The following is a 114,799-nucleotide window of genomic DNA, read 5'->3' on the forward strand; positions in this document are numbered from 1 at the left end:
CCCGCCCCCCGCCCCCCCCCCCCCCCCCCGCCCCCGGCCCCCCCCCCCCCCCCCCCCCCCCCCCCCCCCCCCCCGGGGCGGGGGGGGGGGGGGGGGGGGGGGGCGCCCCCCCCCCCCCCCCCCCCCCCCCACGCCCGGGTCAGGACTCGGCCAGGATGAAGTCCGCCGCCTGTTCACCGATGAAGATGGCCGGGGCGTTGGTGTGCCCGCGGATGATCAGCGGCATCACCGAGGTGTCGGCGACGCGCAGGCCCTCGACACCGCGCACCTTCAGGTCCGGGGTGACCACGCTGGCCGCGTCGGTACCCATTCGGCAGGTGCCGACCGGGTGGTACAGGGTGTGCGAGAACTTCTCGAGCGTCAGCGCCATGGTCGCCTCGAGATCGTCGGGCGCCTCCGGCGGGTAGATCAGCTCGCCCAGCGCGCTCTTGAGCGCGGGCTGCTGGACCAGGCTCGCGCACACCCGCAGTCCGGCGATCAGCGCCGCGCGGTCGGCGCCGTCGGGATCGGACAGGTACCGCGGGTCGATGACCGGCTTGGCGGTCGGATCGGCCGACGCGAGACCGATCCGGCCCCGGCTGCGCGGGCGCAGCAGGATCGCGCCGAGGACGACGCCGTGCTCGGTCGCCTCGACCAGGCCCTCGTGATAGAACGGCGCCGGCGCGTAGATCAGTTCCAGATCGGGGTGCTCGAGATCGGGCTCGCTGCGCACGAACCCGTACGCCTCACCGACATTGGAGGTGAGCATGCCGCGATGGCGGACCAGGTAGTTGATCAGCTCCAGCGGTTTCTCCGCCGCGAACAGCGAGTCGCCCTCGACGCTGTAGCCCAGGGCCGCGATCAGATGGTCCTGCAGGTTCGCACCGACCTCGGGGGAGTGCGCGACCACGTCGATGCCGTGCTGCTTCAGCTCGTCCTGGTCGCCGATGCCCGAGAGCTGCAGCAGCTGCGGGCTGTTCACCGCGCCACCGCACAGGATGACCTCGCGATTCGCGGTCACGGTGTGGGTCTGCCCGGCGTGCAGGTACTCCACGCCGGTGGCCTTGGTGCCGGCGAAGAGCACCCGGGTGGCCAGCGCTTCGGCGCGCACGGTCAGGTTGGCGCGCTTCATCGCCGGGCGCAGGTACGCGTCGGCGGTGCTCCAGCGCCTGCCGTCGCGCTGGGTCACCATCGTCTGCGAGAAGCCCTGCGGCGCGGGCCGGTTCGGCGACTCGAGCTCGTGGCCCGCCTGACGCACGGCCTCGAGGAAGGCGTGCGTCGAAGCGCGCGGGCTGCGCTGGCGCTGCACGTGCAGTGGGCCGCGCGACCCCTCGTCCGGGTACTGCGCGTCCTGGACGTTCTCGATCTTGCGGAACTGCTCGACCGCCGCCGCGAAGTTCCACTCCTTGCCGGCCAGGAGCCCCCACTCCTCGTAGTCGGCGCGGAAACCACGCACCCACATCATCGCGTTCATCGACGACGAGCCGCCGAAGGTCTTGCCGCGCGGCCAGTAGATCTGCCGGTCGCCGAGGCCGGGCTGCGGCTCGGTCAGGTAGTCCCAGTCACGCTCGGTGCGGAAAAGCTTCGAGAACGCCGCCGGAATATGGGCGAACTTGTCGTCGTCGGCCGGACCGGCCTCCAACAGCACGACCGTGGTGCCCGGGTCGGCGCTGAGCCGATTCGCGAGCACCGCCCCCGCCGACCCCGAGCCGACGATCACGTAATCCGCGGACGTCCCACCTGCTTGCACTGTCCAACTCCGATCCTGCACTGCATCTGTCGTAGCCAACTGGACGCGCCCGCTCGCGGGTCCGAAAAGCCCGCGAGCGCAGCCGGACTCGTCGTCCGGCGGCGGCGCTGCAAGCAGCGTACTGACAGTGGCGGTCCGGTGGGTGCCGCCTGACTCAGTCCGAGCCGGCCGCTGCCGCGGCCTTGCCCGCGCGACGGCCGTAGAAGCTGCCGTCACCGAGTGACGCACCGCTGACATAACCGTACGCGCACAGCCCTGACGTGCAACGACCCGCGGCGTAGAGCCCGGCGATCGGCTCGCCGCTGACGTGCAGCACCCGTGAGTCGAGGTCGGTGCGCAGGCCGCCCAGGGTGAATCCGGCGGTGAAACCGCGCAGATCGAAACCGGCCAGCGGGGTCGAGATCGGGCGCACCCACTCGGGCTTCTTGCCCAGCAGCGGGTCGTTGCCGTTCTCGGCGTGACGGTTGTAGGTGGCGATCGTGGTCTGCAGCGTCTGCTCCGGCAGCCCCATGTCCGCTTCGAGCTCGGCCACCGTCTCGGCGACCCACTTGGGTGGGAACCGGAAGAACGGGGTGGCCGACTCGGTCGTCAGCGCTTCCTCGAGCGAGGCCTCGTCGATGACGAGGAAGGCCTGGTTGTCGTTCTGCAGCAGGGTCGCCTGTCCGATGCGGCCCGGGTAGGTGTCCTCGGTGACGTAGCGCTGGCCGCGCCCGTTGACGAGGATGCCACGCGCCATCATCTGCGGATCGCCGAAGATGGCGACCTCGCTGGCGTCCATGTGCGCGAGCTCGGCGCCCAGCGCCTGGGCGAGCCGGATGCCGATGCCGTCGTGCTCCTCGATCGCCGCGCCGGGCCTGCCGCTCAAGCGCGGGGTGTAGCGGTCGATCATCTCGGTGTCGTAGGCGAAGCTGCCCGTCGCCAGGACGACGCCGCGCGCGGCCCGCACGGTGACCGGCTTGCCGTAGGTGGTCGCCAGGACGCCGACCACGCGATCGTCGTCGTCGACGATCAGCCGGCGGATGCGGGTGTCGTACTCGACGTCGATGTCGAGCGTGGCGACGGTGTCGGCCAGCGGCTTCATCAGCATGTAGCCGCCGCTGCGCTCACCGATCTTCTTGCCCGCCAGCTCGGGAACGTGACCGCGCGGCGCGGGCTCGGCGATGTCGAGGAAGGGCGCGGAGTTCTCGCCGCCGGAGTACATCAGGCCCTCGTCGTGCGGCGGCTCCCAGCCGGGCTCGCCCCAGAACGACTCCTTGAACGGCACACCGCAGTCGACGAGCCAGTTGTAGTGCTCGACGCTGCCCGCGCAGTAGTCGTCGATCTTGGCCTCGTCGACGCCGGGACCGAGCGCTGCCTTGAGGAACGCGGCCATGTTCTCCGGGGTGTCGTCGAAGCCGAGCGCCCGCTGCAGCGGGGTGCCGCCGCCGAGGTAGACGAACCCGCCCGCCAGCGCCGCCGCGCCGCCCCAGCCGCCGGTCCGTTCCAGGATGAGCACCTTCGCGCCCGCTCTGGCGGCCTCGATCGCGGCGCACACACCGGCGATGCCGTATCCGGCCACCACCACGTCGGCCTCGAAATCCCAGTGCTCCACGGCGTTCGCGCGCAGCGGGCGGACGGTGTCGATCCGATGGGGCTGTTCGGTCACGGGCTTCCTCCGCTGCTCGGGTACGTACCGAAATGGTGCCGCCAACCGCGCGACAAAACAAGAACGTGTTACAAAACCTCCCGCCCAGCGGGACGCTTGCGCCCCGGTCGGGCTCCGGTACGGTGGCGATCGAACCGACGTAGACGAGATCTGGTGGTGTTGTGGTGAGCGCGAACATTCGAGACATTGCGGTGCAGACCCTGACCGGGACCGACACGACGCTGGGCGAGCTGGCGGGGGGCCGGGCGGTGTTGCTGGTCAACGTGGCCTCCAAGTGCGGCCTGACCCCGCAGTACACCGGCCTGGTCGAGTTGCAGAAGACCTATGGTGAGCGGGGCTTCACGGTGATCGGCTTCCCCTGCAACCAGTTCATGGGGCAGGAGCCCGGCACCGCCGAGGAGATCCAGGAGTTCTGCTCGGTCACCTACGGCGTCGACTTCCCGCTGCTGGCCAAGGCCGACGTCAACGGCGAGGACCGGCACCCGCTCTACACCGCCCTGGTCGAGACCCCCGCCGCCGACGGCAGCGCGGGCGATATCCAGTGGAACTTCGAGAAGTTCCTGATCGGCCGCGACGGCACTGTCGCGGGCCGCTTCCGCCCGACCATCACCCCGGACGCCGGCGAGGTCGTCGCCGCGATCGAAGCGCAGCTCTGATCGCGGGCTCGGCAGCATCGCTGTCGAGCCGCTGCGCCGACAGCGGGCAGGCTGTCGGCACGCCAGTAGTGCCGCGGGTCAGCGTCGCGCGCACCAGCCCGCACGCGTCCTGGACGGCCGCACCGATGTCTGCGTCCTCGCGCGACAGCGGGGCCGGCCAACCCGGCGCCGCCGCCCCGAGGCCGAGCGGGGTCGATGCCCGCATGCCATCGCTGCGGGATCCGCTCAGTGCAGTCCGGCGGCCGCGAACGTGATGCCGCTCGGCAGGCAGTGCATGCCGGCATGCACTGCACTGTCACCCGCAGATGAATCGCGATCGCGAACAACCGGCCACCGGAACTCACCATGATCGGCAGCAGCGTGGCGGCGGTGAACAACAGGCCTGGCGTCGCCTGCACACGCGGTGAGAGCAGCGGCTCCCCGTCGCACGCGGCCAGCCGTCCGTCGACCCGGGTATCGCCGCTGCCCGGCTGATGTCACACTGCGCGACCGCATGTCGTCATCTCGTCGACAGGTTCACCGGCGAAGGAGAAACACCCATGCGGATCGCAGTGATCGGCGCGAGCGGACGGATCGGCCGTGAGGTCGTCGACGTGCTGAACAACCAGGGGGAGGAGGTCGTCGAGATCACCCGCTCGGCCGGGATCGACGTGGTGACCGGGCACGGGCTGGCCGAGGCGCTGGCCGGAGCCGATCTGGTCGTCGACGCGATCAACGCCGAGACCACCGACACCGCCGCGGTCACCACCTTCTTCGACACAGTCGCGCGCACCGTCGGCAGGGCCGCGGCGGCAGCGGGGGTGCGGCGGATCGCGGTGGTCTCGATCATCGGCATCGACGACTTCACCGCCGGACACTACGCGGGAAAACTGGCTCAGGAGCGCGCCTACCAGGCGGGCCCGGTCCCGGTGCGCATCCTGCGCGCCGCCCAGTTCCACGAGTTCACCGAGATGATGCTCGACTGGACCACTGTCGGTGATCGCGCCGAGGTGCCCGAGTACCGGGCGCGTCTGGTCGCCGCGCGCACGGTCGCCGAGCATCTGGCCGATCTCGTCCGTACCGACGGCCCGATGATGGTCGAGATCGCCGGGCCCGAGGAATGGCGCCTGGCCGACGCCGTCGCCCGGGTCGCGGCCCGCCGCGGCGCACCGGCGCAGGTTGTCGAAGTGCGGAACACCGCCGACCCGGACCGCCGGTTGCAGGCCGAGGGGGCCCTGTTGCCCGGACCCACGGCGATCATCGCGGGCCCGACGTTCGCGGAGTGGCTCGACCGGCGGTGACATCGGCCTCGGGATAGCTTCCGTGCCAACGGAACCGATGCTCTAGGCTGAATTCGTACAGTCGGTCCGATGCCCACGGAGGCGCCCGATGTCGCACTCTCCTGCCGCCTACCCCAGCGCCGTTCCGGTCGGGGTGGACACGACCCGCGCGAGCATCGCGCGGGTCTACGATGCCGCGCTCAACGGCAAGGACAACTACGAGGTGGACCGGGCGGTGCTCGAGCAGGTCCGCACCGTCGCGCCGCAGGTCAACGATTTGGCGTGGGCCAACCGCGATTTCCTGATCCGCGCGTGCCGATTCCTGGCCAAGGCCGGGATCGATCAGTTCCTCGATCTCGGCTCCGGCCTGCCTACCGCGGAGAACACCCACCAGGTGGTCCAGCGCGTCGACCCGCAGTCGCGGGTGGTCTATGTCGACAACGACCCGTCGGTCCTCGTGCACGCCCAGGCGCTGCTGGCCAGCAACAGCCGCACCCGCATCGCCGAGGCCGACATCTTCCGTCCGCTCGAGGTGCTCGGCAACGAGACGGTTCGCGGCACGCTCGACTTCACCCGGCCGCTGGCGCTGTTCCACATCGGCACCCTGCACCACTACCTCGGTGAGGACGGGCCCGCGCTGATGCAGACCTATATCGACGCCCTGCCCTCGGGATCGTTCGTCGCGATCGCCCACTTCCACGACCCGCAGACACCGGAATACAGCGAGCTGGCCCGCAAGATGGAAGAGAAGTTCATCCACAGCCCGATGGGCAGCGGCCGCTTCCGGACCAGGGACGAGATCCAGGCCATGTTCGGCGACCTGGAGATGGTCGAGCCCGGCCTCGTCCGGTGCGACGACTGGTGGCCCGACGGTCCCCACCTCACCCCGCTCAACGCGGTCCGCCATTGCATCGTCGGTGGTATCGGCCGCAAACGGTAGGCCGACATTTCTGCTTGAATGGAAGTATGTGCCGGTGGATGGCGTACTCGGGTGAGCCGATCCTCGCCGAGGATCTGCTGTTCCGCCCTGAGCACTCCCTGATCGACCAGAGCCTGCACTCGCGCCTCGGCGTGACCACCACCAACGGGGACGGCTTCGGCATCGGCTGGTACGGCCTCGGCGCCGAGCCCGCGGTGTACAAGAGCATCGAGCCCGCCTGGAACGACCGCAATCTGCGCGAGATCGCGAGTCAGGTGCGCACGCCGATGATGCTCGCGCACGTGCGGGCCTCGACCGGGACGCCGGTGCAACGCAGCAACTGCCATCCGTTCCGGCACGGGCGATGGCTGTGGGTGCACAACGGCGCCCTGCGCGGCTTCCACGAGACCCGGCGCGATCTGCTCACCGCCGTCGAACCAGCGCTCTTCGCCGACATCGAGGGGTCGACGGACAGCGAAACCCTGTTCTACCTGGCTTTGACCCTCGGTCTCGCCGACGATCCGTTCGGTGCGGTCGCCCGCGCGGTCGGTTTCGTCGAAGACGTCGGGCACGCGCACGGCGTCGAGTATCCGGTGCAGATGACCGTCGCGACCACGGACGGAGAATTCCTCTGGGTGTTCCGCTATTCGAGCGAGCGAGAATCACGGTCGCTGTTCTTCTCGACCGAACTGGCCGCGTTGCGGGCACTGCACCCGGAGGTCGAGATCCTGCGCGAACTCGGCTCCGAGACGCGATTCGTGGTCTCGGAGCCGCTGCGCGACCTGTCGGGGGCGTGGAACGAAGTGCCGGAATCCTCGGCGGGGGTGGTGGGTGCCGGCGCCGATTCGATCCGGTCCTTCGAGCCGATCGCACCCGGCTGAGGATCAGCCGGCGGGATGCTTCCGGGCACGCGTGCGGCGCGGCGTCTTGGCCGGCGCGGCCGCTCTGGACGGTGGCGGTGCGGCAGGCGCCGATTCGACCGGCTCGTCACGCCATTTGATTTCGATTTCGATTTCGGTCTCGGTACCGTCGACCTCGATTTCGAATTCCCAACTGACCCGGTCGGCGACTTCGACCTCGATGGAATCGCCGTCCGAACCGAATTCCACCTCCGATTCGCCCGCCAGAGCCTTGCCAATCGCGATCAGGCGCTCGGACGCCTCTTTACGAGAGAGTTCGGACTTTCTCTTGATCTCCAACTTCGGCATGTCGACTCCAGATGTCGGGTCTCGTGAATTGGATAACTACACCGTAGCCGACAGGTGGGTGAGGTCCTCGGAGATCTGCCAGAGGCGTGCGGCGTCGTCCGCGCTGCGCAGCCGGGAGTAGACGGCCTGCTCGGCGGGTGCGCCGGACAGGTGCCCGAGACCACTCGGACCGTACAGTCGGGCGCCGCGGGCGTCGGGCGAGGTGGCGGCCAGCAGCGCGGGCAGCAGCGCTGTCTCGACCGTCCCGACGAGGATGCCGCGCCGCGACAGCGCGTGAATGAGGCGCCTGCCGAGCGTGTCTCGTGTTCGGCCGAGTTCGGGCCGCGCCGCCAGGAGACTGGTGGGTGCGACCCCGGGGTGGGCGAGATTGCTGGTGATGCCCCAGCCTGCCGCCCGGCTGCGCCGATCCAGTTCGAGCCCGAACAGGCCGAGAGCGATCTTCGACTGGCTGTACGCGCGTTGGCCGTCGTAGGACCGTTCCCAGTTCAGGTCGTCCCAGTGCATGGCGTGCCGATTCGCGGCGATGCTGATCTGCGAGGTCACCCGCGCCCGCCCGGCGCGCAGCAGCGGCAGCAGCTGGGCGACGAGCGCGAAGTGCCCCAGATGGTTGGTGCCGAACTGCAACTCGAACCCGTCGGCGGTGGTCTGCCGCTGTGGCGGGGTCATCACGCCGGCGTTGTTGACGAGCAGGTGGATCGGCTGGTTCTCCTCGCGCAAGGCCGCACCGAGTGCGGCGACCGAGTCCAGCGACGACAGATCCAGCTCGCGCACCGACAGCACCGCCCGAGGGTGCTGGTGCCTGATCTTCGCGACCGCCGCCTCGCCCTTGCGCCGGTTGCGCACGGGCAGGACGACCTCCGCGCCGGCGGCGGCCAGCCGGGTCGCCAGGCCCAGCCCGACGCCGTCACTGGCGCCGGTGACGACGGCGAGTTTCCCGGTGAGGTCGGCCACGATGAGGTCCGGCCGTGTGTGTGCCATGCGTTGCTCCTGGGTCGCTGGACGGGGGACGTGGTTTCAGGCTGCGCCCCGGACGCGCGGATATCCACGGTCTGTCGATCCCAGGCAACCCCGCGCCGCCGAGGGCAGACTGGGGACAGAACCGTGACCCAGGGAGGATGCAGCCGATGATCGACCGAGCGGGGCTCGCCGAATTCCTGCGACGCCGCCGAGAAGCACTGCAACCCGAAGACGTCGGGCTCCCGCGCGGGGAACGCCGCCGAACGGCCGGACTGCGTCGCGAAGAGGTCGCCACGCTGTGTCACCTCTCCGCCGACTACTACAGCCGGCTCGAACGCGAGCGGGGCCCGCACCCGTCCGAGCAGATGATCGCCTCGATCGCGCAGGGGCTGCACCTGACGCTCGACGAACGCGACCACCTGTTCCGCCTGGCCGGACACAACCCACCCGCGCGTGGCTCGACCAGCGAGCACGTCAGCCCGGGCCTGCTACGCATCTTCGATCGCCTGACCGATACCCCCGCCGAGATCGTCACCGAACTCGGCGAGACCTTGCGCCAGACCCCACTGGGTGTCGCCCTCACCGGCGACACCACCCGCTACACCGGCCCGGCCCGCTCCCTCGGCTATCGGTGGTTCACCGACCCTGCCACCCGGGCGATGTACCACCCCGACGACCACGCTCTGCACTCGCGCGTGTTCGCCTCGGGATTGCGCGCGATGGTCACGCTGCGCGGCCCCGATTCACGCGCGGCGCACCTGCTGGAGCTGCTGCTCGACCGCAGCGAAGAATTCCGCACCCGCTGGAAAGAGCACGAAATCGGCGTCCACTACACCGGCGTGAAACGCTATGTGCACCCCGAGGTCGGTGCCTTGGACCTGACCTGTCAGACACTTCTCGACCCCGACCAATCGCACCTCCTGCTGGTCTACACCGCCGTCCCCGGCAGCGAGAGCTACGACAAACTCCAGCTCCTGTCCGTGATCGGAGCGCTCCCGCCGGCATCTCCGACCGCGTGAATCAACGGCGCGCCCGTCGGGTTCGCACCCCGTCCTGGGAACGAATTCTCCCCTGCACCAGTGCGCATTCCGCTGCCACCATCGACTCGGACAGCACCACGGCCCAACGCTGTGAGCGTCCGTCGAGTCGATGAAGGAGACCGTCATTTCTACGAATTCTGCCGAGCAGGTGTCGCGTCATACGCAGACGGTGATCGTCGGTGGCTCGCTGGGTGGTTTGACCACCGCGCTCGCGTTGGCCGCTCGTGGCACAGCGGTCACCGTCCTCGAGCGGACGACGGGGCGTACCCAACGCGGCGTCGCGATTCTGGTGTCCGGTGCAAGTCTGCGCCGGGCTCTCGGACCGCAGGCACGCGAGATCGTCGGCAAGGCGCTCGGTCCCGCCTCGATGCGCCAGGGTGTGTACCCGCATGCCTGGTGGGACGTCTACTCGGCGCTGCGCGACGCCGTCGACGCGGAGCCGCTCGTCTCGGTGATCGAGAACGCGCACGTCGTCGAGATCGGCCAGGACGCCGATGCTGCCTGGGCCCGACTCGAGGACGGAACGGCGTGGACGTCCGAGGTGTTGCTGGGCGCCGACGGTTACCGCAGTGTGGTGCGGCGTGCCGTCGACGCGGCCCGTCCCGTGGCCGACTACGCGGGATACGTGGTGTGGCTGGGCCAATCGGAGCTGCCCGAGTCCTTCGCTGAGCGGGCCGGCGGCCCTGACTTCTTCAACGGTGCCGACGACATGCTCGCCGTGTACCCACTGATCGACCGTGACGGCGGCGTCACCCGATACGGCTGGGGCTGGTTCGATCCGCACCACACCTCGCTGTTCCGGCGGATCGGCGCGATCGACGGCACCGAGGTCAAGCACACACCGCGCGGAGACGCGATCCCCGACGAGGTCTACGACGAGATGATCCGCACCGCGCAAGCCCGATGGCACGAGCCTTGGCGCACCGGGGTCGTCGAGGCCTTTCGCTCCCGGGATGTGGTGGCCACACCGATCACCGAATACTTGCCGCACCGCGTGGTCGACGGCCGAATCGGCCTGCTCGGCGACGCCGCGCACGCGCAGACACCGATGACCGGGGCGGGATTCGAAGAAGCGGTGACCGACGCGGTCGCGCTGGCCGAGGCGCTCGACGACATGCCCGCCGACAAGGGCCTCGCGCGCTACGAATCGGCCAGACTGACCGGAATGCGTGCCAGGGTATCGGCGGGCCAGTCCTTCAGCCGCTCCTTCACGTGCGCCTGAACAAGTGGGGGAGCCCCAACCACTCCATATTGATACGTCAATATTCGCATTTAACTATGAAAAGCTGACCGGCAGTATGCGGCGACGTCGCCTACCGCTTCGGAAGCAAGGAGGGAAGGCGAAACGTGCCGGCCGCGATCAGCGACGAAGAACGTCGCGCTCGCTGGGTCGACCACACGACGTAGTGGCACAGGTTCCGCTGACGGCCAGCGGGGGAAGGTGCTCGTCGTGTGTGGGTCGGCTTGTCGCACGGCCGACCCACACGCGGTCAGTAGGCGCGGGAGAAGATCACGCGCTTGCCGTAGGCGCTCGGCACGGCACAGCGAACGCAGGGGCCGCTGGTCGCTTCGCCTGCCAAGGGAACGCAGCGCGGCGTCGCGGTGGTGATCGCTGTGATCTCGTTCTCGCAGCTGGGCCGCCCACAGTGGTGCGCGAGCGCCCACCCGGTCGACACCGCGACCTCGAAGGCCGCCCAGTCGTCGACGGTGCTGGTGTTCTCGTCGCGGAACGCTGTGGCGCGCGCCAGCAGGTACGCCTGGAAGTCGTCGAGGATGCCGGGCATCGTGTCGGGCAGGCTCGCCAGCTCCACGACCTGTTTGCCGTCGTCGCCGAGACGGCGGACCAGCACCGCGGTGCCCGCGGCGAGGTCGCGCGGGCCGAGTTCCAGCCGGACCGGCGCACCCCGCATCTCCCACTCGTTGAATTTCCAGCCCGGCGTGTGGTCACGGTCGTCGACGTGGACTCGGACACCGGCCGCGCGGAGCCTTCCGGCGAGTTCGCCGGCCGCGGCCAGGACGGCGGCCGCGGTGTCGCCGCGCAGGATCGGCACGATCACCACCTGGTGGGGTGCCAGCCGGGGCGGGAGTACCAGGCCGCGGTCGTCGCCGTGGGTCATGACGATGCCACCGAGCATGCGGGTGCTCATGCCCCATGAGGTCGTGTGGCACAGCGTGTCCCGACCGTCCGGGGCCGCGTAGCTGATGCCGAAGGCCTGCGCGAAGTTGGTGCCCAGGTAGTGGGACGTGCCTGCTTGCAGGGCTTTGCCGTCCCGCATCATGGACTCGATGGTGATCGTCTCGACCGCTCCGGCGAACCGCTCGCCGGGAGTCTTCTCGCCGGGGACGACAGGCATCGCCGCCAGGTCCCTGGCGACGGTGGCGTAGATGTCGAGGGCCAGCGCGGTCTCCGCGCGCGCCTCGGCCTCGTCGGCGTGGGCGGTGTGGCCCTCCTGCCACAGGAATTCGGTGGTCCGCAGCAACATGCGCGGGCGCATCTCCCAGCGCACGACATTGGCCCACTGATTGAGCAACAGGGGCAGATCACGGTGCGAGTCGATCCATTCGGCCATCATCTCGCCGATGATCGTCTCGCTGGTGGGTCGCACGACGAGGGGTTCTTCGAGCTCTTTCCCGCCCGCGTGGGTGACAACGGCGACTTCGGGGGCGAACCCCTCGACGTGTTCGGCTTCGCGTGCGAGATGGGACCGGGGGATCAGGAGGGGGAAGTAGGCGTTCTCGTGACCGGTGTCCTTGATGCGGCGATCGAGCTCGGCCTGCAAGAGTTCCCAGATCCGGTACCCGTACGGTCGGATGACGATGGTGCCCTTGGCCGGTCCGCGGTCGACGAGCGCCGCCCGCAGGACGACCTCGTTGTACCAGGTGGAGAAGTCGGCGCTCTGGGCGGTGATTCCGCGCTCATCCCGTGCCATGGCACGAGGGTATCGCCGTGGTCTACCGATTTTTCGGGCCAGGACGTGTGGTCCAGGAGGTGCCCGAGGGCTGCTGTTTCGGCACTCGGAGACCGGGGTAGTACCCGGTCGGGTCGGTGATCCATACGGGGTCGGGACCCATACCGCGGGAGACGGGATGACGGCTCTCCCGGACCAGCGGTCCGGCGGTTGCCGAGCGACGAAGGTGGCCCCCCGGTGGTCAGGGCGCCGAGGGACTCGCTCGGCAACCGTCGATCCATGGTCGAATCCGCTCGGCCCGGCCATCCGAATCCGACCTCGCCGCGACCGAGAGCCCAGGGCGGGCCACCGGTGTACCGGTGTCCCGCCCTGGGTCTGTCGATTCTGATCAGCTCAGGTGCTTGCCGAAGAACGGCACCAGGTTCTCCAGCGCTTCCCCGGTCGGGCCGGGCTGGTCGTAGAGGTCGTAGTGCGAGGCGCCCTCGACCACCACGAGCTGCTTGTCCTTCGACGCGGCACGACCATAGAGCTCCATGCTCAACCGCTGCGAGGCGAACGCGCCCGGCTTGTCACCGATCACCACGCACAGCGGCTGGGTCAGGAAGACCTCGACACGGTCGTAGGCGTCCCAATCGGCCAGCGCGGCCTGACGAGCGAAGTTGAAGCTCGTCTTGCCGCCGGGGGCCTGACCGCGATCGGTCTTGTAGTAGTCGGTGGCCTCGAGGACATCGATATCGGTGACCCCGGCCTGCTTGGCCGCCTCCACCGACGGCGGCAGCAAATCGTTGATCACCTGGGCCTGGCCACGGGCCTCGGCGGTGCGCTGCGCGGCGATCGCCTCGAGCATGCCCATCGGGTTGTACTCGGAGAAACCCTCGCGCATCAACCGGCCGACATTGCTGCCGACCACGGTGCCCAGTGCCTTGATCCGCCGGTCGATCTTGGTGGCCGCCACGGCGTAACCCGCGCCACCGCAGATCGCGAGCACCCCGATATTGTCGGCGTCGACATAGGGCAGGGTGACCAGGTGGTCGATTACGAAGCTGAAATCGCTGGTCCGGAAGCCGGGATCCTCGACCGAGCGCGGATCGCCGCCACTGTCACCCTGGAAACTGGCGTCGAAGGCGGCTACCACGAAGCCCGCTTCGGCCAGAGCCTTGCCGTAGATGTTGCCCGAGGTCTGCGCTTTGCAGCTGCCGGTGGGGTGGGCCGAGACGACGGTGGGGTACACCTTCGACTCGTCGAAGCCCGGCGGGAAGTAGATGTCCGTCGCGATGTCCCAGGCCCAGCCCTTGACGGCCACTGTTTCGATGTTGTCTGCCATGACCTTCTTCTCTCTCGTCGGCTAGCTATTCATCGGCTACGACACCAAGCTATGCCGATTTCGGCAGAACGAGAAGGTCAGAAGGGTTCCTGGGAACGATCCTTCCCAGGCAGGGCGGAAACCAGCATCCGAAAACTCCACTGCGCGCTTGCAAGTCGCAATCTGCGAAGCTCGGGTACTATCGCCGTCGGGGGAGCGCGAGATGTCCGATGGTCTGCTTAGTATGTCGCAGGCACCGGCAGCTTCGGCTGCCTCATCAACGCCATACACGACATCTCCAGGGGATGAAACTTGATCGACACGACACCGCACCCCACCCCCCGGAGCCGCTTCGCGCGGCGCTCCGGCATCACTTCGATCGTCGCGGCCGCTGCTCTCTGCGCCGCGCTCGTCACCGGCTGCACCAAGGACGACGCCACCACCACGGCGGCGCCGCCGACCGGTCAGCTGCCCGACGGCGCGCAGATCGTGAAGGAGTCGGCGAAGACCACGCAGACCCTGCACACCGTGCACCTGAAGATCGACGTGAAGAACCTGCCGAACCTGCCCGTGGAGACCGTCTCGGCCGACGTCACCAACGAGACCCAGGGTTCCGGCGCCGCGATGGGCGAGGCGAAGGTCAAGCTCAAGCCGGAGGCCGACTTCACCGAGTCGAAGTTCCTCGTGGTGGACAAGGTCCTCTACACCCAGGCCGGTGGCCGCTACGTGCCCGCAGGCCCGGCGGAGAAGGTCTACGATCCGGGCGTCATCCTGGACAAGGACAAGGGCATCGCGAACGTGATCGCCAACGTCCAGAACCCGAAGACCGAGGGCCGCGAAGTCATCGACGGCATCAACACCGTCAAGGTCACCGGCACCATCGATGCCGCCGTGATCGACCCGATCGTGCCTCGCGTCGGCGAGAACGCCGGCACCATGCCGATCACCCTGTGGATCCAGGACACCGCGCCGCCTGCCTCGGATTCGACCAAGCCGTCGGACGCCGCGTCCACCGGTGAGGGCCCGAATCTCGTTCGCGCCGTAGTGAAGAAGGACCAGGGCGAGGTCACCGTCGGCCTGTCCAACTGGGCCAAGCCGGTCAACATCGTCAAGCCGGCCGGCTGATCCGAGCCGACCGAACCGGATAGTCACCCACCGGTCCGGGGACCGCGGAGCCTGGCACGCAGTGCCGTCCGCAGCCCCGGGCCGGTGTGTCGTCTGGGTGTCGCCTGCGGCAACCGGCGCTTCGAGCCGCGGACGCGGCACCAATAAGAGAATGTTCAGCGAGATGCAAGGCGCCACAAGGACTATACGTGTCGGGACGCTGGTCGGCAGGCAACACGCATCGAACGCCGATCGACACGGAGGAAGAACAAATGACGATCGATGATCGACCTGATGAAGAGGAGCGCGAGCTCCCGCCACCGCCCGGCCCTGGGGGTCGGCCTCCCGTCAACAACGTATGGGTCTTTAACGGCAGAGCCTACGACCTGAGTGACTGGATCTCCAAGCATCCAGGCGGTGAATTCTTCATCGGCCGGACGAAGAACCGCGATATCACCTCGATCATCGGTTCCTACCACCGTGATCCGGAAAAAATCGCGCGGATGATCGAGCGTTACAGCCTCGGTCGCGATGCCACCCCCGAAGACATCCACCCGAAGAACAACGCGCCCGACTTCCTGTTCAAGGAAGGCTTCAACAGCTGGGACGACACTCCGAAGTACAAGTTCGACAACAAGAGCGACCTCCTGCATCAGGTCAAGGCCCGGATCAAGGAACCCGAGCTGGCGGCCCGCCTGAAGCGGATGGACCGCGCGTTCGACATCGTCGTCGCCGTGTTGATCTTCCTGTATTTCGCCGTGCAGGGCCTGCGCCTGTGGGACACCAGCTGGATGCCGTTGCCGGTCTTCGTGATCGCGATGGTGCTGCTGCGCAGCTCGCTGGCCGGATTCGGCCACTACGCGATCCACCGGGCGCAGAAGGGGCTCAACAAGTACGCGGTGAACGCGTTCGACATGAACTATGTCGCACTGTCTTTCGTCACCGCCGACGGTCACGCCCTGCTGCACCACCCGCACACGCAGAGTGAAGTCGACATCAAGAAGAACGTCTTCACGATGATGATGCAGGTGCCGCGCCTGTACCGGGTGCCCGTGCACACCGTGCACAAGTTCGGACATCTGCTGACGGGCATGATCATTCGCCTGCTCGATGTCTGCCGGCTCACCCGCAAGGTGGGCATCAAGGACATGTACGGCACCTGGCGCGGCGCGCTGCCGCACTTCATCGGTTCGTTCGGCGTGCGGTTCCTGCTGGTGGCCGAGGTCGTCGTGTTCACCCTCGCGGGTGACTTCTGGGCCTGGGCGCTGCAATTCGTGATCACTCTGTGGATCAGCACGTTCATGGTGGTGGCCAGCCACGACTTCGAGGTGCCGACCGAGGAACTGCACACCGAGACCGAGGACTGGGCGGTCAACCAGCTCGAGCAGGCCTACGACCTGACCGTGGTCGGCAACAAGTACGTCGACTGCTTCCTCTCCGCCGGTCTGAGCTCGCACCGGGTGCATCACGTACTTCCGTTCCAGCGCAGCGGCTTCGCCAATATCGCCACCGAGGACGTGGTGCGCGAGGAGGCCGCGAAGTTCGGCGTGGAGTGGCTGCCCGCGAAGAGCTTCTTCGGAGATCGTTTCCCCAAGCTGTGCCGGACCTACCTGCTCGCGCCCTCGCGTGAGGCCGAGGAGAACCGGTGGGGATTCGTGCGCGAGCACTGCGCACCCACAGCGCTGAAGACCTGTGTGACCTACACGGTGCAGGGCTTCACCGGCATCGGAACCGTCTGAACCGATTCCGCTGCCACGTTCAATTCTGTTTCGAAAGGATTTGTGCCCGTGTCTGTTTCCTTTGACCTGCTCCGCACGGCCGACGTCGAGCGCGGGCACGACCTGCTACCGCCCGCCCCGCCGACCACCGTCGGCGTGATCGAAGCGGTCGCCACCGGATCGCCCGAACTCGTGGTCGACCAGACCGTGAACGCGGGCCGGGTCGCCGAGCTGTTCTCCGATCCCGCACAGCGCCAGCGTATTCCGCGGATCTACCAGAAGACCCGGATCGACACCCGGCACCTGGCGATCGACCCGCTCGATCCGGAGTTCCTCGCGTTCAGCCGTCGCCCCGGCACTATCCGGGACCGGATGAACCTGTTCTTCGAGCACGCGGTGCCGCTCGCGGTCGACGTGGCCAGGCGGGCCGTCGCCGGCCTGGAGAACCCCGCCGACGACATCGGTCAGCTGATCTTCGTGACCAGCACCGGCTTCATCGCCCCCGGCGTCGACGTCGCGGTGGTCAAGCAGCTGGGGCTGTCGCCGACGGTGGGCCGCATGGTCATCAACTTCATGGGCTGTGCCGCCGCGATGAACGGCATCCGCGCCGCCACCGACTATGTCCGGGCGCACCCGGACAAGAAGGCGATGGTGCTGTGCATCGAGCTGAGCTCGGTGAACGCGGTGTTCGACGACGACGTCAACGACGTCATCACCCACAGCCTCTTCGGTGACGGGTGCGGCGCGGTGGTGATCGGCGCCAACCAGGTGCACCAGCCGCTGGCGGCGGGCAGCATCGTGATCCGCGACAGCTTCAGCCACCTGTTCGACGACGCGGAGGACGGCATCGTGCTCGGCGTGAAGGACGCGGGCATCACCTGCGAGCTGGCGACCAGCCTGCCCGACTACATCTACCGCGGGGTGGATCCGGTGGTGACCGAGGTGCTCGCGCGCAACGGCCTGGGCAAGGACGACATCGATCTGTGGGCGATCCACCCCGGTGGGCCCCGCATCATCGAGGAGTCGGCGCACTCGCTGGGGATCCCGGCCGAGGCGGCGGCGCCGAGCTGGGAGGTGCTCGCCGAGCACGGCAACATGCTGAGTGTCTCGCTGATCTTCGTGCTGGAGCGGATGATCCGCGACGCGCGTTCGGCGGCACCGATTTCCACCGGGGTGGCGTTCTCGTTCGCGCCCGGTGTCACCCTCGAGGGCATCGTGTTCGATGTCATCCGCAGCTGAGAGCACCCGCTATGCATCTTCTCCGTTTTCTCGCCGCGCTCTCGCCGGCCAGGATCGCGGCCGTGGTGGCCGCGGGCCTGATCTGCGGTGTGGCCAACACCTACCTGGTGACGCTGATCAACGCGGTCGTCTCACCGAAGCCACAGCCCGACCATCTGCTGCTGCGTTTCGGGCTGACCGGCTTGGTGATCCTGGTCAGCGGGGTGGCGTCGCAGGTGCTGCTGATCCGGCTGTCGCAGGACGCGATCTTCCGGCTGCGCAGTGACCTGAGCTCCGGGATCGTCTCGGCGCCACTGGAACACCTGGAACGGCTCGGTATGCACCGCCTGATGGCGACACTCACCGAGGACGTGCGGTCGCTGTCGCAGGCCGTGACCGCCATTCCGTCGATCTGCGTCGACGTGGCGACCATCATCGGCTGCTTCGTGTTCCTGGCCATCGTGTCGGGGCCGATCTTCGCGGTGACGGTGGCGGGCACCTTGGTCGGCATCGCGTGTGTCGAACTGGTACTCAAGCGGGTGCGCGGGATCTACCGCGAGGCCCGCGAGAACGAGGACGCGCTGCTGCGTTCGTTCCAGGCGGTCACGCTCGGCATCAAGGAACTGAAGCTGCACCGTGGCCGGCGCCGGGACTTCATGGATCGGCATCTGCTCGGATCGGCGGGCACGCTGCGTGATCAGAACACCGACGCGGGCTCGAAGTTCTCCTACGCGCAGGGTTTCGGCCAGGCGCTGCAGCTGGCGACGATGGCGCTGATCCTGTTCGTCGTCGCGGCGGCCCTGGAGCTGCCACGGGACACGATGGTCGGCTACGTGCTGGTCACCACGTTCCTGGCGATGCCGATGCAGAACTTCATGCACCGCATCCCGGACCTGCTGCGTGGCGATGTCGCGCTGGCCAAGATCCGGGCGATGAACCTGTCGATGGAGACCCTGCACGACGAGGAGCTCCTGCCGTACACCGAGCGTCCAGTGGCAGGGGAGGCCAAACTGGAACTGACCAATGTCAGCTACGTGTACCGCGCCGAGGCTCCGTCGCCCGTGCCACCGCCGCCGGGAGCGCATCCGGCCGGACCGGGTGGACCGCCCGAGCGTGGGGGACATCCGCCGCGTCCGGGAATGCCGCCGCGCGACGGCAACGGCAGGCCGGGCCACGGCGGGCCGCATCCCGCCCATCCCGGTGCGCATCCGGGTGCCGGGCAGCCGGATGTCAACGGTAAGAACTGGATCGACCACGGTGGCACCGATGTGCGACCGCTGGCGCCGCCGCCCGGACTCGACGAGTCCGAGGACGCCGGCTTCCGGCTCGGTCCGATCGACCTGGTTTTCGAACCGGGGCAGATCACGTTCATCGTCGGTGGCAACGGCAGCGGGAAGTCGACGCTGGCCAAGCTCATCACCGGTCTGTACGTGCCACGCTCGGGGTCGTTGTCGCTCAACGGGGAGAGGATCGACCACGACAACATCGAGTGGTACCGGCAGAATTCGTCGGCGGTGTTCACCGATTTCCATCTGTTCGAGGACTACTTGGGCTTCGACCGTCCCGGTATCGACGCCGAGGTCCAGCGGTATCTCGAGGAGCTGCAGATCGCGCACAAGGTGAAGGTGCGCGACGGTCGGCTCTCGACCGTCGACCTGTCGCAAGGGCAGCGCAAGCGGCTGGCATTGCTCACCGCGCTGCTCGAGGACCGGCAGATCTACGTCTTCGACGAATGGGCCGCCGATCAGGAGCCGCGCTTCCGCGAGGTCTTCTATCGCGAGATCCTCACGGATCTGAAGCGGCGCGGCAAGACGGTCATCGTGATCACCCACGACGACCGCTACTTCGACTGCGCCGACCAGTTGGTGAAGCTGGACTTCGGTCTGGTCGCGGCGTAGGCAGGCTCGTCGGACGCCGGTCCGGTCCTTGGGACCGGGCCGGCGTCCGTCGTGTCAGGCGATCTCGCGCTGGGCCGCGATCAGCTCGGTCATCGGTGGGCGGTCGGTCAGGCTGACCTCGGACGGCAGGCGCTGCCAGCCGGTTTCGCCCGGCAGGAATTGCACGAGCCCGATGCCGGAGTCGCGGATACCGAGGCGATCGAGCAAGGTCGCCACCACCTGCCTGCTCATCACGGCCAATTCGTGCGTGGGCCGGTTGCGGTGGCGCCGGACGCCGAGATCGACCTGGGCGATCGACGACAGCCCGTGCCGCTGCCAGCAGTCGATGAGGATCCCGATCTCCGCGCCGTATCCGCTGGCGACGGAGATCCCGCCGAGAAATGCTCGGGTGGAGGCGTATTCGCCACCCAGCGGTTGCACGATCTCGGCCAGTGCCGGCGCGAGCGCGGTGAGCAGCGGGCGGGCGACGAGCTGGGTCACCCGGCCGCCGCCGTCGGCGTCCACGCTCGGGCCGCTCGGCATCGGCCTGCGGTAGTAGCCCTTCACCAGGGCGAGCCCGGGATCGTCGAGCAACGGCGCGACCAGGATCGGGACGAAATCCGGATCCGGTGCGACCAGATCGGCGTCGAGGAAGACCAGCAGATCACCGGTGCTCACCGCCAGCGACCGCCACAGCACCTCGCCCTTGCCCGGCCGGGGCGCCACCTCGGGCAGCGCCTCCTCGCGGGTGTAGACCGTGGCGCCTGCCGCGCGTGCCCGCGCGATGGTGCGATCGGTCGAGCCCGCGTCGATGACGAGCAGTTCGTCGACCAGCCCGCCGAGCCAGGGCCGGACGGCGGCGATCACCCCGGCGACGGTGTCCTCGTCGTCGAGCGCGGGCAGCACCACCGAGACCCGGCGACCCAGCTTGCGGTCGATCAGTGCACGGACGTCCATGGCGACCAGTGAACGACACCGGCCGCCGCGGGCGCCACCGATCCGGGCGAATCCTGTGAACGACGCCAACGGTCCGCCCGACCCGCTATCGAGACCGACAGTCCGGGTACCCGCTGCGCGAGCTCGCGCGATGCCGGGCCGCACGCACGGGGCGCGGGTACCGTGGGGTCGCGATGAGGGCAACGACCGGTGGAGGGCGGCGTCATGACAGGGAACGCAACGGTGGTCGAGGTTTCGAAGGGGTCCAAGACCGATCTGGTCGACGGGCGCTACACGGTGCGCATCGACCTGGACGGTCCGGCCGGCGCGGTCGACGTGTCGGCCGTGCTGGTGACCGCGGACGGCCGGGTCCGCTCCGACGCCGATTTCGTGTTCTTCAACAATCCGTCGGCCCCGGGCGTGCGGCTGGAATCCGACGCCGTGGTGTCGGTGGACCTGGCCGCCGTCCCCGCCGAGATCGAGCGGGTGGTGATCGCGGCAAGCACCGAGGCGCAGGGTATCCGGTTCGGGCAGGTCAGCGGGCTTCGGGTAGCGGTGGCCGGACCCGGGCAAGTGCTGACTTTCGTTCCGCCGGGCCTGGATTCGGAGACGGTGCTGCAAGCGGTCGCGCTGTATCGGCGGGGCAGCGGGTGGCGGCTGGACGCGATCGGGCAGGGTTACAGCGCGGGACTGGCGGCCTTCGCGACCGAGTACGGGATCGTGGTCGACGAGGAGGAGCCTGCCGGGATCGTCGCGCCTGCCGGTGCGCCGTCGCATCCCGCCGAATCCGTCGGCGTGCTGCCGCAGCCCGTCGCGCCGCGACCACATCCGGCTGCGGCGATCGACCTCCGCAAGGTCGACGTCGTCCTCACCAAGGACTCGCCCGACCGGCGTGCCAGCATCGACCTGCGCAAGGGCGACCCGGGCTACGTCCTGACCGTCGGCCTCGAATGGGACGGCCGCGGCGCGCACTACGACGCCGACGGGCGCGTGACGAAGTACGGCAAGGGTGATCTGGACGTGTACTTCTTCTGCCGCAACGAGATCACCGGCGACTACGTCGTGATCAGCGGCGAGAAGGGGCACCAGGGCGACCTGGCCGAGTGGCCGTTTCTGCACCACCAGGGCGACAGTCGCGGCCCCGGGGCGAAGAACCTGCCCGCTACCGAGCAGGTGATCGTGCGCCCGACCGAGAACGGCGACCTGCTGCTCAACGTGTATCAATCCGTCGACAACGGCGCGGGCGCGATCGATACCTTCGGCAGACCTCGCGTGCGAGTCCGCTACGGCCGTGCCGGTCGCGACGGGCTCCCCGGTCCCGACGCCGATCAGATCACCGTCATGATCGGCAACGGCAAGAACTCGTTCTGGGCGACCGTCGCCCACATCGATGTCCGCGACGGCATCCTCACCGTCGACGGCACCACCCGCTACAGCCGTGCGTTCAGCGAACGGATGCCCGTCCTCGACACCAGGGGCACCTGGCTGCGATCGGCCAAGAACGGTCCGGTCGGGCGCAGCAAGAGCAGCAACGGCCTCGGCTTGAGCCACTACGCCGGACGCTGCCCCGACCCACGCTGAGTTCCGAGGAGTTCCGCACGCCGTTCCTCGACCGTGGCACGCAGGGCGTCGACGACGGCGGCGACCTCGGGCCGCCGCAGCGTTTCGCGACGGGTCACGAGCCAGTAGGTGAGCTGTACGCGCACCTGTGGTCCGAGCACCCGGACGAGATCGTCGTGCCGGTCGGCCATGAAGCACGGCAGCAGGCCGATCCCGGCCGCGGCGCGGGTGGCCTCGACATGGACGAAAACATTGGTGGACGAGACGGATCGGCGCATGTCGGGCGCGAATCTGGTGGCCAGGTCGAGATCGTCGACCTGCAGGATGGATTCGATGAAGTAGATCAGCGGATAGTGGCGCAAATCCTCGACGGCGGCCGGTGTGCCGTGCTCGGCGAGGTAGTCACGCGCGGCGTAGAGGCCGAGGCTGTAGTCGCCGAGCCGGATCGCCTCGGCGCGATGGACCTGGGGTTGTCCGACCACCACTTCGATATCGAGCCCGCTGCGCTGGGTGGACGCGCGCCGGGTGGTGGCGATGATGTCCACCGCCACCCGAGGATGCGTGCGCTGCACCCGCGCGGCGGCGGGTGCGGCCAGGTAGGCGCTGAATCCGTCGGTGGCCGAAAGCCGCACCACTCCTTCGAGTTCCCGCGCCCCGCCGGCGGAGCCGAGTGAGCGCACCGCGGTCTCGATGGTCTCGGCGGCGGCCAGGGCCGATCGTCCGAGATCGGTCAGTTCCCAGCCGCCGGTGACGCGGGTCAGCACCCGGCCACCGACCGCGCGTTCGAGCGCGGCGATCCGCCGCGAGATCGTCGTGTGGTTGATGCCCAGTTCCTCGGCGGCGGTGACATAGCGGCCCGATCGGCCGACCGCCAGCAGCACCAGCAGGTCGTCGGCGCTGGGCCGCCGCCCTGGATCAGCCGAGGTCCCGCTCATATCTGCATCTTTGCAGATCCTCGGTGCGAACTTGGCCATTGCGACGGAATTCGATCTGCACGAATACTCTTCGCATTGCTAGTGGGCCACATCACACTGTCGGCGTGATGTGGCCCCGATCACCAAGGAGCAGTGATGAGCGTCCGCAATGCGACCCCGGCGGCCGGCGAGGACCGCGCCCCGAGCGGTCTGCGCCGAGTGGTAGCCGCCTCGATGGCAGGCACCGTCGTCGAATGGTACGAGTTCTTCCTCTACGGCACCGCCGCCACCCTCGTCTTCAGCAAGGTGTTCTTCGCCAAGGGCACCAGCGATCTGGACGCGATCCTGGCCGCGTTCGTCACCTACGCCGTCGGCTTCGCCGCGCGCCCGCTCGGCGGCATCGTCTTCGGCTACTTCGGTGACCGCTACGGCCGCAAGAAGCTGCTGCAGTTGAGCCTGGTCCTGGTCGGTGGCGCGACCTTCCTGATGGGCTGTCTGCCCACCTTCGCCCAGATCGGTTACTGGGCCCCGGCGCTGCTGGTGACCTTGCGCTTCATCCAGGGCTTCGCGATCGGCGGCGAATGGGGCGGCGCCGTCTTGCTGGTGGCCGAACACAGTCCCAGCCGCAGTCGCGCGTTCTGGTCGAGCTGGCCGCAGGCCGGTGTGCCCGCGGGCAATCTGCTCGCCACGGTGGTGCTGCTCGTGCTCACCTCGACGCTGTCCGATGCCGCGTTCCTGAGCTGGGGCTGGCGCGTCGCCTTCTGGCTGTCGGCGGTGGTGGTGCTGGTCGGCTACTACGTGCGGACGAAGGTCACCGACGCCCCGATCTTCGTCGAGGCGCAGCGGCAGATGGAGCACGCCAAGGCGACGTCGTTCAGCGTGTTCGAGGTGCTGCGCCGGTACCCGCGCGGCGTCTTCACCGCCATGGGGCTGCGTTTCGGCGAGAACATCATGTACTACCTGGTCGTCACCTTCTCGATCACCTACCTGAAGGTGCACGTGCACGCCGACACCACGACGATCCTGTGGTGGTTGCTGGCCGCGCACGCCGTGCACATGGCGGTGATCCCGCTGGCGGGTCATCTCGGTGACCGGTTCGGCCGCAGGCCCGTCTATCTCGCCGGCGCGCTGGCCGCGGCGACGTGGGGCTTCTTCGCCTTCCCGCTGATGGACTCCGGCCACAGCCTGCTGATCCTGACCGCGATCATCATCGGCCTGGTCTTCCACGGCCTCATGTACGCCGGTCAGCCCGCCATCATGGCCGAGATGTTCCCGACCCGGATGCGGTATTCCGGTGTGTCCCTGGGGTATCAGGTCACCTCGATCGTGGCGGGCTCGCTCGCCCCGATCATCGCGGTCAAGCTGCTCGATTCCTACGGCTCCTCGGTCCCGATCGCGGTGTACCTCGCGGTGGCCGCGGCGATCACGGTGATCGCGGTGCTGTGCGCGAAGGAGACCAAGGGCATCGACCTGGAATCGCTGGATGCCGCGGACGCGGCCGAGACGGCGAGCGCCCCGGCGGTCGTGTCGACGAAGGTCGTCGCGGCATGAGCGACCTGATCGGACGCACGGCGCTGGTCACCGGCGCGGCCGGCGGCATCGGCGCGGCCTGCGCCCACGAGCTGGCCGCGCGGGGCGCGGAGGTGACGGTCGCCGACGTGAACGAGCTGGGCGCCAAGACCGTGGCCGCCGAGATCGGCGGGCACGCCTGGGCCGTCGACCTGCTCGACGTCGACGCGCTCACCGAACTGAGCCTGTCGGTGGACATCCTGGTCAACAACGCGGGCGTGCAGACCGTCAGCCCGCTCGAGGACTTCCCGCCCGCCCGGTTCCGCCTGATCCAGACGCTCATGGTGGAAGCGCCGTTCCTGCTGATCCGCGCGGCGCTGCCACATATGTACGCCCAGGGGTTCGGCCGCATCGTGAACGTGTCCTCGGTGCACGGCCTGCGCGCCTCGCCCTACAAGGTCGCCTACGTCACGGCCAAGCATGCGCTGGAAGGACTGTCGAAGGTGACCGCGCTCGAGGGCGGCCCGCGCGGGGTCACCAGCAATTGCGTCAATCCCGGGTATGTGCGCACTCCGCTGGTGGACAAGCAGATCGCCGAACAGGCCGCCGCGCACGGCATTCCCGCGCGAGAAGTGGTGGAGAAGGTGTTGCTCACCGAGAGTGCGATCAAGCGGCTGATCGAGCCCGAGGAGGTGGCGGCGCTGGTCGGATGGCTGGCCTCCGACCAGGCGGGCATGGTCACCGGATCCTCGTATGTCATGGACGGTGGGTGGAGCGCGCGATGACCAGCGTGACAGCGGCGCCGCAGTGGGTGCCGGGAGAGCAGGACATCGCGCGGGCGCGGATCACCGATTTCGCGCGGTTCGTGGCCGCTCGGCACGGGGTCGAGGTCCCGGATTACCGGGCACTGTGGCAGTGGTCGGTCGACGACCTGGCCGGGTTCTGGGGGGCGGTCTGGGACTACTTCGAGCTGGGCGAGCGGTCCGCGCAAGTCCTGGCCGACACCGGAATGCCCGGCGCGCGCTGGTTTCCGGGCACGCGGGTGAACTACGTCGATCAGGTGATCCGGCAGGCGCGCACGGATCGGCCCGCGATCGTCACCGTCGACGAGGACGGTGCGATGTCGGAACTGTCGTGGGCCGAGATGCTCAGCCGCGCCGCCGGATTCGCCGCTACTCTCCGCGGGATCGGAGTCGGGCCCGGGGACCGAGTAGTCGGCTACCTGCCGAACATCGCCGAGGCGGTGATCGCGTTCCTGGCGACGGCGAGTATCGGCGCGATCTGGAGTGCGTGCGGGCAGGACTACACGGCGAAGGCCGCACTGGACCGGCTGGGCCAGCTCGCGCCGAAGGTGCTCGTGACCTGCGATGGATACCGCTTCGGCGGCAAGGAACACCGCAAACTCGCCGAGATCGCGGCACTGCGTGCCGCACTGCCCGAGCTGCGCGCGACCGTGCTGGTGTCCCGGCTCGGCGACGCGGTCGAGGGCACGCTCGGCTGGGACGAGGCGACCGGATCGGCGGGCACGGCACCGGAGACCGCGCAGGTCGGCTTCGATCATCCCCTGTGGGTCCTGTACTCCTCCGGCACCACGGGGTTGCCCAAAGGCATCGTGCACGGCCACGGCGGTGTCCTGCTCGAACATCTCAAAGCGCTGGCCCTGCAGTCCGATCTCGGCCGCGACGACACCTACTTCTGGTACACCAGCCCGAGCTGGATGATGTGGAACTACCAGGTCGCCGGGCTGTTGGTCGGCGCGACCATCGTCTGCTATCCGGGGAGCCCGACCGCGCCCGCACCGGATGCGCTGTGGAACATCGCCGCTCGGGTGCGCGCGACCGTGGTCGGGACCAGCCCCGGCTACGTCCTCGCGTGCGCGAAGGCGCAGGCCGTGCCGCGACGCGACCACGACCTGGCCGCGTTGCGTCTGATCGGGGTCACCGGCTCGGCGCTGCCCGCGTCGTCGTCGCTGTGGTTGCGCGACAATGTGGGCGACCACATCCCGGTGTCCTCGATCAGTGGCGGCACCGACATCGTGTCGGCCTTCGCGGGTGGGGTGCGCACCGTCCCGGTGTGGCCCGGGGAGTTGTCCGCCCCCTACCTCGGTGTCGCGTTGGCGGCATGGGACGACGCGGGCCGACCCGTGCACGACGCCGTCGGCGAGTTGGTCGTCACCGCGGCGATGCCGTCCATGCCGCTGCGCTTCTGGCACGACCCCGACGGATCGCGGTACCGCGCCGCCTATTTCGAGACCTACCCGGGCGTCTGGCGGCACGGCGACTGGATCACCGTCACCGAGCATCACAGTGTCGTCGTCCACGGCCGCTCCGACTCCACCCTCAACCGGCACGGCATCCGGATGGGCAGCGCCGATATCTACCAGGCCGTCGAACAGCTTCCCGAGATCGTCGACTCCCTGGTCATCGGCGCCGAACAGCCCGACGGCGGCTACTGGATGCCCCTGTTCGTCGTCCTCCCGGCCGGTGCCACCCTCACCGAGGCGCTGCGGACCCGGATCGCCGCCACCATCCGCACCGACGTCTCGCCCCGCCACGTCCCCGACGACATCCTGGCCGCGCCGGGCGTGCCCCGCACCCGCACCGGCAAGAAGCTGGAGGTCCCCGTCAAGCGAATCCTGCAGGGCGCGGATCCCTCGGACGTTCTCGACCCGACCACCGTCGATCACCCGGCTCTGCTCGACTGGTACGCCCAGATCCGCCGTCGACGTCTGCGCCCGGCCGGCGACCCTGCCGGGCGGCCATGACACGATCGCTGGGAACCCGCAACCTGCCCGAACGGCAGCCCGCGGGATCCGAGGCGGATCAGGGCTGGTCCGCGGGCGTGCGCGACGGTCGTCCGGCGCGGCGGACGGCACGAGACGTAACGTGCCGGCCGTCGACGGCGACCGCAATGGTGTGGGCTGAACCAGTGAGGACGGGAGGGCGGGCGCGTGACGGTCGGTCGGATGAGACGAACAGTCGTGGTGGCCGGGACCGCCGGTGTCCTCGGTCTGCTCGGATACGGCGGGGTCGCGGGCGCCGAGCCGGGTCTGGTCGCCAGTGCGGCGACCGGCGTCGCGGGAGCGCCCGCCGGGAACGGTTTCACGACGAGTGCGGATCCCTGGTTGGTTGCCGGCCCGGGCGACCACGGCAACGGGGGCGGCAATCACGGCAATGGCAACCAGGGTAACGGCGGCGGCAACAGCGGCAACCAGAACCCCGGCAGCGGAAACGGCAACCAGGGAAATGGGAAAGGCAACCAGGGCAACAACGGGAATTCCGGCAGCAACGGGAATCAGAACCCGGGCAGCGGCAACGGGAATCAGGGCAACGGCGGCGGCAACCAGGGCGGCAACCCGAATCCGGGCAACGCTCCCGAGCCGCAAGCGCCGGCCCAGCAAGCCGCTCCCGAAGGCCCGGCTCCCGAAGCTCCGTCGGCACCAGCCCAGCCCGACCCCGAGCCCGCCGCACCCGGGGACGCCGAACCGGATGCCGCCGAACCGGGCGGGTCGGCACCGGCGAGTCCACCCGGCGGAGGTGCCCCGCCCGCGGGATCGGGGCCGGGTGGTGCGGCTGCCGGAGCACCGGCGCCCGGGGGAGCGGCAGCGCCCGGGGGAGCAGGAAGTCCCCCCGCGGCGCAGAGCCCAGGCGGCGGCGGGGCGGCTCCCGCGCACGATGTGCGGCCGACCAGCGACACCGGCCTCCTGCCCGAACCGGACCTGCTCTCGGTGATCGGCGGACTTCTCGCGCTGGGGCTGGCCGGCGGCGGATCGGCCGCGGTGAGCTTTCAAGGCGCCGCCCAAGCACAGTCACGCATCGACGCCGCCCGCGCCGAGTTCTTCGGCCCGCGGACGTGATGCGAGTGCTGTCCGCGGCCACCCGCTGACAGGCGTCGACCGGCGCTCGTGCAGCGGGCGACAACCTTTGTCGCACGATCGTTCTCGAGTTCGAGTGCAACATTTCCGAACTCGTCTACGATGCGATGCTCATGCAGGGGATGACACGGGTCGACGTGCAGCAGCAGGCCTCCGGATTCGGTGAGTTCACCGTGGTCGATGTCGAAACCTCCGGACTCCGACCGCACCGGCACCGGGTCCTGTCGGTCGCCGCGCTGACCTTGGACAGCACCGGACAGGTGACGCGCGAGTTCCACACCTTGCTCGACCCCGAATGCGACCCGGGCCCGGTGCATGTGCACGGGCTCACCGCCGAAGTGCTGCGTGGCTCACCGCGATTCGCGCATGTGCACGAGCAGCTGGCCGCGATGCTGGCCGGGCGGGTCCTGGTCGCGCACAACGCGATGTTCGACTTCGGGTTCTTGGCCAGTGAGTTCGAACGGGCAGGTGGAGTGCTTCCGGTCCGTCGTCGGCTGTGCACGCTGGCGCTCGCTCGCCGCGTCGCGCTACCGACCCCGGACTACAAGCTGGCGACCCTGGCCACCTATTACGGTGTGCCACAGCGGAAAGCGCACGATGCGCTCGACGACACCCGTGTTCTCGTGAACGTGCTGCGCGCACTGGTGGCCGACGCGGCTCGCCTGGGCATCGCGCCGCCGTTGCTCTCCTGCGAGCCGACAGCGGACAGGCGCGCGGATTCTGTGTGGCCTGTCGAGCGAAGCGGCCCCAAGCCGCCGTGCGCGTACGCCTACCCAGGACGATGGGAGCCGTCGGCGCCACTGCGTCAAGGGATGAAGGTCGCGTTCACCGGCGAAACCCGGATCGACCGCGAAGAGCTGGTGTCGCGCGCCGAGACTGCCGGGCTCGACGTGACCAGCGTGGTGAGCGGTCGCACGAGTGTGCTCGTCACCAACGCGCCGGATTCCGGGACCGGCAAGGCACGCAGGGCGATCCAGCACCGGACTCCGGTCATCGACGAGCCGCGCTTCATCGAACTGCTCGCGACGATCGAACCAGGCCGGCCCAGGACTGCCCGGACCGCGGCGCCGGTCTCGCGTCGTCGGGTCGCCGTGCCGTCGGGGCCGCTGTCCGGTCACCGCGTTCTGGTGCTCGGCGGTACGCACGAGGAAGCCGCGCGGACCAGGACCCGGGTCGTGGAGCTCGGGGGATCCGCGGCCGTCAACTTGTCGGCCACCGTGACGGATCTGCTGCTCCTGCCCGGCGGCGACGCGGATCGCCGGGTGCGGAAGGCGACCGACCTCGGGCTCGCGCTGCACGGGCTGGAACTGCTCACCCGGTCGCCGGCGGCGGAATCCGAGCCGGCGGCGGGAGTCCCGGAACCGACGGCCCCCGAGCCGACCGTGTTGGCGCGCGGCCAGGTGATCGATCTGCCGATCGACTCGGACTCCTGGACCCTGCGCGCCACCTGGAACCAGCTCGGCGCCGCCGCCGTCGACCTGGTCGCCTTCCTCGTCGATACCGAGGAAAAGGTCGCCGGTCCGGCCGATTTCGTGTTCTACAACCAGCCGATCGCCGCGGGAGCCAGGCTCGCCGAGGAAGGGCCGACCGAGCAGTCGATCGCGGTCCTCCTCGACGAGCTTCCCGAGCATTGCTCCCGCGTGGTCTTCGCGGCGGCCCTCGATGCGCCCGGCGTGACCTTCGGCGGCGTCGGCGCCGTCGAGGTCGATGTCGCGACCGGCCCAGAATCGAGCGCGGTGATCCGCTCGACGATGGACGCGGCCACGGTCGAACGGACCCTACTGCTCGCCGAACTGTATCTGCGGGGCGAGACCTGGCGGTTCCGCGCCGTCGGACAGGGCTACGAGTCCGACCTCGCCGCGTTGGCCCGTGGGTACGGGGTCGAGGTCGAATAGCGCGTCCCTCAGCCGCCGAAGCGTTCGGCGACCATCTCCTCGGTCAGGCCGTAGTCGGCGAGGGAGTAGTGGTGGGTGGGTTTGCGGTCGCCGGTGCGGCTCTCGTTGTCGAGGGCGGTGATGGCGGTGCGGGCCTCCTCGGTGAAGTCGGTGCCGATGCGGGTGTAGATCCGTTCGACCACGCCGAACGGATCGGCGCGCAGGTCGTCGAAGTCGACGTCGATGAAGGTGGCGTCGGTGTGCCGGGCGCGCGCGGCGGTGAATGCGGCGAGACCGCGGGCCCACAGGTCGAGCTGGGTGCGGCCGATGGTCTCGCCGGTGAAGGTGGTCGACCAGCCGCGCGTGGCGTGTTCGTTGAGGCTGCACACCGACGGGATGATGGTGGCCGGATCGCGGTGGGTCTGGATGACGATCGCGTCCGGGTAGACCGCCAGCAGCGCATCCAGACAGAACAGGTGACTGGGGTTCTTGAGCACCCAGCGCCTGCTGTCGTTCATGCCGATCAGCTGCAGATTGCGACGATGCCGCGTGTAGGCGGGCGTCCAGTCCTGGGCGGCCAGCCACCGCGAGTAGCTCGGCACATAGGCCAGGCATTCGTAGGAATGCGAGGTGCCCGACTGCCGCAGCAGCTGCCAGCATTCCTCCACATCGGAGGCGCTCATGTAGTGCAGACCCATGAACTCCGGATTCTGCACCTGGTGCTGACGCAGACCGGCGTCGATCTGCTGATAGGCCGGATTCTCCGACCAGGTCTCGCGCGGCGGACGCGGCTGCGGGAAATCGGTCAGCCACATCTCCAGCCCCTGGTTGGCCGGATCGGCCGCCAGCAGCCGGTGCAGCGCGGTGGTGCCGGTGCGGGGCAGACCCGTGACGAAGATCGGCCGGGTGACCGGGGTGTCGACATAGCCGGGGTTGGCCGCCCACGCGGCCTCGCTGAGCGCGCGGGCCACGAGCGTGCCGCGCAGGAAGAACCGCGACATCTTGCTGCCGAGCTCGGTGAGCCCGGCCTCGTCACGGTAGGAGTCGAGCAGCACCTGCAGCGCCTCGGTGTAGTCGTCGGCCCCGAAATCGGTGAGACCGGTGAGTTTGGTGGCGGAGGCGTGCAGGTCGGCCACGGTGCCGACATCGGTGCGCACGGTCATCGAAGGGAGCTCCTTGCTCAGTTGTGGTATTCGCCGCAGTTGACGTCGAGGGTCTGGCCGGTGATCGCCGAGGACCAGTCGGACGCGAGAAACACCACGGCGCGGGCGATCTCGTCGGGTTCGGGCAGCCGCTTCAGGTCGGACTTCGAGGCGGTCTGCTCGTACACCTGCTCGACGGTGATGCCGTACTTCTCGGCGACCTGCCCGAAATACCACTTCAGCTGGTCGGTCCAGATGTAGCCGGGCAGCACGCTGTTGACCCGCACACCCTTGCCGCCGAGTTCGGTGGCCAGCGTCTGCGACATGGCCAGCAGTGCCGCCTTGGTCAGTTTGTAGCTGCCGTAGCGCGGTTCGGAATGCCGCACGACCATCGAGTTGATCATCACCACGGCGCCCTTGGCCTCGGCGAGGGCGGGCGTGAACGCCTGCGTCATGCGCAGGCCGCCCAGCACCGTCATGTCCAGGCTGGAGCGGATGTGGTCGAAATCGGTGCGGTCCAGCGGCTTCATCGACGGCACCGAGAACGCGTTGTTGACCAGCGCGTCGACCCGGCCGAACGTCTCGACGGTCCGCGACACCAGGTTCCGCACCGCGGCGTCGTCGGTGATGTCGGTGGGCACGCTCAGGGTCGCGCCGCCGGCGGCCTCGATCTCGGCGGCTACCTCGAGCAGCCGCGATTCGGTCCGTGCCGCCAGCACCACCGTGGCACCCGCGGCGGCCGCCTCCAGGCAGATCGATCGTCCGAGTCCGGGACCGACCCCGGACACGACGACGACCTTGCCATCCAACAGTGCCCCGCTCATCCGAGCATCCTCTCTGCGAAAGCCCGCTGCCGGGCGGCGATCCGGTCGCGCCAGCCGGCGGCGTCGATCCGGTTGTCTGTGTAATGGGGAAGGTGCTGGGCGACCTCGGCGACCGGGACCACCGTGACCGTCGGGCCGTCGGCTTCGGTCATCGGCCGGTCGGTGCGCTGCCAGCGGAACTGCAGAATGCCCCGGGTGCGGCCGGTGGTCTCGATCCAGTTCGCGATGCCGGGATCCTGCTTGCTCACCACCATTCGAATCAGGCCGTCCGGATCCACTTGGGCCTGGGCGTGATTGAGGCTGGTCTGGTGGTTGACGTAGTCGAGCGAGATGTACCAGAGGCTGCCGAGCTGGAAACCCTGATACGGTGCGTCGGATTTCGGCACGGTGATCACCAGCGCCTGATCGTCGGCCAGGTCGAAATGGCCCACCGAGGAGTACTGGGTACTCAGGCCACCCGGGGTGAGCCGGGGCGCGGTGAGCGTGTTCACCGGCAGGTCGAGGTAGAACCATTTCGGGAAGTTGAACCAGGTGTGCACCCTGGTCAGCAGCATCTTCGCCGCCGCGCCGTAGCGCTTGCGCATCCGGGCGAGATCCGGCTCGACCGGGGCGGTACCGATCGTGTCGACGCGCTCGATCCGGATCGAGCCCTTGCGCTCGGTCCAGTCGCTGTAGACCTCGCGCACCGCCAGCATCGACGCGCCCTCACCGAGGGCGAAGTAGCCCGGACCGGCGTCCGGCTTGGCGGGGCCGAACCGGATCGAGAAGCTGCCGTCGGCGGCGATGGGGATCCGCCGGTCGTCGAAGGCGTCCGCACCGCCGGGGACGTCGGTCGCGGTGTAATCGCCTTTGAGTACTTGGAAACTGAGGTCGACGGTGCTGCCGCGCACACCGCTCACCACGTACTCGGCGTCGGGCTCGATGTTCGCGTGGTAGTAGAGGGTGTCCGGATTGTCCAGGCCCATCTTGGCGTAGGGCCCGGTCGAGGACACGAAGTACGGATGACTGGTGCCGTGCGCACCGGACAGGCGCAGGCAGGCGGCGACGCTCGCGGCGAGGTAGTCGTAGCCCTCGGCCAGGTCGGCGTCACTGCGCACGAATTCGGCGCCGGCGATGAGCTTTTCGGCCTGGGCGACCGCGGCGGTGAACGGCGCGGTCAGTGGCTCCGGTGGCGCGGTGCTCCCGGCTTCGGTGGCGGTGCTGGAGTGGGTCAACGGTCTGCGATTCCTAGCTCTCGGAGGATATGGGCGGCGATCTCGGCGGGGGAGCCGAGATCGGGGGTGATGACGAGATCGGCGTCGGTGGGTCGCTCGTAGGGCGAACCGACACCGGTGAAGCCGGGCAGCTCGCCCGCGCGGGCCTTGGCGTAGAGGCCCTTGGGGTCGCGGCGTTCGCATTCGGGCAGCGGCGTATCGACGAACACCTCGTGGAACGGCAGCTCGCGCTCGGCGTGGGTGGTGCGCGCCTTGGCCCGCTGCGCGGCGAACGGGCTGATCACCGACACGATCGCGATCGCGCCGGAATCGGCGAACAGCGCGGCGACCTCGGCGACCCGGCGCACGTTCTCGTCCCGGTCGGCCGCGGAGAAGCCCAGGCCCGCGTTGAGTCCGTGCCGCAGGTTGTCACCGTCGAGCAGGTAGGCGGCGCGGCCCGCCGTGACCAGCTGACGCTCCACCTCCACGGCGATGGTCGACTTCCCGGAGCCGGACAGGCCGGTCAGCCAGATCGTGGCCCCGGCATGGGCGCGATCGTCGCGTCCGACCGCCGAGCGATGCCAGACCACCGTCGCCGGTGCGGCGTGCGCGCCGGTGTCGCGTCCGGTGACCATGCCCGCGGCGACGGTCTGGTCGGTGACCGGGTCGATCAGGATGAAACTGCCGGTGCGGCGGTTCTCCCGGTACGGGTCGAACAGCAGCGGCTGGCGGCTGCGCAGGCGCACCCGGGCGATGTCGTTGAGCGACAACGCTTCCACGTCCTCGAGCCGGTGCAGGGTGTTGACGTCGAGCTGGTAGTCGATGGCGGTCACCTCGGCGGGCGAGGTCTGCGCCGCGGTGCGCACCAGATACCGTCCGCCCGCGCGCAACTGGGCGGTCTCGGAGAACCAGCACACCATCGCGTCCAGATCGGCGCCCTGCTGGGGGCGATTGCCCGGTCGGGCCAGCAGATCGCCACGGCCGATGTCGATCTCGTCGTCGAGGGTCAGCGAGATCGCCATGCCGGTGAACGCCTCGTCGACCTTGCCGCCGCCGGGCCCCCAGATCTCGCGCACCCGGGAGGTGTGCCCGGCGGGCAGCACCACCACTTCGTCGCCGGGCTTGAAGATGCCGCCCGCGACGGTACCGGCGTAGCTGCGGTGATCGAGGCCCTGCTGAGCCCGGATGACGTACTGGATCGGCAACCGCGCGTCGATGAGGTTGCGGTCCGAGGCGATGTGCACGTCCTCGAGGTGGCGCAGCAGCGGCGGCCCCGGATACCAGTCCATGTGCTCGGAACCCTCGACGACATTGTCGCCGAGCAGCGCCGAGACCGGCACGAAGCTGAGGTCGCCGACGGTCAACTTCGCGGCGAACGCGGCGAATTCGGCCCTGATCTCCTCGAATCGCTCCTGCGACCAGTCGACCAGGTCCATCTTGTTCACGCACACCACCAGGTGCGGTACGCCCAGCAGGGTGGCCAGGAAGGCGTGCCTGCGGGTCTGCTCGGACACCCCGGCGCGGGCGTCGACCAGGATCAGCGCCAGATCGGCGGTGGACGCGCCGGTGACCATGTTGCGGGTGTACTGCACGTGACCCGGCGTGTCGGCGATGACGAACTTGCGGCGCGGTGTCGTCACATACCGGTAGGCGACATCGATGGTGATGCCCTGCTCGCGCTCGGCGCGCAGCCCGTCGGTCACCAGCGCGAGGTCGGCCGCGTCGCCGCCGCGTTCGGTGCTGACCCGTTCGATCGCGGCCAGCTGGTCGTCGAACAGCGACTTGGAGTCGTAGAGCAGTCTGCCGATGAGGGTCGACTTGCCGTCGTCGACGCTGCCGGCGGTCGCCAGGCGTAACAGGTTGCGGCTCATCAGAAGTAGCCCTCTCGCTTGCGGTCTTCCATGCCGGTCTCGGAGATCCGGTCGTCGGCGCGGGTGGCGCCGCGCTCGGTGAGCCGGGTGGCGGCGGTCTCGGCGATCACCTTCGCCGCGGTGTCGGCCTCGCTCTCGACACAGCCGGTGCAGGTGGCGTCGCCGACGGTCCGGAAACGGACGGTGGCGTCGAAGGTGCGCTCGCCCGGTTGCGGGGTGATGAATCGGCCCGCCGACAACAGCATGCCGTCGCGTTCGACGACGCGGCGCCGGTGCGCGTAGTACAGCGTCGGGAGCTCGACCGCTTCGCGATCGATGTACTCCCAGATATCGAGCTCGGTCCAGTTCGACAGCGGGAACACGCGGATGTGCTCGCCCTGCTGGTGCCGTCCGTTGTAGAGGTTCCATACCTCGGGACGCTGTGCGCGCGGATCCCATTCGCCGAACCTGTTGCGGAAGCTGAACACCCGCTCCTTGGCCCGCGCCTTCTCCTCGTCGCGGCGTGCCCCGCCGAACACGGCGTCGAAGCGATGTTCGCCGATCGCCCGCAGCAAGGTGGTGGTCTGGAGCGGGTTGCGGGTGCCGCCGGGGCGTTCCACCGCGCGGCCGGCGTCGATGTCGTCCTGCACCGAGGCGACCAGCAGGCGCGCGCCGGTGCGGTCGGCGGTCCGATCACGGAACTCGATGACCTCGTCGAAATTGTGCCCCGTGTCCACATGCAACAGCGGGAACGGCAGGGGCGCCGGCCAGAACGCCCGCCGTGCCAGATGCAACAGCACCGCCGAGTCCTTGCCACCCGAGAACAGCAGTCCCGGTCGCTCGAAGGTGGCCGCCACCTCCCGGAAGATATGCACCGACTCGGCCTCCAAGGCCGCCAGGTGCGACAGCTCGTACCCCGTCTGCACTCGTTCACCCACTTCGCTGTGTGCGCCGCCGGCGGATCCGATCCGCCGAGTTGCGTTGTCGAATATTCGACGCTATTGTTCGATATTGTGACACCGACGATAAGCCGGGCCGATCGCGCCGGTCAAGAGGTGACCCCTGACCCGGTGCCTGCGATGAGCGCGGCCGAGGTGGCGTCGCCGCCGACCCAGCGGGTCGTGAAGGTGCTCGAGCTGCTGTCGCGGCATCCGCGGGACCGGCTGTCGCTGGCGCGCATCGTGCGGGAGGCCGGGCTGTCCAGGGCGACCGCGCACGCGGTGCTCACCCAGCTCACCGCCGACGGCTGGACCGTCCGCGACGACGACGGGTGCTACGGCATCGGCCTGCGCCTGCTCACCGTCGCACGGCGCGCCGAAGCGGCGTTTCCGCTGCGCCGCACCGCGGCGCCCCACCTGCGCGCACTGTGCGAACGCACCGGCGATCCGGTGTTCCTCGCCGAACGCGACGGCGACAGCATCGTGGTCACCGAGGTGGTCGGCGACCCGTCCGCGGACTGGATCCGCGCGGGACGCAGGCTCCCGATCGCGCCGCCGGTCTGCCGGGAGTTCGTCGCCTGGGCGCCCGAATCTGTCCGGGCCGCGTGGCTGGCAGCCGCCGACCCGGCCCACCGCGATCGCCTGACCCGCGTACTCGCCGAGATCCGGGAGCGCGGCTACTCCGTCGAACGGCTCGTCGACGACTCCACGCCCATGCTCGAGGTACTCGCCGGACTGCGCGATACGCCGATCACCGCCGCGCTGCGCGCCCAACTCGGCTCGGTCATCACCGAGCTGATCACCATCGACTACCTGCCCGATGAACTGGGTCAGGAGAACGCGGTCGTGACCCTCGCCGCGCCCGTGCGCGACGCGAGCGGCGCGGTGGTGGCGGCGGTGGTCAGTTGCCCCGACACCCGCCTGTCGGCCGCCGCGCTGAACGAGCTCGGCGCGGCGACTGTCGCTGCCGCGGAACGGATCGGCGCGCACGCGATCCATCCGGCCTGACCCACCGGCCGGACCACCCGAGCCCGGCCGTTCGCCGTTACGCTGACGGGGAGAGCCTGACCGCCGGATGGTCGCGGCAGGTGGCAGGAGAGGACTCGACGTGGCGGACGACAGCGATCGCTGGTGGGAGGCGCCGGGCCTGGCGGGGCAGCAGCCGCAGACCGGTCCGGAACCGTACGCGCAGCCCGCGCCCCAGCAGCCCTACGGATACCCCCAGCCGCACCAGGGTCAATATCCGCCACCCCAGTACGGTGCGCCGCCGCAGGGCTACGGGCAGCCACCGTACGGTCAGCAGCCGTACGGTTATGTGCCACAGCCCTCTCCGGGTCCGCCGCGCCGTGGTGGTGGCGGTGCGGGCGTGATCATCGCCGTGGTGGTCGTGGCGGTGCTGGTCGTCGTCGTGGGCATCGTGGCCGTCGTGCTCGGAACGCGCTCGTCCGACGACACCACCGCGTCCCCGACATCGGTCACCTCCGCGGCGGTGCCGACCGGGTCGCTGTCGGGCACCACCACGGCCCCGGTGACCCCCGGTGCGAAGGGCGTGCTCATTCCCACCTATCGGGTCGCCTACGACGTGCCGTCGACCTGGTCGGTCGCCCCCTCCTACGACACGATGAGCTTCACCACCGCGAGCGGTTCCATCGACGGCCGCGGCCAGTCGACCGAGGGCGAGAAGTACTGCCCCGGCTCCGCCTATCGGGCGATGGCCGCGGTCACCACGAGCACGGAGTCCGATCCGGCCGCCGCGGCGAAGACGGTCGCGAAAATCGCTGCCGAGGGCGGGTATTCGGATCCCAGTGGCGGCAAGCTCACCACGCCGAGGTCGTTGACCACCCGGAGCGGCGTCGCCGGACAGTTCGTGGAGAGCACGGGACCGTGGAAGCCCCAGCTGTCCGGCTGCACGGCCGATGCCTACTCGGTCTACACCTTCGCCTTCCGCAATGCCGCAGGCACCCTGCTCGTGCTGACCCTCCTCGTCGACCGCAACACGAGCGGGGAATTGAGCGCCGAGGAGGCCGAGAAGCTGGTCACCAGTCTGCGCCTGGTCTAGCGGCGGAGGCCGCGCGGCCGCGGTGTTCGTAGACTCGACCTATGACGGCAGCGGCATCCGATTCGACTGTGCTACCGGCGAGTCTGGTGGAGATGACGGCGCGGCACGTGCGGGCCGAGGTGCTCAGCGGCGCACTGGCCCCGGGCGCGCGGGTGGGGGAGGAGGCGCTGTGCGCGCGGTTGGGGATCAGCCGGGCGCCGGTCCGCGAGGCGCTGCGTCGCCTCGCCGAACAGGGCTTGATCGAGCACCTGCCGCGACGGGGCTACCGGGTGGTGGTGTGGTCGGCGTCCGACATCGTCGAATTGTTCGAAGTACGCCGGGCGTTGGAGCGCCATGCCTTGACCACCGCGCTGCCCCACGCCGACCTGGACCGTGGGCTCGGGGGAGTGCGCGCGGCTCTCGACGAGCTGACCGAGGCCGACCGGCGCGGCGACTGGGTCGCCCGAGACGACGCGCACCGCCGTTTCCACGCGGAGATCGTGGCGCTGGCGGGTAATCGGCAGCTCGACCAGGTGTACGGCCAGATCCTGGTGAAGCTGCAATTGGCGATGGCCCGCAATCTGCGACAGGAGACCGAGGTGGCCGCGCGCCGCGAGGGTGTGCGCCGCCACCAGGAGTTGCTGGCCGCGGTGGCCTCGAACGACCCGGCGACCGCGGAGGCCGCGCTGAGACAGCACGGCGAGCAAACATACCTGAAACTCGGTATCTGCTAACACATCCGATACAGACGGCGCCTTCGGTCGTCACACATTTTGTCGACAATCGACAACATGATCGGTTCGGCAGGCCCCACGGTCACGGAAATCCTCGCCCAGCACCAGGACGGCAACGGTTCGCCGACCAGAACGGCCGCGCGGGTCGCCGACGCCGTCGCGGCGCGCGGCGACGACGGCACCTGGATCACCCCGGTGCCGCGCGCCGCGTTGCTCGCCGCCGCGGCGGAGATCGAGCGTAGGCCGGGGGCGCGGGCGCTGCCGTTGTACGGCGTCCCGTTCGGGGTGAAGGACAGCATCGATGTCGCCGGCTACCCGACCACGCTGGCCTGCCCGGACTACGGCTACACCGCGACCCGCACCGCGCCCGCGGTTCAGCGGCTGCTCGACGCGGGCGCGTTGTTCGTCGGCAAGACCAACCTCGATCAATTCGCGACCGGGCTCAACGGCACCAGGACGCCGTATCCGGTGCCGCGCAGCGTGTTCGGTGGCGATCTCATCTCCGGTGGCTCGAGCTCCGGGTCGGCGCTGGCGGTCGCGCTCGGGCAGGTGCCGTTCTGCGTCGCCACCGACACCGCGGGCTCGGGCCGAGTGCCCGCCGCGCTCAACGGGATCGTCGGCTGGAAGCCGTCGCGCGGGTTGATCAGCACCGTCGGGCTGGTGCCCGCCTGTCGATCGCTGGACTGCCTGACCTTGATGGCCACCACGGTCGAGGACCTCGACCTGGTCTTCGACATCATCGCCGGGATCGACCACGACGATCCGTGGACGCGGGCGCGCGGGCCGCGCTATCGCGGCGCACCGATCCGGGTCGGCCTGCCCGCCGCGACCGAGCTCGAGTTCTTCGGCGACGAGGCGATGCGCGTCGCCCACCTGGCGGCCCGGGATCGCCTGCCGCGCTCCGGCTTCGACTGCGTGCAGACCACGTTGACGCCGTTCCTGGACGCCGGCGCCCTGCTCTACCAGGGCCCGTGGGTCGCCGAGCGACTCGTCGAGTTCGAGACCTTCCTCGCCGAGCGGCCCGACTCGATGCTGCCGGTGATCCGCGAGATCCTCACCGGCGGGCAGCGATTCACCGCGGTCGAGGTGTTCCGCGCGCAGCAGCGGTTGCAGGAGCTGCGGGCCGGGGTCGGCCGGCTGTGGGCGGACTTCGACGTGGTGATCGTCCCGACGATCGGCACCACCTTCACCGTCGAGCAGGTCCTGGCCGACCCGATCGCGACCAACACCGTCCTCGGGCACTACACCCACTTCGGCAACCTGCTCGACCTCACCGCGGTCGCCGTGCCCGCGGGCACCACCCGCGACGGCAGGCCGGTCTCGCTCATGGTGTTCGGGCCCGCCCTGGCCGACGATGTCGTCCTCGCGGCCGCCGCCCGCCTGCTCGACGAACCCCGCGCTGTCACTCCGTCACCCGCCACCGTCCTCGAGGACCACCGATGACCGAGATCCCCGCCACCCCGGCACCGTTCCCCTTCGACCCGGCCACGACCGCGCTGCTCGTGATCGACATGCAGCGCGACTTCCTGCTCCCCGGCGGCTTCGGCGAGAGTCTCGGCAACGATGTCGCGCTGCTGCGGACGGTCATCGACCCGCTGGCCGGGCTGCTCGCCGCCGCGCGCGCCACCGGCATACCGGTGATCCACACCAGGGAGGGGCACCTGCCCGATCTCTCGGACTGCCCGCCCGCGAAATTGCGGCGCGGCGCCCCGTCCCAGCGGATCGGCGACCCGGGCGCGTTCGGCCGGATCCTGATCCGCGGCGAGTACGGACACGACATCATCGACGAACTCGCGCCCATCGAGGGCGAGGTGGTGATCGACAAACCGGGCAAAGGCGCGTTCTACGCGACCGAGCTCGGCGAGGTACTGCACCGGCTCGCGATCACCTCGCTGCTCGTCACCGGCGTCACCACCGAGGTATGCGTGCACACGACCGTCCGCGAGGCCAACGATCGCGGCTACGAGTGCCTGGTCGTCGCCGACTGCGTCGGCTCCTACTTCCCCGAGTTCCAGCGCGTCGGGCTGGCGATGATCGCCGCCCAGGGCGGGATCTTCGGGTGGGTCGCCGACTCGACCGCTGTCGTCACCGCGCTGACGGCCACCACCGCTTCACCAGTCACGGCCTAGCGAACAGGAACAGCCCATGTCCGTCGACACGACCACCACCAGCAAAGCCCCCGAACCTCCTGCGCCCCTGGTGCTTCCGTGGTGGACACGCGGTGACACCAATGCCTTCTTCGGTCTGGCGTTCAATATCCTGGTCAACGTCTTGACCCTCACCACGCTCACCATCGCCGTGGTGCGGATCCCCAGCGGTGATGTCCTGGGCACCGTGCTGCCCGCGCTCGGGGTCGCGCTGGTGCTCGGCAATCTCTACTACATGGTCCTCGCGCGGCGGCTGGCCCGGCGGGAGAATCGCGGCGACGTCACCGCACTGCCGTACGGACCGAGTGTGCCGCACATGTTCATCGTCGTGTTCGTGGTGATGCTGCCGATCTACCTGACGACCGGAGATCCGTTGCGGGCGTGGGCGGCCGGGCTGGCCTGGGCGTTCATGATCGGGGTGATCGTGATGATCGGCGCCTTCGTCGGGCCCGCCATCCGCCGGGTCACCCCGCGCGCCGCGATGCTGGGCACCCTCGCCGGCATCTCGATCACCTTCATCGCGATGCGGCCCGCCGCACAGATGTGGGAGGTGGCTTGGATCGGTCTGCCCGTGCTGGCCATCATCCTGATCGGCTTCTTCACCGATGTGAAGCTGCCGGGCAATATCCCGGTCGGGCTGGTGGCGCTGCTGGTGGGCACGGCGATCGGCTGGATCGGCGGCTACATGTCCGCACCCGATGTGGCGCAGGCGGCGAGCGATATCGCGCTGGGCCTGCCGGATCTGCGCCTGGATCTGCTGTTCGACGGATTGAGCAACCTCGCGCCGCTGCTGGCCACCGCCATTCCGCTCGGCATCTACAACTTCACCGAGGCGATGAGCAATGTCGAGAGCGCCGCGGCGGCCGGGGACAACTACAACCTGCGCAGCGTCCTGCTGGCCGACGGCTTCGGCGCGATCATCGGGGCAGGCTTCGGCTCCCCGTTCCCGCCCGCGGTCTACATCGGCCACCCGGGCTGGAAGGACGCCGGCGGGCGCACCGGATACTCGCTGGCCAGCGGCCTGACCATCGGCGTCATGTGCCTGCTCGGCCTGTTCGGAGTGCTGGCGACGCTGCTGCCGATTCCGGCGATCGTGCCGATCCTGCTCTACATCGGCCTGCTGATCGGCGCCCAAGCCTTCCAGGCGGTGCCACGACTGCACGCGGTGGCCGTCGTCGCCGCCCTGCTGCCCAATCTCGCGGAGTGGGCGGTAACCCAGATCGACAACGCGTTGTCGGCGGCGGGCACCTCGGCCGACAAGGTCGGGTCGGCGGCGCTGGGCCAGGCCGGTGTGGTGTACGACGGGCTGAAGACGTTCGGCTCCGGGGCGGTGCTGGCCGGTCTCGTGCTCGGCGCGATCGTCACCTTCGTTCTCGACAAGCGTTTCCGCGCCGCGGGACTGGCCGCGCTCATCGGCGCGGTACTGAGCTGGATCGGTCTCATCCACGCCCACGCGGTCGAGTGGGCGGCCGCGCCGCAAGTGGCCCTCGGGTACGCGTTCTTCGCGATCGTCTGCCTGGCCTACTCACTGGTGCCCTCGGCCGCGACCGAACCGGCGGCGGTCGACGAGACCTGATCGCCGCTCAGCCGGTGCCGTGCTGGTCCGCGGACTGTCCGGGCTCCGGGAGTTCGGTGTAGAACTCGCGCAGCGCCGCCGTCACTCCGACCAGCACCCGGTGGGCCGCCGCCAGATCGCTGTCGGGCAGATCCGCCAGCGCCGCCCGGACGCGCGCGCTGAGCGGGCCGAAGAATCCGGCCGCCACGGCCATGCCGTCCTCGGTATAGCCGAGATGGACGCGCCGCCGATCGGTGGCATCGGGTACTCGCGCGAGATGGCCGGATTCGATCATCCGCTCGACCAGATAGGTCACCGCGGGCGCGGACACGCCCATGAGTTTGCTCAGCTGGCCTGCGGTGACCGGCGCGCCCTCGGCGTCGGCGGTCGCCACGTGCATCAGGGCGCGGAAGTCGTTCGGGCGCAGATTGTTCGACCGTGCGAAGACGTGGCCGATCTGTTCCGAGATCGCGGTCAGCGCGCGCAGATCCCGGGCGATCTCGGTTTGCAGCTCCGTCCGGTCGACGGCCGGATCGGGCTCCGCGATGTCCTCGCCCACGCACTGTCTCCTCTCACTGTCCGGCTGCGAGCTTAGCGTCCGGATCCTGCGACGTTGCCTATTAGTTAAGTTTCTGAAATAGTCTCCCTCGTGATGGGAGACAGCGACGGAAATGGCTGGGACCGGTTCGCCCGACTGGTCACCGGACGGCGATCGTGGGCGGTGCTGCTGGTAGTGCTCGCTGTCGCGGTCGCCGTGATGGCGCTGGCCGGCGGCAACGACAGTGCGGGTCAGGCGCCGGTGTCGCTGCCCGGGTCGGCGGAATCGGCACGGGCGGCCGAGGCCGTCGAGCAGTTTCCCGACGCGGGGACCGCCACCGCGATCATGGTGGCTACGCGCGTCGACGACGGCGTGCTGACCCCGCCGGACCTCGCGGCGGTGGACGCCGCGCTCACCCGGGCCGGGGTGCCCGCGCCCGAGGGACCGCGGGTCGTTCCCGCGCCCGACGGCCGCGCCGTCCTCGCGCAGATCCCGGTGTCGGCGGAGCTGAACGGTTTCGCGCTCACCGATCGGATCGCCGAGTTGCGCGTCGGGCTCACCGCCGAACTGCCGGATTCGTTGCGCGTGCAGGTGACCGGCGGTCCCGCCTTCGGCGCGGATATCGCCGACTCGTTCTCCGGCGCGAACACCCTGCTGTTGCTGGTCACCGCGCTCGTGGTGATGGTGCTGCTGATCGTCACCTATCGCTCGCCGGTGCTGTGGCTGGTCCCGTTGACCGTCGTCGGCCTGGCCGACCGCGTCGCCACGAGCGTGGGCACCGCGCTGGCCCAGGTCACCGGGCTGACCTTCGACGGGTCGACCTCCGGGATCACCAGCGTGCTGGTCTTCGGCGCCGGAACCAACTACGCCCTGCTGCTGGTGTCGCGCTACCGCGACGAACTGCACCGGCACGACGATCATCGGATGGCCCTGCGCGCGGCGGTGCGGCATGCCGCACCCGCCATCGTCGCCAGCAACGTCACGGTGGTGCTGGCGCTGCTGACGCTGTTGCTGGCCCTGCTGCCCAACACCCGCAGCCTGGGCGCGTTCGCCGCGGCGGGCCTCGTCGTCGCCCTGATCTTCGTCCTCGCGGCCCTGCCGCCCGCACTGGCGCTGTGCGGACGAAGGGTGTTCTGGCCGTTCGTGCCACCCGCGGACGGTCGCGATACCGCCGCGCACGGCGTCTGGTCGGCCGTGGCCACGCGCGTGGTGCGACGGCCCGCGATGGTGGCCGGTGTCGCGTCGGCGGTCCTGGTGGTGCTCGCCACCGGGCTGGCCACCACCGACATCGGACTCTCGCGCACCGAACAGTTCCGGGTCGACGCCGAATCGGTCGACGGGCTCGAGACCATGGCCGAGCACTTCCCGTCCGGCTCCTCGGACCCCGCCGTGGTGATCGCCCGGACGAGCGCCGATGCCGCCGTGCGCCCTGCACTCGAAGGCGTGCGGGGTGTTTCGCGGGCCACGGTGTCCGGTGTCTCCGAGGTCGGCACCACCCGCTGGTCGGTCGTGCTGGACGCGGCACCCGGCTCGGCGGAGGCATTCACCACCATCGAAGCGGTCCGCTCGGCCGTCGGCGCGGTCCCGGGCGCCGAGGCGCTCGTCGGCGGATCCGATGCCGAGGCGCTCGACATCCGCGATGCCGCCCGCCGGGATCAGGCGCTGGTCATCCCGCTGATCCTGGCCGTCGTGCTGCTGGTGCTGCTGGCGCTGTTGCGGGCCGTTCCGGCGGCGGTGCTGCTCGTCGGAGTGACCGTGCTCAGCGCGCTGGCGGCGCTCGGCGCGGGCAGCTGGATCAGCGGCACGGTGTTCGGGTTCCCGGCCCTGGACACCAATGTGCCGCTGTTCGGCTTCCTGTTCCTGGTGGCCCTGGGCGTGGACTACACGATCTTCCTGGTGACCAGGGCCCGCGAGGAGGCCGGAACGTACGGCACCACACAGGGAATGGTGCGTGCCGTCGCCTCGACGGGGGCGGTGATCACCAGCGCGGGTGTCGTTCTCGCCGCGGTGTTCTGTGTGCTGGGCGTTCTGCCGTTGATCACGCTGACCCAGCTGGGCATCGTCGTCGGTATCGGCATCCTGCTCGACACCTTCGTGGTGCGGACCCTGGTTGTCCCGGCGCTGTTCGCGTTGCTGGGCGACCGGGTCTGGTGGCCGTCGTCGCCCGCGAGGACCGAGGACGCGGGCGCCGAGCCGGTCCACGCGTCGTGAGGACGGGGCCTGGCGATCAGGCGTCGTGCGGCAAGGACGCCAGGTAGTCCCGGAAGTCGGTGGCCTGGTGTCCGGTGAGGGCGGGCACCGCGTCGGAGACCTGGGCGAGATCGCCCTGGGCGATGGCGGTGTAGGTGCTCACCCAGCCGTCGACCTCCCACTGCGGCGCGTGGTAGCCGGCGCGCGTGGCGTAGGCCTCCTCGACGGTCTGATCGACGAAACGGTAGGGGCGGCCGAGGATTTCGGTCATGTCGGCCGCGGCGGTCGGCAACGTGAAGGCGCGCGGGCCGGTGAGATCGAAGGTCTCGCCGGTGTAGGTGGTCGAGGCCAGTACGGCGGCGGCGCAGTCGGCGACGTCGGCGCGGGTCACCGCGGCCACCTTGCCGTCACCGGCCGGGCCCGCGATGACGCCGTCGGCATCGGCGAAGTGCGGGATGATGTCCTGATACTGGTTGTCGCGCAGGAACGTGAAGTCCAGACCGGACTGGCGGATGGCCTGCTCGGTGTACCAGTGGTCGCGGCCGAAGGTGAAGGTGCAGTCCGGTGCCGCGCCGACGAACGACAGATACACGATGCGCCGGACACCCGCGCTCCGAGCGGCGTGCACCACTGTGGCCTGCTGCGCGGCGCGGTCGGCGCTCTCCGTGGCCGAGACGAAGAAGAAGGTCTGCACACCTTCCAGCGCGGGTGCCACCGTCGCCGGATCGGCGAAATCGAGGACCGCCCGGCTCGCGCCCGCGATGGCCGGCAGGCGGTCGAGGCGCCGGCCGAGCAACCGCAACGGTGCGCTCGAGTCCGCGAGCAGCCGGGCGACCCGCCCGCCGATCTGTCCACTGGCCCCTGAAATCGCAATGGTTTCCGGCATCCGCCCAGGCTATTGCACGCGAGGTGCGTGGCAGTGGACGCGCCGGTCGCCGTGTCGCGCGCTGCGGTTCGGCCGTGCGAATGATGAAATCTGCGGGTGCGTGTTTCGAGCGGGATCGCCGCCTTCGCCGCGGCCGTGATCATGACCTTGCCCGCGCTAGTCGCGGCACCGGCGAGCGCGGCGGTGCGTGACACCGCCTGCGGGTCGATACTGTCCGCCGCCGACATCGCCGAGATCGTGCGGCTTTCCGACACCTCGACGATCACCGGCGCCGACGGTCTCGCCCGCCTCGAGGACGCCGTCGCCCGGCATCATCGGATCACCGAGATCCTCGTCGACCACCGAGATCTGCGCGGCTTGTTCGCAATCGGGCTCGACGGCGTCGAATACGCCGCCGTCATGCCGTTGCAGCGCGACCCCGGCGCGTTCGTCGACCGCGAGTACGCGCACGCGATCAGTACCGAACTGCTGCGACGCTTCCTCGACAACCTGTACGCCGAGTTCACCGGCGGCGTCGCCGAGCCGCAGTGGGCCCACTACTTCGCGCTCGCGCAGGACTGCGGCGCTTCGCGCGCCCGCACCGCGATGGCGGGCTACAACGCCCACCTGACCGTGGACCTGACGTATTCGGTTGCGGCCGTGGGCAGCCGGCCGGAGAACGCGCCGGACTATTTCGAGATCGTCGCCGGTATCGCCGCCGCCGGCGATCTGATCGTCGAGCGCACCAAGGCCGTCTACGGGGCCGACCTCGGCCCGCTGTGGCGGTTCTACTTCGTCGGCGAAGGACTCGACCAGCTCTTCGGCGCGGGAGTAGCGACCGAACAGCTGCTCATCGCCGCTGATCTCGGCGCCAACGTCGTCATCTTCACCAACGGCCTAGCCCTCCAGGACCCCGCCCTCGCTCCCACCGTCCGAACCGAGATCACCGCCCTGTGGCAGGCCGCGGACCTGGCGTTCGAGGCGCTGGCCCGGATCAACGCCCTCTGAGATCGGGAGGACGAAGCTACCGGCGAGGACAGTCTCCGAGTCGGCGGGCGAGCTGATCCGCGCCGCGGGGAGGACAAGGCGAAGCGATTGTCAGAACCTGACACCGATCGCTGACAGATCATGCCGAAGCACCTCGATCTCGAGAAGTTCGTGAATCCATGTCGGCGCGGTTATGCGGTGGTGCGCCATCTCCCGGACTGCAGTGGCGGCGACCACGGCAGTGGCCAGCGATTGTCCACGGCCGCTGGCCCAGCGTGAGGACCCATCGAATGCTCGCACGAGCACAACCCATCTGTCGCCGCCGGGCATTCGATGAGGAACCACCGCCCGTAGTGCGGGTGCCCAGGTGAGTGCTGCCAGCCCGGCGGTGGCGAGGCGGGAGTCCAGTCTCAGGTAGCTGCGGACTGGTACTGCGAATTCGCGGGTGAGTCGGTGCTGGTCGACGAAGTCGGCGCGCAGCGCGGGAAACGGCCGGTATCCCGTGTATTCGGGAATGGTGAATTGCGCGGGTTCGGTGAAGTTGCGGACGCTGGTGCCGTCGGGGTCGGGGAAGTGTTGTCCCATCAGCCGGTAGGTCCAGGCGGTGGCGGCGGCGCCGTGGTGTTCCCCGGAACCGAGACCGACCATGATGTCGACGGGGCCGGGGTCGCGTGAGAGCACGTCGACGGCGAGCAGGGTCGTCAGGCCGGGCGCCAATCCGACCCCCAGGACGACAGGCCCCTCGACGCGCTCCAATTCCTGCACGTAGCCGGAGGTCGCGGAAATCTCGAGGAAGGCGATCCCGCGGCAGGCGCACGCCTCCGCGAGCCCAATGTCCTCGACGCCTGCGCAATTCACCACGATCGAGACTCCGTCGAGAGCGGAGACGACACTGTCCACCAGGGCGACGTCGAGCACGCGGTCCGCGCGTGCCGCATCGCGTCCGGCCGCGAGCACCGGTACACCTCGTGCGCGCAGTAGCCGTACCAGATGGCCTCCGACGGCTCCGTATCCGCCCAGGACCAGCACACTCACCGGGTCTCCTCGGGCGCGAGCGCTTCGACGGAGTCGCCGCGGAGTCGTGCTGAGGGGAGCAGTTGCCGTGTGAGCGCGTCGGTGGCCCACGACGCCCACTCGGCATCCGTCCAGCCGCGTTGGTGGACGAGTAGGCGGTAGGTCTCGGGGGCCAGTGTGGCAAGAGCGATGTCGGCGGCGCGGGCAGCGGTGATGCCACCACGCAGCGTCGTCTTGCCGGCGAGGGCCTCGGCCAGACGAAGTTGGACCAGGTGACGTTGGGCGACGTTGGTTTCCCAGATCTCGGCGAGTTCCGGGTCGGTCGCCGCGGCCGACCGAATCACCTCGAGCAACGGGCTGACTCGAGCGAAAATCGTTGCCGCTGCGGCGACTTGAAGCCGGATCTGCTCGGCGGGCGCCGCTGCGAGGGCCTCGGTGAACCAGGGACGGTCCATGGTGGCGACCGGTTCGGTGTCGCCGGCGATCTCGACGTCGAGTAGTTCGGACAGGATCGCGCGCTTGGTGGCGAAGGTGAAGTACAGCGTCTGCACCGCCATGCCGGCCTGATCGGCGATGGCCTTCATCGTGGTCGGTGTGTAGCCGCGGGTGGTGAACAGTTCCCGTGCCGCTGCCAGCATCTTTTCTCGGTTGGCCGTTGTCCTGGCTGCTCGCACACCGGTGTTCTTGCCTGTCATGCCTCGCATACTACTTGACTAGAGCATGACTCTAGTGAAATCTGACTAGAGTTACGCTCTAGCGAAAGGGTTGTGCTCATGCCGAGCAAGGTTGTACTCGCGCCGAAGGACCGGCTGGTCCTGCTGTTGATCACGATGGTCGAGCTGGTGGTCTTCCTGGACACGACCGTGCTGAATGTGGCGCTGCCCAGCATCGGCGCGGACCTCGGGCTCGACGAAGCGGGATTGGGCTGGGTGACCAACGCCTACCTCCTCGCCTTCGGCGGATTCATGCTGCTCGGCGGGCGCGCCGCCGATCTGCTCGGACCACGCCGGGTGTTCGCGGGCGGGCTCGCCGTCTTCACGGTGGCGTCCGCGCTGGCCGGATTCGCGCCGACCCCGGCGGTCCTCATCGCGGCCCGGGCATTGCAGGGCCTCGGCGCGGCCGTGGTCATCCCCGCGCAACTGGCACTGCTCACCCTGACGTTCACCGAACCCGCGGCACGCAACCGCGCCTTCGGCGTGTGGAGTGCGATGGGGGCGGCGGGCGCGGCCATCGGCACCGCGGTCGGCGGACCACTCACCGATCTGTTCGGCTGGCCGTCGATCTTCCTGATCAACCTGCCCGTGGGTGTGCTGGCGCTGGCCTACGTCCGAGTGCTCCCGCCGGATCCGGCGCCATCCGTCCGGGCGCTGCGTCGGCTCGACGTGCCGGGTGCGATCACCGGCACGGTGGGGCTGTTGATCGCCGGATATGCCATCGGCGCCCTCGGCGACGAGTCGACGCGCACCGCGGCGTCGGGTCTGCTGGTGACCGGGCTCGCGCTGCTCGCGGGCTTCGTACTCCTCGAGGCGCGGAGCGCGCATCCGCTGATGCCGTTGCGGCTGTTCGCCGTTCGCCAGGTGAGCGGGTCGGCCGTAGTCAACGCGCTGGTCGGTGCGGCGCACGTGCCCACCTTCGCCCTGCTGGCGCTGTACCTGCAGAACACTCAGCACTACAGTCCGACCGTCTCCGGCCTCGCGGTGCTACCGGTGGCCGTGGTGAACGTGGTGGTCTCCCGGACGCTGATCCCGTACGCGCTGGATCGGCTGGGTGCCTGGCGGGTGCTGGCTGCGGGCCTCGGGCTACAGGCGCTGGCCATGGCCTGGTTCGCTCGTCTGCCCGAGCATGGCAACTACCTGATCGACGTGCTGCCCGGTGCGGTACTGCTCGGCGTCGGCCTGCCCGCCGCGTTCGTCGGCGTCACCGTCCCCGCGGTCACCTCCGTTTCCCCAAGCGACGCCGGGATCGCGGCGGGCATCGTCAACACCGCACAGCGTGTCGGATCGGGGGTCGGAGTCACGGCTGTTCTGCTGCTCGCCGATGTGGTGGCTCGGCAGTCCCCGGCAGTCGACGCCTACCGGACGGGCCTGAACGTCGCCTTCGCGGGCGCCGCCGCGCTGGCCGCGATCGGCGCCGTGCTGACCATCGCCTTGCTGCGCACGAGTCCGGCCACGGACGCGGAGCCGAAGTCCGAAACCCCCGCCGTAGTGAACGATTGACAGGAGTACCCCGATGGCAAACGACAAGCGTGGCTTCCACTGGATTCGCACCGAGATCGAACGACTCGATCCGGAGGTGGACAGCGCACGGATCGTGAGATTGACCAGCTGCCAGCTCCTCCCGAAGAGCCTGCTCGCGGTGCACCTGTTCTATACCGTCGGATTCGTCCGTTTCGCCGGTCCGCCGGTCTCGGCGGAATCGGTGGACCGCAACGGCACCGGGATGCTCTACGGCCACGGAATCCGGCGCGCCGACGAAACCATGTTCCAACCTCTTCTCCTGGGTCGACGACGGCGTATCCAGCCCCACCAGCGTCGAAAGCCTCGGCTACGTACGGAACTGGCACTCCGGCGTTGCCCGCAACTGGCCGATGCCCATGCATACCTTCCAGCACAGCGCCGCCGTCTTCACCCTCATCTACGACCGCCTGCTGCGACAGGTCGTCGGAGCTCCCGGACTGAGCGAGAACGAGCGCCGCGCCCAGCTGATCCACTGGCGCGGCGTGTCCGAACACCTCGGTGTGACCGATATCCCGGGTACCTGGCGGGACATGGAACAGTTCCTCGAATCCTACGAATACGGTGCAGAGTTCGCGTATTCGCCGGCCGGTCGACGACTGGCGGAAGCACTCGTCGACCAGTTCGCGACCCGCTGGTTTCCGCGGCCACTGCGCTGGTTCGGACGCTGGCTGGTGTTGGCGTTCTCCGAAGAACACGTCCTCGACACCCTCCGAATCCCGCGCCCGCCCGCCGCGTTCAGTTACGCGGTACGCCGCCTGGCCCGATTCGCCGTGTTCGCGAAACGCCACCTGCTGCCGGATCCGCGTGCGGTGTTCCGGCTCAGCGACATCATCGCCGAGCACAAGTACTCGGCACTGGTCACACCATCCATCCCGGCGTCGGGAACCACACAGAGCGAACGCTGAGGCGGTGTCGGTTTCCGGCGCGGTACGCGGGTGCCGCCGATGTCGAACCTCTGGTTGAGCGTCCGCCCGCTTGCTGGTCGGCCGGAGGGAAACGAACAGGCCGGCTCAACGGAGACCGACATCGGTGCCGTGGTGATCGGTACCGTGATCGCTGGATTGGGCTTCGAACCATCGGTGCAGTGCGTCGACCAGTGTGGGGTCGGCCGAGGAGTAGTGCAGGGCCGCACCGGCGGTCAGTTCCTCGTAGCGAACGGTGATGCGACCCGCGCCTGCCCGAAGTTCGGCCAGTCCGGGCATCTGGTCGCCGTGAATTCTTGCGGGATCGGTGAAATCGCCCGCGGCGAACTTCGCTGCCTCTGCGGTGAGGTGTTCGCGGATCAGCCGGGTCTGCTCCGTCCCGGCGAGGTCGTTGGCGGTGACGGTTTGCTGTCCGCCGTCGGGGGTGGGCACGAAGGAGTGAGTGGTCTCGGTCAGATCGAACGGCATGACGGCGGCGCCTCGGTCGGCGACCTCGGCCCGCCGTTCCACCAGGCCTGACGGGGAGACTTCCCGTGTCGACGCCCACCACAGTCCGCCGGCGGCGACGATGAGCGCGAGGAAGGCCGATACCACGGCACGGGTACGGCCGGACATGTTGTCAATGTTCATCTGCTGCCTCTGTCAGGGTCGAAAGTGCTTGCAGCACAGCGTCTCGCTGCGCTGTCGGGATGCGGCCGAGGAAGGTCTCCATTCGCGTGCGCCGGGCGGCCGAGATGTCCGCGGCCACCCGCTCACCGCTGTCGGTGAGCCGCAGTAGGACCATGCGTCCATCGGCCGCGCCGCCGCGGACTCGCTCGATCCAGCCGCGCCCTTCCATCAGCCCGACCATCCGGCTGACCGTGCTTTTGGTCAGTCGCAGGATCATGCCGAGTTCGGACTGGTTGATCGGTTGCCGTGCGGCGAGTTCGGTCAGTGCATGCGCTTGGGATATCGGGATCGTCTGCCCGCACGGCGTCGTGTCGGGTTGGTGCAACCCGAACGCTCGCACGAAGGCGACAACGCCGCTTTGCAGACGATCGACGTCCGGGTTCGCGGCAGGTTCGTTCGACATAGTTCGACGGTACAACCAATTAGTTCGATCGCACAACTACATGTCGGCAGGAGACTCGTCTGCGCTGGCGTCACCCGCCCGGGTCGCAGTCCCGGGCCGAGCTGCCGTGACCAGAAACAAACAGCCCCGGGCAACGGGTGAACCGTTGTCCGGGGCCGATTTTCGGGACGGGGGTCAGCCCGCGGTCTGCTCCTTGCTGCGGATCTCGATGATCGGCAGGACCAGGGCGGCGGGGGCGCCTGCCGGGACGGCGGGCTGGTGCGGGGCGACCGGGTCGATGCGGGTGTAGCCGGCGCTCTGGTCGGGGCGGGTGTCGACCTCGCCCTTGTTCGGCCAGTAGGCAGCCGCGCGCTCGGCCTGGGCGGTGATGGTCAGTGACGGGTTCACGCCCAGGTTGGCTGAGACGGCGGCGCCGTCGACGACGCTGAGGGTGGGGTAGCCGAAGACGCGGTGATAGGCGTCGATCACGCCGTGGTCGCGGTCGGCGCCGATCGCGGCACCGCCGAGGAAGTGCGCGGTGAGCGGGACGTTGAAGACCTCACCCCAGGTGCCGCCCGCGACGCCGCCGATCTTCTCCGCGACGCGACGGGTGACATCGTTGCCCGCCGGGATCCAGGTCGGATTCGGTTCGCCGTGGCCCTGCTTGGAGGTCAGCTTGCGTCCGCCGAACAGCCCGCGCTTGGTGTAGGTGGTGATCGAGTTGTCCAGGTGCTGCATGACCAGCGAGATGATGGTGCGCTCGCTCCAGTTCTTCACGCTCAGGAAGCGCAGCAGCAGCAACGGATGCAGCAGCGCGACACCGAGGAAGCGCAGCCAGCGCGGGACCTTGCCGCCGCCGTCGACCATCAGGGTCTGTAGCAGGCCCATCGAGTTGGAGCCCTTGCCGTAGCGCACCGGCTCCACGTGGGTGTCGGGCGTCGGGTGGATCGAGGACGTGATCGCGACGCCCTTGGTGAAGTCCTGACCGGGGGCGAGCGTCTTGGTCGCCGCGCCGACGATGGACTCGGAGTTGGTGCGGGTCAGCAGGCCGAGCTTGTCCGACAGGTTCGGCAGCACGCCCTGATCGCGCATCGAGTGCAGCAGCTTCTGCGTGCCGAGCGTGCCCGCGGCCAGCACGACGTGCTCGGCGGTGAAGGTCTTGGGGTCCTTGCGGACCCAGGCGCCGGTGCGCTCGGTCGCGACGTCCCAGGTGCCGTCGGGCAGCGGACGCAGGGCAGTCACGGTCGTCATCGGAATGATCTGCGCCCCAGCCTTTTCCGCGAGGTACAGGTAGTTCTTGACGAGGGTGTTCTTGGCCCCGAACTTGCAGCCGACCATGCAGTCGCCGCATTCCACGCACCCGGTGCGCTCGGGGCCCGCGCCACCGAAGTACGGGTCGGCCACGGTCTTGCCCGGCTCACCGAAGAAGACGCCGACGGGGGTCTGCACGAAGGTGTCGCCGACGCCCATGTCCTCGGCGACGGCCTTGAAGATCTCGTCGGCGGGGGTCATGTGCGGGTTGCGCACCACACCGAGCATCTTCTGGGCCCGCTCGTAGTACGGGGTGAGCTCGGCGCGCCAGTCGGTGATGTCGCGCCACTGGGCGTCCTGGAAGAACGGCTCCGGCGGCACGTAGAGGGTGTTGGCGTAGTTCAGCGAACCACCGCCGACTCCGGCGCCACCGAGGATCAGGACGTCGCGCAGGGGGTGGATGCGCTGGATGCCGAAGCAGCCGAGCTTGGGTGCCCACAGGAATTTGCGCAGGTCCCAGCTGGTCTTGGGCAGTTCGTCATCGGCGAACCGGCGACCCGCCTCGAGAATGCCGACCTTGTAGCCCTTCTCGACCAGGCGCAGCGCGGTGACACTGCCACCGAAGCCGGAGCCGACGATCAAGACGTCGAAGTCGGTGGTGCGATCGGACATACGAGGGCTCCTCGATCGGTGTCGACAGTGACCTCGGTAACGCTAACGTCGACAGCCAGAGCTGTCAAAGTCCGGCGCGGGCGGCCCTATGCTGGTCGGGTGCCCCGATATACCCGAGCGGAACTCGCCGACGTCAGCGGCGTCGCGGCGCGCACCATCCGCTACTACCACTCGCTCGGCGTGCTGCCGAAACCCGGCCGCGCGGGCAAGGAGGTCGTCTACTCCGACGCGCACCTGGACCGGTTACGCGACATCGTCGCGATGCAGGCCCGCGGGCTGCGCCTGGACGCCATCCGCGAGGTGTTCGACGCCGAGCCGTCGCCCGGTGCGGGCGATTGGCGCACGCTGTTCGATCCGCGCGCCGTGCAGGCGGGGGAGCGGGCGGTGATCGTCGACGACGCCGAGCTGATCGAGCTGCTCGGTGACCGCGGCACCGACGTCCTCGCCGAGCTCATCGGCGCGGGCTATCTCGAACGTCGCGACGACGCCTGGTTCGTGCCCGACCGTCCGATGCTCAAGGGTGCGCTCGTGCTCTACGACGTCGGCACCGACATCACGCTCAGCGGTGTACTGCGCACGCTGATCCGGGAGCGGATCGCCGATCTGGCCGACGACGTGGTGCGCACGGTGCGCGCCGCCGCGGGCACCGGCTACGGCGGCGAGGACATCGGTGTCGACCTGAGCCGGTTCCGTGAGCAATTCCTGGCCATGGCCTGGGAGGTCGGCGGCGCGACCTTCGCCGCGGAGATCGAACGCGCGGCCGGAGTCGTCGAGCCGGCCGACGACACAGCCCAGCGGCGGCGACTGGACCGGGCCGCGGGTGCGCGATGATCGGGGGATGAGTACCGATCGACCGGGGCCGCGGGCACTGGCGCGCGCACAGACCCTCGCCGACATCAAGCGGATCGGCCGCGAGCACCTGGCGTCGCAGGGTGCGGCCGCGCTGTCGCTGCGCGCCGTCGCCCGTGATCTGGGGGTCGTGTCGTCGGCGGTGTACCGGTACGTGCGCAGCCGCGACGAATTGCTGACGATGCTCGTCGTCGACGGCTACAACGCGCTCGGCGACGCGGTCGACGCGGCACTGGCCGACGCGCCCGACGACCCGGCGACGCGGTTCCGGGTGGTCGCCCGGACGGTGCGGACCTGGGCGCTGGCCGAGCCCGCCTGGTACGGATTGCTGTTCGGCACGCCGGTGCCGGGCTACGCCGCCCCCGCCGAGGACACCGAGACCCCCGGAATCCGGGTGATCGCGACGCTGCTCGGCATCATCGACAGCGCCTTCCGCGCCGGACAGCTCGGCGCTCCCGCCGTCGAGCCGGTCGTGTCGACCGCCACGTCGGCCGACTTCACCGCAATCCGGGAGCAATTCGGCATGACCGCCCCGGACTGGTTGATCGTGGGCGGCCTCACCGCCTGGACGACCCTGTTCGGCGCCGTGAACTTCGATGTCTTCGACATGTACGGCCGCGACACCTTCGCCGATCGGGCCGAGGTGTTCGACCTCCAGATCGACCAGATGCTGCGAATGCTCGGGTTCGGTCGAGTAGCCGTGAACTAGCCATTCGGTCCGGTGTGGCGGACCGCCTACTGTGGACCGGTCGGTACCGTAGCGAACGAGGTGATTCCCACGGTATGTGGAAAGAGAGATGTGTGTACGGCGATGTCCACCGGCGTCGCCAACGAACGGGAGTGCCCGAGTGAATTCTCGCGAGGAGATGTTGCGTCGCGTCCGTGACGGGCTGCTGGACCTACCCGACGACGAGCGCCGAGTCCCTCTGCGTCGGACCTCACGGCACGGCGACGATGTCGATCCCGCCGAGCGTGCCGCGGTCCTGGCCGAGTTCGCCGAACGGTTGCGCGACCACGGCTCCCTCGTTCGTACCGTCGACCTCGCCGGCCTCCCGGCCGCGGTCGCCGACGTCCTGTACGGCATGAGCGTGCGCTCGGTCCAGGCCGCGGTCGAACCGGGCCCGGCCTGGCTCGATCACTGGGCGAGCGCGCCCGGGCACGAGGTCGTGCACCGCGGCTCGGGTGCGGCGGACTCCGGCGACGCCGTCGTCCGCGACGCGGTGGCGGGCGACGCCTCGACCGGCTCTCTCGCTCTCGACGTCGACGGCGGTCCCGACGTCTCCGAAGTGGTTCCTCAGGTCTGTGTCCTGCGCGCCGAGCGTGTCTTCGGCTCCCTGCCCGACGCCCTCGACCGCCTCGACCCCCGCCGCCCCCTGGTCTGGCTGGGCGGTCCCGGCGATGCCGATCTCGCGCGCCGGCTGGTCGTGCTTCTCGTCGAATAGCGGTTCGCGGTCGGCGGTCACAAGTCGGTGTGGCGGGTTGTGTGGGACTGTGGGTCTCAGTTATTCTCGGATCAACCGGTGTGACGACGCTTACAGCGCCGACGCCGGACGCGAACCGAGGAGGCACCGATGACGCTGACCGAATCGAGCCGTGGCGGACTCATCACCGAGGAGTACCGAGATGCGCTGGCGACCCTCTCGCAGGGGTCGGTCGACCGGCATTTCGATCCCTACCTCGATATCGACTGGGATTCGCCGGAGCTCGCCCTTGACCCGGACGACGTGCGCTGGGTTCTCTCGCCCGACGTCGACCCGCTGGGTGCCACGCAGTGGTATCGCGACCAGCCGCTGGATCGGCAGATCGCGATCGGGAAATGGCGAATCGCGAACACGATCAAGGTGGGCGCGGCCTTCGAGAGCATCCTGATCCGCGGAATGATGCAGTACATCATGAAGCTGCCGAACGGCTCGCCCGAGTTCCGGTACTGCTTGCACGAGATGACCGAAGAGTGCAACCACATCCAGATGTTCCAGGAGCTGGTGAATCGCATCGGGGTGGACGTGCCCGGTATGCGCCCGATGTTCAAGGCGCTTTCGCCGCTGATCGGTGTCGCGGGCGGCTATGCCCACACGATCCTGTTCATCGGCATCCTCGGCGGCGAGGAACCGATCGATCACTATCAGAAGGCGGTCATCCGCGAGGGTGCGTCCATGCCGCCGATGGTGTTGCGCACCATGGAGATCCACATCGCGGAGGAAGCGCGGCACATCTCCTTCGCCGGTGAGTTCCTGGCTGCGCACATCAGCCGGATGGGCAAATTCAACCGGGGCGCGTGTTCGGTGGCGTTCCCGATCGCCATGCGCTGGCTGGCCGGAGAGATCATGGCGCCACCGCGGTCGTTCGAGCGCGAATTCGGCATTCCCCACGAGGTGATCGAGCAGGCGTTCTGGAAGTCGGAGCACTCGCGCAAGATCCTGTCGGGCTACTTCGGTGACATGCGCAAGCTCGCCGACGACCTCGGCCTGATGAATCCGATCGCCCGGCGGTTGTGGCGCACGCTCGGTGTCGACGGCCCGGCCTCGCGCTACCGCAGCGAGCCCGAGCGCGGACATCGCCGGGTCGCCTGACGGCGGATCAGCTCGTGGCGAGTCGGGTGATGATGTCGACCAGCTGCTGATCGGGATCAAGGGTCAGGCCGTGGCGGCGGGCGACACCGTCGACCACGTGCCAGGCGTAGGAGGCGACCTCCTCGATCAACTGGTCCCTGGTCAGCACCGGCTGCGGGTCGTTGGCCCAGCGGGTGACGGTGGCCTCGGTCATCGACACGATGGCGAAGGTCATCGTGTCGGCCGAGCCGTCGTCGCTCACGCCGACGACACCGGCGAGGCCGGTGACCAGCGCCCGGGTCGACGCCGCGATGGTGCCGATCAGCGCGCTCATCGCGTCGATCTCGGAGTCGTCGTCCGACGGACCCGTCCGCAGGAACTCGTGCAGCCGGGGGTGGTCCTCGATCCAGGTGACCACGGCACCGACCGTGCGCACGAGAATGCTGTTGATGGATCCGTCCGCGATGTCGAGCGCGTCTTCGATGTCGGCGACGAAGCGGTCGGCGATCTCGCTCCTGATCCGCCGGTCGAGTTCGTCGCGGCCCGCGAACTGCCGGTACACCACCGATTTCGCGAGGCCGGCGTGCTCGGCGATCTGGACGATCGGCACCTCGACCCCGGCGGGCGCCTGCTCGAGCAATTCGACCGCCGACAGCACGATCCGCTCCCGGCGGCTGTCGTTGTGCGGTTGCCATCGGGCTTGTCTGCCGCTCACGGCGCTGGAGGGGCGTGACGTTGCGCTCGACACCCGCCCGAGTGTAGAGCACCCGGCACGCGCGGAAACCGCTACCGAGGGACCGACACGGGATCGGTGCAGCTCGTCGCCGCGTCGACCAGCGAGCACGGGACCGGTGCGCGGGTCGGGCGGTAGTCGGCGGGGACGCCGCCGCCCGCGGTGATCGCGCGGTAGGCCGCGACAGCGTCGGTCGGGGTGCGGGTCAGCGTCGGGTCGGTCAGCACATCGACCGTGTACAGCCCGAAACGTGGTGTGTAGGAACCCCATTCGTAGTTGTCGGTCAGGCTCCAGTAGTTGTAGCCGATCAGCGGGATCCCGTCGGCGACGGCGCGCTGCAGCCAGTAGACGGTGTCGCGCAGGGAGTCGGCGCGGGTGTAGCCGTCCGCGCGTGGGAGACCGTTCTCCGTGGGGATGCCGTTCTCGACGATGTAGAGCGGCTTGCCGGGGAATCGGCGGGCGTAGTGGTCGAGGGCGTAGTAGATGCCTTCGGATTGCAGGGGCAGTGTCCAGAGTCGGTCGAAGTCGGGGACGGTGAGCTGGGTGGGGGAGACACCGTAGTAGTAATCGATGCCGATGTAGTCGAGACGGGCCGCGATGCGGTCGAGCAGTGGCCCGCTGACCGCGTCGTCGACGCCGGGAATGAAGGCGATATTGCTGGTGACCCGCGCTCCGGGCTGCACGGAGTGGATGTAGTCGTAGATGTTGTTGTGCGCCTGGGCGATTCGGTCGGTCATGGCCGGGGCGTCGGCCACGCCGATCCCGCCCTTGCGCACTTCGTTGACCAGATAGAACGTCGGCTCGTTGAAGGTCACCCACAGAGGGTCGACGCCGGCGAAACGGTCGACCACCGCCCGCGCGTTGGCGAGCCAGTTCGACACGATCTCGGGATCGCGCCAGCCACCACGGTCGGCGGTCCAACCCGGGTACACCCAGTGGTCGAGAGTGAGCATCGGGCGCATCCCCGCGTCGGTGATCGCGCGCACGACGTCGTCGTAGAAGGCGAGCGCGCTCTCGTCCCAGACGCCGGGTTGTGGTTGCACCCGCGCCCACTCGATGCCGATGCGGTACACGCGCACACCGAGATCCGCGGCGAGGGCGATGTCGGAGCGGTACCGGGTGCGGAAGTCCACCGAGTTCAGATAGGGGTCCTGGGTGGCACCCGAGGCCGCGTAACGGCGCCAATTGCTGTCCGGCGCATCGCCTTCGGCCTGGAATCCGGAAGCGGCTACGCCCCAAAGGAATTCGGGGCCGAGTGAGGCGAGGTGAGTCGGCGCCGGTGGACGGGCGATGGCAGGGGAGGGGCTGGCCGCCAGGAGTGCCGTGGCGGCCATGGCGACGGCGGCGAGGAATCGGCGACCGCTGGGGGAGGGCATGGCACTCGCTCCTGAGAGGAAGGGTGGGGGAGTGGTCCAGTGTGCGTCATCGGGACCACGGATTCCGGGAATCGCGTCGGTGCGGCGCCCGAAGAGCAGCGAACTGGCATTTGAAACATGATGTTACGTAGATATGCGCATCTATTTATTGAAGCTCACCTACCCCTATCAACCCACTCACGTTCTCGACATGTCCTCATGTCATCACCGCTCACTCGCATGGACGAGGGAGCGGGCGGCAGCGCTCCGCATGTCGCCCCCGGCACTCCGGGAAGGTGAGTGAGTTGTCTCTCAGCGGCCGGTCCCGAGTCGAGGTATCCGTTCCGCTCGAGACAGGATTCGAGGATGGCGTGGAATCCCTTACCTGCCCTCGCACGTGAATTCGCGGCACAGCCCTGGGTGATGCGCGGCGCGGGCATCGTGCTGCCGACCGAACGACTGCTCCGCAAGCTCAGTGGCGGCCGGTGGGGAGTTCTGGATCTGGCCGGCCTGCCGTCGATCGAGGTCACCGTGGTCGGGCGCAAGTCCGGGCAGCCGCGCACGACCTCGCTACTGTGCGTCCCCGACGGCGACGGCTTCTATCTGGTCGGGTCCAACTGGGGTAAGCCCGAGCACCCGGCGTGGTCGGCGAACCTGCGTGCGGCGCGCACGGCCTCGGTCCGTTACAACAGCAGCTCCGCGTTCCCGGTGACGGTCGCCGAGATCACCGGCGTCGAGCGCAAGCGTGTATGGGACCTGGCCGTCGAGTTCTGGCCCGGCTACGAGATGGAGTTCGAACGCTCCGGTGGTCGCGAGTTCCGCATCTTCCGCCTGGACCGCATCGCTGACTGACACGACGCTACCCACCGTGCCGGCGGGGTGTCAGAGGCCGAGTTTGGTGACGGCGTTGTCCTCGAGGGGGTTCGCGGTGCGGATGTAGCCGTGGACGGTACGGGGGTTGGACCAGCGGCCCTGGCGCATGATCTCGCGGTCACTGGCGCCGCCGAGGGCGGCCTGGGTGGCGAATCCGGCGCGGAGGGAGTGACCGGAGAACAGGTCCGGGTCGAGGCCGGCGCGGGCGGCGTAGCGTTTGACGAGTTCAGCGACGGCTCGGCCCGACAAGGGAGAAGCGCCGATGGAGCCGTGGCGGTTGATGGTGGGGAACAGTGGTCGCTCGGTGTCGGTCGCCAGGGGCGTGCCGGTGAAGCCGTGGCAGCGGTGAATCGTGGTATCGGGGACGGGGTGATCGGCGGTCCAGGAACGGGTGCCGAGATCGCCCGCTGCCGCGTGCACTTCCAGGAGGCGCACCCAGTCGGCGAAGGCGCAGATCGGGCAGGTGCGGGGATGCTTGCCGCGCGGCAGGGCGATGCGCTGTTCGGCGACGCCGGTCGGGTCGGTCTTCGTGGTCGGCAGATGGACGACGAGCAGTGGTTCGCCGGTGGAGTGGTCGGTGCGCACATGGACGTCGCTGACGCGCAGGCCCGCGAGTTCGCTGCGGCGCAGAGCGCCGGCGAAACCGACCAGCAGGGCGAGTGCGTCGCGGCGGCGGGCGGGTTCGGTGGGCCAGCCGGCGTCGGGGAGTTCGGCGAGCAGCTGGTCGAGGGTGTGCAGCAGGACGGGTCGTTTGCGAGTCGGTGGGGTGCGGCGGGTGCGCCGGATGCCGCGCAGGGTCAGCCGGACGACGTCGGAGCGGGTCGGCGAGGGCAATCCGTTGGCGGCGTGCACGGCGGCGATGGCGGCCGACTTGCGGTCCAGCGTCGCGGGGCTGAAGGCCCAGGAGCCGTTGTCGCGCCGGGCGTCGGCGGCCGCGGCCAGGTATACCGCGACGTCGAGGGGGTCGGCGGGCAGCGCCTGCCGGTGCTCGGCCGCGCACCAGCCCGCCCAGGCGATCCAGTCGGTGCGGTAGGCGCGCAGGGTGTTCGCGGACTGGGAGGCTTCGAGGTAGCGGCGCAGGGCGGCGGCTTGGCCGTCGTCGAATCGTTCGCGGACCAGGCGCAGCGCGGCCGTGTCGACCAGGACGCTGCGCACGCCGCGCCGCAGTTCGGTCCGGACCTGTTCGGGAAGGACGACCGCTGCGTCGCTGCCGCTCACCTCGCCACTCCTCGCGTGAATCAGTCCGCCGCCGATGACTCCTGGCGTTCGAGCCTAGGTCATCGGCGGGCGTTCACGGCATTTCGGCGAGCTCGGCGAGCTTGGTGTGGATGAAGGCGGCGAGGCGGTGCCGGGCCGCGGTGGTGAGGAAACTGGTGTCGCCGAGTCGTGGGAAATGGTCGTCAGCGGGGTCCGACGGGGTTTCGGGGGTGTCGACGAGTTCGAGGCGTGCCGGATGTTGCTGGGGGAGAGGAACATTCGGCACGTCCGAGTCGGTGTGTGCTGCTCCGTGACGTACCATGCCTGAACCCTAACGTTTTGATTACGACCGTTGCCAACACGGTGGGGCCGGTAGTGATAACCGCCACGTTTTCAGAGTACGTGGATGATCGGCGCCCGCCAGCGGAACAGCCGCGACGTCGCGGAGAGGGCCACGACATCGGGCACGACCCGGGCGGTGACGTCGCGGATGGCCGCGCTTCGCGGGGAATCGGGCATGTTGTTGCTGGTGGCCTGGCGCGACAGCCACGACACCGTCCGTACCCGCCGCCGTCGCGCCTTCGAATACGCGCGCAGGTCGGGTGCGTGGGCGGCGAGGGTCACCGCGTCTTCGAGTGCCATGGCCGCGCCCTGCCCGAGTTCCGGGCGCATCGCGTGCGCCGAGTCGCCCACCAACGCGACCTTGCCGAGGGTGAGGGTGCGCGGCACCGGCACCTCCAGGAACTCGTCGCGCAGGATGCGCGCCGGGTCGGCCGCGGCGAGGATGTCGGGCACAGGCGCGGCCCAGTCGGCGAAGTGGTCGAGGCTGTCGATGCCGGGCTGGGCGGCGGCGAAGAAGTAGGTGCGGGCTCCCGGCATCGGCAGTACGCCGAACTCCGCGCGCACGCCGACCATGCCGCCGACGAAGCCGGGAGCGGGAGTGTCGAGGACTCCTCGCCACGCGGTGATTCCGGTGTGCCGGACGGCGGTGTCGCCGGGCCACAGGCGCTGCCGGATCGCGCTGTGCACTCCGTCGGCCGCCACGATCAGGTCGTGGCGTGCGGTCTCTCCGTCGACGCGCAGTGTTCCGTCCGGGTCGACGTCGTCGATCGTGCTCCCCGGCCGCAGGCATTCGTCCGGCAGTGCGCGCAGGAGCAGTGCGATGAGTTCCGCGCGGTGCGGCACGGCGAAACCGCCCGGCAGTGGTTTCGCCCAGCGGGTGAACAGGGCGCGGCCTGCGGAATTGCGGATCGCGCCGGGAACGGCGCCGACTCCCGCGGCGCGGATCTCGGCGCCGATGCCGAGTGCGTCGAGTGCGGTGAGCGCGTTGGGGAACAGTGAGATTCCCGCGCCCGCTTCGGTGAACCCGGGCGCCCGCTCGTAGACGGTCACCTGCCAGCCCGCCTTGCGCAGTGCGATCGCGGCGGCGAGGCCGCCGATGCCACCTCCCACGATTCCGGCACTGCGTCCCTGTGCTGTGGAATTCGGCATGCTCAACCCCCGTCGGCGTTTCGGTGCGACCACCCCGCACCTAAGTTACTCGAAAGTAACAACGGGTCGATTGTGTTGTCCAGAGCTGAAATCGGAGCTCGTCCACGCGAATCCCCGCGGCAGTGGTATCGGTCGAACGGTCGATGGCCGTACGGTCGGGGCATGGTTTCCTTGCGTGGCTGGGCGTCCTTTCCCGACGACCTGCCGGACTTCGACCCGGACTCGGCACCGTCGACACCGCAGGAGCTGTTCCTCGACTGGCTGCACGAGGCCGGCGAACACGTGCTGGCCCCACACGCGGTGACGCTGTCGACCGTGGACGCCGAGGGCGCTCCGGACGCGCGCGTGGTGATCCTGAAGGACGTCGGCCGCGCGGGATGGGCGATCGCTACCAGCTCGGAAAGCCCGAAGGGCCTGCAGCTGAGCAAGACTCCGCAGGCGGCGCTGACGTTCTTCTGGCCCGGTCGCGGCCGTCAGGTCCGGCTGCGCGGCCCGGTCACACCCGCGGCGCCGGACGTCTCCGCCGAGGACTTCCTCGCCCGACCGCCGGCCTCGCGGGTCGAGGCGTTCATCGGACGACAGTCGCAGGTGCTCGACGATCCGGCGCAGCTGTCGCGGGCCGCCCGCGACGCCGAGCGCTGGGTCGCCGAGAATCCCGACGTGGCGCCGGAGACCTGGACGCGGTACCTGGTCGCGCCGGTCGAGGTCGAGTTCTGGCAGGCGAGTCACGACCGTCGACACCTGCGCTTGCGCTACCGCGACACAGGCGAGGCCTGGGTGCGTGAACGTCTGTGGCCGTGAGGTCGGCCGAGGTCAGGACGCGCGGGCGGTGGCGTTCTCTGTGAGGGTCGCTTCGCTGACATAGCCCGCGACCGGGCTCAGCTGGAGCACGGTGGGCATGCGGCGGGTCAGAGCGGCGGGACCGGCGAAACTGACGCGGCCGGTGCGCTGGGCGTGGGTCAACGGCATCCGGCCGAGCCAGACCTCGTAAAGGGCGGCCACATCGGCGATGATGGCGACGTCGACGGGGTAGCCGGGGTCGGTCTCGCAGACCGAGGGCGTGGAACCCTCGACGACGATCCAGAATCGGCGGACGTCGTCGGTGAACCGGACCTGCAGGACATGGCGTCTGCCCGGGAATCCGGACGTGTCGACGCGGGTGTGCATCCACCACACCAATAGTGCGGCGTCGAGTTCTTCGTGCTGTGGGGCACCGAAGGTCCATCGGGCGCCCCATTCACCCAGGCCGAACAGGATCGGTTCGAGCTGGGTGCCCGCTTCGGTGAGCAGGTGGTCGGCGCCGATCTTGTCGAGCAGCCCGGCGCGTTCGAACTGGCGCAGCCGTTTGGCGAGCAGGCTGCGCGACAGTCCGGGCAGGCCGCGGGCCAGGTCGTTGAAGCGGGTCGTGCCCAGGTAGAGGTCGCGCAGGATGAGCAGCGACCAGCGCTCGCCGAGCACGTCGAGCGCGCGGGAGATCGGGCAGTACTGGCCGTAGCCTGCGGTCGTATCAGTCATGGTCACCTCGCCGACGGGGTCCAGTTTCTGGACCGGGGGAGTCCACTTTCTGGACTATCCGGTTATCGCGGTGGTTCCTACCTTCGAAACATGACTTCCACATTTCCCGACACCACGTCCCGCACCGACCGCGTCGCTCTGGCTCGCCTGCTCGGTGAATCCCTGCGTTCGGAGGTCCCCGAGCGGGACCGCACCGGCGAGATCTCCGTCGCCGCCTTCGACCGGCTCCGTGCCGACGGCCTCTCGGCCGCGCTCGTTCCCGTCGAGTTCGGCGGGGGCGGTGCCACCCATCAGGAGATGGGGGAGGTCCTGCGTGAACTCGGTCGCCATGATCCGTCGACCGCGGTCGCGTTCGCCATGCATTCGCATCTGGTGGCCGCGCAGGTGTGGCGGCACAAGCACGGTGTCGACGCCTCCGCGGTCTTCGCGAAGGTCGCGGCGGGCGCGATCCTGGTCAGCACGGGGGCGTCGGACTGGGTCGACTCCAACGGCACGGCCGTGCGCGTCGACGGCGGCTATCTGGTCAGTGCCAGGAAGTCGCCCGCGAGTGGGTGCGAGGTCGGGGACGTGCTGGTGACCAGCGTCCGTTTCGAGGATCAGGTCGTGCACTGCGCGGTGCCGATGACCGCGCCCGGCGTGAGCATCGACAAGACCTGGGACGCGTTCGGGCTGCGCGCCAGTGGATCGCACACGGTCGTTCTCGACGAGGTGTTCGTGCCCGACGCCGCGGTCTCGCTGATCCGTCCGGCCGGTGCCTGGCCGCCGGTGCTGAATGTGGTGATCGGCGCGGCGCTGCCATTGGTGTTGGCGGCCTACCTCGGTGTCGCCGATACCGCCGTCGAGCTGACCGCCCGTATGCTCGAGGGTCGCACCGAGTTCCACACGGTGCAGTCGGCGGGGGAGATGCTCAACGCCTACACGACCGCGGCGGATCTGATCACCGCCATGTTCGCCGACTCCGAGGACCTGACGTTCGCCAACACCGACGCCTACGCGGCCCGCGCCCTGAGCCGCAAGACCGTCGCCGCGGACGCGCTCATCACCACGGTCCGCCTGGCCATCGAAACCACCGGCGGCGCGGGCTATTCCCGCGCCTGCGACCTCGAACGCCTCTACCGCGACATCCACGGCTGCCAGTTCCATCCCCTGCCCCGCGCCAAGCAGACCCGCTTCAGCGGCCGGGTCCTGTTGGGCCACAGCCCGATCGACTGACCGCCCCGTTCTCGCATGGCCCGCCCGGATGGTGGCGGGACAGCTCGAGCGGTCCCGGCCGCCGAGGTGTGGCGGTGTCATGGTCCGCATGGTGACAGTCGTCGGTCACCGGTCGTTGCTCGACATCGCCGCACGTGTTGACCTGCGGCGATGTCGAGCAGGGTGTTCAGATTTCGGCGAGTTGGTGGTCGGCGACGTGACCGGCCAGGTAGCGCAGGTGGTCGCCGGAGTCACCGAGAGTGTGCTCGATGGCGGTCAGGCGCGCGGTGTAGTGGCCGACCGGGTATTCGGCGGTCATCCCGATGCCGCCGTGCATCTGGATCGCTTCCTGTCCGATGTGCCTGCCGGAGCGTCCGATGCGCAGTTTGGCGCGGGCCGCGACGACGGGGTCGGCGACGCCGTCGGCCAGTGACATCGACGCGTACAGGCTCATGCTCCGGGCCAGTTCCAGTGATACGTACATGTCGGCGGCGCGCTGGGTGAGCGTCTGGAAGCTGCGCAGCGGGACACCGAATTGCTTGCGGGTCGAGAGGTATTCGGTGGTGAGTCGCAACGCTTGCGACATCGCGCCGATCGCCTCGGCGCCGAGCGCGGCCTGGGCGGTGACGATGATGTCGGCGATGGCGTCGCCGGCGTCGACCGCGGCGCCCAGGGGAACCGCGGTGGCGCGGTCGAAGGTGAGGTCGGCGCCGCGTCTGCCGTCGTGGGTGCGGTAGCCGGCGACGGTCACCCCGGAATCGGTGGGCTCGATCAGGAACAGTCCGGTGCCGCCGTCGGGCAGCGCCGCGCTGACGATGAGCTGGTCGGCGCAATCACCCCAGGCCACGGGATGTTTGCGTCCGCTGACCTGCCAGCCGTCGCCCACCAGCGTCGCCTGGGTCGTGACCTGGGCCGTCACCGGGCGCAGACCGGGCTCACCGTGCGCGAACACGATGCGGCGTTCGCCCGAGGCGACCTCGGGCAGGATCTGCTTGCGCTGGAGCTGTGACCCGGCCCTGGAGATGAGCGCGCCCGGCAGCAGCGCGCAATCCAGCACCGGTTCGGGTGCCAGGACGCGGCCGAGTTCCTCGAGCACGAGCATCGTTTCGATGGGGCCGGCGCCCATCCCGCCGTCCTCGGCGGAGATGGTGAGCCCGAGCAAGCCGATCTCGGCGAAGGTCGACCAGACCTGCGGGTCCCAGCCCGGATCGGTGCCGATGACCTGGGCGCGATGTTCGTGGGTGTAGTGGCGGGCCAGCACGCTGCGCACGGTGTCACGCAGCATGGTCTGTTCGGTGGTGAGTTCGAAATCCATGACGGTGTCTCACAATCCGAGGATCGTCGAAGCGATGATGCTGCGCTGCACCTCGTTGGATCCTCCGTAGATCGATGTCTTGCGGTAGTTGAGGTAGGTGGCGGTGCTGCGGCGAGCCCAGTCGCCGGTATCGCCTTCGCGGGCCAGGGAGTCGGGTCCGGCGATGTCGACGAGCAGTTCGGTGACCGCCTGCTGGAGTTCGGTACCGCGCAGCTTGAGAATCGACGACACCGGGTTCGGGGCGCCGTCGGCCGAGCCGGCCACGACCCGCATCTGTACGAGTTCCAGTGCGAGCAGCTCGTTTTCGAGCTCGGCGATGCGGGCGGCGAAGACCGGGTCGTCGAGCAGGGTGCCGGTGTCGAGTGGGGTCTGCTTGGCGTATTCCTTGGCGAGCCACAGCCGCACCTTGGTCTGGCCGACGGCGGCGATGCCGGTGCGTTCGTTGCCGAGCAGGAACTTCGCGTAGGTCCAGCCGTGGTTCTCCGTGCCGACGAGCTGGTCGGCGGGGACGCGCACGTTCTCCAGGAATACCTCGTTGACCTCGAATCCGCCGTCGATGAGCTCGATCGGGCGGACCGTCACGCCAGGGGTGTCGAGGGGGAACAGCAGCATCGAGATGCCTGCCTGCTTCTTGGGCGCGTCCGGGTCGGTGCGGGCCAGGCAGAACATCCAGTCCGCGCTCTGGGCGGCGGTGGTCCAGGTCTTCTGGCCGTTGATCACGTAGTGGTCGCCGTCGCGGACGGCCACGGTGCGCAGCGAGGCCAGGTCCGAACCGGCATCGGGTTCGGAGAAGCCCTGGCACCACCAGATGTCGAGGTTGGCCGTGGCGGGCAGGAAGCGCTGCTTCATCTCCGGTGACCCGAAGTGGGCGATCACCGGACCGATCATGTTGGTGTTGAAGGTCAGTGGCTCGGGCACCGAGGCGAGCTGCATCTCGTCGTGCCAGAGATGGCGCTGGATGGGGGTCCAGTCGCGCCCGCCCCACTCGACCGGCCAGTGCGGCACCGCGAGTCCGTGCGCGTGCAGGATGCGCTGGGTCGTGACGATGTCGTCCTTGCTCAGTTCGGCCATGTGCCTGGCCCGATTGCGGATGTCGGCGGGGATTTCGCGCCGGAAGAAGGCCCGGAGCTCGTCGCGGAAGGCGAGCTCGTCCTCGGTCAGTGCCAATTGCATGGTCGAGTATGTTACACAGAGATCCGTATGTTTCAAATGATGGTCACGGGGGAGCCCTTATGCTGTGCGATGTGACGCGAGCCGACGGGACACGAGCACCGGGACGCCCCGCCGCGGCCAGCCGTGAGGACGTACTGCGCACCGCGATCGAGGTGTTCCTGTCCGGCAACCGCATCGACGTCAACGCCATCGCCGCCCACCTCGGCCTCGGCCGGACCAGCATCTACCGCTGGTTCGGCTCCCGCGACGGCCTGCTCGGCGCCGCCATCGCCGGCCAGCTCGAGCGGATGGTCGCCTACGCCGACCGCACCAGCGAGGCGAGCGGCGCCGAACGCCTCAACGAGATCCTCGATCGCTGCATCCACTGGCTGGTCCAGGACGATTCGCTGCGCACCTACTTCGACAACGAGTCCACCGCCGCCCTGCGCCTGATCACGCGCAGCGACGGGCCCGTCCACCAGGCCGCGGTCGCCGTCGTCGAAGGACTCATCGCCCGCGCCGAAGACGAGGGCTACCGCCCCCCGATCGAGCGCGCCACCCTGGCCTACGCGCTGGTGCGGCTCTGGGAAGCCTTCCTCTACAACGACGCCGTCGCCGGTTTCCGCGGCGACGTCGAGCGTCTGCGCCAAGTCCAGGCCGCCCTCCTGCGCGCCTGATCCGAACGGGTCACTCGCCTTTCGGGCCGATGGTCACCCGGCGGCGGGACCTTGGCCCCTAAACGCCGGACCGCGCGGGTGGTGCTATTGCCCGGAGCCTCTTGCGGGACGGGATCAAGCAGCGGAAAGCAGGTCGGATTACGTGAGTTCTCCCCGACTACGGTGGACCGGTTCAGAGATTGCGGTGGTGACCGCCGGTGCGGTCGACGCGGTCGATGTCGCGCGAACGGCGCGTGCGGTCGAGGCGGTGCTGCGCAGCCGCCGGGTCGACGGACCGGTCCGGATCCGGTTGTCCGCCGTGCCTGCCGGATCGGTGCTGGCGCAGGTGAACGCGGGGCAGGGGCCCGCCATGCTGCGGGTGCAGGTAGCGGGTCCCGCCGGATTCGTCGCGCGGATCGTCTCCGAGCGGCTCGACCGGGAGATCTCGCGGTCGGCACCGGCGGGGCCGCCGAGAATCTGGCCCGACCCGGCGCGGCCGCCGCTGGCTTCGGTGAGCGAGGTCCGGCCGATCGTGCGCCGTAAGCGTTGCGCGCTGCTGCGCACCGACCCGGCTTCGGCCACCCGGGTGATGGACGGGCTGGACTACGACGCGCACCTGTTCATCGACGGCGAGACCGGTGAGGACGCGCTCGTCTACTGGGCGGGACCGCTGGGCGCGCGACTGGCACGACAACACCACACCCGCCCGCCCGGCGTCGGGACAACGATGGCGCTGACAGTGAACCCGCATCCGGCGCCACAGCTCACCGAGTCCGAAGCCGCGAGCCGGCTGTGCCGATTCGGGCTGCCGCACGTGTTCTTCACCGATCCGGGCAGTGGACGTGGCCGACTCGTGTACCGCCGCTACGACGGCGACTTGGCGCTGGTGTGTGCGGCGGACCACGAGGCGCGGTCGTGATCGAACTGGCCGGTGACGGCCGGGAACCGTGCGATGTCGTCGAACTCGAACGGGCCGAGGCGATGCGGCTGGTGGCAGCGGCGCCGTTCGGCCGGGTGCTGTTCACCCGCGACGCGCTGCCGGCGATCCGCCCGGTCAACCACCTCGTCGACGAGGACGACGTGATCGTCGTCCGCACCCGGCTCACCTCGCGGTTGACCGGTGCGGTGCAAGCCAACGCGCCCGTGGTGGTGGCCTACCAGGTCGACGACATCGACGCGGTGCGGCGCACCGGGTGGTCGGTCATGGTCACCGGATTGGCGCGCACCGTCACCGATCCGGCGCGGGTGGCGCGTTACGAACAGCTGTTGCGGCCGTGGGTCGGCCGGGTGATGGACACCGTCGTGGCCATCGAACCCGAGATCGTCACCGGCATCCGACTCCTCGAACAGAAGGGCAGGCACCCCCGTTGACCCGCGATCTGACACAGCGCGAGATTCTCACCGAACTCGAACCGACGGCCGAGGACTGCGTGCACCGCCACCTGGCGCTGGCCAAGGACTGGCATCCGCACGACTACGTCCCGTGGGACGAAGGGCGAAACTTCGCGGCGTTGGGTGGAACCGACTGGGAGAGTGATCAATCCAAGCTCGGCGAGGTCGCCAGGGCGGCGATGATCACCAACCTGCTCACCGAGGACAACCTGCCCTCCTATCACCGTGAGATCGCCGAGAACTTCTCCCGCGACGGTGCGTGGGGCACGTGGGTGGGCCGATGGACCGCGGAGGAGATGCGGCACAGCATCGTGCTGCGCGACTATCTGGTGGTGACCCGCGGGGTCGATCCGGTGGCGCTCGAGAACGCCAGGATGGTCCACATGACCAATGGCTTCGCCTCCGGGGCCACGGCAGCCGACATCGACAGTGGCTCGGCGTTCCTGCACTCGGTGGCCTATGTCAGCTTTCAGGAACTGGCGACCCGCGTCACCCACCGCAACACCGGGCGGGTGTGTGACGACGAGATCGCCGACCGGATGCTGCAACGCATCGCCGCCGACGAGAACCTGCACATGATCTTCTATCGCACCGTGTGCGCGGCGGCGCTGGATCTGGTGCCGGATCAGGCGATCGAGGCGATCGCCGACATCGTGGAGAACTTCCGCATGCCCGGCGCGGGAATGCCGAACTTCCGTCGTCACGGCGTGCTGATGGCCAAGCACGGTGTCTACGACCTGCGACAGCACCTCGAGGAGGTCCTGCAGCCGGTGCTGCGGCAGTGGAACATCTTCGGCCGCAACGATTTCGGTGCGCGCGGCGAGCAGGTGCGCGAGCGGCTCGCCGGATTCCTCGACGACCTGGCCCAGGTGCGGATTCCGCGTTTCGAAGAACAACGCGACCGCGCCCTGGCCAGGGAACGCGCCAGGGCGTAGGGCGCCGGTGTCAACGGTGCCCGGCCAGCACGAGCGGGATCTCGGTGGCGTACGCGACGGTTCGGCTCACCGACCCGAAACCGTCGTGGGCGCCGCGCCGATGACTGCCGAGCACGAGCAGTTGGGCACCGGCCGACTCGCGCAGCAATCGGCGCGCCGGATCGTCGTCGGTGACGATCCGGGTGATCGGCACATCGGGATACTTCTCGCCGTAGCCGACCAGGCTGTCGGCCAGCAGGCGATGGGTGTGCTCGGTCATCCGGGAGTCGTGTACGCCGGGGGCCGGTGTCGTCCACGCGCGCAGCGCGACGAGGCCGACACCGCGCAGCGACGCCTCCTCGATCGCGAAGTCGAGGGCGCGGTCGCTGCCCGGGGAACCGTCGAGACCGACCAGTACGGGTCGACGGTCGGGCGCGGGATCGAACGAGGCGGGGACGATCGCGAGCGGACACACGGGACGGCGCGCCAGCGCGCTGCTGACGGAACCGAGCAGCGCCCGTTCGAAGGCACCGAGGCCGCGGGTGCCGACCGCGAGGAGCTGGGCATGGCGGGCGCTACGGCGCAGCGCCGACACCGGGGCCGGGCTCACCACCGATGTTCGCATCTCGAGGTGATCGGGTGCGGTCTCGGCCAGGGCGACCGTGGTCGCGCTCGCCAGCGCGGCCCGGCCGTCGTCGTGGAAGTGCTGATTGTGTATCGACACCGTGCCGACGCGGCCCAGATCCCAGCCCGAGCTCATCGCGTGCACCGCGTGCAGCGATGTGTCGCGCAGGACCGCGGCCCTGGCGGCCCAGCGAACGGCGGTGAGGGCGGAATCGGAGCCGTCGACGCCGACGACGACGGGGCGGGTGGTCGGTGTTGACATCGGTACTGCCTCACTGCTCGGACAGGGAACGTGCGCAGCCGATTCTCGCCCGACGCGGCGGCGGTGGAAGAGGGCCGAAGTGCTCTGCTGTCGAGGACTTCGGTGGACTGGCCCTCGGCCTCCGGCCCCACACCGGGCGGGCGTGTCAGGGTGGCATCGGCACAGCGGGGCGAACAGAAGGAGCGACGACATGATGCGTACGTGGCGAGTGGAACATCCCGGTCCGGTCGGCTCGGCGCCGCTGCGGCTCGGACACGAACCGGTCCCGGAACCCGGCCCCGGCGAGCTCCTGGTGCGGGTACTGGCGTGCGGTGTGTGCCGGACCGATCTGCACGTCGTCGAAGGCGATCTGCCGGTGCACCGCAAGCACGTGACTCCGGGCCACGAGGTGGTCGCCGAGGTGGTGTCGGTTCCGGACGGCTGCGTGAACGTGGCGGTCGGTGATCGAGTCGGCATCCCGTGGCTGCGGTACACGTGTGGACAGTGCCGGTACTGTCTGCGCGGGGCGGAGAACCTGTGTCCGCGCTCGCGCTACACGGGCTGGGACGCCGACGGCGGGTATGCCGAGTTCGCCACTGTGCCGGTCGATTTCGCGGTGGCATTGCCGAGCGGCTACCGCGACGACGAGCTGGCACCGCTGCTGTGCGCCGGCATCATCGGCTATCACGCGCTCGTGCGGGCCGAGGTGCCCGACGGTGGGGTGCTCGGCATCTACGGCTTCGGCGGCAGTGCTCATCTCACCGCGCAGGTCGCTCTCGCCCGGGGCGCGCGCGTGCACGTGATGACCAGGGATGCGGCGGCCAGGGAGCTGGCCCTGGCCTTGGGCGCGGATTCGGTGCAGGGCGCCGCCGACGCACCGCCGGAACCGCTGGATTCGGCGATCCTGTTCGCTCCCGTCGGCGCCCTGGTCCTGCCGGCGATGGCGGCGCTGGACGCCGGGGGGACGCTGGCGGTGGCCGGTATCCACCTCACCGACGTGCCGCCACTGAACTATCAACGACATCTGTTCCGGGAGCGCCAGATCCGCAGCGTCACCTCGAACACGCGGGCGCAGGCCAAGGAGTTCCTCGAGCTCGCGCAGCAGCGTCGGCTCACGGTCTCGACCCACCGCTACCCGCTCGATCACGCGGATCGCGCGTTGAGCGATCTGTCCCTCGGCCGCTTCGACGGTGCGGCGGTCCTGGTGCCGTGACCGGCCGCACCGTCGATCGTGGCGATCAGCGGCTCGTGGTCGGCCGGGCGATGATCAGCGGAGCCTCGGCGCCGTGCAGGACGGTCTGAGCGACCGAACCCAAGGTCATGCCGGCGAACCCGCCGCGCCCGTGACTGCCGACGACGATCAGCTGGGCATCGGACGCGGCCGCGAGGACCGCTCTGGCCGGGCGGTCTTCGACGACGACCCGTTCGACGGTGACCTCGGGATACTTCTCGGCGTAGCCGGCGAGGCTTTCCGCGAGCACCGCCTCGGCTTCGGTCTGCATCGTCGAGCGGGCCTCGTAGCGGTAGAACTCCGACCAGGCGTGGATCGCGATCAGGCGGGTATCGCGGCGGGCGGCTTCGTCGAAGGCGATGGCGACCGCCTCGACGCTGCACGGTGAACCGTCGACCCCGACCACCACCGGGCCGTCGGCCGGTGCCTCCGACTCCGGGATCACAGCGACCGGGCACGCGGCATGTCGGGCGATCGCGGTGCTGACCGAGCCGAGCAGGGTGCGGCGGAAAGCCCCGAGTCCCCGGCTGCCGACGACCAGCAGGCGCGCCGATTCGCTGCGTTGACGCAGTACCGCGACCGCGGAGCCGAGGACGGCGTCGGTCGAGACGGTGATATCGGCGATCGGCGTGGTGAGCTCGGTTGCCACCACGGCGGCGGCGGCGACCACGGACTCGCCGTGTTTGCGCAGCGCTTCGAGGTCGTAGAGGGGACCAGCCAGGCCCGGCCCGTAGTCGACCGGGACGTCGGCGGCGTAGACGAGCTGCAGCGGTACCCGGTGGTGCGCGGCGAAGTCCGCGGCCCAGCGCAGCGCTCGGCGCGACTGGTCCGATCCGTCGACACCGACGACGACCGGCTGCTTCGGGTTTCCGGGTGTGGTCATGATGTCTTCCTTTCCGTTTCTGTCACTGTGCGCCGGTTCCCGGGACGAGCGGCAGGGTCTCAGGGCCCGCACCGGTGGGCCCTTCGTCGTGGGCGTCGGTGGCCGCGATCGAGGACTCGGCGGGGCCAACGGCACTGGGGAGCCGGAGCGGGACGGAGCAGGGTGAAGGGACAGACACACCCCCTACCGAGGCAGGTTCGGCGATGAGCATCCAGATCCAGACGACCGGCGACGCGTCGACCGCGTCGGAGCCGCAGCGGGTGAGTGTCCTGCTGGCTCGTTATCTGCACACCCAACGAGAAACGATCATGGACGGTCAGATCGCGGCCGGCCACGATGACCCGGATGCGGTCGTCGAGATGGTGATCGCCGCGCGCCGTGCTCGCAGCGCGCTGTCTGCGCACCGGCCCGCGATCGGCAGGCAGACCGAGATCCGACGGCTGATCGAGGAACTGCGCTGGTTCGGTATCAGTCTGGGCGCGGCCCAGGAACTGCGTACGCAGTCCGCGCGCCTGCACGCCGCGATGGATGTGCTGCGCCCGCGCTACCTACGGGGTCCGGTGCGGGCCCGGACGTCGAAGTACTTCGACGCGCGGGTGCGACCGGCCTGGACCGCCGCGCGCGATCTGCTGGCCTCGCCGCGGTTTCCGGCCATGATCGAGGATCTGATGGCCGAGGAACGGTTGTTGCGCAGCGGTGTGGTGCCCGGGATCGATGAGCCGGACAACGCCGTGGTGCTCGATGCGTTGCTGGCGCGGGTGCGGCGGCGGATGCGCGCGATCGAGTCGGCCAGGGACGAGGATGCCACCGACGCGGCGATGCACGCGCTGCGCAAGGCGATCCGGCGCACCCGCTACTACCTGGAGTCGGTGCACGACCTGGATCCCGCGCGCAGCGATCAGGCCGCCGAGGGTCTGATCGCCCTGCAGGACCTGCTCGGTGATCACCAGGACGCGGTGGTGGCCAAGCATCACCTGATCCAGCTGACCAGAGAAGCGGAGAACGCGGGGGAGTCGACGTTCACCTACGGGCTGTTGCTGCAGCGCGAGATCGATCGCACCGCCGAATGCGCGGCGGCACTGCCCGCGATGTACTGGCGGTCGTTGCGCACGGTGCGCGTGATGGCCGACGTCCACCCCTCGACCACCGGCTGACGGGCTAAGGCAGCGGGGCCGACCAGCGCAGGACGGTGCCGCCGCCGTCACGGGGGCGGACGGTGAAAGTGCCGCCTGACTCTTCGGCGCGGGCGGCCAGATTCGCCAGGCCGCTGCGCCGGGTGATGTCGGGGTCGAGGCCGGTGCCGTCGTCGGCGACCTCGATGGTCACCTCGTCGCGCACCACCAGTTCGATCGAGATGGTCGTGGCTTTCGCGTGTCGTACGGCGTTGCTGAGCGCTTCTCGCAACACGGCTTCGACGTGGTCGGACAGCGGAGGTTCCAGCACCGTGACAGGTCCGGCGAGGCGCACCGTGGTGCGCAGCCCGGTATCGGTGGTCATCTCGGTGATGATGTTGTGCAGACGCTTGCGATAGGACGAGGAATCGGTGGCGGTATTGGACTGCAGGTCGAAGATCGAATGCCGGATGTCCTGCACGATCGCCTGGACATCGTCGATGGTCTCGTCGAGCCGGGTGCGCACTTCGGCGGTTTTGGTCCGCTGTATCGTGCTCTGCAGCGACAAGCCGACCGCGAACAGCCGCTGGATGACGTGGTCGTGCAGGCCGCGGGCGATCCGGTCGCGGTCGGCGTACACATCGAGCTCACGCATCCGGCGCTGGGTCGCGGCCAGCTGCAAGGCCACCGCCGCTTGATCGGCGTACGCGGCCATCAGCGTTTGATCCGTGGCGCCGAGTTGCTGCGAGCCGGCGGGAAACACGGTGGTGAGTACGCCGGTGACGGTGCCGTTCGCGCGCAGCGGCAAGGTGAGGACCGGCCCGAACTTGTCGACGGAATCGAAGATCGGGTTGTGCGCCGGGGAGTCGGCGGTGACCTTGTGTCCGGTGCGGAACGCCTCGGCCGAATGCGAATCGGTGACCGGGATGTGCTTGCCGACCAGCACACCGGCGTCGGCGCCGGCCGCCGCGACCACCACCAGCTCGGTGACCTCGTCGTGTGGGATGTCGGGGTCCTCGGGCAGCGCCAGGAACGTACACGCCGCATTCGTCAGCAGCAGGCCACGTTCGGCGACCATCCCGAGTACCTCCTCGGACGGACTGCCCGCCAGCAGCTCGGTGGCCACGTCCCGCATCGCCTCGAGCCACTGCTGGCGCACCCGCGACTGCTCGTACAACCGGGCGTTCTCGATCGCGATGCCCGCGGCGGCGGCCAGCGCCAGTACCACCACCTCGTCGTCCTCGGTGAACTCGAAGCCACCGGCCTTCTCGGTGAGATAGAGGTTGCCGAACACCTCGCCGCGCACCTGCACCGGAACACCCAGGAACGTCCGCATCGGCGGATGATTTTCCGGAAACCCGACCGACGACGGATGATCGGAAAGGTTGGTCAGCCGAATCGGTTTCGGCTCGGCGATCAACAACCCGAGAACCCCGTGCCCGCGCGGCAGATCACCGATCAGCACCCGCGTGCGGTCGTCGATGCCCTCGTAGACGAACTCGGCGAGCTGATTGCTGGTCTTGTCGGTCTCGCGCACCCCCAACGCGCCGTAACGGGCATCGACCAGTTCGATCGCGGTATGCACGATCGTGCGCAACGTGTTGTCCAGATCCAGGCCCGCCGTCACAACGAGCATGGCCTCCATCAACCGATCCATCCGGTCGCGGACATCGACGATCTGGGCGATCCGGTCCTGCACCTCGGCCAGCAGCTCACGCAACCGCAACTGAGACAGGGTCTCGGTCACCGGCGGCCGCGCGCCACCTACCGACTCGTCGTCCATGACCTGCATTCTTCCACGCCACGACGGGGAGGCCGGGACATCATCGTCGCTGCGGCCGGTCCAGATCGGCGGCCATCACCGCGGCCTGCGTGCGCCGTTCGACACCCAGTTTGGTCAGCAACCGGGACACGTAGTTCTTGACGGTCTTCTCGGCCAGGAACATGCGCGCCGCGATCTGACGGTTGGTCAGGCCTTCTCCCAGCAGCGACAGCAGCGTGCGCTCCTGCTCGGTCAGTGTCGCCAGCGGGCCGGTGTCCTCCTGCGCCTCCGAGCGCAGCTTGGCCATCAGGGCGGCCGCGGCCCGGTTGTCCAGCAGCGACTTGCCCTCGCCGACCTCACGGACGGCATGGATGAGCTCCAGGCTGCGGATGTCCTTGACGACATATCCGCTGGCACCGGCCAGGATCGCATCGAGCATGGCCTGCTCGTCGGTGAACGAGGTCAGGATCAGACAGCGTAGGCCCAGGTCGGCCGAGAGCAGCTCGCGGCACAGCTCGATGCCGTTGCCATCGGGCAGGCGGACGTCGAGCACGACGACATCGGGACGCAAAGCGGGAATCCGGGCCAGCGCCTGGGCGACAGTCCCCGCCTCACCGATGACCTCGAGGTCCGGTTCCAGGGCGATCAGATCGCCCACCCCGCGCCGGACGATCTCGTGGTCGTCGACCAGAAATACCGTGGTCATGGAAGGCTCTCTCTCGCGTGGGGGAACGTCGTCCTTCATTGTCCGCCAACTCGGCGGCACAGGGAGCGAGGTGATGCTCTCGGTACTCGGCGATGATCACGTTCAGCGCCGGAGAGTGGGCTGGTGTCCGAGTGGGGGTGCGCCGAGGGCGGCCACGGTCACCGCCAGGATCACGCAGACCGGCTGCGACCAGCTGAACTCACGCAGGATCAGCAATTGTGCCAGGACCCAACCGATCAGCAGGTACGCCGCGGCCAGGGTCGTCTGAGCGGTCGCCGGATCATCGTCGTGGGTGACGGTGAGGGCGACGACGGTCATCGGCAGGCCGACGACCAGCGCGAGCAGCACGCCGGCGAGGATGGGGCTGTGCCACGGCAGGCGGGCCTCGGCGACGGGACCGAGGGACAGTGCGCCGGTGATGAGGCCGAGGGATCCGGCGAAGGCCCAGATCGCCAGCAGCCCGGAGAACACGCACAGCGTGGCCCTTCGGGGATCGAGCCGCCGGAAGTACGTGGTGATCATCTGCACAGCCTCGCGCGCCGGAGGTGTGGACAGGCAGGGCCGAAGGTCCCGGAAGCCGGGGACCGGTGGCCTGACCTGCCGCAAGCGCGGCCGCCGGGCACGGACCACGGCGAATTCGAGGTCGATCGGCCCGCCCCCGCGATGACTTTGTCCCCTGCCGAGGGTCCATCGGCCGCGACGATGCTCGAAGGTGAACCGGCGTTGGTCTGGTTGACCCGACGAGGAAAGGTACCCCGATGACCGACAAGAAGGCACGGCCCACCGAACATCGTCCCCGGCCGGTGCTGGCCGCGGTCGACGGGTCGGCGAACTCCTACCAGGCCGCCGCATGGGCCGCGGCCGAGGCGGCGCTGCACCACCTGCCCCTGCACATCCTGACCTCGGGGGCGTTGCAGACCGGGTTCGGTCCCGGCATGTCCCTGGGGGAGGCGGACCTGGAATGGCTGCGCGTCGATGCCGAGCGGGTGGTGGGCGAGGCCGAACGGGTCGCCCGCGCCGCGGTACCGGACGAGGACCTCACGATCACGACCGAGGTCGCGTTCGAAATGGCGGCGCCGCTGCTGATCGAGCGCTCGACGACGGCGGAGATCCTCGTCGTGGGCAGTCGTGGCCTCGGCGCCTTCCAGCGTGGCCTGCTCGGGTCGGTCAGCCGTGCGGCGGCTCAGCACGCGCACTGCCCGGTGGCCGTGATCCACGGCATCGCGGCGATCGACCCGGTCTCGGCGGCCCTGCCGGTGCTGGTCGGTGTCGACGGCACCGCCAACAGTGTGCCCGCGGTCGAGCTCGCGTTCGACGAGGCATCGCGGCGCAAGGTCGAACTGGTCGCGCTGCACGCGTTCAGCGACTCCAGCGCACTGGATCTGCCCGCGTTCGGGTGGGAGATGGGCAGGCAGTCGGCCGAGGCCGACCTCGCCGAAACCCTCGCCGGCTACGCCGAGCGCTACCCGGATGTGCCGGTGCGCCGGATCGTGGTCGCCGACCGGCCCGTGCGCTCGCTGGTCGACGAAGCGGCCTCGGCGCAACTGGTCGTGGTGGGCAGCCACGGCCGCGGTGGCTTCTCGAGCATGCTGCTCGGCTCGACCAGCAACGCGCTGCTGCATTCGGTGGAGATCCCGACGATCGTCGTCCGCAGCAGAAAGTAGTGACGCTGCTCGAACAGAGCGAGGCGGCCACCGGATTCCGGTGGCCGCCTCGCTGTGGTGCCGGGCGCGCTCATGTCGTCGTGGTGAGGACATCGCTCAGCGGCCTGCGCGGGGTGGGCGGCGGTCGCCGATCGTCGGGCGCGACACCGATTCGCAGCACGACCTGGGGGACGCCGGGGTGGCCGATGAGGCTGCTCAACAGTCGCCGCCCCGCGGCCAGTTCGGTGATGTGGGTCAGCGCGCAGGTCGACAAGCCGGACGCGGTGCATTCGAGCAGGGCCGCCGACAGCGCCTCGCCGGTATGCAGCCAGGACAGTGGTGTCTCGCTCGTGGCGGTGAGGACGGCCAGGCGCGCGTGGTCGCGCAGCTCACCGCGGCGGGCGCCGGGTCCCGGCGACGGGAACGTGCGGGCGACGCCGACGCGGGCGGCTTCGGACTCCGAGACCAGCGACGCGGGCGGCACTCCCTCGGGCATATCGGGATGACCTGCCCACCAATGGATTTCGGATTGGTACTCCATGTCGTAGCGGCGCAGCGCGCCGGATTGTTCCGAAGCCACCGACAGTCGGGCGCGCGCGTCTTCGTCGAGCACGTCGAGGGTGAGTTCGTGTGCGCTGACCAGGTCCTCGAGCTCCGCCCTGACCGACGCCCAGCCGCTGGGCTCCGCCATCGGCAGTCGGTCGGTGTAGCGGTATTCGATCGCCTCGGCCCGCCGGAACACCGCGGTGGGCGGATCGGGCCACGGCCGGAACTCGAGGGTGGCCAGCAGGTCGGGCCGACCGAGGTCGGGCAGGCGGGCGACATCGGTACCCCAGCAGAAGGAGGCGAAGGCGGTGCGGACGTGGTGCAGCGCCGCGCCGCAGCTCATCACGGCTTGGCGACCGTGCGGGTCGGCCGCGGTGAGTTGCCGGTCGGCGTCGCGGAACAGGTGCAGTCGGGTGCCGTCGAAGACCCACCGCCACGGCTGGGTGTTGTGGACCGACGGCGCCCGGCATCCGAGACCGACAGCGGCTCGGAGGGTCGGAGGGTCAGGGACTCGGGGAACTGGTTGTTCGCTCATACCTCGAGTCTGGTCGGTAAGGGGGTTCGCCGAGACGGCCATTGCGCCTGTTCAGCGGGGACCAAATGCCTTCGTCGCCGGCTCAGTCGGGGTGCACGACCAGCACGGGGCAGTCGGCGTGCTGCACCAGCCAGTTGCTGGTCGAGCCGAGGAGCAGGCCGCGGAACCCACCGCGGCCGCGACTGCCGACGACGATCAGGCTCGCGGTCCGCGACCACCGCGCCAGCCGTTCGCGCGGATCGTAGAGCTCGATCTCACGGCGGACGACGACCTCGGGGTATTGCTCGGTCCAGCCGGCCAGCCGTTCGGCCAACAGCGCCTCTTCGGCGGTGTCGAAGTCGGGGATCGGCAGCTCGAGATAGCTCGAGCCCGCGAATCCGCCGCGGGACAGATCGCTCCAGGCATGGACGGCGACCAGGTCGCTGCCGCGTTCGGCGGCTTCGGCGAACGCGGCGGCGATGGCGGGCTCGCCGACGGCGCTGCCGTCGACACCGACGACGACCGGTCCGGTCCGGGTGTCCGGGTCGGACCCGCGCACCACCACGACGCAGCCGCGGGCGTGGGAGGTCACCGCGAGCAGAGTGGAGCCGAGATGGGCCATCGAGCCCGTCGAGGCGGTCGCGCCGAGCACCACCAGATGTGCCTGTGCGGACCGTTCCACGAGGGCCCGCGCGGCGTTGCCGTCGGTGAGTTCGGTGCTGACCGCCAGCTCTGGTGCGACGACCAGAGCGTCGTCGAGTGCACCGGCGAGGACCCGTTCGGCGCGGAGCCGGATGTCCTGCATCGTGAAGGCGACGAACGCGTCGTAGAGGCCCCGAGGTGTGGCCGTGGTGACGGGGTCGATGCTGTGCACGATCCGCAGCCTGCGGTTGCGGGCGACGGCGACGCGGGCCGCCCAGCGCACCGCGATTGCCGAGCCGGTCGATCCGTCGGCGCCGACGACGACCTCGGCGCCGACGGATCGGTGGGGATTGTCGGGGTGGTCGGTCATCGTCGGGCCTTTCCGAGGGACACCGGTTCAGGACGAGGTCGTGACGGGAACGGGCGGGGTGCGGGTGCGCCAGGCGTGCAGGGCGGTGGCGACGGAGTCGGCGAGCGCTGTGCTGGTGTCGACGGTGACCGCGTCGGGCCATGGCGCCGCGGTCACGGCCATCGCGTCGGCGATCGCGGTCGTCGCGTCGGATTCGTGGCCGTGGCGGCCCTCGATGCGGCGATGCGCGAGGTCGGTCGGGCAGACACAGTGCAGGAGAACGAGATCGGCGCAGGCCTCGGCGGCGGTGGCCGTGGCGCGCTGTCGATCCTCGGCGGAGGTCCAGCTGGCGTCGAGGATCACCGAGACGCCGCCGGCGAGCAGCACTCTGGCCCGCCACAGGAGTTCGTCGTAGACGCGGGCCCGGTTGGCGTCGGAGTAGCGGCCCGCGCCGAACTGCCCGAGGTGCCCCGGCACTGCGTCGACTCGGGCCAGTTCTTTGCGGATGTGGTCGCTGGCGAGCACGACCGCGCCGGTCTCGGCGGCGAGTTCGGCGGCCACAGTGGACTTCCCGGTTCCCGGAAGACCGCCGACCAGGGTGAGCCGCACCGCGCCGCGGGTCAGACGGTCCGCGGCGATGCGCAGGTGGGCGCGCAGTCGCTCGCCCGCGGCCGGGTCGCCCTGGTCGGCGCGCAGGGCATCCACTTTCGCGCGCACGGTCGCCCGGTAGGCGATGTAGTGGTCGCGCAGTGACGTGGGCGCGGTGTCCCCGCTCATCCGCTGGTAGTCCGCGACGAGCCGGTCACCGAGCGCGCCGTGACCGAGGAACTCGAAGTCCATCGCCAGGAACGCGATGTCGTCGAGCCGGTCGACATAGCGCAGACGGTCGTCGAAATCGAGGCAGTCGAGGACCCGGAACCCGTCCGGGAGTTCGAAGATGTCCTCGGCCAGTAGATCGCCGTGACCGTCGACGAGGTAGCCGTCGGCGATCCGGCTGTCGAACAGGGCGGCCCGGCCGTCGAGGAAGCGCATCGCGGCTCGGTCGACGCGGGCACACAGGTCGGGGTCGACGAGGTCGGCGGGCGCGGCACGCAGCGGGTCGAGCAGGGACCGCCACCGGGCGCGCACGGCGGTGACGGTGCCTTCGTGGTCGATCTCGGGGCCGCGTGCGGCCGCGTCGTGGAATCGCACCAGCAAACGGACCAGGGCAGCCGAGGCCGCCGGGGTCAGGCCCTGACTGTCGGTGAGCAGTTCGGACAACCGGCGCGACTCGGGCATCCGGCGCATGATCAGCACCGGCTCGGCCGGACCGCCCGCCGGATCGCTGAGGTGGGCGACCCCGACGTAGACGTCCGGCGCCAGCCTGCGGTTGAGTTCGAGTTCGCGCGCGCACGCGCGTTCGCGCAGGGCCGGGGTGCTGAAGTCGAGGAAGTCGGTGCGCAGCGACTTCTTGACCTTGTACGCGCGGTCGCCGTAGAGCAGGACGACTCCGGTATGCGTTTCGTGCACCTGTGCCGGTGCCGAAGCCGAGGTGAGCATCGGGTCTCCTCAGGAGGGGGTGAGCAGCGCCGCGCCCGCGGTGGCGCCGCCGTCGAGCACGAACTCCGAACCGGTGGAGAAAGTCGCGTCGGTGACGATGAAGCCGACCATGGCGGCGACCTCTTCCGGTTCGCCGAAGCGTGGCAGCGGCTGCGCCGCGGCGATACCCGGATCCATGCCGGCGGTCATCGCGGTGTGGATCGGTCCCGGATGCACCGAACAGACGCGGATTCCGGCACCGCCGAGCTCGATCGCGGCCGCTTTGGTCAGGCCGCGCAGGCCCCACTTGGCGGCGACGTAGCCGGAGATGCCCGAGTAGCCGATCAAGCCCGCGGTCGAGGAGACGTTGACGATGACGCCGTCGCCCGCGGCCCGCAGCCGGGGCGCGGCCAGATGCATACCCAGCCAGGAGCCGACGAGATCGACGTCGAGCACATGGCGGAACTGGGTGGGCGATTCGGCTTCGACGCCGCCGAAGTCGACGATGCCCGCGTTGTTCACCAGGACCGCGAGCGGTCCGAACGTCGCCTCGGCGTCGTCGAGCACCCGCCGCCACTCGTCCTCGTCGGTGACGTCGAGATGCCGGAAGATCGCCTGGGAGCCCAGGGATTCGGCGACGGCTTTGCCGTCGTGCTCGAGCAGGTCGGCGACGACGATCCCGGCGCCGGACTTGGCGAGGGTGCGCGCGACGGCCGCGCCGATGCCGCGGGCGGCGCCGGTGACGACGACGCTGCGGCCATGAAGATCGGACATGATCGAACCTTTCGTTGCGGATGGGCGGAAGTTGTTGGAGGTCACTGTGTTTCCGTGCTGGCTGCGGTGAGCGCGTGATCGAGCAGCACTCGCCGTTCGGCGGCGGCGACGGCGTTGCGGGTGGCGGTGACGGCGTCCGGCGTCACCGAGACCGACGTGATGCCCATCCGGACGAGGTGTTCGGCGAAGGCGGGACGATTCGACGGCGCCTGTCCGCACAGCGAGGAGGTGATGCCGAGCCGGCGCGCGGTACCGATGATCCGGGAGATCGCGTCCAGTACGGCGGGATCGGATTCGTCGAACAGTTCCGCGCACTGTTCGGAGTCGCGGTCGACACCGAGCATGAGCTGGGTGAGGTCGTTGCTGCCGATCGAGACGCCGTCGACTCCCAGACCCACGTATTCGGGCAGCCAGTAGGCCACCGACGGCACTTCGGCCATCACCCACCGGTGCAGCCCGCGTTGGCGGCCCAGCGGGCTCGCGTCGATCAGTTCGAGGCAGGCCTCGAGCTCCCAGCGGGTGCGCACGAACGGGACCATCACGTGCAGATTGGGGTGACGTTCGCGGGCCGCGGCCAGGGCGGCCAGCTCGGCGGCGAACAGGTCGGGTTCGCGGATATAGCGGTAGCAGCCGCGGTAGCCGATCATCGGATTGTGCTCGACGGGCTCGTACTGCTCGCCGCCGCGCAGTGCGCGGAACTCGTTGGTCCGGAAGTCGGTGGTGCGGTAGACGACCGGTCGCGTCCCGAATGGTTCGGCGATGCGGTGCAGCGATTCACTCATGCGATCGAGGAAGAGCCGCTGCTCACCGGCGGCGATGACCTCGCGGGGGTGGCGGCCGTCCAGGGCGGCGGTCAGCAGGGTCTCGGCGCGGAGCAGCCCGACACCGTCGACGTCGCCCGCGGCGACCTGGGCAGCGCGCTCCGGGGTCGCGAGGTTGACATAGATCTTGGTGGCGGTGGGTGCGGCCGCCGACGGCGGCGGTGCGGCCGCGACGGTGATCCGATCGGCGACGCTGCGGCCTGCGGTGACCTCGCCGGTCGATCCGTCGACGGTGACCAGGGTGGCGTCGGCGAGGGCGGTCGTGGCGGTGCGTGCGCCAACGATGCACGGAATGCCCAGTTCACGGGCCACGATCGCGGCATGACAGGTCATGCCGCCGCTGTCGGTGACCACCGCGGCGGCGCGGCTCAGCGTCGGCAGCCAATCCGGGTTGGTCATCGGCGCGACCAGCACCTCACCGTCGCGCAGCTGGGCGCCTTCGTCGGGACCGGCCAGTACCCGGGTGCGGCCGGTGGCGGTGCCGGGCGCGGCGCCGACCCCGCGGATGAGTACGTTGTGGCCCGGCCCGGCGGCATCGGATCCGGTCGGTGTGGTGATGGGCCGGGCCTGCACGATCCACAGGCCGGCGTGGTCGAATGCCCACTCGATGTCCTGTGGGATGCCGTGGTGATGGGCCTGGACCGCCAGGGCCAGTTCGGCGACCGCGCGTGCCCGGTCCTCGGTGAGCACCGGGGTGGCGGCCTCGTCGTCGGTGACCGCGACCCGCCGGTCGCCGTCGGGTCCGGCCACGACAGCCCATCGCTGCCGGCCGACCCGGGTGTGCAGCAGGGTGGGGCCCGCGGCGTCGAACAGGTAGGTGTCGGGCTCGGCCTCGCCGGACACCACGACTTCGCCTTGGCCGCGGGCCGCTTCGACGACCACCCGGTCGCGGCGCCCGGTCGTCGGGTCGGCGGTGAACGCGACACCGGAGCATTCGGCGGCCACCATCGTCTGCACCACGACAGCCATCACCGGTCGCCCGCGCATGCCGCGCCGCGCCCGGTAGGTCACCACCCGAGGGGTGAACAGCGAGGCCCAGCAGTCGACGACGGCGTGTAGCAGCGCTGTGTCGCCACGGATGTTGGTGCGCGTGACGTTCATCCCGGCGAAGGAGGCGCTCGCGCTGTCCTCGCCGATCGCCGAGGAGCGCACCGCCACGGCCACGTCGTCGCCGAGGGCGCGGTAGGCCGCCAGCACCGGCGCGCGCACCACATCGTCGAGCTCCGCGGACCGGACCAGCGCCGCCATCCGGTCGCAGAGGGCGCCCACCGCGGCGGGATCGGTGCTCGCGGCCACGGCCCGGCTGTGCAGTCGATCGAGTTCGGCGCCCGCGGCCCCCTCGGTGAGGACGTGTTCGTAGGACGCGGCCAGGATGACGAAGCCGGACGGGACAGGCGACCCGGCCGCGACGAGTTCGCCGAGGTTGGCGCCCTTGCCGCCGGCACGATCGGCGTCGGTCAGCCGCAGGTCGTTGAACTCGGTGACGAATTCGCCCATATCGATTCCCTCGTTTTCCGGGTGGTCGTCGGTGTGTCTCCAGCGTCGCCGGTGGCCGGGTCCGGTCGATACGGCCGAAGGTCCCGGCCGAGCGCTGGCATTGGTCCCCGATGGTCCCCGCCGGTGGCGCCTCGGCGTCGGCGCGAATGTCGTTGTCGCGGGCCACGGAGTCCTCCCGAACGAGGCACCATGGCCACGTCGACCGTGTCGTTCGGATCTGCCGACGAGTGGGAGCCGGGCCGATGATGGAGACATGAGCACGACCTCCACGTGGTCGACAACGACGTCGGACACGTAGCTCGCACCGACACAACGAGGTGACGTTGCGGCTCGTGCGGTAGCGCCACCCCGGACGGTCAGGGGCGCCGACCGACCCGGCGCCGGTGCCGACGACCGCGCCACGCCTTGTGCGCGGTGTCGGACGCCAGCAACGCGGGTATCGCGCAGGCCGCCAGCCCCCAGCCCAAGGCGCTCGGCGGCGCGCCCCCGAGCAGGCGGGGCAGCGGCGGCACCCACAGGAACACGACGAGCAAACCGATCTCGACCCCGACCGTGGCCAGCAGCAACGGATTCCCGCGCCAGCCCACCGCTCCCACCCACCGTGACTCGCTGCGGCAGGCGAACGCGTTCGACAGTTGTCCGAACACGATCGCGACGAACAGCGCCCCCGACGCCGAGGCCAGCACCCTTGCATCCACCTGCTCGCCGGGCCGCCAGCCTGCGACGGCGAGCACGGTCAGGAACGTGATCATGCCGACGGTCGCCTCGGTGGCGCCGAGCACGCCGAAGACCCGGCGCAGCAGTGTTCGATCGATGAGGGTGCCGACCGCGGGCCGTCCCGCCATGGTCCGGGGATTCGGTGGTTCGGCGCCGAGCGCGAGGGCGGGCAGCATGTCGGTGCCGATGTCGAGCGCGAGCACCTGCAAGACCGTGAAGCCCAGCGGGATGGTGCCGCCGCTGGCTGCCCAGAGCGCGAACGGCGCGAGCTCGGCGACATTGTCGGTGAGGTGGTAGGTCAGGAACCTGCGGATGTTGGCGAAGGTCGCGCGGCCGAGCCGGATCGCGGCGACGATGGTGCCGAAGTGGTCGTCGAGCAGGACCAGATCGGCGGCCTCCCGCGCGACATCGGTGCCGGAGGCCCCCATGGCGATGCCGATATCGGCCGTGCGCAGAGCCGGGCCGTCGTTCACGCCGTCGCCGGTCATCGCGACGACATGCCCGCGCTGTTGCAGCGCGGCCGCGATCCGCAGCTTCTGTTCGGGCGCGACCCGCGCGATCACGACCCCGCCGCGTTCGAGCAGGGTCGCCAGTTCCGCGTCGTCGGCGGGGAGGTCGGCGCCCGAGACGACGACACGGTCCGGACCGAACAGGCCGACCTGGTCGGCGATGGCCGTGGCCGTTCCGGGGTGGTCACCGGTCACCATGGCGACCTCGATGCCCGCGCCGCGACAGGCCGCGATCGCCGCGGCGACATCGGGTCGGGGCGGATCCTCGAGTCCGATGACGCCGAGCAGACGCGGGGCGGTGCCCGGCTCGCGGGCCCTGGCCACGGCGATGACGCGAAGTCCACGCGCGGTCATGTCGACGACCCGCTCCGTCGCGTCCGCCGGTGCGGAATCGCAGAGCGCGACAACGGCTTCCGGTGCGCCGGTGATGTGTTCGCCGTCGGCGTCGACCACCGACGCGAGACGGGTGTGGGTGTCGAACGGGGTACGGTGCCGGGGTGCCGGTGGGGCCGTGGCGCCGGTGCGCGCGGCGAGGACGTGCACGGCCACTTCCATCGGGTCACCGATCGGCACCCACTTGTCGTGCACCAGCTGGGCGCGCGCGTCCGGTGAACAGCGGGCGGCGGAGTCGGCGACCGCGCGCGTGGCCGCGAGCGCGCCCTCGCCGCCGCGCAGAGTCGCGGCGGGACCGTAGCCGGTGCCGTCGACGTCGACTTGTCCGTCCGGGGTCCACACCTCGACGACCTGCATCTCGTTGCGGGTCAGGGTGCCGGTCTTGTCCGTGCAGATGAAGGTGGTCGCGCCGAGCGTCTCGACCGCTTCGAGCCTGCGGACCAGGGCGTTCTCGGCGGCCATGCGCTGTCCGGCGCGAGCGAGCGACAGGGTGACGGTGGGCAGCAGTCCTTCGGGGACGAGGGCGACGGTGACGCCGATCGAGAACAGCAGGCTCTCGGTGAGGTCGCGGCCGAGCACGGCGAAGGCGCCGAAGGACGTCACGCCGACCAGCAGCGCGATCAGCGCGACCAGTCGCACGACGCGGTGCAGCTGGCGGGTCAGCGGGCTGGGCGGTCTGGTCGCACCGGCGGTGACGGCGGCCAGGGTGGCCAGGCGGGTGTCCGCTGCGATGGCGCTCACCTCGGCCTCGCCCTGTCCGGCGACGACGTAGGTGCCTGCCAGGACCGGCTCGTTCGCGCCACGCGGCACCGGTTCCGCCTCGCCGGTGAGCATCGACTCGTCGACGGCGAGGTGTCGCGCGTCGCGCATCGTCGCGTCGGCGCAGACCCGATCGCCGGCTTCGAGTACGAGCAGGTCGCCGACCACGAGCATGCTCGACTCGACGGTGACGACACGTCCGTCGCGCCGGACCCGGGCCCGGACCGGCAGCAGGTCGCGCAGGCGCTGCGCCGCCCGGTCGGCGCGGAACTCCTGCACGAACGCGAACACGCCGTTGAGGATCACGACGCAGGCGATGGCCAGGGCGAGCGCGGGCATTCCGGCGACGAGCGCCAGCGCGGCGGCGATCCACAACATCGCGGCGAAGAAGTGGGACAACTGCGCGGCGAACTGCGCGATCCGATTCGGTGGGGGCGGTTCGGGCAAGGTGTTGGCCCCGTCGCGGCGGTGGCGCAGGACGGCTTCGGCGTCGGTGAGTCCCCGGTGCTCGACCGTCGTCTCCATGGCGGCCCCTTTCCGCTGCTCCGATGGCTACCTGATCCAGTCTTTCGAGTCAGCGCAGGCCCGGATACGGCCGAAGTGCCTCACGGAGGGGACGGAATGGCACCATCCCGCCCAGGGATTCGGCATCCTCGCCGATATCGACATGCGCGACCATGAAGGCCGAACCGGGCCAGGAGATGGATGACTGCCGCGTGCCGCCGGCGACGACTTCAGCGCGCGCTGATCGCGACGGTACCGGTGCTCGACGTGAGCGGGACCTCCCAGCACCCGCCCGCGTCGAGGACGCGTTCGATGCCCTCGACACTGACCCGGATCGGATCGGCGGTGCTCGGTGGCAGATCGAGTCGCACCCGGGCGTGGGTCACGTTCACGATGACCGGCTGCCCGCGATAGGAGATGGTGAACTCGGCCTCCCGCAACTCGGCGGGCAGAACCGGGTGCAGCCGGAGCAGATCGTGCCGTGTCTCGATACCGCAATAGCAGCGCAGCACCATGTCGGCCGTGCCCGCCATGGCTCCGATATGAACGCCCTCTCTGGTCGTCCCGCCCTGGGTGTCGGCCAGATCGGCATCGAGGGCCCGGGTGAACAGCGACCACGACGCCTTGCGATCGGTGCGGGCCAGCACCCAGGCATGGGCGAGGCGGCTCAGCGTCGACCCGTGACTGGTGCGGGCCAGGTAGTACTCGACGGTGCGGGGGATGATCTGTGGCGGTAGCGAATAGCCGAGCCGTTCGAGGATGTGACGCAGCTCCTCGGCGGAGAAGAGGTAGAACAGCATCAACACATCGGCCTGTTTGGACAGCTTGTAGCGATTGGTCGTGTCGCCCTCGGCGTGCAGGATCAGATCGAGCCGCTCGATGTTCCCGTAGCGCGCACGGTAGGCCTCCCAATCGAATTCGGCCAGATCCTCGTACCCCTCGAACTGGCTGATGATGCCGTCACGATGGAACGGCACGCGCAACCGCCTGCTGACCCGGTCCCAGCGGATCGGTTCGTCGGCGCGCAGCCGCAGCCGTTCCCACAGCGGCGCGCAGTCGCGGCCGTCGAGCAGCCGGACCACATCGCGGGCGCGCGCCAGCGTCCAGGCGGCGAGCACGTTGGTGTAGGCGTTGTTGCGCAACCCGCATCCGGGTGACTCCGGTCCGCCGTCGTGGTATTCGTCGGGTCCCATCACGCCCTCGATGTCGTATCGGTCGTCGGCCGCGTCGTAGGCGGCCATCGTGGCGAAGGAGCGAGCCACCTCGACCACGATCTCGGCGCCCACGTCGACGAGGAACCGTTCGTCGCCGGTGGCCTGGTAGTACTGCCAGATGCTGTAGGCCACGGCCAGGCCCACGTGGCGCTGCCGAGACGAATGGTCCGGCATCCACTGACCGTTTCGCACATTGAACAGCTCCGCCGGAGCCTCCTCCCGGCCGTCGCTGCCGCTCTGCCAGGGGAACAGCGCGCCGTCGAGCCCGGCCGCGCGGGCAGCGGCCCTGGCCCGGGGCAGGCGCTCGTAGCGGTAGTGCAGCAGCGCCCTGGTCAGCTCGGGCTGTCGCAGCGTGAGCATCGGGTAGACGAACAACTCGTCCCAGAAGACGTGCCCGCGGTAGCCCTCACCGTGCAGGCCACGCGCTGGTACACCGATGTCGAGGTCGGTGCCGGTCACGTGCACCGCCTGCAGGACATGGAATACGTGCAGGTTCAGCGCCAGGTTGTGCTCGTGGCGATCGCCCAGCCGGATCGCGAACCGATCCCACAACCGCGCCCACGCCGCGACATGGGCGTCGCGCAGGCCGGCGGCGTCGGCGAGTATCCCGATGCGATCGGCGGCGGCGAGCGCGGCGGTGGAGATGCCGCGGTCGCGCGAGGTGCTGACCACGGCGACCTTCTCGATGTGGACCGGGGTTCGACGACCGATCCGGATCGTGGCGACCACACCCGGCCGCGAGCGTTCGTCGAGGAACGCGCGGTCGGCGAGCGCGCCGTCGACGCGCGTACGCACCGCGGTGGCGATCGTGAGCCCGGACTGGCGGGTGGTGGTCTCGTACAGCACGGTGTCGTCGTCGACCCGGTGGTGGGTGCCCGGATCGAGGTGCTCGGCGGTCAGTGCCCGGTCCGCGGCGACATTGCGGTTGCGCACCCGGCCCTCGATCACGGACTCGACGATGATCTCGCCGTCCCAGTTGTGGGCGAGCACGGACATTTCCAGAACGGCGACATGAGGATCGGCCATCGAATGGAACCGCCGGGTCGTCACCGTCGTCTGCCTGCCCGCGGCGTCCTCGTATCGGTCGAGGCAGGTGAGCACGCCCGCGCGTAGATTCAGATCCTGGTGATGGCCGACCATCTCGGGGGCGCCGGGCCGGAGGACCGTCCCGTCGGTGTGCCGGACCACGACCGACGTCCAGTCGGGGGCGTTCACCAGGTGTTCGGTCTCGACGACGCGCTCGCCGACGGACGAGACGCACCGGTCGTAGATGCCGGCCAGGTAGGTGCCGGGGTAGTGGATGCCGTCGGGCACGGTGCCCGGGGCGGCGGCGCGGCTGGCCCAGTACCCGTTGCCGGTGGCGCACAGTGCTTCCCGCGTGCCCTCCTGGGCCGGATCGACATCGTCGTAGATCAGATTCCAGCCACCCGAACTCGCGGTGACAGCGCCACCGCACCACCGAGCCGCCGCGGGGATCGGGTCCTCCTCGGCGGATGTCAGCGCCAGGTCCGACAGGTCGGTGACGATGTTGTCGGCGCCCACGGCCGCGAGGCGGGCGCCGGAACCGGTGCGATCGACACCGACGACGAGTCCGAACCTGCCCTCGACGGCCGCCTGCACCCCCGACGTGGCGTCTTCGAGGACGACGGCATCGATCGGCTCGATTCGCAGCCTGCGGGCTGCCTCGAGGAACATCGCCGGATCGGGTTTGCCCGGCAATCCGTAGCGGCGGGCGTCGTTTCCGTCGACACGGGCCGTGAACGCCTCGGTCAGCCCAGCCGCGGTCAGCACCGCGGCGCTGTTGGCGCTGGCGGTCACCAGTGCGGTCGGCACCCGGGCGGCGCGCAGTCGGCGCAGCAGCGCGGCGGCGTCGGGGAATACGCGCACTCCGGATGCGGCGAGTTCGGCGGTGAACAGCTGTTGTTTGCGAGCGCTGATCCCCGCCACAGTCAGCCGATCCGGTGTGTCGTCGGGACAACCCTCGTCGAGGGTGATGCCCCGGGCGGCCAGGAAGGTCCGGACGCCATCGGCGCGGTCACGGCCGTCGACGAAACGCCGGTAGTCCTCGTCGCTGTCGAATGGGGTCACGGTGGGGTCTGCCAGCCGGGGCAGGACCTCGTCGAAGAGCTGTTTCCACGCGATGGCATGGACGGCCGCGGTGTCGGTGACGACGCCGTCCATGTCGAACAGCACCGCGCCGAAGCCGTTCGCGGTGCGGCCCGCCGCGACCGGGAGGTTCGCCAGGCGCATCACCACCATGCCCTCCACACGGGCGGAGCCGGGAGAAGCCGTTCACTGTCCACGAACTTCATCCTGCCGAGCGCGGACCGGCGGGGGAAGGGCGCGGGGGTACGCCGACGGATACCCGAAGTCCTTCCGAATGGGGACGTCGGGCCCTTATCCCGGCCGCCGGGCTGCTGGGACGGTGAACACAACCCACTGCGACGAAGGACGGACATCATGAGACACGGACTGCCCGACGACACCACCGTCAAGGCGGCACTCACCCTCGCCGGCCGCGCGCCGTCCGTGCACAACGTGCAGCCGTGGCGCTGGCGCATCGCCGACCGCAGCATCCACCTCTACCTCGACACGCGACGCGCGCTACCCGCCACCGACCCCGATCATCGCGACATCGTGCTCAGCTGTGGAGCGGCCCTGCATCACCTCACGGTGGCGTTGACGGCGATGGGCTGGGCGCCGGTGATCCACCGCATCCCCGACCCGGCCGAACCGGACCATCTGGCCGCGCTGACCCTGGTACCGCATCGGCCAACCGCGCTCGATGTCTCGCTCAGCGCTGCCATCACCCAGCGACGTACCGACCGTCGCCACTACACCTCCTGGCCCGTACCACCGGGCTATCTCGGCCTGCTCACCGAGCGCGCCGCCGTGCTCGGCGCGGTGGTGCGCCGGATCGACGACCGGGAACGGGTCAAGGCCGCGGCCCGGACCGCGAGCCGGGTACACGCCGACGACGAAACCTACCGGTTCGAGCTCGCGATGTGGTCGGGCAGGCATGGCAGCGCCGACGGCGTACCCGCACGCAACACGCCTGCGCCGCGACCGGACGACGACTTCCCGCCCCGGGAGTTCGCGGCGCCGGAATTCCTCGACCCGGCGAGTCGCCCCGACCATGCCGAACTCCTGGTGGTCGGCACCTCGGCCGACGATCGCGCCTCGCGACTCCGCGCCGGCGAGGCGATCAGCAGCGTGCTGCTGACCGCGACCGGGATCGGCCTCGCGACCTGCCTGCTCACCGAACCACTCGAGATCGCGCACGAACGCGCGCGGCTGCGGGAGCGGCTGCTGCACGATTCCGCCTATCCGCAGGCGATCGTGCGGGTCGGCTGGGCGCCGACGAGCGCCGACGCCCCGCCGCCGACGCCGCGTCGGACCCTCGAGGAACTGCTGATCACCGAGAACGAGGGACTTCCATGAGCGGGGCAGTCGGTCCCGATCTCGGCACCGTCCGTGCGGTTCTCGGGCGTGCTTCGCGGGCACCCTCGCTGCACAACGCGCAGCCGTGGCGGTGGCGCTGGGACGGCGCCACCGCGGCACTGTCGATGGACCCGCAGCGGCTCCTGCCCGCCACCGACATGTTCAACCGGGAAGGAGTGCTCGGCTGCGGGGTGATGCTGCACCACGCCGAGACCGCCTGGTCCGCCGCGGGCTGGGAGACCGCCGTGGACCGGTTCCCCGAGCCGTCCGTGCGCGCGCATGTCGCCTCGCTGCGGCCGAGGCGGCAGAGCGAGCCCACCGAGTCGCAACGGTTGCTCGGCGAGGCGATCGACGTGCGCTACAGCGACCGGATGCCGATGGATCCGCCCCCGGACTGGCCGGTGACGCGCGAGATCCTGGAGTTCCTCTGCGCTCGCACCGGCACCACGGTGAGCTTCCTTGATCCGACTGAATCCGTTGCACTGCAACATATCTCGGCGGTAGCCGCACGACTGCGCCACTACGATCCGAAGTACCAGGCCGAACTCACCTGGTGGACCGCGGGTCCGGACACGGACGGTACCGGTGTGCCCGCGACCACGCTGCCGTCGATCTCCGATCGCCCTCGCGTTCCGGTCGGTCGTGAGTTCCCTTCGGGCAGTGCCGAAGGCGCGGGCGAGGCAGACGACGAAGCGATGGTCGCGGTGCTGTCCACCGATGGTGATGCGGCGGCCGACCTGCTCGACGGCGGTAGCGCGCTCTCGGCGGTGCTGCTCGAGTGTACGGTCCACGGCCTGTCCACCTGCACCGTCTCCCACGTCGTCGAGATCCCGGCGGCCCGCGCCGCCGTCGCCGACCTCGTGGCCCACCGGCACCCCCAGGTCCTGATCCGGATCGGTGCCGCCAGGTGCGAACCACCGCCACGGACGCCCCGGCGTCCGGTCGACAGCTTCCTGGAGATCTGAATTCCTTTGATTTCCCTATTCGGGGAATTCTCAGACCGGACGGTGCCGGAAACGGAGTGCCAGCACGCAGACAGAGATCCCGAGGACGCCGAAAATCGGCTGTAGCCAGTGGAACCGTCCGATGATCAACGGCTGGATCGTGACCCAGCCGACCAAGAGCACACCGGCGGCGAACGCGAGGTCGGCGGCATACCGGTCCGTCCGCAGGGTCGCGGCCGCCGTGGCCGCCATCGGCAGACCGACGACGAGAGCGAGCAGGCAACCTGCCAACAGCGGACTGTCGAACGGCAGCCGGCTCGTCACGTCGGCGCCCAGAGCGAATTCGCGCTCGGGACTTGCCTTTCGGCCGCAGGCGCGCGACCTCGAGGCGCACGTCGATGGTGAAGGTGGTGGCGACGGAAATCGTCTGCGGCGCGGGAAGCGCAGCAGCTACCGATCGTTCCTGCGCGCCGCGACATAGGCGGCGACGACAGCGGCCAGCACGACGATCTCCGCGCCGAGCACCAGGGTGAGCGGCCAGTTCATGATGTCCTTCCGGCGTGGGAACCCGTCGGTCAGGGATGGATGGTGCTGGCGGGCGCCCGTGGCAGGTCGAGCACGCGCGCGATCCTGCTCGACCAGGCGCGCACGGCCTGCCAGTCGCGCAGATCGCCATAGCGGGCGCCCCCGAGGAGCCGGTACATGGCGCGGGCCTGCCACGAGACGCCGGCACGTTCGTACTTCCCGGCGAAGGCGGTGTAGTTGCGGGGGCGCACGGCGTGGACGATGTCGGCGATCTTGCGGGGGATCCGGCGCCCGATCCTGCGACCGATCGGCCCGCGCAGCGCGGGGCCCAAGCCCACACTGAACAGCCAGACATCCTTGTCCGTCAGTGTGTTCAGGTTGTGGCGGATATACGCCGAGGCTTCGGGCAGCAGATCCATGTCGTGGATCGCGCTGCCGAGGACGACGGTGTCGAAACCGGTCAGCTCGGGTGCGTGTGCGATGTCGTGGAGTTCGGTGTGGGCGCCACGGGCGAGCAGGTCGTCGGCGATGAACTCGGCGATGTCGCGGGTCGAGCCCTGCGCGGTGGCGTACAGAACGGCGATGCGGTGGGAAGGGTTCGAAGTCATGGTCTCAGCGTCGCTCGAGCCGTGGCGGGTGGAGCAGAGCCGAGATACCCGCACCTCGGGGACCAAAGACACCGCAGCCGCGCAGGTGACCATCGCTGGTCGCGCCGGGACTTTCGGCTCTGCATTCCACATCCGCCACGATCGACGATTGAGCTATGACCAGTGATAACGTCTCCGCCATCGTCGTCGCGGGCCTGACGAAACGTTTCGGCCGCACCATCGCGCTGGACCAGCTGGACCTGACCGTGCGGACGGGCGAAGTCCATGGCTTCCTCGGCCCCAACGGCGCGGGCAAGACCACGGCGATCCGCGTCCTGCTCGGGCTGTTGCGCGCCGACGCGGGCACGGTGCGCCTGCTGGGCGCGGACCCGTGGTCGGATGCGGTCGCGGTGCACGCCAGGCTGGCCTATGTTCCGGGCGAGGTCACCCTCTGGCCTGGCCTGACCGGGGGCGAGACGATCGATCTGCTCGGCACGCTGCGCGGCGGCATCGACCGGCGTCGCCGCGCCGAGCTGCTGGAGCGGTTCGATCTCGACCCGACGGTGAAGGGTCGCGCCTACTCCAAGGGCAACCGGCAAAAGGTGGCGCTGGTCGCCGCGCTGGCCTCCGACGCCGAACTGTTCCTGTTCGACGAGCCGACCGTCGGCCTCGATCCGCTCAAGGAGGTCGAATTCCAGCGGTGTGTGCGTGAGCTCGTCGACGACGGCCGCACCGTGCTGTTGTCGAGCCATATCCTCGCCGAAGTGGAGGCCCTGTGTGACCGGGTGAGCATCATCCGGCACGGCCGCGCGGTGGACAGCGGCACGCTCGCCGAACTGCGACAGTTGCGCGCAACCACGATCAGTGTCGAAACCGCGCGCCCGGCCGACGGGCTCGCCGCGGTACCCGGCGTACACAATCTGACCATCGAAGGTCGTCGGGCCAGGTTCGACATCGAGACCGACCGCTTCGACGAGGTACTGCGTGCGATGTCGGGCCTGGGTGTGGTCGAGATGACCAGTACCAGACCGACCTTGGAAGACATCTTCCTGCGTCACTATGCGAGCGGGCCGGTGTCGGTGGCGGTGGGATCATGACCACCGGGACCGACACTCCGACCGACACCGGCGTAGCGGGTGCCGCGACGCTGGTGCGCTTCGCGATCCGCCGCGAACGCTGGACCGTGCCGTGGTGGCTGCTCGGCATCGGCACCCTGATGGCGGTGCAGTCGGTCAGCAGCCAGGGTTTCTACGACTCGCCCGCGAAGCTGGCCCAGCTGCGTGCCACCATGAGTGCCAATGCCGCGGCGGTCGCGATGGGCGGACCCACCAGGCTGCTCGATACGATCGGCGGCGAGATCGTCTTCGAGATCTTCGCCTATCTCGCGATCGTCGCCGCGCTGATGAACATGTTCCTGATCGGCCGCAATACCCGGTCCGACGAGGAATCCGGGCGCGCGGAGCTGATCAGGTCCGCCCGCGTCGGACGGCGCGCGCCGCTGGCCGCCGCGCTGGGCACCGCGCTGATCGCCGATGTCGTCGTCGCGGTCGTCGCCGGCGGCGCGGCGGCGGTCACCGGCCTTCCGGTCGGGGGGTCGATCCTGCTCGGCGTCGCGATCGGCGGCGTCGGGTTCACCTTCGCCGCCGTGACGGCGGTCGCCGCGCAGGTGTTCGAGAATCCGCGCACGGTCTACGGTTCGGTCACCGCGCTCGTCGCGCTGGCTTACATCCTGCGCGCTGTCGGCGATGTCGGACCCGAGTACGTGTCGTGGCTGTCGCCCATCGGGTGGGGGCAGCGGACCTTTCCCTATGTCGACGATCGGTGGTGGCCGATCGTGCTGTACGTGGCAGCGGCGGCGTCGCTGATCGCGGTGGCGTTCGTGCTCGCCGAACACCGAGACTTCGGGGCAGGCCTGCTGCGGTACCGCGCCGGGCGGGCCACGGCGTCGCGGCTGCTCGCCTCACCCCTCGGACTCATCTGGCGGCTGCAACGAGCCTCCGTGCTGGCTTGGTGCGTCGGGGTTTTCGTGCTCGGCGTCGCCTACGGCTCCTTCGCCGACAGCATCGAGCAATACCTTCGCGACAATCCCGAGATCGCGGCGTACCTGGCCGGGAACGCGCAGGACGCGGTGAATTCCTATCTGGCACTGACTCTGTCGATCCTGGCGCTGCCGACCGCGGCCTACGGGACCGCCGCGGTACTGCGGGCCAGGGCCGAGGAATCGGCGGGCCGGACTTCGGTGATCCTGGCCCAACCCGTCGGCCGGGCGCGATGGCTGCTCGGCTATCTGGTGGTGGCGATGACCGGCAGCGCGCTGGTGCTGATCGCCGGAGGGTTCGGCGAAGGCCTGGCTTACGGGGTGACCGTGCACGATCTGGCCCAAGCGCCGCGGATGGCGCTCGCCGCCGCCGCGTACGTGCCCGCCGTCTGGGTGATGGTGGCGGTCGGGGCCGCCGCCGTCGGTTGGTGGCCGGGGGTGGCCACGACGGTGGCCTGGGTCTACTTCGGCTACGTCGTGGTGGCGACGATCTTCGCCGACGCGTTCGACCTGCCCGACTGGTTCGGTGCGGCGTCGCCGTTGCGCCACAGCCCGTTGGTGCCGCTCGACGCGGTCGATCCGCGTGCCCTGGCCGCCACCCTGGCCGCCGCCGCGGTGATCGCGACGATCGGCGTCGCCGGATTCCGCCGCCGCGACATCGGGGGCTGACCATGCGTTCCGCCCCGCCTGACGAAACGCCCCCAGCCGGTGCACCGAGGAGAGTGATCACCATGACCGCGACCACGTTTCATATCGACGCCGTGGCGACGCGCACGGCGCGGCTGTGGCGATGCCGGCCGTGGAACACCAACCCGCTCATGCGCTGGCCCGACCGGCTGCTGGCGGTGGCCCGAGTGTGCGCGGTCGGGCTGCTGCTGGCGGCTGTGCCGGTAGCCGGCGCGGTCGGGACCATCACCTATTCCGATGACGTCGCCGACATCCAGGCCGAACGTGCCGGCGTCGACGTCGTGCAGGGGCTGGTACTGGACCGTCCAGAACGGACCTCGGGCCACCTCTATCAGGCACGGGTGAGCTGGCCCGGCACCTCCGGGCCGGTCGTCGCGACGGTGACCGTCTCCCGCAAAACCACCGAGGGCCAGGTGATTCCGGTATGGCTGAACGACGCCGGTGTCCCGGTCCGCGAACCCAGGACCACCGACGCGGCCGTGGTGAACGGTATCGGTGCCGCGGTGGTGATCCTGGTGACCGCCGGGCTCGTCGCCTGGGCCATGACCTACGGCACCGCGTTCGTCGTCGCCCGCCGTCGTTCCGCGGCGTGGGATCACCACCTCTCGGCCCTGAACGGCTGACGAGCCCGGTCGGACTACGACCAGCTCACGTCAGGTGACGGGCGAAGAAATGATTCCCGGCGTCTGCCTCGAATCGCGGTACTCCGGTGTGCCCACCCATGTTCGCGTGCAGCGTCTTCTGTTCGGACCCGAACGCGTCGAACAGGTCGAGGGCCTGCTGCCGGTCGTTGCCCTCGTCGTCCCATTGCAGCAGGACCTGCAGCGGAATGGTGAGCTGTCGGGCTTCCTCGAACATGGTGCGGGGCACGAAACTACCGGCGAACAGCAGCGCGGCGGCGATGCGGGGCTCGACGAGCGCCAGCCGGATGCCGAGGGAGATCACCCCGCCCGAATAGCCGACCGGGCCGCCGAGTTCGGGCAGCGCGAGGAGAGCGTCCAGGGCGGTCCGCCATTCCGGGACCGCCTTGTCGACCAGCGGGAGGACGAGCCGGTCGACGATGTCGTCATCGACCGGCTCACCGGCATCCAGTGCCCTGCGCAGGTCGACGCGTGCTTGCTCGGTGACAGCGCAGCGGGGACGTTCACCGCCGCCGGGGAGTTCGATGGTGGCCGAGGCGAAGCCCGCCGCCGCGGCGTGCTGGGCACGGGCCGCCAATCGGGGGTACATCCCGGGCAGTCCGCCCGGGTGGCCGACCAGGATCAACGGTGCCGGTGCGGATACGGATGCGGGTGTCCACAGGATGCCGGGGATCTCGTCGAGGGTGAAGTGTCGTTCGAGGACGCCGTCGTCGAGGCGGCGTGCGGAGGTGACGTGCATGGTCGTGCCTTTCGGGAGTGCTCGTGCGGCGCTCCCGGACGACCTATCGCCCGACCGTGACCCCGAAGGGGAGCACCCGTATCGATACTGCGTTCACAGGTACCACCTCCTCGTTGTCTCACACGGTCTCCGGAAAGGTAGCAGCGGCCGCCATGGTCCGCCAACAGGTTTTCTCGCGAGGGCTGCCGCGCGGTTCAGCGCAGGTAGGCCGTGAGGTGGGGGACCGCGTCGGCGACGTGCTGGGCAGTGAGCGGTTCGGCGATGTAGGTGAAGGTCCATTCGTGGTCGATCCGGCGGAGGACGCCCAGGACGAGGCCGGTGTGGGAGTGCGCGGAGGCCAGGTCGATGCGGGCGATCTCGGTGCCGGTGACGCTGTCGAGGAGTCGGCAGAAGCCGTTCTCGATCCGGTCGAAGGGCTGACCGGTATAGCAGGTGATGAGGAAGACGACGGTGGTGACGGCGGGGTTCAGCCGGGTCAGGTCGGTGACGATGAGTTCGTCGTCACCGTCACCGACGCCGTCGACACTGTCGCCGAGGTGCCGGATGGCGCCGTCGCGCGAGGTCAGCTGTTCGTGATAGGCGATGTCGACGAAGTCGGTTCCGCTGAACGCCAACGCGGCCGCGTTCAGGTCGATGTCCTTGGCGCGCCGCCGGAACTTGCCCGAGCGCGCAGGATCCCAGCCCAGTCCCAGGGTGACGTGAGTGAGGGTGGTGCGGGGGACTGCTCCGGGCATAAGACGCTCCTGGTCGATTGGCTTCGGCCGGTTGCAGTTCGGATCCCCCGGCGCGATTCCCCGCAAACATGCCCCACGGATCCGGCCCCCGCAATCCAGGCGACGGATGCGGTGGCCGGGAGGCGATGCGCGACAGAGCGACTCGTCCCGCCCGGTCACCTCGACCGGGAACTGCGCCTCGGTGGCCGGGCGACCAGCGCGCAGACGGGTGACCTCCGAGCGGGCGAACTCGACCCGCGGCGTCTCGGCGCCGCGCTCCGCGGCCAGCGCGTCGGCCAGGTCGAAGATCGCTTCGAGGACACGGTGGTCGCGGGCGCGTCCGGCCCGGCGGCAGCAGTACCCCTTGCACAAAGGCCAGGGCGAACACGCTCGGCGCGGGCACGATGGTGCGCGTGTCCATGCCGAGCCACCGGCGGTCCACCGGGACACAGCGGTCGCTCGGTCTGCGGCGAGAGGGTCAGGCAGCGGGAGCGGTCGCGGGCTCGATGCTGTGCCGCTTGACGAGCAGCACGATCGCCAGCACCGGGTAGACCAGGATCGGCAGCAGGGTGCCCGGGTAGATGGCCTGATCGGCCAGGATGACGGTGCCGGTGAGCAGGGTGAAGTCGAACAGCCCATGCAGGACGGAGTTGACCGTGTTGCCGCGGCTGACCCGGCGGGTCAGGTAGAAGAAGTAGCCGGCCAGGCTGACGACGACGGCCTGCGGCAGCGCGCTGACGCCGTGCGTTATTCCGTTGGTCAAGTGCACAGCGCCGAACACGATGCTCGACCACAACGCGACCCGGCCCTCGGTCAGCCCATGATCCCGCAACACCAGCACACCGATGCCGCGGAACATGCCCTCCTCACCCCAGCCCACGAACTGGGTGGCGATCAACAGCACCAGCACATAGAGCAGGCCCTTGTCGGCCAACGCGCTGTAGTTGATACCGAAGACGATCGCGACGACGAAAACGATCGGCACGATCCGGACCCAGGACCGGGTGGGCCGGTCGTCGTGCAGGACCGGCCGCAACCAGCCCAGGTAGGTGATCACGCCGTAGGTGAAGGCCAAGGCCACACCCAGCGGGATGATCATGCCGAAGAACACCGCGCGCGTGGACAGGAAGTCGTCGGAGTCGGTGAGGGCCGCCATCAGCAGACCGCCGAGCTGGATGATCGCCAGGTAGACGATCACGATCAGCGCGAACATCGGATAGCTCAGGCGGCGACCGGGCCGCGTGACCGGCAACGCGGATTCTGGCGTGCTCATGTCGGTCAAGATATCGGTTCGGGTCCGGGCATGGTGCCGCTGGAAGGATTCCCGGCACGCCGGTGTCGATCGCCGTGGCGATCAGCCAGCTAATCGGGGGACAGCGGGCGCCTTCGGCGGGCCGAGTCCGATGTCGGCGACCGGTGCGGTGATGAAAGTTCCCGCTCGACAGCATTGTTCGCCAGCACGGGCGTTGCGCGAACTGCACGCCCACCATCGGCTGCACCGCCGCGCTACCGCCGATCTGGCCCTTGCAGGGCTTCCGCCGGCGGCCGTGGCCGAGGCCGCCGAGACAGCGAGCGAGGCCGCGTCCGAGATCGAGCACGCCGTCTACGCGATCGACTGCGAGGTCGCGCGCCGCCTGCAGGCCAAATTCATGGTTCCCGCCGCGAGCGTGCCGCGGCATTCGGAGTCGGTCGGGGCGGTGCTGTCGTGGGTGGTGGAGCTGTGGATCGAAGTCGACGAGCACCGCGAGGGCACCGAATCCCTGCCCGCCGCGCCCGCACTGGCCGATCTGCTCGACGCCTACACCGACCTGTGCGAAGAACTCGTTCTCGGCCTCCGCCAGCTACCCACGCCTCGGCGACCGCTGCCGTACCGGGCGGAAGCCGACGGCGCGCGGTGATCGACACCAAATCGGTGACGCGGTGGGTCAATCCGGTGCCGGACCTGCCTGATCCGGAGCGGCTCGAACACGCGTGCCGAGGACTAGCGCTGGTCAACACCGGCACACCGGTCCTGGACTCCGTGGTGGAGGTGGCCGCCGAGGTCGCCGAGCTCCACCGTGACCGAGCGATGGGCTTCGACCGGCGCACCGGCGTGTTCACTCGCCTGAAGAATCGACCCGCGCAGTCGATGGCGCAGCTGATGTTCGCCGGGACCGACGACACCGCCTTGATTGCCGAGATCGCTCAGCGCTTCGACGTGGACCAGGCGCGCGTGGCCGCCGACGCAGCAGAGCTGGCCGCGTCCCTGACCGCGCCTGCGCCGCCGGCGGCCGCGGGCACCGGCGCGTCGCTGCTCGAGATCGACAAGCGCTTCGACGCCAAGCTCGACTTCCCGCTGCGCCTCGAAATCGAGCTGACTGCGGTGTGCAACTGGAACTGCGGCTTTTGCTACAACGTCTGGAAGGTCGATCCGACCATGACGAGTGCGCCGAACGCGGCTGCTTCGTGATGCGCTACAGCGGCGGGGAGACGCTGCTGCACCCGGACGCGATGGACATCTTCGACTACGGCGGCCGCGCCGGGATGTACCAGGTGGTGTTCACCAACGGCCACTTCATCACCGCCGAACGCGCCGCCCGCCTCTCCGCGGCGAACGTGCGCTCGGTGCTGGTGTCGATCCACGGCGACCGCGACACCCACAACGAGCTCACCGGCCACCCCCCGCGCCTACGACAAGGCCATCACCGCGATGGAGCTGCTGCGCGATGTCGGGATCGAGGTCGTCGCCGAAATGACGTTGGTGAAGGGCAATCTCGACGGGCCCTCGATGTCATGCGCGACGTGTACTCGCACGGGGTGCGCGAGTTCGGGGTGATGCGCTACGTGCCGACCGGCCGTCACGACGACCGCTACGGCATCCCGGTGACGGTGACGATGCCGCTCATCGAGCGCATCGACGCCCTGGTCCGCGAGGAGTGCCCGGGGATGTCGGTGGCGTGGCCGTGCGCGCAGAAGCTGTGCACCTCCGACACCGACTCACCACTGCGCTCCGACGACCCCACCCTGGGCCTGCGGATGTCGCAGATCGTCGGCCATTGCGAATCCGGAATAGTCCGGGGCAGCGTGTCTTTCGACGGCAAGCTGCGCAACTGCCCGCACTCGAACGCCTACTTCGGCGCCCTGGTGCAGCAGCCGCTCGCCCAGGCCTGGCCAACGCTGACCGATGCCGTGCACACCGCGGTCGAGACCCGCCCGAGCTGCGCTGGATGCGCGGTCGCCGAGGCCTGCCGGGGCGGCTGCCATCTGCCCGCCTTCTTCGTGTCCAAGACCGCCACGTCGCTGGGAATTCCAGTTGTCGGCGCGGATAGGATTTCCTGATGGCAGCCTTCGCCGACACCCCCGCACAGACCAGCGCTCCTGTCTCGATGCACGAGGCGATCCTTCGCCTGCAAACGTACTGGTCCCAGCGAGGTTGCGTGTTAGGGCAGCCGTTCAACACCGAGGTCGGCGCGGGCACCATGAACCCCGCCACGCTGCTGTCGGTGCTGGGCCCCGAACGCTGGAACGTCGCCTACGTCGAACCCAGCGTGCGCCCCGACGACTCCCGCTACGGCCAGAACCCCAACCGCCTGCAAACCCACACCCAGTTCCAGGTCATCCTCAAGCCCGAACCCGGTAACCCGCAAGAGCTCTACCTGGGCTCGCTGGCCGCGCTCGGTATCGACCTCGATGCCCACGACGTGCGGTTCGTCGAGGACAACTGGGCCCAGCCCGCGATCGGCGCGTGGGGTTTGGGCTGGGAGGTCTGGCTCGACGGCATGGAGATCACCCAGTTCACCTACTTCCAGCAGGTCGCCGGCCAGAACCTGGACCCGATCCCGGTCGAGATCACCTACGGCCTCGAACGCATCCTGATGGCCGTCCAGGGCGTGACCCACTTCAAGGACATCGAATACGCACCTGGCGTCCGCTACGGCGACGTGTTCGGTCAGTCCGAGTACGAGATGTCGCGCTACTACCTCGACGACGCCGACGTCGCGACCACCCAAGCCCTGCTGGCCGCGTATTCGGCCGAGGCCGACCAGATGATCGCACGCGAACTGCCGGTGCCCGCGCACGTGCACGTGCTCAAGTCCAGCCATGCGTTCAACATCCTCGATTCCCGCGGCGCGGTGTCCACTGCGGAGCGGGCGAAGTGGTTCGCCACGATGCGCGCGCAGTCACGCAAGATCGCGCAGCTGTGGACGCAGCTGCGCGAGCAGGCCGGTCACCCGCGCGGTGTCGCCGAGGCCCCGGCACTGGCGGTCCCCACGGTCGACCCTGCGACGATCGTGTCGAAGCCCGACGCGCGGCTGCTGCTCGAGATCGGTACCGAGGAACTGCCCCCGCACGTCGTCGACGCGATGATTCCTGGCGTCGAGATCGCCCTGGGTGAGCTGCTGGCCGCGACAGCGTTGCCCTACAGCCGGATCCGGGTCCAGGCGACCCCGCGCCGGATCGTCGCCGTCGTCGACGGTGTGGGTGCGGCCGAGCCCGACAGCGTGGAGCTGCGGCGCGGCCCGAAACTCGCGTCGGCCTACGACGAGGCCGGGGCGCCGACGCGGGCGCTGGAGGGCTTCCTGCGTGGCCAGGGCGCGGCCCTTGAGGACGTGGAGGTCGTCGAGCACCAGGGCGCCGAGCATGTCGCGGTCAAGCGCGAGCAGATCGGCCGGGCGGCCGCGGTGGTGCTCACCGAGGTCTGTTCCCAGCTCGTCGGCGGTCTGCGGGCGGACAAGAACATGCGCTGGCGTGACCCGGCGCTGTCGTTCTCCCGGCCGATCCGATGGCTGGTCGCGCTGCTCGACGACGCGGTGCTGCCGGTGACCGCGGGCACCCTCGCCGCCGGCCACACCACCCGCGTGCACCGGCAAGCCGATCAGCCCGACGTCGTGATCGCCAGCGCGCAGGCCTACGACCAGGTTCTCGCCGAGGCGGGCATCATCGTCGACCATGCTGCTCGCCGTGCCCAGGTCGTCAGTGCCGCTGTGGATCTGGCGGCCGCGCGCGGCGGCGTGATCGACGTCGACGGCGAGACCGCACTGATCGACGAGATCACCAATTTGGTCGAGTCCCCGGTCGGTGTGCTCGGTGAGTTCGATCCTGCCTCGCTGGTGCTGCCCGAGCAGATCATCACCACGGTGATGCGCAAGCACCAGCGCTACCTGCCCGTCCGCGACGACGACGGCGCGCTGCTGCCGCTGTTCGTCACCATGGCCAACTTCGCCTGCGATCCCGAGACCGTCCGGATCGGTAACGAGACGGTGCTGCGGGCCCGGCTGGCGGATGCCGCGTTCTTCTACGACGCCGACCTCAAGACCACACCCGAGCAATTCCGGGCCCAGCTGCCCGCGTTGATGTTCCACGAGAAGCTGGGCTCGATGGCCCAGCGCGCCGACCGGATCGCGGCCGTAGCGAAACAGATCGCCGAGCACATCTCCCTCGCGGGCGGCGAGCAGGCGACCCTCGACCGCGCGGCCGCGCTGATCAAGTTCGACTTGGCCTCGCAGATGGTTGTGGAGATGACCTCGCTGGCGGGCACCATGGCGCGGGTGTACGCGACCGAAGCCGGGGAGCCCGCCGAGGTCGCGACCGCGCTGTGGGAGGCCGAACTGCCGCGCTACGGCGGCGACAGCCTGCCCGAGACCGTGCCCGGCGCGGTGCTGGCGCTGGCGGATCGACTCGACCTGATCGTCGGCATGCTCGCCGCCGGTGCGAAGCTCTCCGGCACCAGCGACCCCTACGGCCTGCGACGCGCGGCCGCCGGTGCCGTGGCCATCCTGCGCGCGCACCCCGCGCTCGAACCGGTCACCATCCCGCTCGGCCTGCAGGCCGCTGCGGAACGGCTGGCTGAGCAGGACGTCACCGTCGGTGCCGACGTCCTCGACGCGGCCGCAGAGCTGATCGCGGCCCGCTACGACCAGAGGCTGCGCGACGAGGGCGTAGACCAGGCATTGCGCGACGCGGTCCGGCCCGCGGCCGCCGCGCCGTATCGCGCTGACCAGCTGATCAGCCAGATCACAGATGCCAGCAGCACCCCGATTTTCCCGCGCCTGGTCGAAAGCTTGCAACGCATCATGCGCATCCTGCCCGAGGGTGTCGTCGCCGACTACGACACGGACAGGCTTTCTGGTGAGGCCGAGCAAGCGGTCCTGGCGACGTTGGCGACCGTGCCCAGCGCCGACGGTGATCTGCTCGCGTGGATCGGTCATGCTGTCGCACTGGCTGATCCGCTGGAGAGGTTCTTCGACGACGTACTCGTCATGGCCGACGATCCTGCCGACCGAGCAGCTCGTCTGGGACTGCTCGCGACTGTGGTGAGCCGGGCGCCGGCCGGGATCGACTGGCGTGGGGTCCATCAGCTGCGCCACTAACCGTGCCCGACATGGAGATGCCGCCGAGCCTTGGGGGTGCGGCGCGGCGGCATCTGAACTCACAGGTACCGACAGAGTCGGTCCGGTGAGCGGAGCCACGAATTGTGGCTGACCTCCTTGTCTGTCAACACCTTTCGTTTGCGGCTCCTGGCCGAGTTGCCCTTCCCTCATCGCAGATGAGCGGTCTCGGATGAGTCGGGTCCAGGTCGGCCCGGTGTACGCCCACGATCGTTACGGTGGTGTCGTGACCACGCTCTCGCGCATCGACCGGTTCAATGAGCGGCATCCGTGGAGCCATAACGACTTCTACGCCGGGTGGGTCGTCCGTCAGGTGAAGTCCAGCAATGCTCGAGATGTCCTTGATATCGGCTGTGGCACAGGAAACCTGATCGATCGGCTACAGACGCATGTCGAACGCGCGACTGGGATCGAACCCGACTCTGCGACCGCGCGCGTTGCGGCTGCGCGTTTCGCTGGGGACGGTTCCGTCGTGATTGATCAGGTTCGATTCGATCAGCTTCCCCCGCCTCGCCAGTGGGATGCCATCACGCTGGTCGCGACCCTGCACCATCTGCCGTTGGTCGACACCCTGCGCGAGCTGGACCGACGTTTGCGCCCCGGCGGCCGACTGATTGTGATCGGGTGCTTCCGCGTTGCAAGCCCGGTCGACTACGCAACAGGCTTCGTCGCCTCGATGGCCAACCTGACCGTGGGCAAGATCAAGCACCCGCACCCGAGCGACCAGCTCCCGATCGAGATGACCGCGCCGACCGCGACACCGCGTGAATCGCTCACCGAGATCCGCCGAGCGGCAGCAGAGTATCTGCCTGGAGCGCGCATCCGACGACGCCTGTTCTGGCGGTATTCGCTCGTCTACGACAAACCTGCTGGTCGGCGCTGACCAACGCCGCACCGGAACACGCCGACAAGCCATACCGCGCGTTCTCGGTGACAGATGTCCTGATCAAGTGACAGATACGGTGGTCAGCCACACGGATCCGCACTAAATCGCCTACCTCCATAAAACGGAGAATAATCGAACGTATGAGCGAGACGTGGGAACCGGTCTGGATGGTGGGCTCGACCATGGTCGACCCCGGAAAGCTCTACGCGGTCCCCGGCGGCTGGGCCGAGCCCGCGCCGCAAGCCTGCCGCAACGGGCATCTGCTGCGACGCAACGCAACAGTCGGGTCCGCGCCCTGCGGGCAGCACGGTCACCATCGCACGTTCCGGTGCCGCACCTGCGGGCACGAAATCATTTGGCCGCGTTTCGACGACACCTGCCGCCCCCCGCACTGAGTACGCCCGCCGCCGCGCCGAGGTCGGTGCCCGACCAACCCCCGGGCTGTGGCAAGTATCGGCTGAGAGTGCGTGCCGGGGCGGCGGTGACTGCGGGCCGCCGACTAGCATGCTCCTGGTGTTCGCTTTGGGGGATGTCTTCGCCGGATACGCCATCGAGAAGGTGCTCGGTCGCGGTGGAATCGGCACGGTCTATCTGGCCCGGCACCCGCGCCTGCCCCGGTGGACCGCGATCAAGGTCCTCAATCCGGAGCAGTTCTCCGACCCCGAGATCCGGGCCAGGTTCGAGCGCGAAGCCGACCTGGTCGCGGGATTGGAACACCCGAACATCGTCACCGTCTACGACCGAGGCGTCGACGCGGGTCAGCTGTGGATCTCCATGCGCTATATCCAGGGTGGTGACGCCGCGTCGCTGCCGCAGCCGCTCGACCCGATCCGCGCGGTCCACATCATCTCCGAAACCGCGAAGGCACTGGACTTCGCGCACAGCCGCGGTGTATTCCACCGCGACGTGAAGCCGGCCAACATTCTGATCGAGCCCCTCGACCAGGGCCAGGAGCGTATCCACCTCACCGACTTCGGGATCGCGCGCCTCGTTGACGGCGATGCCACCGGTCTCACTCGGCCCGGGACATTCATGGCGACGCTGGCTTTCGCCTCACCCGAACAACTGACCGGGATCACCGTCGACGGCCGCTCCGATCAGTATTCACTCGCCTGCACTCTGTTCCGGTTGCTCACCGGCACTGCACCCTTCGAGGCGATGAACCCTGCCGTCGTCATCCAAGGGCACCTGCAGCAGCCTCCGCCACGCGTCAGCAGTGTGCGTGCGGATCTACCCTTGGCCCTGGACGATGTGCTCGCCACGGCGATGGCCAAGCGACCCCAGGACCGCTACCCCAACTGCGCTGCGTTCGCGGCCGCCGCGGCCGCGGCGGTGAGCGCACCTGCTGTAACGACGTCGGCACAGGATGCAGACCTGGCCGCCAGAAGTGCCACGACACGGCTTTACCAGGTTCCCGAGCCTCGCTGGGCTGAGCATGGCCAACCACCACTCTTGACGCCAGTTCTGGCCCCGCCGCCACCGCCCGCACACCAGCCGCGCCCACCGGCCCGCTCGGCGCGCAGCGGAAAACTCCCTGTCCTGGTCGGGCTCGCGATCACCGTCGCGCTGGTGATCAGCATCTCCATCGGCATCACCCTCACCTCGAGAGGAGACAGCCCGTCGGCGGACGCGAGCACGACGACCACCGCGGCGAAGCCGATCGTCCCGGACGCGGCAGCGATACACACCGCCTTCCCGGCGATGGTGCCCGCCGACACCGACACCAGCACCGGCTACGGCGGCACCAAGTGCTACAGCTTCGCTGCCGGCACCAAGGACATGTGGTGGGATCCGGACTTCGGGGACTGGAAGTGGAAGATCACCTGCCAGGCTCCCGCCCAGGCCTCATCCCAGATCTTCTTCCGGATCTACGCCTACAGCAGTGCCTTAGCAGTCGAGTCGGTGGCGCGTGGCCTCCCGGCGCCGACGAAGTCGGTCGACACCAACACCGCCGCCGGTAAGCCCTACACCAACTACTCGTTCATCGACACCGGAAACCAGGAAGACCAGGGACACCGGTTGGACGCCCACAGAATCGTCACCGTCTTCACCGGCGACCCCGCACGCTCTCAGTTCCTCATGTACACCGAATGGCTGTCGAAATCGCCGACCCTCGCCGGTTCGGCAGCTGAGCTGAAACAGTGGTGGAAATCGGCGCCGCTGAACTGATTACTGAGCCTTGGCGTGACTGTGCGCGCTACTGCGCAACGATGCCGCGAGCTGGCCGCCTCAGACGTCGAAGTCGCGGCGTTCCTCGAACTCGCGAACCAGTCCAGCGATGCTGGAAAAGCCGCGTTCAATCATGAAATCCATCAAAAACCAGGCGGTGTCGCCTTCTTCGGTGAACGGGTACTCCAGCATCGGATTGATGTCGTCATAGAAGGAGTGGTCCCGCCCGAACCACTCATATGGCGCCCACCGCGCTCCCGCGAACCGGATGAACAACGTACCGATGAGGCAGATGCACTGGTCGGCGATTTCGGTGTTCTCGGCGGCCATCGCCGTGGGCATGTCCGGGAAGATGCGAGCGCAGTACGCATCGAGCTGACGCACTTCCGGGGCGTCCTCGGCCCACGGGCACCCGGGCACCTCCGCCAGACCGGCGGACTCCAAGAACTTGCGCGCTTGTGCGCGTTGGCGTTTTGGCGCCACCCACTCTGTCCAAACCGGGGTCGTCTCGAGGGCTTCCCCGCCGGGCGCCATCGTCAAGATTCCGTCATCCACCGCGCTGTCTCCGTACTCTCGAATTTCCGAAGAACCTGGTATCCCCTGCGAGGGATCACGGTATCGCCAGACACCGACATGTGGTCCGTTCGGCGCCCCCTGGCAGCCGCTGGCGGAGGGACACCCAGGTACCCGACCGCGCTGACGAGTACGGTGATCGCGTGAACTATCCAGGGGGACCAGCACATCCGCACGCCCAGCAACTGCCGTACCCGGGACCCGGCTATCAAGGGAACCAGCTGCCGCCGCAGTCGGGATCGGGCTATCCGCGGGCGCAGTACTCGGCACCGGGATACACGGGATTGCCGCAGCCCCAGCCGCCCAAACGCAACAAGGGCTTGATCATTGCGGCGGTGATCGGCGCGGGCGTTCTCGGCGCGACAGTGCTCGGCGCCTTGGTATACCGCGGCGTCACAGACCCGCACGGACGCAGCGAGATCGACGATCTGACGGCCGGCCGGTGCGTCGACCGACCGTCTTCGACCGACGTCGTCTACAGCCTGCCGACACGATCATGCGACAAACCGCACGACGGTGAAGTGCTCTACGTTGGCTACCTCACCGAGTGGACCAACGAGGCCGCCGCCCGCCAAGCGGGTACATCCCTGTGCTTCAACGCGACCCCCGTCATCGAAGCCACCGAGAATCCCGCGGTCGCCGAAGTCATGTCCTACGCACCGGTCGACGAGGCATCCTTCCGCAAGTCCCGCGCTGTCCACTGCATCGCCTGGGCCGCTCCCGGAGCCACGTTGAAAGCGCCCCTCACCGGCCGCTGATCATCAAGAGTGCTCGGTCGTGGTGTCGAACTTCGTGTACCACCGACTGCGAGGTGCGATCTTGCACTAGGACAGGCGGTCCTCAGCCCCTACCAACTGGTGTCACTACTACGCAGCGCGCCGATCGGCGCAATCACGCGTTCGGTGCGCGGGTCGAGCCACACCGGCGTTGGGCGATCGCCCACCGGCAGCGCGCGCCCGCCGCCGGTGGGCGATTGCACGAATTCGTCGAGCGGAGATGGCGGGATCCCGCCGGTGCCAAGCCTCCGGTGCGTTACGAAATGCCAGAGGAGTCGGCGGGGCCGTGACCTGGGATTTTGCCTCCCGAACATCGTCGTGATAGCTTGTGCTCCAAGGGGATAGCTGTACCCCGATGTCAAACCCTCAGTCGTGTGACTGGGGGTTTTTCGTGTTTCTGCGGGCGCTCGACCCCACCCACCTCGCCGCGCCACTGTTGGCATCCATCGACCGTGATGGCCGACCGCCACTACCAGTGACGCACCTCGCGCCGAGCTCGGTACGCACCATCGTCCGAAACCACCTCGCGGGACAGGCCACACCGCTCCCGAATACCCGACCACAACACCAATCGATCCGACCACCCCGAACCCTTACCAGTCTCCGATCTGCCGCTGGCCGACAACTATGACCAAGGCTTACAGGCACGCAAGAAGGCAGCCGCGCTGCTTGACGACCTCGACCTCGTGTACGACGAGGTGTCGCGCCGGTATGACGAGATTCTGAACCGACTCCGCTGGACCTAAGACGAAGCAACGATGTGTCATTGCCAATGGACGTCGACTACGTCGGTCTTCCACTGACATTCCAGTGAGGCCATTACTGACATGTAGTGACGTATTGCCTGGTCGCGGAACTGAAATCGTAAGATGCACGTCACGCTCTGTCAGTAGAGGCCACCCGCTGTCACTCATGGTGGGACGTGGCCACAGACGCGTTGGTAGCCAGCTCCTGCGGTCTCGCGCCAACGATGCGCCGCCGTTTTCTCGAATGCGGTTGGCGGGAAGGTCTGCTAGAACGCCCGCGGCACTCACCCCGGCTGGGGTCGGCATGCCCTAGAAGTTCATCGCCGAAGTCCGCCAAAGCGTCATCGTCTTCGTATCAGGCCAGGTCAGCGTCGCTGCTGTTCACTCGGCAGCACCCCCACGACCGCCACAACCAGTCCACGACCACGTCTACCGCCAATTCGATGGCATCCTGGCCGACCTCGGCCGGTCCCTGCTACGGCCGCGCGGACGCACACGGTAGGTGGCTCGGCTTGTGCTACGTCAGTCATCTGCTGACATCCTGGTGGCGCACCTACTGACATCAAGTGACGTACTGCCCGGTCCAACGCACTGACACGACATGACGCACGTCATCGGACGTCAGCATTGGCACGCGGCTGTCTCGCTCTTGTTGCGTTGGAGATGGATTCGCGGGGGGAGAAGGGTCCGGGGGCGTCCATAGCTGGGCTCGTTGGAGTCGGAGTGGGATCGAAAGCCGAAAGGGCCAATCCCGGAACACAAGTGGAGGACGCTAGCGTCGAGCCAATTTTCGCCTACTGACATCCAGTGACGCCATCTACTGACGCGACCGACGTATCGCCTGGTCGCGGCACTGACATTTTCATGACGGGTCTCACTAGTTTTCGAGAGGTTCTGTCGCAGTTACGTTACGTTGGCTGCGACCAAACGGAAACGGAAATACTCCGAGGTGTTCAGCCGAGAGGAGCGGCACTGACCCCCGATAATGTTCACTTATCGGCGGTCAGATGTGCGGTAAGCGGATCTGAGCCCTGAAGGGGCGACACGGTTTTCGTTTCGTCTAATTCGTAAAGAATTGACGAAACCAACGTTACGATTCTCCCGTGTCGAGCGTCTGCAACTATCCCGGCTGTGCCCGTCCCATCACCCGCGGCGGCGGTCCGGGTCGTCCCTCCGAATACTGCGACCACCCGGACCACACCCGATGGCGGGCATGGCGGGAAAGGCAACGCCTACAGCAGGAGTCGGAGGGTGAGGTCGAAAACGTCACTGTGACGACTCAAGGTCCGGTGACCGTGGCGAGGCTGCGTGCGGATGAGCTGCTCGGCCAGTTTCGGGGACTGGCCGAGCAATTGGGCACGACGCTGAACGCCGCCGTCGCGGAGTTGTCGACGCTGGGCGACCCCTCGGTGGCCGAGGCCCAGGTCCAGGCCGTGCAGGCCGATGCCGCCCGACGGATCGCGGAAGCAGACATGAAGGCGGTCGCCGCCGAACAGGCCCGCCGGGAGGCGGAGGAAGCCCGGGCCAACGCCGAATCGGCGGCCGAGGACGCCGCAGGCGCTGCCGAGGACGCCGAGCAGCTGATCGCTGCCGCGCACGCGGCGCGCGACGAGGCCTTGGCCGAGGTCGAGCGCCTGACGAAACAGGCCGCCGACGAGGTGTTCGCGGCGCGCAGCGCGGCCGAGGCCGAAGTCCGTGCCGCGCAACGAGACGCTGCCGAGGAGATCGAACGGATCCGGCAGGAAGCCGCCGACCAGACCGCGCGCGCCGAACAGCGCGCCGACACCGAGATCGCCCAGGTCCGTCGCGAGGCCGAAGCCAGGGTCAACGCGGCACAGGCCGAACGTGACCTGGCGGTGCAGCGGGCCGCCGACGCCGACCGGGCGACCGAACGAGCCGAGGCCGCGGCCGCCGAACGAGTGGAAGCCGCCAGCGAAGCGCGCGAGGAATGGCGCAGGGCCCGAAGCGAACTGGAGGCGACCCGGACCGAACTCGATCGCACGCGCGCCGAACTCGCCGACCTGCGCCGCACCGCCATCACCGACGCCGAAACCTGGCGCACCGAATCGGCCGCCGCGCTGGAACGGGTCAGGGCCGAGACCTCCGAACGGCTCGCCGCGCTCGACGATGCCCGCACCCAGACCCTCGCCCGTGCCGAACGCGCCGAACGCCAACTCGACGAACTGCTGGCCGCGACCCGATCACCCGCCGAGGCGAACGCGCTAACCGGCGCGGCGCGCGGCGCACTGGACTAGCGTCAGCGCCATGACCGACCAGCCCGGACCACTGGAGTCCACACGCGAGTTCGCCGCCGTCGACCTCGCCGCGATGCTGCACGAGGACGAGGACACCTACACGGGTCCCTCGCCGAAGGTCCGGCTGATCGCGATCCTGGTGGTGGCGGCGCTGGTCCTCGGTGCGGGCGCCACCACCCTCGCGATCCTGCTGTCCTGACCCTAGGCCGGGC

Annotated in this window: 102 protein-coding genes (1 of these 102 cut by a window edge); 55 read left to right on the plus strand and 47 right to left on the minus strand. The window is 69.3% G+C overall.

All coding sequences use genetic code 11. The features are described from left to right. Window positions 1–139: 139 nt before the first annotated feature. On the minus strand, window positions 140–1,729 hold the full coding sequence (locus ACIO52_RS18235; RefSeq protein ID WP_402645161.1) for a GMC family oxidoreductase: 1,590 nt from the start codon (window positions 1,727–1,729) through the stop codon (window positions 140–142). A 154-nt stretch (window positions 1,730–1,883) separates the two neighbouring features. After that, window positions 1,884–3,374: an FAD-dependent oxidoreductase gene (locus ACIO52_RS18240; RefSeq protein WP_218720048.1), complete on the minus strand. Its 1,491-nt coding sequence runs from the start codon at window positions 3,372–3,374 to the stop codon at window positions 1,884–1,886. Between the two features lie 161 nt (window positions 3,375–3,535). Here ACIO52_RS18240 and ACIO52_RS18245 point away from each other — a divergent pair, with 161 nt between their 5' ends. From ACIO52_RS18245 to ACIO52_RS18260, 4 genes are all read left to right on the plus strand, one after another. Further along, on the plus strand, window positions 3,536–4,030 hold the full coding sequence (locus ACIO52_RS18245; RefSeq protein ID WP_402645164.1) for a glutathione peroxidase: 495 nt from the start codon (window positions 3,536–3,538) through the stop codon (window positions 4,028–4,030). Between the two features lie 539 nt (window positions 4,031–4,569). Continuing rightward, window positions 4,570–5,310 (plus strand): SDR family oxidoreductase, encoded by a 741-nt coding sequence (locus ACIO52_RS18250; RefSeq protein WP_402645167.1) that lies wholly within the window; start codon window positions 4,570–4,572, stop codon window positions 5,308–5,310. Window positions 5,311–5,398: 88 nt separating this feature from the next. Continuing rightward, on the plus strand, window positions 5,399–6,229 hold the full coding sequence (locus ACIO52_RS18255) for an SAM-dependent methyltransferase (protein ID WP_316574729.1): 831 nt from the start codon (window positions 5,399–5,401) through the stop codon (window positions 6,227–6,229). Between the two features lie 38 nt (window positions 6,230–6,267). Beyond that, a complete protein-coding gene (locus ACIO52_RS18260; RefSeq protein ID WP_402645170.1) occupies window positions 6,268–7,089 on the plus strand; it encodes a class II glutamine amidotransferase in 822 nt (273 codons plus the stop codon). Between the two features lie 3 nt (window positions 7,090–7,092). Here ACIO52_RS18260 and ACIO52_RS18265 read toward each other — a convergent pair whose 3' ends face one another. Next, entirely contained in the window at window positions 7,093–7,416 is a 324-nt protein-coding gene (locus ACIO52_RS18265; protein WP_218720052.1) for an amphi-Trp domain-containing protein, read from the minus strand. Between the two features lie 36 nt (window positions 7,417–7,452). Then, window positions 7,453–8,394: an SDR family oxidoreductase gene (locus ACIO52_RS18270; protein WP_402645172.1), complete on the minus strand. Its 942-nt coding sequence runs from the start codon at window positions 8,392–8,394 to the stop codon at window positions 7,453–7,455. A gap of 146 nt (window positions 8,395–8,540) precedes the next feature. On the opposite strand from ACIO52_RS18270, the gene ACIO52_RS18275 reads away from it, so the two are divergent. Next, window positions 8,541–9,392, plus strand: coding sequence for a helix-turn-helix transcriptional regulator (locus ACIO52_RS18275; protein ID WP_218720054.1), 852 nt, complete (start codon window positions 8,541–8,543; stop codon window positions 9,390–9,392). Between the two features lie 130 nt (window positions 9,393–9,522). After that, a complete protein-coding gene (locus tag ACIO52_RS18280) occupies window positions 9,523–10,635 on the plus strand; it encodes an FAD-dependent monooxygenase (RefSeq protein ID WP_402645176.1) in 1,113 nt (370 codons plus the stop codon). Between the two features lie 268 nt (window positions 10,636–10,903). On the opposite strand, the gene proS is transcribed toward ACIO52_RS18280, so the two are convergent. Then, entirely contained in the window at window positions 10,904–12,343 is a 1,440-nt protein-coding gene (gene proS / locus ACIO52_RS18285) for a proline--tRNA ligase (protein WP_402645179.1), read from the minus strand. A 367-nt stretch (window positions 12,344–12,710) separates the two neighbouring features. After that, window positions 12,711–13,646: an alpha/beta hydrolase gene (locus ACIO52_RS18290; protein WP_402645182.1), complete on the minus strand. Its 936-nt coding sequence runs from the start codon at window positions 13,644–13,646 to the stop codon at window positions 12,711–12,713. A gap of 291 nt (window positions 13,647–13,937) precedes the next feature. On the opposite strand from ACIO52_RS18290, the gene ACIO52_RS18295 reads away from it, so the two are divergent. The 4 genes from ACIO52_RS18295 (at window position 13,938) to ACIO52_RS18310 (ending at window position 19,563) form a co-directional block, all read left to right on the plus strand. Continuing rightward, window positions 13,938–14,750: an LppX_LprAFG lipoprotein gene (locus ACIO52_RS18295; RefSeq protein WP_255588254.1), complete on the plus strand. Its 813-nt coding sequence runs from the start codon at window positions 13,938–13,940 to the stop codon at window positions 14,748–14,750. Between the two features lie 251 nt (window positions 14,751–15,001). Continuing rightward, window positions 15,002–16,468 (plus strand): fatty acid desaturase, encoded by a 1,467-nt coding sequence (locus tag ACIO52_RS18300; RefSeq protein WP_218720058.1) that lies wholly within the window; start codon window positions 15,002–15,004, stop codon window positions 16,466–16,468. A gap of 48 nt (window positions 16,469–16,516) precedes the next feature. Continuing rightward, window positions 16,517–17,686: a 3-oxoacyl-[acyl-carrier-protein] synthase III C-terminal domain-containing protein gene (locus ACIO52_RS18305; protein ID WP_218720059.1), complete on the plus strand. Its 1,170-nt coding sequence runs from the start codon at window positions 16,517–16,519 to the stop codon at window positions 17,684–17,686. Between the two features lie 11 nt (window positions 17,687–17,697). Next, entirely contained in the window at window positions 17,698–19,563 is a 1,866-nt protein-coding gene (locus ACIO52_RS18310) for an ATP-binding cassette domain-containing protein (RefSeq protein WP_342800950.1), read from the plus strand. Window positions 19,564–19,617: 54 nt separating this feature from the next. On the opposite strand, the gene ACIO52_RS18315 is transcribed toward ACIO52_RS18310, so the two are convergent. Beyond that, window positions 19,618–20,499, minus strand: coding sequence for a glucosyl-3-phosphoglycerate synthase (locus ACIO52_RS18315; RefSeq protein ID WP_218720061.1), 882 nt, complete (start codon window positions 20,497–20,499; stop codon window positions 19,618–19,620). 204 nt (window positions 20,500–20,703) lie between these two features. Here ACIO52_RS18315 and ACIO52_RS18320 point away from each other — a divergent pair, with 204 nt between their 5' ends. Further along, a complete protein-coding gene (locus ACIO52_RS18320; protein ID WP_342800951.1) occupies window positions 20,704–22,059 on the plus strand; it encodes a TerD family protein in 1,356 nt (451 codons plus the stop codon). Here ACIO52_RS18320 and ACIO52_RS18325 read toward each other — a convergent pair. Next, window positions 22,029–23,012, minus strand: coding sequence for a LysR family transcriptional regulator (locus tag ACIO52_RS18325; protein ID WP_402645188.1), 984 nt, complete (start codon window positions 23,010–23,012; stop codon window positions 22,029–22,031). The two genes, ACIO52_RS18320 and ACIO52_RS18325, sit on opposite strands and share 31 nt — an antisense overlap. 96 nt (window positions 23,013–23,108) lie before the next feature. Between ACIO52_RS18325 and ACIO52_RS18330 the strand changes: the two genes are divergently transcribed. The 5 genes from ACIO52_RS18330 (at window position 23,109) to ACIO52_RS18350 (ending at window position 30,230) form a co-directional block, all read left to right on the plus strand. Next, window positions 23,109–24,503: an MFS transporter gene (locus ACIO52_RS18330; protein WP_218720064.1), complete on the plus strand. Its 1,395-nt coding sequence runs from the start codon at window positions 23,109–23,111 to the stop codon at window positions 24,501–24,503. Beyond that, window positions 24,500–25,246: a 3-hydroxybutyrate dehydrogenase gene (locus ACIO52_RS18335; RefSeq protein ID WP_218720065.1), complete on the plus strand. Its 747-nt coding sequence runs from the start codon at window positions 24,500–24,502 to the stop codon at window positions 25,244–25,246. Before ACIO52_RS18330 ends, ACIO52_RS18335 begins: the two co-directional genes overlap by 4 nt. Next, window positions 25,243–27,225 carry an acetoacetate--CoA ligase gene (locus ACIO52_RS18340; protein WP_402645193.1) on the plus strand — a complete coding sequence of 661 codons (1,983 nt, stop codon included), beginning with the start codon at window positions 25,243–25,245 and terminating at the stop codon, window positions 27,223–27,225. The genes ACIO52_RS18335 and ACIO52_RS18340 overlap by 4 nt, the downstream gene beginning before the upstream one ends. Window positions 27,226–27,426: 201 nt before the next feature. After that, a complete protein-coding gene (locus tag ACIO52_RS18345) occupies window positions 27,427–28,317 on the plus strand; it encodes a hypothetical protein (protein ID WP_402645196.1) in 891 nt (296 codons plus the stop codon). A 131-nt stretch (window positions 28,318–28,448) separates the two neighbouring features. Further along, window positions 28,449–30,230, plus strand: coding sequence for an exonuclease domain-containing protein (locus tag ACIO52_RS18350; protein ID WP_402645199.1), 1,782 nt, complete (start codon window positions 28,449–28,451; stop codon window positions 30,228–30,230). A gap of 8 nt (window positions 30,231–30,238) precedes the next feature. Here the strand turns inward: ACIO52_RS18350 and ACIO52_RS18355 are convergent, their stop codons facing one another. Genes ACIO52_RS18355 through cysD form a run of 5 tightly spaced genes read right to left on the minus strand, consistent with a single transcriptional unit; the run spans window position 30,239 to window position 36,144 of the window. Next, entirely contained in the window at window positions 30,239–31,372 is a 1,134-nt protein-coding gene (locus ACIO52_RS18355; protein WP_218720069.1) for a sulfotransferase, read from the minus strand. Window positions 31,373–31,389: 17 nt separating this feature from the next. Further along, window positions 31,390–32,175 carry an SDR family oxidoreductase gene (locus tag ACIO52_RS18360; protein ID WP_316574741.1) on the minus strand — a complete coding sequence of 262 codons (786 nt, stop codon included), beginning with the start codon at window positions 32,173–32,175 and terminating at the stop codon, window positions 31,390–31,392. Continuing rightward, window positions 32,172–33,389 (minus strand): hypothetical protein, encoded by a 1,218-nt coding sequence (locus ACIO52_RS18365; protein ID WP_218720071.1) that lies wholly within the window; start codon window positions 33,387–33,389, stop codon window positions 32,172–32,174. The genes ACIO52_RS18360 and ACIO52_RS18365 overlap by 4 nt, the downstream gene beginning before the upstream one ends. Then, window positions 33,386–35,239: an adenylyl-sulfate kinase gene (gene cysC, locus ACIO52_RS18370; RefSeq protein WP_218720072.1), complete on the minus strand. Its 1,854-nt coding sequence runs from the start codon at window positions 35,237–35,239 to the stop codon at window positions 33,386–33,388. The genes ACIO52_RS18365 and cysC overlap by 4 nt, the downstream gene beginning before the upstream one ends. Next, window positions 35,239–36,144, minus strand: coding sequence for a sulfate adenylyltransferase subunit CysD (gene cysD / locus ACIO52_RS18375; protein ID WP_218720073.1), 906 nt, complete (start codon window positions 36,142–36,144; stop codon window positions 35,239–35,241). Before cysD ends, cysC begins: the two co-directional genes overlap by 1 nt. 153 nt (window positions 36,145–36,297) lie before the next feature. Between cysD and ACIO52_RS18380 the strand changes: the two genes are divergently transcribed. The 6 genes from ACIO52_RS18380 to ACIO52_RS18405 all read left to right on the plus strand — a co-directional run bounded on the left by ACIO52_RS18380 (window position 36,298) and on the right by ACIO52_RS18405 (window position 42,651). After that, entirely contained in the window at window positions 36,298–37,164 is an 867-nt protein-coding gene (locus tag ACIO52_RS18380; protein WP_218720074.1) for an IclR family transcriptional regulator, read from the plus strand. Window positions 37,165–37,264: 100 nt separating this feature from the next. Continuing rightward, on the plus strand, window positions 37,265–38,215 hold the full coding sequence (locus tag ACIO52_RS18385; RefSeq protein WP_316574744.1) for a hypothetical protein: 951 nt from the start codon (window positions 37,265–37,267) through the stop codon (window positions 38,213–38,215). A gap of 41 nt (window positions 38,216–38,256) precedes the next feature. Further along, complete coding sequence (locus ACIO52_RS18390) at window positions 38,257–38,928, plus strand: GntR family transcriptional regulator (RefSeq protein ID WP_218720076.1); 672 nt, start codon at window positions 38,257–38,259, stop codon at window positions 38,926–38,928. 57 nt (window positions 38,929–38,985) lie between these two features. Continuing rightward, window positions 38,986–40,371: an allophanate hydrolase gene (locus ACIO52_RS18395; RefSeq protein WP_316574745.1), complete on the plus strand. Its 1,386-nt coding sequence runs from the start codon at window positions 38,986–38,988 to the stop codon at window positions 40,369–40,371. Then, window positions 40,368–41,057 carry a cysteine hydrolase family protein gene (locus ACIO52_RS18400; RefSeq protein ID WP_402645206.1) on the plus strand — a complete coding sequence of 230 codons (690 nt, stop codon included), beginning with the start codon at window positions 40,368–40,370 and terminating at the stop codon, window positions 41,055–41,057. Before ACIO52_RS18395 ends, ACIO52_RS18400 begins: the two co-directional genes overlap by 4 nt. A 16-nt stretch (window positions 41,058–41,073) precedes the next feature. Continuing rightward, window positions 41,074–42,651: a regulator gene (locus tag ACIO52_RS18405; protein ID WP_316574746.1), complete on the plus strand. Its 1,578-nt coding sequence runs from the start codon at window positions 41,074–41,076 to the stop codon at window positions 42,649–42,651. 7 nt (window positions 42,652–42,658) lie between these two features. Here the strand turns inward: ACIO52_RS18405 and ACIO52_RS18410 are convergent, their stop codons facing one another. Continuing rightward, window positions 42,659–43,189 (minus strand): MarR family winged helix-turn-helix transcriptional regulator, encoded by a 531-nt coding sequence (locus ACIO52_RS18410; RefSeq protein ID WP_308248587.1) that lies wholly within the window; start codon window positions 43,187–43,189, stop codon window positions 42,659–42,661. A gap of 93 nt (window positions 43,190–43,282) precedes the next feature. On the opposite strand from ACIO52_RS18410, the gene ACIO52_RS18415 reads away from it, so the two are divergent. Then, a complete protein-coding gene (locus ACIO52_RS18415) occupies window positions 43,283–45,379 on the plus strand; it encodes an MMPL family transporter (RefSeq protein ID WP_402645210.1) in 2,097 nt (698 codons plus the stop codon). 16 nt (window positions 45,380–45,395) lie between these two features. Here the strand turns inward: ACIO52_RS18415 and ACIO52_RS18420 are convergent, their stop codons facing one another. Beyond that, the gene (locus tag ACIO52_RS18420) at window positions 45,396–46,244 is read right to left on the minus strand and encodes an NAD(P)H-binding protein (RefSeq protein ID WP_218720081.1); all 849 of its coding nucleotides are present in this window, start codon (window positions 46,242–46,244) and stop codon (window positions 45,396–45,398) included. A 96-nt stretch (window positions 46,245–46,340) separates the two neighbouring features. Between ACIO52_RS18420 and ACIO52_RS18425 the strand changes: the two genes are divergently transcribed. Next, entirely contained in the window at window positions 46,341–47,231 is an 891-nt protein-coding gene (locus tag ACIO52_RS18425) for a DUF5995 family protein (RefSeq protein WP_402645213.1), read from the plus strand. Window positions 47,232–47,321: 90 nt separating this feature from the next. Here the strand turns inward: ACIO52_RS18425 and ACIO52_RS18430 are convergent, their stop codons facing one another. Beyond that, the gene (locus ACIO52_RS18430; protein WP_402645216.1) at window positions 47,322–48,245 is read right to left on the minus strand and encodes an NAD-dependent epimerase/dehydratase family protein; all 924 of its coding nucleotides are present in this window, start codon (window positions 48,243–48,245) and stop codon (window positions 47,322–47,324) included. Further along, the gene (locus ACIO52_RS18435; RefSeq protein ID WP_402645219.1) at window positions 48,242–48,919 is read right to left on the minus strand and encodes a TetR/AcrR family transcriptional regulator; all 678 of its coding nucleotides are present in this window, start codon (window positions 48,917–48,919) and stop codon (window positions 48,242–48,244) included. The genes ACIO52_RS18430 and ACIO52_RS18435 overlap by 4 nt, the downstream gene beginning before the upstream one ends. A 78-nt stretch (window positions 48,920–48,997) precedes the next feature. Between ACIO52_RS18435 and ACIO52_RS18440 the strand changes: the two genes are divergently transcribed. After that, window positions 48,998–50,440 carry an MFS transporter gene (locus ACIO52_RS18440; protein WP_402645221.1) on the plus strand — a complete coding sequence of 481 codons (1,443 nt, stop codon included), beginning with the start codon at window positions 48,998–49,000 and terminating at the stop codon, window positions 50,438–50,440. A gap of 371 nt (window positions 50,441–50,811) precedes the next feature. After that, window positions 50,812–51,366: a hypothetical protein gene (locus ACIO52_RS18445; RefSeq protein ID WP_402645224.1), complete on the plus strand. Its 555-nt coding sequence runs from the start codon at window positions 50,812–50,814 to the stop codon at window positions 51,364–51,366. Window positions 51,367–51,471: 105 nt separating this feature from the next. On the opposite strand, the gene ACIO52_RS18450 is transcribed toward ACIO52_RS18445, so the two are convergent. From ACIO52_RS18450 to ACIO52_RS18460, 3 genes are all read right to left on the minus strand, one after another. Further along, window positions 51,472–52,014 carry a hypothetical protein gene (locus ACIO52_RS18450; protein WP_402645227.1) on the minus strand — a complete coding sequence of 181 codons (543 nt, stop codon included), beginning with the start codon at window positions 52,012–52,014 and terminating at the stop codon, window positions 51,472–51,474. Further along, window positions 52,004–52,456 (minus strand): MarR family transcriptional regulator, encoded by a 453-nt coding sequence (locus ACIO52_RS18455; RefSeq protein WP_316574753.1) that lies wholly within the window; start codon window positions 52,454–52,456, stop codon window positions 52,004–52,006. Before ACIO52_RS18455 ends, ACIO52_RS18450 begins: the two co-directional genes overlap by 11 nt. 174 nt (window positions 52,457–52,630) lie before the next feature. Further along, window positions 52,631–54,358, minus strand: a complete 1,728-nt coding sequence (locus ACIO52_RS18460; RefSeq protein ID WP_316574754.1) for a GMC family oxidoreductase — start codon at window positions 54,356–54,358, stop codon at window positions 52,631–52,633. 99 nt (window positions 54,359–54,457) lie between these two features. On the opposite strand from ACIO52_RS18460, the gene ACIO52_RS18465 reads away from it, so the two are divergent. From ACIO52_RS18465 to ACIO52_RS18480, 4 genes are all read left to right on the plus strand, one after another. Next, a complete protein-coding gene (locus ACIO52_RS18465; RefSeq protein ID WP_218720090.1) occupies window positions 54,458–55,189 on the plus strand; it encodes a MerR family transcriptional regulator in 732 nt (243 codons plus the stop codon). A gap of 7 nt (window positions 55,190–55,196) precedes the next feature. Beyond that, window positions 55,197–55,916, plus strand: a complete 720-nt coding sequence (locus tag ACIO52_RS18470; RefSeq protein WP_218720091.1) for a TetR/AcrR family transcriptional regulator — start codon at window positions 55,197–55,199, stop codon at window positions 55,914–55,916. Window positions 55,917–56,055: 139 nt separating this feature from the next. Then, complete coding sequence (locus ACIO52_RS18475; protein WP_316574755.1) at window positions 56,056–56,649, plus strand: hypothetical protein; 594 nt, start codon at window positions 56,056–56,058, stop codon at window positions 56,647–56,649. 129 nt (window positions 56,650–56,778) lie between these two features. After that, a complete protein-coding gene (locus tag ACIO52_RS18480) occupies window positions 56,779–57,777 on the plus strand; it encodes a diiron oxygenase (RefSeq protein ID WP_218720093.1) in 999 nt (332 codons plus the stop codon). Window positions 57,778–57,784: 7 nt separating this feature from the next. Here the strand turns inward: ACIO52_RS18480 and ACIO52_RS18485 are convergent, their stop codons facing one another. After that, window positions 57,785–58,504: a TetR/AcrR family transcriptional regulator gene (locus ACIO52_RS18485; RefSeq protein WP_342799923.1), complete on the minus strand. Its 720-nt coding sequence runs from the start codon at window positions 58,502–58,504 to the stop codon at window positions 57,785–57,787. Window positions 58,505–58,542: 38 nt separating this feature from the next. Continuing rightward, on the minus strand, window positions 58,543–59,865 hold the full coding sequence (locus ACIO52_RS18490) for a family 1 glycosylhydrolase (RefSeq protein WP_402645234.1): 1,323 nt from the start codon (window positions 59,863–59,865) through the stop codon (window positions 58,543–58,545). 345 nt (window positions 59,866–60,210) lie between these two features. Here ACIO52_RS18490 and ACIO52_RS18495 point away from each other — a divergent pair, with 345 nt between their 5' ends. Further along, window positions 60,211–60,696 (plus strand): nitroreductase family deazaflavin-dependent oxidoreductase, encoded by a 486-nt coding sequence (locus ACIO52_RS18495; protein WP_402645237.1) that lies wholly within the window; start codon window positions 60,211–60,213, stop codon window positions 60,694–60,696. A 30-nt stretch (window positions 60,697–60,726) separates the two neighbouring features. On the opposite strand, the gene ACIO52_RS18500 is transcribed toward ACIO52_RS18495, so the two are convergent. The 3 genes from ACIO52_RS18500 to ACIO52_RS18510 form a co-directional block, all read right to left on the minus strand. After that, complete coding sequence (locus ACIO52_RS18500) at window positions 60,727–61,935, minus strand: site-specific integrase (RefSeq protein WP_316574758.1); 1,209 nt, start codon at window positions 61,933–61,935, stop codon at window positions 60,727–60,729. A gap of 73 nt (window positions 61,936–62,008) precedes the next feature. Next, window positions 62,009–62,200: a hypothetical protein gene (locus ACIO52_RS18505; protein ID WP_218720097.1), complete on the minus strand. Its 192-nt coding sequence runs from the start codon at window positions 62,198–62,200 to the stop codon at window positions 62,009–62,011. A 107-nt stretch (window positions 62,201–62,307) separates the two neighbouring features. Continuing rightward, window positions 62,308–63,366: an FAD-dependent monooxygenase gene (locus tag ACIO52_RS18510; RefSeq protein ID WP_402645241.1), complete on the minus strand. Its 1,059-nt coding sequence runs from the start codon at window positions 63,364–63,366 to the stop codon at window positions 62,308–62,310. Between the two features lie 201 nt (window positions 63,367–63,567). Here ACIO52_RS18510 and ACIO52_RS18515 point away from each other — a divergent pair, with 201 nt between their 5' ends. Continuing rightward, complete coding sequence (locus tag ACIO52_RS18515; protein ID WP_218720099.1) at window positions 63,568–64,206, plus strand: pyridoxal 5'-phosphate synthase; 639 nt, start codon at window positions 63,568–63,570, stop codon at window positions 64,204–64,206. A 12-nt stretch (window positions 64,207–64,218) separates the two neighbouring features. Here ACIO52_RS18515 and ACIO52_RS18520 read toward each other — a convergent pair whose 3' ends face one another. Next, window positions 64,219–64,920 (minus strand): winged helix-turn-helix transcriptional regulator, encoded by a 702-nt coding sequence (locus ACIO52_RS18520; protein WP_218720100.1) that lies wholly within the window; start codon window positions 64,918–64,920, stop codon window positions 64,219–64,221. 90 nt (window positions 64,921–65,010) lie between these two features. Between ACIO52_RS18520 and ACIO52_RS18525 the strand changes: the two genes are divergently transcribed. Then, window positions 65,011–66,132 (plus strand): acyl-CoA dehydrogenase family protein, encoded by a 1,122-nt coding sequence (locus ACIO52_RS18525; protein WP_402645245.1) that lies wholly within the window; start codon window positions 65,011–65,013, stop codon window positions 66,130–66,132. A gap of 166 nt (window positions 66,133–66,298) precedes the next feature. On the opposite strand, the gene ACIO52_RS18530 is transcribed toward ACIO52_RS18525, so the two are convergent. Together ACIO52_RS18530 and ACIO52_RS18535 are read right to left on the minus strand one after the other, a co-directional pair. Next, window positions 66,299–67,426: an acyl-CoA dehydrogenase family protein gene (locus ACIO52_RS18530; protein ID WP_218720102.1), complete on the minus strand. Its 1,128-nt coding sequence runs from the start codon at window positions 67,424–67,426 to the stop codon at window positions 66,299–66,301. Between the two features lie 9 nt (window positions 67,427–67,435). Beyond that, window positions 67,436–68,599: an acyl-CoA dehydrogenase family protein gene (locus ACIO52_RS18535; protein WP_402645249.1), complete on the minus strand. Its 1,164-nt coding sequence runs from the start codon at window positions 68,597–68,599 to the stop codon at window positions 67,436–67,438. A 71-nt stretch (window positions 68,600–68,670) separates the two neighbouring features. Between ACIO52_RS18535 and ACIO52_RS18540 the strand changes: the two genes are divergently transcribed. The 4 genes from ACIO52_RS18540 (at window position 68,671) to ACIO52_RS18555 (ending at window position 71,561) form a co-directional block, all read left to right on the plus strand. Then, on the plus strand, window positions 68,671–69,255 hold the full coding sequence (locus ACIO52_RS18540) for a QsdR family transcriptional regulator (protein WP_308248589.1): 585 nt from the start codon (window positions 68,671–68,673) through the stop codon (window positions 69,253–69,255). A gap of 187 nt (window positions 69,256–69,442) precedes the next feature. After that, window positions 69,443–70,153, plus strand: a complete 711-nt coding sequence (locus ACIO52_RS18545; RefSeq protein WP_402645253.1) for a sigma 54 modulation/S30EA ribosomal C-terminal domain-containing protein — start codon at window positions 69,443–69,445, stop codon at window positions 70,151–70,153. Beyond that, complete coding sequence (locus ACIO52_RS18550) at window positions 70,150–70,605, plus strand: pyridoxamine 5'-phosphate oxidase family protein (protein WP_308248590.1); 456 nt, start codon at window positions 70,150–70,152, stop codon at window positions 70,603–70,605. Before ACIO52_RS18545 ends, ACIO52_RS18550 begins: the two co-directional genes overlap by 4 nt. After that, complete coding sequence (locus tag ACIO52_RS18555; protein WP_218720106.1) at window positions 70,602–71,561, plus strand: acyl-ACP desaturase; 960 nt, start codon at window positions 70,602–70,604, stop codon at window positions 71,559–71,561. Before ACIO52_RS18550 ends, ACIO52_RS18555 begins: the two co-directional genes overlap by 4 nt. Window positions 71,562–71,571: 10 nt before the next feature. Here the strand turns inward: ACIO52_RS18555 and ACIO52_RS18560 are convergent, their stop codons facing one another. Then, on the minus strand, window positions 71,572–72,426 hold the full coding sequence (locus ACIO52_RS18560) for a universal stress protein (RefSeq protein WP_218720107.1): 855 nt from the start codon (window positions 72,424–72,426) through the stop codon (window positions 71,572–71,574). A gap of 193 nt (window positions 72,427–72,619) precedes the next feature. Here ACIO52_RS18560 and ACIO52_RS18565 point away from each other — a divergent pair, with 193 nt between their 5' ends. Next, window positions 72,620–73,618 (plus strand): zinc-binding alcohol dehydrogenase family protein, encoded by a 999-nt coding sequence (locus tag ACIO52_RS18565; RefSeq protein WP_218720538.1) that lies wholly within the window; start codon window positions 72,620–72,622, stop codon window positions 73,616–73,618. A gap of 25 nt (window positions 73,619–73,643) precedes the next feature. On the opposite strand, the gene ACIO52_RS18570 is transcribed toward ACIO52_RS18565, so the two are convergent. After that, window positions 73,644–74,519: a universal stress protein gene (locus ACIO52_RS18570; protein WP_218720108.1), complete on the minus strand. Its 876-nt coding sequence runs from the start codon at window positions 74,517–74,519 to the stop codon at window positions 73,644–73,646. Window positions 74,520–74,722: 203 nt separating this feature from the next. Here ACIO52_RS18570 and ACIO52_RS18575 point away from each other — a divergent pair, with 203 nt between their 5' ends. Beyond that, window positions 74,723–75,673 carry a CHAD domain-containing protein gene (locus tag ACIO52_RS18575; RefSeq protein ID WP_218720109.1) on the plus strand — a complete coding sequence of 317 codons (951 nt, stop codon included), beginning with the start codon at window positions 74,723–74,725 and terminating at the stop codon, window positions 75,671–75,673. 4 nt (window positions 75,674–75,677) lie between these two features. Here the strand turns inward: ACIO52_RS18575 and ACIO52_RS18580 are convergent, their stop codons facing one another. From ACIO52_RS18580 to ACIO52_RS18590, 3 genes are all read right to left on the minus strand, one after another. Beyond that, on the minus strand, window positions 75,678–77,414 hold the full coding sequence (locus ACIO52_RS18580; protein WP_402645259.1) for a GAF domain-containing protein: 1,737 nt from the start codon (window positions 77,412–77,414) through the stop codon (window positions 75,678–75,680). A 40-nt stretch (window positions 77,415–77,454) separates the two neighbouring features. Then, window positions 77,455–78,099 (minus strand): response regulator transcription factor, encoded by a 645-nt coding sequence (locus tag ACIO52_RS18585; protein WP_218720111.1) that lies wholly within the window; start codon window positions 78,097–78,099, stop codon window positions 77,455–77,457. A 102-nt stretch (window positions 78,100–78,201) separates the two neighbouring features. Continuing rightward, complete coding sequence (locus tag ACIO52_RS18590) at window positions 78,202–78,621, minus strand: hypothetical protein (RefSeq protein WP_218720112.1); 420 nt, start codon at window positions 78,619–78,621, stop codon at window positions 78,202–78,204. 236 nt (window positions 78,622–78,857) lie between these two features. Here ACIO52_RS18590 and ACIO52_RS18595 point away from each other — a divergent pair, with 236 nt between their 5' ends. Next, a complete protein-coding gene (locus ACIO52_RS18595; RefSeq protein ID WP_218720113.1) occupies window positions 78,858–79,763 on the plus strand; it encodes a universal stress protein in 906 nt (301 codons plus the stop codon). Window positions 79,764–79,833: 70 nt separating this feature from the next. Here the strand turns inward: ACIO52_RS18595 and ACIO52_RS18600 are convergent, their stop codons facing one another. From ACIO52_RS18600 to ACIO52_RS18630, 7 genes are all read right to left on the minus strand, one after another. Further along, entirely contained in the window at window positions 79,834–80,823 is a 990-nt protein-coding gene (locus ACIO52_RS18600) for an Acg family FMN-binding oxidoreductase (RefSeq protein WP_218720114.1), read from the minus strand. An 82-nt stretch (window positions 80,824–80,905) separates the two neighbouring features. Next, a complete protein-coding gene (locus ACIO52_RS18605) occupies window positions 80,906–81,814 on the minus strand; it encodes a universal stress protein (RefSeq protein ID WP_402645264.1) in 909 nt (302 codons plus the stop codon). Window positions 81,815–81,841: 27 nt separating this feature from the next. Beyond that, entirely contained in the window at window positions 81,842–83,332 is a 1,491-nt protein-coding gene (locus ACIO52_RS18610) for an AAA family ATPase (protein WP_402645267.1), read from the minus strand. 9 nt (window positions 83,333–83,341) lie between these two features. Further along, entirely contained in the window at window positions 83,342–84,085 is a 744-nt protein-coding gene (locus tag ACIO52_RS18615) for an SDR family NAD(P)-dependent oxidoreductase (protein WP_402645270.1), read from the minus strand. A 41-nt stretch (window positions 84,086–84,126) separates the two neighbouring features. Beyond that, complete coding sequence (ppsA, locus tag ACIO52_RS18620; protein WP_402645273.1) at window positions 84,127–86,403, minus strand: phosphoenolpyruvate synthase; 2,277 nt, start codon at window positions 86,401–86,403, stop codon at window positions 84,127–84,129. A 356-nt stretch (window positions 86,404–86,759) separates the two neighbouring features. Then, a complete protein-coding gene (locus tag ACIO52_RS18625; RefSeq protein WP_402645276.1) occupies window positions 86,760–89,306 on the minus strand; it encodes a cation-translocating P-type ATPase in 2,547 nt (848 codons plus the stop codon). Window positions 89,307–89,515: 209 nt separating this feature from the next. Next, window positions 89,516–92,749, minus strand: a complete 3,234-nt coding sequence (locus tag ACIO52_RS18630; RefSeq protein WP_316575381.1) for a beta-phosphoglucomutase family hydrolase — start codon at window positions 92,747–92,749, stop codon at window positions 89,516–89,518. A 210-nt stretch (window positions 92,750–92,959) separates the two neighbouring features. Between ACIO52_RS18630 and ACIO52_RS18635 the strand changes: the two genes are divergently transcribed. Together ACIO52_RS18635 and ACIO52_RS18640 are read left to right on the plus strand one after the other, a co-directional pair. Next, entirely contained in the window at window positions 92,960–93,940 is a 981-nt protein-coding gene (locus ACIO52_RS18635; RefSeq protein ID WP_316574770.1) for an Acg family FMN-binding oxidoreductase, read from the plus strand. Further along, window positions 93,937–94,905: an Acg family FMN-binding oxidoreductase gene (locus tag ACIO52_RS18640; RefSeq protein ID WP_218720121.1), complete on the plus strand. Its 969-nt coding sequence runs from the start codon at window positions 93,937–93,939 to the stop codon at window positions 94,903–94,905. Before ACIO52_RS18635 ends, ACIO52_RS18640 begins: the two co-directional genes overlap by 4 nt. Before the next feature lie 30 nt (window positions 94,906–94,935). On the opposite strand, the gene ACIO52_RS18645 is transcribed toward ACIO52_RS18640, so the two are convergent. After that, entirely contained in the window at window positions 94,936–95,208 is a 273-nt protein-coding gene (locus tag ACIO52_RS18645; RefSeq protein ID WP_218720122.1) for a hypothetical protein, read from the minus strand. 251 nt (window positions 95,209–95,459) lie between these two features. Continuing rightward, complete coding sequence (locus tag ACIO52_RS18650; RefSeq protein ID WP_218720123.1) at window positions 95,460–96,017, minus strand: flavodoxin domain-containing protein; 558 nt, start codon at window positions 96,015–96,017, stop codon at window positions 95,460–95,462. 155 nt (window positions 96,018–96,172) lie between these two features. Between ACIO52_RS18650 and ACIO52_RS18655 the strand changes: the two genes are divergently transcribed. From ACIO52_RS18655 to ACIO52_RS18665, 3 genes are all read left to right on the plus strand, one after another. After that, window positions 96,173–97,093, plus strand: coding sequence for an ABC transporter ATP-binding protein (locus tag ACIO52_RS18655; RefSeq protein ID WP_218720124.1), 921 nt, complete (start codon window positions 96,173–96,175; stop codon window positions 97,091–97,093). Further along, window positions 97,090–98,703 (plus strand): ABC transporter permease, encoded by a 1,614-nt coding sequence (locus ACIO52_RS18660; protein ID WP_218720125.1) that lies wholly within the window; start codon window positions 97,090–97,092, stop codon window positions 98,701–98,703. The genes ACIO52_RS18655 and ACIO52_RS18660 overlap by 4 nt, the downstream gene beginning before the upstream one ends. Before the next feature lie 62 nt (window positions 98,704–98,765). After that, window positions 98,766–99,344: a hypothetical protein gene (locus tag ACIO52_RS18665; protein WP_402645282.1), complete on the plus strand. Its 579-nt coding sequence runs from the start codon at window positions 98,766–98,768 to the stop codon at window positions 99,342–99,344. A gap of 25 nt (window positions 99,345–99,369) precedes the next feature. Here ACIO52_RS18665 and ACIO52_RS18670 read toward each other — a convergent pair whose 3' ends face one another. The 3 genes from ACIO52_RS18670 to ACIO52_RS18680 form a co-directional block, all read right to left on the minus strand. Further along, complete coding sequence (locus tag ACIO52_RS18670; RefSeq protein ID WP_316574771.1) at window positions 99,370–100,101, minus strand: alpha/beta hydrolase; 732 nt, start codon at window positions 100,099–100,101, stop codon at window positions 99,370–99,372. A gap of 194 nt (window positions 100,102–100,295) precedes the next feature. Further along, complete coding sequence (locus ACIO52_RS18675) at window positions 100,296–100,835, minus strand: TerD family protein (protein WP_316574772.1); 540 nt, start codon at window positions 100,833–100,835, stop codon at window positions 100,296–100,298. A gap of 457 nt (window positions 100,836–101,292) precedes the next feature. After that, window positions 101,293–102,087, minus strand: a complete 795-nt coding sequence (locus ACIO52_RS18680; protein WP_316574774.1) for a type II CAAX prenyl endopeptidase Rce1 family protein — start codon at window positions 102,085–102,087, stop codon at window positions 101,293–101,295. A gap of 193 nt (window positions 102,088–102,280) precedes the next feature. Between ACIO52_RS18680 and ACIO52_RS18685 the strand changes: the two genes are divergently transcribed. From ACIO52_RS18685 to ACIO52_RS18715, 7 genes are all read left to right on the plus strand, one after another. Continuing rightward, the gene (locus ACIO52_RS18685) at window positions 102,281–102,712 is read left to right on the plus strand and encodes a hypothetical protein (RefSeq protein WP_402645286.1); all 432 of its coding nucleotides are present in this window, start codon (window positions 102,281–102,283) and stop codon (window positions 102,710–102,712) included. Beyond that, window positions 102,709–103,263, plus strand: a complete 555-nt coding sequence (locus tag ACIO52_RS18690) for a hypothetical protein (protein ID WP_402645289.1) — start codon at window positions 102,709–102,711, stop codon at window positions 103,261–103,263. Before ACIO52_RS18685 ends, ACIO52_RS18690 begins: the two co-directional genes overlap by 4 nt. After that, complete coding sequence (locus ACIO52_RS18695) at window positions 103,179–104,132, plus strand: hypothetical protein (RefSeq protein WP_402645292.1); 954 nt, start codon at window positions 103,179–103,181, stop codon at window positions 104,130–104,132. The genes ACIO52_RS18690 and ACIO52_RS18695 overlap by 85 nt, the downstream gene beginning before the upstream one ends. After that, on the plus strand, window positions 104,132–107,164 hold the full coding sequence (locus ACIO52_RS18700) for a glycine--tRNA ligase (protein ID WP_402645295.1): 3,033 nt from the start codon (window positions 104,132–104,134) through the stop codon (window positions 107,162–107,164). The genes ACIO52_RS18695 and ACIO52_RS18700 overlap by 1 nt, the downstream gene beginning before the upstream one ends. A 244-nt stretch (window positions 107,165–107,408) precedes the next feature. Next, entirely contained in the window at window positions 107,409–108,065 is a 657-nt protein-coding gene (locus tag ACIO52_RS18705) for a class I SAM-dependent methyltransferase (RefSeq protein WP_402645298.1), read from the plus strand. A 143-nt stretch (window positions 108,066–108,208) separates the two neighbouring features. Further along, window positions 108,209–108,463, plus strand: coding sequence for a hypothetical protein (locus ACIO52_RS18710; RefSeq protein WP_402645301.1), 255 nt, complete (start codon window positions 108,209–108,211; stop codon window positions 108,461–108,463). Between the two features lie 109 nt (window positions 108,464–108,572). Continuing rightward, the gene (locus tag ACIO52_RS18715) at window positions 108,573–110,237 is read left to right on the plus strand and encodes a serine/threonine-protein kinase (RefSeq protein WP_402645303.1); all 1,665 of its coding nucleotides are present in this window, start codon (window positions 108,573–108,575) and stop codon (window positions 110,235–110,237) included. A gap of 60 nt (window positions 110,238–110,297) precedes the next feature. Here the strand turns inward: ACIO52_RS18715 and ACIO52_RS18720 are convergent, their stop codons facing one another. Next, window positions 110,298–110,792 (minus strand): hypothetical protein, encoded by a 495-nt coding sequence (locus ACIO52_RS18720; protein WP_402645306.1) that lies wholly within the window; start codon window positions 110,790–110,792, stop codon window positions 110,298–110,300. 161 nt (window positions 110,793–110,953) lie between these two features. Here ACIO52_RS18720 and ACIO52_RS18725 point away from each other — a divergent pair, with 161 nt between their 5' ends. The 3 genes from ACIO52_RS18725 (at window position 110,954) to ACIO52_RS18735 (ending at window position 114,786) form a co-directional block, all read left to right on the plus strand. Further along, window positions 110,954–111,568, plus strand: coding sequence for a hypothetical protein (locus tag ACIO52_RS18725; protein WP_402645308.1), 615 nt, complete (start codon window positions 110,954–110,956; stop codon window positions 111,566–111,568). Between the two features lie 2,059 nt (window positions 111,569–113,627). Beyond that, the gene (locus ACIO52_RS18730) at window positions 113,628–114,587 is read left to right on the plus strand and encodes a hypothetical protein (RefSeq protein WP_316574775.1); all 960 of its coding nucleotides are present in this window, start codon (window positions 113,628–113,630) and stop codon (window positions 114,585–114,587) included. 10 nt (window positions 114,588–114,597) lie between these two features. Then, window positions 114,598–114,786 (plus strand): hypothetical protein, encoded by a 189-nt coding sequence (locus ACIO52_RS18735; RefSeq protein WP_316574776.1) that lies wholly within the window; start codon window positions 114,598–114,600, stop codon window positions 114,784–114,786. A 2-nt stretch (window positions 114,787–114,788) separates the two neighbouring features. Here ACIO52_RS18735 and ACIO52_RS18740 read toward each other — a convergent pair whose 3' ends face one another. Then, window positions 114,789–114,799 carry the 3' portion of a glycoside hydrolase domain-containing protein gene (locus tag ACIO52_RS18740; RefSeq protein ID WP_402645311.1) on the minus strand. 1,699 nt of this gene lie beyond the right edge of the window, so the window shows 11 of its 1,710 coding nt (coding positions 1,700–1,710); its start codon lies off the right edge, out of view; its stop codon occupies window positions 114,789–114,791.

This window comes from Nocardia sp. NPDC087230, assembly GCF_044744725.1.
Lineage (GTDB): Bacteria > Actinomycetota > Actinomycetes > Mycobacteriales > Mycobacteriaceae > Nocardia > Nocardia canadensis.

Bases quoted from the DNA above. Each gene is read 5' to 3' on its own strand.
- ACIO52_RS18250 (WP_402645167.1), top strand. From the start codon at position 4,570: ATGCGGATCGCAGTGATCGGCGCGAGCGGACGGATCGGCCGTGAGGTC.
- ACIO52_RS18255 (WP_316574729.1), top strand. From the start codon at position 5,399: ATGTCGCACTCTCCTGCCGCCTACCCCAGCGCCGTTCCGGTCGGGGTG.
- ACIO52_RS18260 (WP_402645170.1), top strand. From the start codon at position 6,268: ATGGCGTACTCGGGTGAGCCGATCCTCGCCGAGGATCTGCTGTTCCGC.
- ACIO52_RS18265 (WP_218720052.1), bottom strand. From the start codon at position 7,416: ATGCCGAAGTTGGAGATCAAGAGAAAGTCCGAACTCTCTCGTAAAGAG.
- ACIO52_RS18270 (WP_402645172.1), bottom strand. From the start codon at position 8,394: ATGGCACACACACGGCCGGACCTCATCGTGGCCGACCTCACCGGGAAA.
- ACIO52_RS18275 (WP_218720054.1), top strand. From the start codon at position 8,541: ATGATCGACCGAGCGGGGCTCGCCGAATTCCTGCGACGCCGCCGAGAA.
- ACIO52_RS18280 (WP_402645176.1), top strand. From the start codon at position 9,523: ATGAAGGAGACCGTCATTTCTACGAATTCTGCCGAGCAGGTGTCGCGT.
- proS (WP_402645179.1), bottom strand. From the start codon at position 12,343: ATGGCACGGGATGAGCGCGGAATCACCGCCCAGAGCGCCGACTTCTCC.
- ACIO52_RS18290 (WP_402645182.1), bottom strand. From the start codon at position 13,646: ATGGCAGACAACATCGAAACAGTGGCCGTCAAGGGCTGGGCCTGGGAC.
- ACIO52_RS18300 (WP_218720058.1), top strand. From the start codon at position 15,002: ATGACGATCGATGATCGACCTGATGAAGAGGAGCGCGAGCTCCCGCCA.
- ACIO52_RS18310 (WP_342800950.1), top strand. From the start codon at position 17,698: ATGCATCTTCTCCGTTTTCTCGCCGCGCTCTCGCCGGCCAGGATCGCG.
- ACIO52_RS18315 (WP_218720061.1), bottom strand. From the start codon at position 20,499: ATGGACGTCCGTGCACTGATCGACCGCAAGCTGGGTCGCCGGGTCTCG.
- ACIO52_RS18320 (WP_342800951.1), top strand. From the start codon at position 20,704: ATGACAGGGAACGCAACGGTGGTCGAGGTTTCGAAGGGGTCCAAGACC.
- ACIO52_RS18325 (WP_402645188.1), bottom strand. From the start codon at position 23,012: ATGGCCAAGTTCGCACCGAGGATCTGCAAAGATGCAGATATGAGCGGG.
- ACIO52_RS18330 (WP_218720064.1), top strand. From the start codon at position 23,109: ATGAGCGTCCGCAATGCGACCCCGGCGGCCGGCGAGGACCGCGCCCCG.
- ACIO52_RS18335 (WP_218720065.1), top strand. From the start codon at position 24,500: ATGAGCGACCTGATCGGACGCACGGCGCTGGTCACCGGCGCGGCCGGC.
- ACIO52_RS18340 (WP_402645193.1), top strand. From the start codon at position 25,243: ATGACCAGCGTGACAGCGGCGCCGCAGTGGGTGCCGGGAGAGCAGGAC.
- ACIO52_RS18345 (WP_402645196.1), top strand. From the start codon at position 27,427: ATGAGACGAACAGTCGTGGTGGCCGGGACCGCCGGTGTCCTCGGTCTG.
- ACIO52_RS18350 (WP_402645199.1), top strand. From the start codon at position 28,449: ATGCAGGGGATGACACGGGTCGACGTGCAGCAGCAGGCCTCCGGATTC.
- ACIO52_RS18355 (WP_218720069.1), bottom strand. From the start codon at position 31,372: ATGACCGTGCGCACCGATGTCGGCACCGTGGCCGACCTGCACGCCTCC.
- ACIO52_RS18360 (WP_316574741.1), bottom strand. From the start codon at position 32,175: ATGAGCGGGGCACTGTTGGATGGCAAGGTCGTCGTCGTGTCCGGGGTC.
- cysC (WP_218720072.1), bottom strand. From the start codon at position 35,239: ATGAGCCGCAACCTGTTACGCCTGGCGACCGCCGGCAGCGTCGACGAC.
- ACIO52_RS18380 (WP_218720074.1), top strand. From the start codon at position 36,298: ATGAGCGCGGCCGAGGTGGCGTCGCCGCCGACCCAGCGGGTCGTGAAG.
- ACIO52_RS18390 (WP_218720076.1), top strand. From the start codon at position 38,257: ATGACGGCAGCGGCATCCGATTCGACTGTGCTACCGGCGAGTCTGGTG.
- ACIO52_RS18395 (WP_316574745.1), top strand. From the start codon at position 38,986: ATGATCGGTTCGGCAGGCCCCACGGTCACGGAAATCCTCGCCCAGCAC.
- ACIO52_RS18400 (WP_402645206.1), top strand. From the start codon at position 40,368: ATGACCGAGATCCCCGCCACCCCGGCACCGTTCCCCTTCGACCCGGCC.
- ACIO52_RS18405 (WP_316574746.1), top strand. From the start codon at position 41,074: ATGTCCGTCGACACGACCACCACCAGCAAAGCCCCCGAACCTCCTGCG.
- ACIO52_RS18415 (WP_402645210.1), top strand. From the start codon at position 43,283: ATGGGAGACAGCGACGGAAATGGCTGGGACCGGTTCGCCCGACTGGTC.
- ACIO52_RS18420 (WP_218720081.1), bottom strand. From the start codon at position 46,244: ATGCCGGAAACCATTGCGATTTCAGGGGCCAGTGGACAGATCGGCGGG.
- ACIO52_RS18435 (WP_402645219.1), bottom strand. From the start codon at position 48,919: ATGACAGGCAAGAACACCGGTGTGCGAGCAGCCAGGACAACGGCCAAC.
- ACIO52_RS18440 (WP_402645221.1), top strand. From the start codon at position 48,998: ATGCCGAGCAAGGTTGTACTCGCGCCGAAGGACCGGCTGGTCCTGCTG.
- ACIO52_RS18445 (WP_402645224.1), top strand. From the start codon at position 50,812: ATGCCCATGCATACCTTCCAGCACAGCGCCGCCGTCTTCACCCTCATC.
- ACIO52_RS18450 (WP_402645227.1), bottom strand. From the start codon at position 52,014: ATGAACATTGACAACATGTCCGGCCGTACCCGTGCCGTGGTATCGGCC.
- ACIO52_RS18455 (WP_316574753.1), bottom strand. From the start codon at position 52,456: ATGTCGAACGAACCTGCCGCGAACCCGGACGTCGATCGTCTGCAAAGC.
- ACIO52_RS18460 (WP_316574754.1), bottom strand. From the start codon at position 54,358: ATGTCCGATCGCACCACCGACTTCGACGTCTTGATCGTCGGCTCCGGC.
- ACIO52_RS18470 (WP_218720091.1), top strand. From the start codon at position 55,197: ATGAGTACCGATCGACCGGGGCCGCGGGCACTGGCGCGCGCACAGACC.
- ACIO52_RS18480 (WP_218720093.1), top strand. From the start codon at position 56,779: ATGACGCTGACCGAATCGAGCCGTGGCGGACTCATCACCGAGGAGTAC.
- ACIO52_RS18490 (WP_402645234.1), bottom strand. From the start codon at position 59,865: ATGCCCTCCCCCAGCGGTCGCCGATTCCTCGCCGCCGTCGCCATGGCC.
- ACIO52_RS18495 (WP_402645237.1), top strand. From the start codon at position 60,211: ATGGCGTGGAATCCCTTACCTGCCCTCGCACGTGAATTCGCGGCACAG.
- ACIO52_RS18515 (WP_218720099.1), top strand. From the start codon at position 63,568: ATGGTTTCCTTGCGTGGCTGGGCGTCCTTTCCCGACGACCTGCCGGAC.
- ACIO52_RS18520 (WP_218720100.1), bottom strand. From the start codon at position 64,920: ATGACTGATACGACCGCAGGCTACGGCCAGTACTGCCCGATCTCCCGC.
- ACIO52_RS18525 (WP_402645245.1), top strand. From the start codon at position 65,011: ATGACTTCCACATTTCCCGACACCACGTCCCGCACCGACCGCGTCGCT.
- ACIO52_RS18530 (WP_218720102.1), bottom strand. From the start codon at position 67,426: ATGGATTTCGAACTCACCACCGAACAGACCATGCTGCGTGACACCGTG.
- ACIO52_RS18535 (WP_402645249.1), bottom strand. From the start codon at position 68,599: ATGCAATTGGCACTGACCGAGGACGAGCTCGCCTTCCGCGACGAGCTC.
- ACIO52_RS18560 (WP_218720107.1), bottom strand. From the start codon at position 72,426: ATGTCAACACCGACCACCCGCCCCGTCGTCGTCGGCGTCGACGGCTCC.
- ACIO52_RS18565 (WP_218720538.1), top strand. From the start codon at position 72,620: ATGCGTACGTGGCGAGTGGAACATCCCGGTCCGGTCGGCTCGGCGCCG.
- ACIO52_RS18570 (WP_218720108.1), bottom strand. From the start codon at position 74,519: ATGACCACACCCGGAAACCCGAAGCAGCCGGTCGTCGTCGGTGTCGAC.
- ACIO52_RS18575 (WP_218720109.1), top strand. From the start codon at position 74,723: ATGAGCATCCAGATCCAGACGACCGGCGACGCGTCGACCGCGTCGGAG.
- ACIO52_RS18580 (WP_402645259.1), bottom strand. From the start codon at position 77,414: ATGGACGACGAGTCGGTAGGTGGCGCGCGGCCGCCGGTGACCGAGACC.
- ACIO52_RS18585 (WP_218720111.1), bottom strand. From the start codon at position 78,099: ATGACCACGGTATTTCTGGTCGACGACCACGAGATCGTCCGGCGCGGG.
- ACIO52_RS18590 (WP_218720112.1), bottom strand. From the start codon at position 78,621: ATGATCACCACGTACTTCCGGCGGCTCGATCCCCGAAGGGCCACGCTG.
- ACIO52_RS18595 (WP_218720113.1), top strand. From the start codon at position 78,858: ATGACCGACAAGAAGGCACGGCCCACCGAACATCGTCCCCGGCCGGTG.
- ACIO52_RS18600 (WP_218720114.1), bottom strand. From the start codon at position 80,823: ATGAGCGAACAACCAGTTCCCCGAGTCCCTGACCCTCCGACCCTCCGA.
- ACIO52_RS18605 (WP_402645264.1), bottom strand. From the start codon at position 81,814: ATGACCGACCACCCCGACAATCCCCACCGATCCGTCGGCGCCGAGGTC.
- ACIO52_RS18610 (WP_402645267.1), bottom strand. From the start codon at position 83,332: ATGCTCACCTCGGCTTCGGCACCGGCACAGGTGCACGAAACGCATACC.
- ACIO52_RS18615 (WP_402645270.1), bottom strand. From the start codon at position 84,085: ATGTCCGATCTTCATGGCCGCAGCGTCGTCGTCACCGGCGCCGCCCGC.
- ppsA (WP_402645273.1), bottom strand. From the start codon at position 86,403: ATGGGCGAATTCGTCACCGAGTTCAACGACCTGCGGCTGACCGACGCC.
- ACIO52_RS18625 (WP_402645276.1), bottom strand. From the start codon at position 89,306: ATGGAGACGACGGTCGAGCACCGGGGACTCACCGACGCCGAAGCCGTC.
- ACIO52_RS18630 (WP_316575381.1), bottom strand. From the start codon at position 92,749: ATGCGCCTGGCGAACCTCCCGGTCGCGGCGGGCCGCACCGCGAACGGC.
- ACIO52_RS18635 (WP_316574770.1), top strand. From the start codon at position 92,960: ATGAGACACGGACTGCCCGACGACACCACCGTCAAGGCGGCACTCACC.
- ACIO52_RS18640 (WP_218720121.1), top strand. From the start codon at position 93,937: ATGAGCGGGGCAGTCGGTCCCGATCTCGGCACCGTCCGTGCGGTTCTC.
- ACIO52_RS18650 (WP_218720123.1), bottom strand. From the start codon at position 96,017: ATGACTTCGAACCCTTCCCACCGCATCGCCGTTCTGTACGCCACCGCG.
- ACIO52_RS18655 (WP_218720124.1), top strand. From the start codon at position 96,173: ATGACCAGTGATAACGTCTCCGCCATCGTCGTCGCGGGCCTGACGAAA.
- ACIO52_RS18660 (WP_218720125.1), top strand. From the start codon at position 97,090: ATGACCACCGGGACCGACACTCCGACCGACACCGGCGTAGCGGGTGCC.
- ACIO52_RS18665 (WP_402645282.1), top strand. From the start codon at position 98,766: ATGACCGCGACCACGTTTCATATCGACGCCGTGGCGACGCGCACGGCG.
- ACIO52_RS18670 (WP_316574771.1), bottom strand. From the start codon at position 100,101: ATGCACGTCACCTCCGCACGCCGCCTCGACGACGGCGTCCTCGAACGA.
- ACIO52_RS18675 (WP_316574772.1), bottom strand. From the start codon at position 100,835: ATGCCCGGAGCAGTCCCCCGCACCACCCTCACTCACGTCACCCTGGGA.
- ACIO52_RS18680 (WP_316574774.1), bottom strand. From the start codon at position 102,087: ATGAGCACGCCAGAATCCGCGTTGCCGGTCACGCGGCCCGGTCGCCGC.
- ACIO52_RS18700 (WP_402645295.1), top strand. From the start codon at position 104,132: ATGGCAGCCTTCGCCGACACCCCCGCACAGACCAGCGCTCCTGTCTCG.
- ACIO52_RS18710 (WP_402645301.1), top strand. From the start codon at position 108,209: ATGAGCGAGACGTGGGAACCGGTCTGGATGGTGGGCTCGACCATGGTC.
- ACIO52_RS18715 (WP_402645303.1), top strand. From the start codon at position 108,573: ATGCTCCTGGTGTTCGCTTTGGGGGATGTCTTCGCCGGATACGCCATC.
- ACIO52_RS18735 (WP_316574776.1), top strand. From the start codon at position 114,598: ATGACCGACCAGCCCGGACCACTGGAGTCCACACGCGAGTTCGCCGCC.